Genomic DNA, 113,682 nt, shown 5'->3' with positions numbered 1-113,682 from the left:
TCTTGTTGCCGACATGGCCTGACTTGCCCATGCCGACCACGACAACCCGGCCTTTACTGGCCAGGATCATCTCGCAGGCGCGTACGAAATCTGCGTCGATATGGGCCAGCAAGCCTTCTACGGCTTCAAGCTCGAGGCGGATGGTGCGTTGTGCGGATTGAATAAGGTCGTTGGATTGGCTCATGTCTGAAATCGTATAGCCTGACGAAAAGTCGGCGATTATAGCGGGATTGAGCAATTCCCTCACGCAAGTTCGTCAGCTGTTGTTCTTCTAGAGAGTGAGATCAGTCCCAAATGCGCTTTTTACCTGTCCTGTTTCTGAACAAGCGCTGCTGCGGCCTTGGGCGCTCTACGTCAGCAGTGATATAGTTCGCCGCCAGTTCGGTCCGCGCAGCTCACATGTGTCTAACTGTCGCAAGCAGTTGTCCCAAGCATGGTGTCTGAGTGAGAAGCTGCATCCCAAGGAGTTTAGATGAGTGCCGATAACGCCTACGCGGTCGAGCTGAAGGGCCTTTCCTTCAAGCGCGGTACGCGCAGCATCTTCAATAATGTCGATATTCGCATTCCCCGCGGCAAGGTGACGGGCATCATGGGCCCTTCCGGTTGCGGCAAGACGACCCTGCTGCGCCTGATGGGCATGCAGTTGCGTCCGACTGCCGGGGAAGTCTGGGTCAATGGCCAGAACCTGCCGACCCTGTCGCGCAGCGACTTGTTCGATGCGCGCAAGCACATGGGGGTGCTGTTCCAGAGCGGCGCTCTGTTCACCGACCTCGATGTTTTCGAAAACGTCGCGTTCCCGCTGCGGGTGCACACCCAGCTGTCCGAAGAAATGATTCGTGACATTGTTTTGTTGAAGCTGCAGGCCGTCGGCCTTCGCGGTGCCATCGACCTGATGCCAGATGAACTCTCCGGTGGTATGAAGCGGCGTGTCGCCCTGGCGCGGGCGATTGCGCTCGATCCGCAGATCCTCATGTATGACGAGCCGTTCGTCGGCCAGGACCCTATCGCCATGGGCGTCCTGGTGCGCCTGATCCGCCTGCTCAACGATGCGCTGGGCATCACCAGTATCGTGGTTTCCCACGACCTGGCCGAAACCGCGAGCATTGCCGACTACCTCTATGTGGTCGGCGATGGCCAGGTATTGGGCCAGGGCACGCCTGAAGAGCTGATGAACGCTGATAACCCGCGCATTCGCCAATTCATGACCGGCGATCCTGATGGCCCGGTGCCTTTTCATTTTCCGGCAGCGGATTACCGCGCAGATCTCCTGGGGAAGCGCTGATGCGCAAGACATCTTTAATCGAGAAGGTTCGCCTTTTCGGTCGTTCCGGCATCGACATTGTCGAAGTGCTCGGGCGTTCGACGATTTTCCTGTTTCACGCCTTGCTGGGCCGCGGCAGTATCGGCGGCGGTTTTGGCTTGCTGCTCAAGCAGTTGCACTCGGTGGGCGTGATGTCCCTGGTGATCATAGTGGTCTCCGGGGTTTTCATCGGCATGGTGCTGGCGTTGCAGGGCTTCAATATCCTATCCAGCTACGGTTCCGAGCAGGCGGTGGGGCAGATGGTTGCGCTGACGCTGCTGCGTGAACTGGGACCGGTGGTCACCGCGTTGCTGTTTGCCGGGCGCGCCGGTTCTGCGTTGACTGCCGAGATCGGCAACATGAAGGCCACCGAGCAGTTGTCCAGCCTGGAAATGATCGGCGTGGACCCGCTCAAGTACATCGTTGCCCCGCGCCTGTGGGCCGGCTTCATTTCCCTGCCTCTGCTGGCGATGATTTTCAGCGTGGTCGGGATCTGGGGTGGCTCATGGGTGGCAGTGGACTGGCTGGGGGTCTACGACGGCTCCTACTGGGCCAACATGCAAAACAGCGTGACGTTCAGCGGTGACGTGCTCAATGGAATTATCAAGAGCATCGTCTTCGCCTTCGTCGTGACTTGGATCGCCGTATTCCAAGGCTATGACTGTGAGCCCACTTCAGAAGGGATCAGTCGTGCCACCACCAAGACCGTTGTGTACGCCTCGCTGGCGGTACTGGGTCTTGACTTCATTTTGACCGCCTTGATGTTTGGAGATTTCTGATGCAAAACCGCACTGTGGAAATCGGTGTCGGCCTTTTCTTGCTGGCTGGCATCCTGGCTTTACTGTTGCTTGCCCTGCGAGTCAGCGGCTTGTCGGCCAGCTCCAGCGCCGACACCTATAAACTTTACGCCTACTTCGACAATATCGCCGGTTTGACGGTCAGATCCAAAGTGACCATGGCCGGTGTGACCATCGGCAAGGTCACGGCAATCGATCTGGACCGCGACAGCTTCACCGGCCGAGTGACCCTGCAACTGGACAAGAAGGTAGATAACCTGCCGACTGACTCCACGGCGTCTATCCTCACGGCGGGTCTGCTGGGCGAGAAGTACATCGGTATCAGCGTGGGCGGGGAAGAAGCCTTGCTCAAGGATGGTTCGACCATTCATGACACACAGTCGTCGTTGGTGCTGGAGGACCTGATCGGTAAATTCCTGCTTAATACGGTTAGTAAAGACGCCAAATGAGGAGTTTGTTCATGATCTCAACCTTGCGACGTGGCCTGTTGGTGCTGTTGGCAGCCTTGCCATTGATGGCTAACGCCGTGGCAGCGCCTTCGGCGCACGACATAATTGATAGAACCACCAAAGAGCTGCTGGCTGACCTTGCCGCAAACAAAGAGCAGTACAAGCAGAGCCCAAGCGCGTTCTACGATGCCCTCAACGGTATCGTGGGCCCGGTGGTCGATGCTGATGGCATCTCCCGCAGCATCATGACCGTCAAGTACTCGCGCAAGGCCACGCCTGCGCAGATGCAGCGCTTCCAGGAAAACTTCAAGCGCAGCCTGATGCAGTTCTACGGCAACGCCCTGCTGGAATACAACAACCAGGGTATCGTCGTATCTCCGGCCAAGGATGAGTCCGGCAACCGTACCAGCGTGGATATGCAGGTCAAGGGCAACAATGGCTCGATCTACCCGGTTTCCTACACCCTCGAGAAAATCAACGGTGAATGGAAAGTGCGCAACGTGATCATCAACGGCATCAACATCGGCAAGCTGTTCCGTGACCAGTTCGCCGATGCCATGCAGCGCAATGGCAACGACCTGGACAAGACCATCGATGGTTGGGCCGGCGAAGTGGCCAAGGCCAAGGAAGTGACCGAAGAAGCCGCAGAGAAGCAGGCCCCATGACTGAGTCGGCTGTTCGTCAAGGCCAGGCCGGCGAGCTGCTCTTGAGTGGCGTGCTCGACTACAGCACCGGGCCGGCCCTGCGCAAGCAGGGCCAGGCGCTGATCAATGCCAGCACTGCGTCGGCAGTGGTTATCGACTGCTCGGCGGTGGTGAAGTCCAGCAGTGTTGGCTTGTCATTGCTCCTGTGTTTCCTACGCGACGCCGCGGCGGTCAACAAACCTGCCAGTATTCGTGCATTACCCGAGGATATGCGGGAAATTGCCCAGGTTTGCGGTCTGGCCGAGCTGTTGGCGCATCCTTAATACACATTATTGAAGAAGCCCCCCGTCAGAGTCCTGCTATGCGGGGTTCGCAGGCGCGGGGCTTTTTTGTATGATGTGCGACCCGCGCGCACTGGGCGCCGATAGAGGTTGAGCATGCAGGCCCTAGAAGTTAAAAGCTTCCTTGAAGGAAAGCTGCCGAATACTGAGGTTGCAGTTGAAGGCGAAGGCTGCAATTTCCAGCTGAACGTGATTAGCGATGAACTGGCGGCATTGAGCCCGGTCAAGCGTCAGCAGCAGATCTATGCCCATTTGAACCCGTGGATCACCGATGGCAGCATCCATGCGGTCACTATGAAATTTTTCAGCCGCGCGGCCTGGGCCGAGCGCACCTGAGCCCCCAAGGCGTCGAGATTCTTATGGATAAATTGATTATTACCGGCGGTTCCCGTCTTGATGGCGAAATCCGTATCTCCGGGGCTAAAAACTCGGCCTTGCCGATCCTGGCTGCTACCTTGCTGTGTGATGGCCCGGTTACCGTAGCCAACCTGCCGCACCTGCACGACATCACCACCATGATCGAGCTGTTCGGTCGCATGGGCATTGAGCCGGTGATCGACGAGAAGCTGTCGGTCGAAATCGACCCGCGCACCATCAAGACCCTGATCGCCCCGTACGAACTGGTGAAAACCATGCGTGCCTCGATCCTGGTACTGGGCCCGATGGTTGCCCGTTTCGGCGAAGCCGAAGTGGCACTGCCTGGCGGTTGCGCCATTGGCTCGCGGCCGGTGGACCTGCACATCCGTGGCCTTGAAGCCATGGGTGCGACCATCGACGTCGAAGGCGGCTACATCAAGGCCAAGGCGCCGGAAGGCGGCCTGCGTGGCGCGAACTTCTTCTTTGATACCGTCAGCGTGACCGGTACCGAGAACATCATGATGGCCGCTGCCCTGGCGAACGGCCGCAGCGTCCTGCAAAACGCCGCGCGCGAGCCGGAAGTGGTCGACCTGGCCAACTTCCTGATCGCCATGGGTGCCAACATCACTGGCGCCGGCACCGACACCATCACCATCGACGGTGTGAAGCGCCTGCACTCGGCTACCTATAAGGTCATGCCGGACCGTATCGAGACCGGTACCTACCTGGTTGCTGCTGCCGTCACCGGTGGTCGCGTCAAGGTCAAGGATACCGATCCGACCATCCTGGAAGCGGTCCTGGAAAAACTGCGCGAAGCGGGTGCCGAAATCACCACCGGCGAAGACTGGATCGAGCTGAACATGCACGGCAAGCGGCCAAAAGCCGTCAACGTGCGTACCGCTCCGTACCCGGCGTTCCCGACCGACATGCAGGCGCAGTTCATCTCCCTGAACGCGATTGCCGAAGGCACCGGTGCTGTGATCGAGACCATCTTCGAGAACCGTTTCATGCACGTGTACGAACTGCACCGCATGGGCGCCAAGATCCAGGTCGAAGGCAACACAGCCATCGTCACCGGTATCGAGCAGCTCAAGGGCGCGCCAGTAATGGCCACCGACCTGCGAGCTTCGGCCAGCCTGGTGATCTCGGCGCTGTGCGCTGACGGCGACACCCTGATCGATCGCATCTACCACATAGACCGTGGCTACGAGTGCATCGAAGAAAAACTGCAGATGCTCGGCGCAAAAATTCGCCGCGTACCGGGCTAGTCCCCACTGCTCGGGCGCAGGGAAGCGCCCGCCCGAGGTGTGCACAGGCACGCCTTGGCTGAATTTGTTTCAAATCGAGGCTGTAATGGCCTCGATCTGTGTCTGGCGCCGTTTGCGACCGGACAGCAATAGCCTGATGAAGGACTGACGTTTCCCATGTTGACCATCGCACTGTCCAAGGGCCGCATCCTTGACGATACTTTGCCGCTTCTGGCTGAAGCGGGCATCGTGCCGACCGAGAATCCGGACAAGAGCCGCAAGCTGATCATCCCCACGACCCAGGACGACGTTCGCCTGTTGATCGTGCGGGCTACCGACGTGCCGACCTACGTGGAACATGGCGCCGCCGACCTTGGTGTCGCCGGTAAAGACGTGTTGATGGAATACGGCGGCCAGGGCCTGTACGAGCCGCTGGACCTGCGTATCGCCCTGTGCAAGCTGATGACTGCCGGTCGTGTCGGTGACGTCGAGCCAAAAGGCCGCCTGCGGGTGGCCACCAAGTTCGTCAACGTCGCCAAGCGTTATTACGCCGAGCAAGGCCGCCAGGTCGATATCATCAAGCTCTATGGCTCGATGGAACTGGCACCGCTGATCGGCCTGGCCGACAAGATCATCGACGTGGTCGACACCGGCAACACCCTGCGCGCCAACGGCCTGGAACCCCAGGACTTTATCGCTGACATCAGCTCCCGCCTGATCGTCAACAAAGCTTCGATGAAAATGCAGCACGCCCGGATCCAGGCGTTGATCGACACCCTGCGCAAGGCAGTGGAGTCTCGACACCGCGGTTGACTCACCTGCGCGGCCCTAGGTCGCGCCCGTCTATCCGCCTCATAGCCAGAATTCTCAGGTGCCCAAGCGGAAACGACTGCTAGTTTAGGGCGCCTGAGTTTTTGCCAATACTATTGAGGCCCTCGCTATGACCACGTCCACTGCAATTGCCCGACTCAACGCTGCCGACCCGGATTTCGCCCATCATCTGGATCATCTGCTGAGCTGGGAAAGTGTGTCCGACGACTCGGTCAACCAGCGGGTGCTCGACATCATCAAGGCCGTGCGTGAGCGCGGCGATGCGGCGCTGGTGGACTTTACCCGCCAGTTCGACGGCCTGGACGTCAAGTCCATGGCCGACCTGATCCTGCCCCGCGAACGCCTGGAGTTGGCCCTGACGCGCATCACCGCGCCCCAGCGTGAAGCCCTGGAAGTCGCGGCCGCGCGGGTGCGCAGCTACCACGAAAAACAGAAGCAGGATTCCTGGAGCTACACCGAGGCTGATGGCACGGTGCTGGGGCAGAAAGTCACGCCCCTGGACCGCGCCGGCCTGTACGTGCCAGGCGGCAAGGCCTCGTACCCGTCGTCGGTGCTGATGAATGCCATTCCCGCCAAAGTGGCGGGTGTGACCGAAGTGGTCATGGTGGTCCCGACCCCGCGCGGTGAAATCAACGAACTGGTGCTGGCTGCCGCTTGCATCGCAGGCGTTGACCGCGTGTTTACCATCGGTGGCGCCCAGGCCGTCGCCGCGTTGGCCTATGGCACCGAAAGCGTGCCGAAAGTAGACAAGGTGGTCGGCCCCGGCAACATCTATGTCGCCACCGCCAAGCGCCATGTGTTTGGCCAGGTCGGGATCGACATGATCGCCGGCCCTTCGGAAATCCTCGTGGTGTGCGACGGCCAGACCGATCCGGACTGGATCGCCATGGACCTGTTCTCCCAGGCCGAGCACGACGAAGACGCCCAGGCGATCCTGGTCAGCCCCGACGCCGAGTTCCTCGACAAGGTGGCGGCGAGCATTAACAAGTTGCTGCCGACCATGGACCGCGCCGAGATTATCGAGAAGTCGATCAATGGCCGGGGTGCGCTGATCCAGGTGCGGGACATGGAACAGGCTATCGAAGTGGCCAACCGCATTGCCCCTGAGCACTTGGAGTTGTCGGTGGCCGACCCACAGGCCTGGCTGCCATCGATTCGCCACGCCGGTGCGATCTTCATGGGCCGCCACACCAGCGAAGCCCTGGGTGACTACTGCGCCGGCCCCAACCATGTGTTGCCGACCTCGGGCACTGCGCGATTTTCGTCGCCGCTGGGGGTGTATGACTTCCAGAAGCGCTCGTCGATCATCTTTTGCTCGCCACAAGGTGCTTCCGAGCTAGGCAAGACCGCCTCGGTGCTGGCCCGTGGTGAATCGTTGAGCGCGCACGCCCGCAGCGCCGAATACCGCATCGTCAAGGGGGAGTAAGACATGAGCAAATTCTGGAGCCCTTTCGTCAAGGACCTCGTGCCTTACGTGCCCGGCGAGCAGCCGAAGCTGACCAAGCTGGTCAAGCTCAACACCAACGAAAACCCCTATGGCCCGTCGCCCAAGGCCCTGGCGGCGATGCAGGCCGAGTTGAACGACAACCTGCGTTTGTACCCGGACCCCAACAGCGACCTGCTCAAGCAGGCCGTGGCCAAGTACTACGGGGTGGATGGAAGCAAGGTCTTCCTCGGTAACGGTTCCGACGAAGTCCTGGCGCATATCTTCCACGGTCTGTTCCAGCACGACCTGCCACTGTTGTTCCCGGATATCAGCTACAGCTTCTACCCGGTGTACTGCGGCCTGTATGGCATCACCTCGGCCCCGGTGCCGCTGGACGAGCAGTTCCAGATCCGCGTGGCGGACTACGCCAAGCCCAACGGCGGGATCATCTTCCCCAACCCGAACGCGCCGACCGGCTGCGTGCTGGCGCTGGACGCGGTGGAGCAGCTGCTCAAGGCCAGCCCGGATTCGGTGGTGGTGGTCGATGAAGCCTATATCGACTTCGGCGGCGAAACCGCCATCAGCCTGGTGGATCGCTACCCCAACCTGCTGGTCACCCAGACCCTCTCCAAATCGCGCTCACTGGCCGGTTTGCGGGTAGGCCTGGCGGTGGGGCATCCGGACCTGATCGAGGCGCTGGAGCGGGTCAAGAACAGCTTCAACTCCTATCCACTGGATCGCCTGGCGATTGTCGGCGCGGCGGCGGCCTTTGAAGATCGTGAATACTTCGAGAAGACCTGCCAATTGGTGATCGACAGCCGCGAGAAGGTGGTTGCGCAGTTGCAGGACAAAGGCTTTGAAGTGCTACCGTCGGCTGCCAACTTCATCTTCGCTCGCCACCCACGGCACGACGCGGCCAGCCTGGCGGCCAAGCTGCGTGAGCAAGGGGTGATCGTGCGGCACTTCAAGCAGGAGCGGATTGCCCAGTTCCTGCGGATCAGCATCGGTACGCCTGAGCAGAACCAGGCGTTGATCGACGGCTTGGGCGATCTTTAAGGCTTAGATCTATATTGGCTGGACTGGCCTCATCGCGGGCAAGCCCGGCTCCCACATTGGAATGCGTTCCCATGTGGGAGCCGGGCTTGCCCGCGATGAGGCCATCAGCAACACCGACAGTCCCTAACCTTCAGAGCAACGGCTCGTCCGGCTTCTTGTGCTTCCAGCCATCATTGCCCGGCAGCAGCAGGTTCAAGCCAATCGCTACCACCGCGCACAGGGCGATGCCCTTGAGGCCGAAATCGTCCGGGCCAGTGCCGGTGCCGATCAGCACACCACCTATCCCGAACACCAGGGTCACCGACACAATCACCAGATTGCGCGCCTCCCCCAGGTCGATCTTGTGACGGATCAAGGTGTTCATCCCCACCGCCGCAATCGAACCGAACAACAGGCAGAGAATCCCGCCCATCACCGGTACCGGAATGCTCTGCAGCAGCGCGCCGAACTTGCCGACAAAGGCCAGGGTGATGGCAAATACCGCCGCCCAGGTCATGATTTTCGGGTTGTAGTTCTTGGTCAGCATCACCGCGCCGGTCACTTCGGCGTAGGTAGTGTTGGGCGGGCCGCCGAACAGGCCAGCCGTGGTGGTGGCGATGCCGTCGCCCAATAGCGTGCGATGCAGGCCGGGCTTTTTCAGGTAATCGCGACCGGTCACGCTACCCACGGCAATCACGCCGCCGATGTGTTCAATGGCCGGTGCCAGGGCTACCGGGACGATGAACAGAATCGCCTGCCAGTTGAATTCCGGCGCGGTGAAGTGGGGCAGGGCGAACCACGGGGCGGCGGCGATCTTCGCGGTGTCGACCACGCCAAAGTAGAACGACATGCCAAAACCCACCAGCACCCCGGCAATGATCGGCACCAGGCGGAAAATGCCCTTGCCGAATACGGCCACGATCAGCGTGGTCAGCAGCGCCGGCATCGAGATCAGCATTGCTGTCTGGTAGTGGATGAGCTCGGCACCGTCGCCCGACTTGCCCATTGCCATGTTCGCGGCAATCGGCGCCATGGCCAGGCCGATGGAGATGATCACCGGCCCGATCACCACGGGCGGCAGCAGCCGGTCGATAAAACCGGTGCCTTTGATCTTCACGGCCAGGCCGAGGAAGGTGTAGACGAAACCCGCCGCCATCACCCCGCCCATGGTCGCCGCAAGGCCGAACTGGCCCTTGGCGAGAATGATCGGGGTGATAAAGGCAAAGCTCGAGGCCAGGAACACCGGCACTTGGCGCCCCGTGACGACCTGGAACAGCAATGTGCCCAGGCCTGCGGTAAACAGCGCAACGTTTGGATCAAGACCTGTGATCAGTGGCATCAACACCAGCGCGCCAAATGCTACGAAGAGCATTTGTGCGCCAGACAGGATCTGGCGCCAAAGCGGGTCGTTGAATTCATCCTGCATGCTCACGCGTCCTTCTGCTTGGTGCCGAAGATCTTGTCGCCAGCATCGCCCAGGCCCGGAATGATGTAGCCGTGCTCGTTCAGGCGCTCATCGATGGACGCGGTATAGATCACTACATCCGGGTGCGCTTTTTCGACGGCGGCAATACCTTCGGGAGCAGCGACCAGCACCATGGCGCGGATGTCCTTGCAGCCGGCTTTCTTCAGCAGATCGATGGTGGCAACCATGGAGCTACCGGTGGCCAGCATCGGGTCGATGATCATCGCCAGGCGCTCGTCGATTTCCGGGACGAGTTTTTCCAGGTAGGTGTGGGCCTGCAGGGTCTCTTCGTTGCGGGCGACGCCCACAGCGCTGACCTTGGCGCCCGGGATCAGGCTCAGCACGCCTTCAAGCATGCCGATACCGGCGCGCAGGATCGGCACCACGGTAATTTTCTTGCCAGCGATTTTCTCGACCTGGACGGGACCGCACCAACCGGGGATCTCGTAGTTTTCCAGGGGCAAATCTTTGGTGGCTTCGTAGGTGAGCAACGCTCCGACTTCCTGAGCAAGCTCACGGAAGTTCTTCGTGCTAATGTCGGCGCGGCGCATAAGGCCGAGCTTGTGTCGGATCAGCGGGTGGCGGATCTCACGGATGGGCATGGGGAAAGGCTCCGGCGGCGGGCAAAAAAACCGGCCTAGGTTAATCTATCCGAGGGTGTTGTCCTATAGACAACAAGTACGTTAGTCCATAAAGGCTTGAACGTTGCGTCCCAGAGGCGTACCTTCGCCCGCTTTTCTTGCCACAGTACCCCTGGAGAGCGCCATGTCCGCTGATCTCGAGCATATCCGTCAAATCATGCACGAGGCTGACTGCCTGTACACCGAAGCGCAAGTCGAAGAGGCTATCGCCAAGGTCGGCGCGCACATCACCCGTGAAATGGCCGATACCAACCCGGTGGTGTTCTGTGTGATGAACGGTGGTCTGATTTTCGCCGGCAAATTGCTGACTCATCTGCAATTCCCGCTGGAAGCGTCCTACTTGCACGCCACGCGCTATCGCAACGAAACCAGCGGCGGCGACCTGTTCTGGAAGGCCAAGCCGGAAGTGTCGTTCATCGACCGTGACGTGCTGATCATCGATGACATCCTCGACGAAGGTCATACCCTGGGCGCGATCATCGACTTCTGCAAACACGCCGGCGCGCGCAAAGTGCACACCGCCGTGCTGATCGACAAAGACCACGACCGCAAGGCCCGGCCAGACCTGAAGGCTGATTATGTTGGCCTGCCGTGCATCGACCGTTACATTTTCGGTTATGGCATGGACTACAAGGGCTACTGGCGCAACGCCAATGGCATCTTTGCCGTGAAGGGGATGTAAGCCATGGCGCGTTTTCTTGATCAGTCGCTGTTTGCCGAATTGGCCGAGAAAGCCGCCCTCAACCCCCGTGGCCGGCAGAACGTCAACTTCCACCAGATGGAAGAGCCTTGCCATCGCATGGCTGTTGGGTTGCAGCCACACACTTATGTGCAGCCCCATCGTCATCTCACCGCTGACAAAGCCGAGACCCTGCTGGTACTCAAGGGGCGCCTGGGCATTCTGATCTTCAGCGAGTCAGGCGAGGTCCTGGAGCGGCGCGTCTTGCAGGCGGGTGGAGATTGCCTGGGTGTCGACCTATCGCCCGGCGTTTTCCATGGCCTGGTGGTGCTTGAGCCCGACACGATGATGTTCGAGTGCAAGGCCGGCCCCTATCGCCCGGTGGGCGAGGGCGAACTCGCCACCTGGGCGCCCCGGGAAGGCGAGGCTGGCATGGCTGAGTATCATCGCTGGATGCTGGCCCAGTTCGATTGAACCTGGCAGCAAAAACAACAGGTGGGCTTGTGTGGGAGCGGGCTTGTCGGGTCGCCGCATCGCCGCGATAGCGGAGTGTCAGGTTAGATATATTCGACTGACCCACCGCCATCGCGGCGATGCGGCGACCCGACAAGCCCGCTCCCACATAGAGCCTCGTGGCTTCCGAACCTTGTGTCCCGCAGGTAGACTTCCACTCCCGTGTAAATGTCTGCAGGCTGGAGTCGGCAATGCGTAAAGATAAGAAACAAGTGATTGGTGACGAGATCGGCGACGATCAGATCAAGCTGTTCCTGGATTTTGAACCGGTCGACGCCACTTCACCGTCCCTGCACAAACTGATCAAAGCCTATCGCGGCCTGCGCATCGATGACTTCGGACGTTTCCTGACCTTTTTCAAAGAGGCCGGGCTGGACCTCGACGGCAAGGATGAGCATGGCCAGACCTTCGTCGATCTGATCAAGGACCAGCGCAACGCGGATGAGTACATCGAGCTGATCGAACAAGCCCGCGGCTGATTTCCAAGACATACAAAAACGCCCCGTTCTCATCACGAGAGCGGGGCGTTTTTTGTCTTTTTGTAGGCGTCAGGCGTAGCTTGCGGCCTCGCTACCTTGCTCAACCAGCTCCAGGCTGATGTTGTTCTGCACGCTGATCTTGCGATACAGCTCGGCATCGGTTTCCAGGACTTTTTCCCGGGCCGGGAAGATCTCCTGCAGCTTGGCTGCCCACTCGCCGGCCGCCTGGGTCGGGAAGCAGCGTTCGATCAGATCCAGCATGATCGAAACAGTCACCGAAGCACCTGGAGAGGCGCCCAGCAGTGCCGCCAGCGAACCGTCCTTGGCCGCGACCAGCTCGGTGCCGAATTGCAGCACGCCGCCTTTCTTCGGGTCTTTCTTGATGATCTGCACCCGTTGGCCGGCCACTTCCAGGCGCCAGTCCTCGGCTTTGGCTTCGGGGTAGAAGCGGCGCAGGGATTCCAGGCGCTGCTCCATGGACTGCATCACTTCGCTGACCAGGTACTTGGTCAGGTCCATGTTGTCCCGGGCCACGGCCAGCATCGGGCCGATGTTGCCCAGGCGAATCGACATCGGCAGGTCAAGGAACGAACCGAACTTGAGGAACTTGGTGGTGAAGCCAGCATATGGCCCGAACAGCAGGGATTTCTTGCCATCCACCACGCGGGTGTCCAGGTGCGGCACCGACATCGGCGGCGAACCCACGGCGGCCTGGCTGTAGACCTTGGCCTGGTGCTGCTTGACTACTTGCGGGTTGTCGCAACGCAGCCACTGGCCGCTGACCGGGAAACCGCCAAAGCCCTTGCTCTCTTCGATACCTGAGGCTTGCAGCAGCGGCAGGGCCGCGCCGCCGGCGCCGAGGAACACGAACTTGGCGTCGACATGGCGCGTGTTGCCGCTGTTGACGTCCTTGATGCTCACGGTCCAGCCAGCACCATTGCGCTTGAGGCCGGTGACGCGCTTGCTGTACTTGACCTGGGCATCGGCCGAGCTGCTCAGGTGCGCGAGCAATTGGTTGGTCAGGGCGCCGAAGTTGACGTCGGTGCCGTTCATCACGCGGGTCGCGGCGATTTTTTCGTCAGCCGGGCGGCCCGGCATCATCAGCGGCATCCACTCGGCCATTTCGGCACGGTCTTCGGTGTAGTGCATATCCGAGAACGCGTGGTGCTGGCTGAGGGTTTCAAAGCGCTTCTTGAGGAACGACACGCCTTTTTCGCCCTGCACGAAGCTCAGGTGCGGCACTGGGCTGATAAAGGACTTGGACGAGCCAAAGGTGCCTTTTTTGGTCAGGTACGCCCAGAACTGCTTCGACACCTCGAACTGGGTGTTGATGTGCACGGCTTTTTTGATGTCGATGGAGCCATCACCCGCCTGAGGGGTGTAGTTCAGCTCGCACAGGCCGGCGTGGCCGGTACCGGCGTTGTTCCACGGGTTGGAACTCTCCGCGGCACCCGAATCCATCAGCTCAACGACTTCCAGCTTGAGGCCGGGGTCGAGCTCCTTGAGCAGCACGGCAAGGGTGGCACTCATGATGCCCGCACCTACCAGTACTACGTCGACTGCTTCGTTATGCGCCATTTAACGCGTCTCCAAAATCTGCAGCACCAAATTGACGGCATGGCTGCCAGGAGTGACGGGGCGGTTCACGTGATGCCCCAGGTTACCCATGGCCAGGATCGCCATGTCCGATTCTTCGCAATTTTTTTGCAACTTCAGCGGACGCTGCCGACCAGGCCTTATCTGCATATGAACGCATTTAAGGGGCCCTGTGGCAATTCGACTTATGGTCAAGTACGTCCGATCGTGCAACCAAATCCGTAGCGGACAGGCTTCAAGCTCCGGTTTTTGAGGAGTACTCGGTCCTGTGTGGTTGGGCAGTGCCAGACGTTGATGGTGCTTGTACAAACGCAAAACTATTCATTTGCTCGCCACACTCTTGTGAAGTTGTGAAAACCCGTTTTTTTCACGCTCTTTTGAAGACGTGAACCTCAAAAAAGGGCTGCCCCAGCCTGGCACCTGGCCCGAAATCACTGCCGACACGCGGCATAACGGGCAAACAACTCAAGTGGCCGAGCGCAATGGCAGCTCTGGCAGATTCGGTAAAGGCGCAGGTTTGCAGACAAAACAGCCAGCTCGCCAGCTTCACTCGATCTGTGTGGGCGGCTCTCTGTGGGCGGTGCGGGGGAGCTAATACCAGGGCATTAGCGATGCTGCGAGGCCCGATCAGGAGACGTCCTTATAATCGGGGGGAGATTGTAGCGAAGAACTGTCGGGAAATGGACGTGTTTTATGACTTTTATTAGCGCTTCGGTCAGGCGGTCAACGGCAGGCGGTGTGATGACCGTGCGCGGCGCGGGCTGACACGGGCGCGGGCGGGCAGAGGATGGTGCATCCAGCTCAGGCGGATCTCCTGGACTTCGACCCAGCCTTCGCCCACGGGCGGCTGGCTGCATTGCTTGAAGGCCTGGCAGCGACCTTGCGAGTCGAGCAGGGCAAAGTTGCGATGGGCGGGCGTGCGCGCGAAAAAGCGCCAGAGAAGATTGAGCATGGCGGGCCTCCTGAGAATGACGCCAAGCATATCTGTCAAGAATGACATCTGGGTGACACTGAGTCGCTGCACGCAGGCCTGGACCTGAGGTTGTAACTGGCGCTAGTTCCAGGCGGTGACGCGCCGCTATACTGGCGCACTGTCGGTACCTGAATTCTGGAGAGAAAAGCATGTTGCAACGCCTGTTGTTCGGTTTGATCACTGTGACCAGCTTGACCCTGGTTGGCTGCGCCCACAGCCCGCAGCAACTCAGCCCGCAACCCAAGCTCACCACCCAGTTGGCGCCTGTGGGCCATGGCCAGCCGGTCTCGGTGCGTGTGGTTGATGGCCGTCCGTCGCCGACCCTGGGCACCCGTGGTGGCCTGTACCCGGAAACCAGCGCCATCACGGTGACCGGTGCCGACGTGCTGCCCAAGCTGCAAGCCCAGGCCGAAGCGGCTGTGCGCCTGCTGGGCTTTACCCCGACCAGCAACTCGCCAGGCGCACCGCAACTGACGGTGACCCTGGCCGAGCTGAAGTATCAGTCGCCCAAGGAAGGCCTGTACGTGACCGAAGCCACCATCGGCGCGACCTTCCGCTCTGATGTGTCGGCCGGCAACCGCCGCTACAACGGCCGTTACGCTGCATCCCTGGACCAGCGCTTTGGTATGGCGCCGAACCAGGAAACCAACACCAAGCTGGTCAGCGACGTGTTGAGTGATGCCCTGACGCGTCTGTTCAAGGACCCAAGCATCGGCCAGATCCTCAGCTCGCAGTAATCGGTTGTAAAAAAGCCGGGCCCCGCCAAGGGCCCGGCTTTTTTGTGTCTGCTGCGGTCATGCCGCCGTTTCGACATAAAAGTCCAGCACACTCACTCCCGTCAGCAGATCCAGCTCCGGCAGGTCGGCATGCTGATGCCCGCCGAGGGCGCAATACACCAGCCAGTGCCGGTCCTGGACATTGAACGCCAGGCCGCCGACCAGCGCCTCTTGCTCATCGGTAGGGGCGATCAGGTACAGCCGATCCTGGTTCTGCGCGTGCAACATGACAAGCTCCCGGGTGTGCGAAGGGCAACAGAGTGGCTTGTTAAGGTGACGTTCAGGTGACGCTGTAAATTACTCGATACATTAGTCGTCAATGGGGGAGGGAGCTGTGAGGCGCAGGAGGGCGCAATTCGTTCAGGTTTGTATCTGAATGGATACCTGGTCACTGTTACACCGAGGTTTTTGATGTCGCTGCCGGCATTATTGCTAAATACCGCTGCCTTGTTGATCGCCTGCCCAGGCGCCGGGCTGTTGTTTGTGACCCGCCTGCGCGAGCAGCGGGCGATGGCTCGACTCACCGCGCAAAGTGAAGATCGAGCGATCGATCAACCGATGTTGTTCCTGGATGTGCGTACCGAGCGCAGTCATCGCCTTGGCTACCGCCTAGGGTTTGCCTGTATCGGGCTGGCGCTTGTCGTCTCTTGGCTCAGCACTCAATTGTAAAAATACCCAAAACCAATGTGGGAGCGGGCTTGCCCGCGATAGCAGTGGGGCAGTCAAATAGTTATCAACTGACCCACCGCTATCGCGGGCAAGCCCGCTCCCACGTTGTGTTGTGTGTTATTCAAGCTGTTGGGTTACAGGGGGATCCCGGCCTTGACCCGATACTGATTACGCACCGGCGTCGCATATTGCAGCACCAGGTACGGTCGGTGCTCCGCCGGGCAGGCATTCAGTCGTCGCTCCCACTCCGCTTTCGCCTTGGCCAACTCATCCGCCGGGAACACCTCGGCAGCCGTCGGCACCTGCAATTGCGGGTCGGCGTCGCTCCACTGTGCGTATGCCAGGTAATGCACCGGGAACAACCGATACCCGCCGAGAATCTGCCGGTCCATCTCGGTGGCCAACAGCTTGGTGTCTTCAAAACGTTCGGTAATCGGTGGCGCAAAGTTGATATGGACCCGGCCCTTGTAACCGGTGATGCCCAGGGCGATGCTCACGTCATCTTCACCGGGCGCCTTGGTGTAGGTGCCGGTGGTGGCGCGGATATACAGCTCGCGAGCCTTGGCCGCGTCGCACGGGTCGTATTCGTAGCTGATGGACACAGGGGTCAGGTTCAGCGACAGGATGACGTCGGCGAACGGCTCTTCCTTGCGGCTCATATGGAACATCTTGAGGATCGCCGACTCGGTGCGATCATCCCCATCCTTGGCGCGGCCTTCGGCCTGGGCGATCCAGATCGACTGGCAGTCATTGCGGATCGAATGGTTGATGTAGGCCGACAGCAGCTGATACGCCGCCATCTTCTCGCGTCGCCCGGTGATGGAGCGATGCACGATAAAACTCTTGTTCAGGCGCATCAGGTCGCTGACAAACGGCTTCTGCAGCAGGTTGTCACCGATGGCTATCCGCGGTGTTGGCAGGCCGGCGTGGTACACCGCGTAGTTGACGAAGGCAGGGTCCATCACGATATCGCGGTGGTTGGCCAGGAAAACATAGGCCGTGCCGGACTTGAGCTGCTCGACCCCGGTATAGGTGACGCCGTCGGTCGCCCGATCGATGGTGTGGTCGACGTAAAACTCGACTTTGTCCTGCAAGGTGGCGACGGTGGTGACACCGGCGAACTCACGGCGCAGCTTCTGGGCGATCAGCGGCTTGAGCAGCCAGCCAAAGGCGCCGGCAAAGCGCGGGAAGCGAAAGTGGGTCAGGATGTCCAGAAAGGCCTTGTCACTGAACAGCCGGGCCAGCACTGCCGGGACTTCGCTGTCGTTGTAAGGTCGGATGGTATCGAATTCGCCCATCATGCTCTCTTGTTAGAAACGGCTAGGGTAAGTAAAGGTTTGGATCGATAAGTGACAGGGCGGGGTCTGAACAAATGGCATCAAACGAAAAAGCCCTGCAAATAGACCGGCGATTATACGCACAAGTCACCTTGGAGACCGCGATGCTCGAAAGTGCGCTGTACGATTGTCCTTATTGTGGTGAACGGATCGAGACAAGCGTGGATTTGTCCGGTGGCGACCAGAACTATATAGAAGACTGCCAGGTGTGCTGTCGGCCGATCATTTTCGACCTGCAGGTCCACGGCGATGAATGGATGCTCGAAGTGCGCAGCGAGAATGAATAAAGGGGGGGGGCGGCCATGCAACGAATCTACGAGCCGGAAAACCTGATGGAAGGCGAGTTGCTGCAACAAATGCTCGCCAGCGAAGGCATCGACGCCCATCTGGTGGGGCGCCATCTGCTCGGTGGCACGGGTGAACTGCCGATCTTCGGCCTGTTGGGCCTGGAGGTGGAGAACGACCAGGCCACCTACGCCCGCGAGTTGATCACCGCCTATATCGGTGCGCAACCGCTGCCCGGCGATGAACCCGACAGCTACCCCGACGTGCTGGTCTGTTAGGCTGTCGGCCGGTTTACCCAAGAGTCGTGTTGCCCCATGTGTGGACGTTATGCCCTGTTTCGCTGGAATCCCGCCTTTGCTGCCTTGCCGGGATTCCCGGCGGATCAACAGGCCCAGTGGAATATCTCCCCCAATGATTCAGTGCTGATCCAGCGCGCCACCGATGGCCAGCGCACCCTGGCGCGGGCACGTTGGGGGCTGACGCCGCCGTGGCTGACCGATCTGTCCCGCACGCCGGCCCACGCCCGCGCCGAAACCCTGGCCGAACAGCCGATGTTTCGCGAGGCCTTTCGCCTGCGCCGGTGCCTGCTGCCAGCCAATGGCTTTTATGAATGGCGCGGCACCCAGCGCAAGCGGCCGTACTGGCTCACGCCGGGGGAGGGCTCGACCCTTTTTTTCGCAGCGATCTGGGAGGCCTACCCGGTGCAGGAGCAAGTGTGGCTGAGCGCGGCGGTGGTGACCCAGGCGGCGCAGAGCCAGCGCCGGCCGTTGATTCTGGACGCGGCGGGGCAAGCGGCCTGGCTGGATCCCGAGACGCCGTTGCATGTGTTGCAGGGCTTGCTGGCCAGCGAGCCGGCGGCGTTGCGTGAGCGGGTGCTGGCTAACATGGTCAATGATCCGAAGCTCAATGGGCCGGAGTGTTTGACCCCGGGTTGAGACTGGGAGTTGTGTGGGGGATTCGCTGGCGCCATCGCAGGCAAGCCAGCCCCCACATTTTGATTTGTGAATACCTTCAAATGTGGGAGTTGGCTTGCCTGCGATACGGCCCCAAACTCCACTGAAACCTTCAGACCTTGAACTGATTGATCAGCCGCCGCTGCTGCTCCGCCAACTGGGTCAGCCCCGCACTGGCGGCGCTGGACTCATCCGCCCCGCCCGCCACCTCATTGGCCACCTGGCCGATATTGATCACATTGCGGTTGATGTCCTCGGCCACCGCGCTCTGTTCCTCCGCCGCACTGGCAATCTGCGTATTCATGTCATTGATCACCGACACGGCCTGGGTGATGGTCTCCAGGGCCTGCGCGGCCTTGGCGGCGTGTTGCACGCTTTCATCGGTGCGCTGCTGGCTGTCTTCCATGACCTGCACCACATCCCGCGTGCCTTGCTGCAATTGCTGGATCATGGCCTGGATTTCTTCGGTGGCCTTCTGGGTTTTCTGCGCCAGGTTGCGTACTTCGTCGGCCACCACCGCAAAACCTCGGCCCTGTTCGCCGGCCCGGGCGGCTTCGATGGCGGCGTTGAGAGCCAGCAGGTTGGTTTGCTCGGCAATGCCGCGAATGGCAATCAGGATCGCGTTGATGTTCTCGCTGTCCTTGGCCAGGGCCTGGACTACCGTCACCGCCTTGCCGATCTCCAGGGCCAGGGCGCCGATGGAAGTGGAGGTGTCGCGCACGATCTGCATGCCCTGGCTTGCAGCCTGGTCGGCATGGGTGGCGGCCTGGGCTGCCTGGGTGGCATTACGCGCCACGTCCTGGGCGGTGGCGGTCATTTCGTGCACGGCCGTGGCGACCTGGTCGATCTCGACCATTTGCTTGTGCACGCCCTGGTTGGTGCGGATGGCAATGTCGGCGGTGTGTTCCGACGAGTCGCTGACCTTCTGTACCGAGTTCACCACCTGGCTAATCATGCCCTGCAGCTTGATCAGGAAGGTATTGAAGCCGGCGGCAATCGCGCCCAGTTCATCGGCGCGGTCACTGGTCAGGCGACGCGTCAGGTCGCCTTCGCCCTGGGCGATGTCATTGAGCATCGCCACCATTTGCTTGAGTGGGCGGGCAATGCCGTGGCCCACCAGCCAGATCACCAGCAGGCCGATGCCGGCAATCAGCAGGCCGACCATGGTCATGCCGAAGATATCGGTCTTGCGCTGGGCGTCCAGGTCGCCTTGGAGGGTGTGCAGGTCGGCCATTACCGCGCCCAGGGGCAGTTGCAGCATCAGGGTCCAGCGCGCATCGGTCTGGCCGATATTGAAGGGCAGGAACAACTCGATATGCCCGTTTGCCTGGTCGATGTCGTAACGCACGTCGCCGACCTTCAACTGGCCGAGGTTCTCCAGTTCATTCTGGTCGAGCAGGTCGCTGGCCTTTTCCCCCAGTTTGCTCGGGTCCTTGGTGTAGGCCACCAGGCGGCCGTTGCTGGAAATCAGCGCCATTTCGCCAGCGCCGTTGTAAAGCTTCTGGTCGGCGGCGGTGAGCATTTCCTGGATGAAATTGACCGACAGGTCGGCGCCGACAATGCCCTGGAACGCGCCGTCGATCATGATCGGTTCGATAAACGAGGCCAGCATCACCGTGGTGTTGCCCACGCGATAGGGCGCCGGGTCGATGGCGCAGGGCTTCTGGGTTTCCTTGGAGCAGAGGTAGTACTCGCTGGCGCGAATGCCGGTGGCGAGGATTTTCTGGTCGGTCAGGTCGGCGAGTTTTTCCAGGCCCAGGCTGCCATCCTGATTGCGGAACCACCAGGGCATGAAGCGCCCGTTGGCAGGTTCTACGCCGACGACGGCGGTGTTCAGGTAGTTGGCATCATTGTGGTCGATGGCATTGGGTTCCCAGGCGATATAGGAACCGAGGATTTTCGGGTTGCGTACCACCGTTTCGTGCAGCAGGTTGATCAGTTGTTCACGGCTGACCTGCAGCGGGGCCGCGCCGTTTGCGTCCTTCATGCCCATCAGCGCATTGGTGGTGGCCAGGCCTTTGGCGGTCACCAGCGGCGCTTCCAGCTCGCGTTGGATCAGCGTGGCCTGGGTTTGCGCCAACGCCGTAAGGCGTTGCTCGATGATTTGCTCGAATTGCGCCTGGGTGCGGTCCTGCACCATCTCTTGGGTCCGGGCGCCGGCGAACAGCGCGTATAGCACCAGGGCCGCCACGACACTCAGGACAATGGCCCCGGCCAACGCCGCGACAGAAAACTGAATCGACTTGAATTTCATGAAGGCTCCGGGCGCTTGGTGGGCATGATCTGCCTTTATGTATCGGCCACAGGCCACGCAGACATGAGGCGCTGCCCTGCAAAAGAACCAGGCATGTCGTTTATAGAATGGTCGTGGGCGTCGGTGGCCTCTGAAATTAGCGGTTAAGCGTCAGGTGTATCTGGCGCCGATACATGAGAGGGCCTACGATACGCGCCATGTTTTCAGGGAGAATGTGCATGAAAAAATCATTGGCGGTAACGGCATTGAGCGCAGCCTTGCTGCTCGCCGGTTGCCAGTCGGTCAACACCACCAGCGGCGGTGCCGTGGGTGTGGAACGCAAGCAGTACATGTTCAGCATGCTGTCGAGCCAGGAAGTCGACCAGATGTACGCGCAGTCGTACCAGCAGACCCTGGGCGAAGCCAGTGGCAAGGGCCTGGTAGACAAGACCAGTGCCAACGCCAAGCGTGTGCAGGCCATCGCCAAGCGCCTTATCGCCCAGGCCCCCACCTTCCGTCCGGATGCGGCGCAGTGGAAGTGGGAAGTGAACCTGATCAAGAGCGACGAGATGAACGCCAACTGTGGGCCTGGCGGCAAGATCTTTGTCTACAGTGGCTTGATCGACACGCTCAAGTTGACCGATGACGAGCTGGCGGCGGTCATGGGCCATGAAATTGCCCACGCCCTGCGTGAACATGGCCGCGAAGCCATGTCCAAGGCTTACGGCATCGAAATGGCCAAGCAGGGCGCTGGCGCATTGTTGGGCCTGGGCCAGGACAGCATGGCGCTGGCCGACACCGTGGCCAACTACGGCATGACCTTGCCTAACAGCCGCAGCAATGAGAACGAAGCCGACCTGATCGGCCTGGAGCTCTCGGCCCGCGCCGGTTACGACCCGAACGCGGCGATCACGCTGTGGAACAAAATGGCCAAGGCTTCCGAAGGCGCACCGCCTGAATTCATGAGCACCCACCCGGCCTCCAGCAGCCGGATCGCCTCGTTGCAGGCGGCGATTCCCAAGGTGATGCCGCTGTACCAGCAGGCCAAGAAGTCCTGATAATCCAGGCCTTGTGAAGGTCCAGATGTGGGAGCTGGCTTGCCTGCGATGGCGGAATGTCAGGTTAGATATATTTAACTGACCCACCGCCATCGCGGGCAAGCCCGCTCCCACATTTGCAATTAGATCCAGCCGCTGCTTTGCATGGCCTTGTACACCGCCACCAACGCCAGGATGAAGAACGCCGAAGCCGCCAGGCGCCGAATCAAGGTCAACGGCAGTTTCTCCGCCGCGAAATTCCCCGCCAGAACCACCGGTACGTTGGCAATCAACATGCCCAGGGTGGTGCCGATAATCACCAGCCACAACTCGGGGTATTGCGCCGCCAGCATCACCGTGGCGATCTGCGTCTTGTCACCGATTTCAGCGATAAAGAACGCAATCAGGGTGGTCAGGAACGGCCCGAACTTGCGCGAGGTGCTGGCTTCATCATCGTCGAGCTTGTCTGGCACCAGGGTCCACAGGGCCGTGGCGCAGAAGCTCGCGGCGAGGATCCAGTGCAGCACCGCATCCGAGAAGAAACTGCCAAACCAGGCACCCACGGCACCGGCAGCGGCGTGGTTGGCCAGGGTCGCGGCGATGATGCCGGCGATGATTGGCCAGGGTTTGCGAAAGCGTGCGGCGAGGATGAGCGCGAGCAATTGCGTCTTGTCGCCGATTTCGGCCAAGGCAACGATTGCGGTAGGAACGAGAAGTGAATCCAGCATCAGGTAGGTTTCCAGGGGCGGGTCGACACGGCTATGACACGTACAGCCTTCCCGCCCCGGGTAAGGTGTGCGTGTCATAGGTCTTGTCAAACCCCGGTCCGTCTGTGCGGACTCCTGGGTCGCATACGCCATGGTCTGCTGACCAAGTATGTTGACGTATGCCGGACGAGCATGTTGCTCGTGGGAGACTACTCCCCTAGGACGGAGCGGATTCTGCCTTGGCAAAATCCATTCGGCAAGCCTTCTTTTTCAAACGCCCGTCAGCCGCGCTTGGCCCGATAGATGCGAAAACCCTGGCCCTCGGCCTTGACTGCGCACACGCCCAGGTGCTCTTCGATCAGCGGTTGATACTTCAGGAAGCTATTGGCGACTAGCCGAAGTTCGCCGCCGTTTTTCAGATGTTGGCGTGCTTTTCGCAGCAGGTTTTCTGTGGCGAAATAATCCGTGTGTACCCCGACATGGAACGGCGGGTTACTCAGAATCGCATCCAGGCCCATGGGCGCGGCGTCGATGCCATCACCGGTCAGCACTTCGCCTTCCAGGCCATTGGCCTCCAGGGTCAGGCGACTGCTAGCGGTAGCAAAGGCGTCCACATCAAGCAGGGTCACGGTGTTGTGCGGGTAGCGCCGCTTGACCGCCGCGCCCAACACGCCGGCGCCACAGCCGAAGTCCAGCAGATGACCGCTGGGCAGTTTGTCCAGGTGTTCGAGCAACAGCGCGGTACCGCGATCCAGGCGGCCATGGCTGAACACGCCCGGCAGACTGACGACCTTGAGCGGTCCGTCGGCCAGTGGCACTTCAAACACCTGGGCCAGGCTCGCCAGTTCCGGCGCCGCCGGAGCATCGGCCACGGTGGCCAGCCACAGCTGGCAGTGCCGTGCGTTGTCGAGCTTGCGTGGCTTGCCGAAGGCGTTCAGTTGCTTGGCGGCGCTTTCGATGCCGCCGCGTTTTTCACCCACCAGGTACAGCTCGGCGCCCGGCAGCCGTGCCGCGACGGCCTTGAGGATGTAGTCGGCCAGATCCTTGGACTTGGGCAGGAACACCACCGCCGTGTCGAATGCGCGTTGCGGCACATCGACCCCGAAATGGCTGCGTTCGGCAAACCGCGCATCCAGCGCTGCCTGGTCGCCCGCATGCCAGCACCAGCCATGGGCATTGGGCAGGCGGCCCAGCAGGTCATCGGCGGGCAGGCCGGCCAGCAACACGTTGCCTTGAAAAAGTTCGGCCTGACGAAGCAGTACTTCACTGCGCGGATCCATGGTCTGCTCCCTGAAAAAGGAGCGCAGTTTATCAACTGACGACGCGCTGCGGTGCTCCGCTGAAAAAGCCCCGGGCGTTTTCAGTCAATTGGCCGACGATCCGTTGCCGTGCTTCGCGGCTGCCCCAGGCACTGTGTGGCGTGATGATCAGCCGTGGGATGTCGCTGGCCAGCAGCGGGTTGCCGGTGGTCGGCGGTTCGACGCTCAGCACATCGCTGGCCGCCCCGCCCAGATGACCGCCGCGCAAGGCGTCTGCCAGGGCCTGTTCATCGATCAGGCCGCCGCGCGCAGTGTTGACCACGAACGCGCCCGGCTTGAGCAGCGCCAACTCACGGGCCCCGATAACGTGGCGCGTGTGTTCGTTGAGTGGGCAATGCAGGGTCAGCGCATCGATCTGCGGCAGCAGTTCGTCCAGCGGCACCCGGTCTGCACGGGCCGGGCGGCCGGGGATAGCGCCCAGTAGCACGCGCATGCCAAACGCTTGGGCCAGGCGCGCGACGGCGCCGCCCAACTCGCCATGGCCCAGCAAGCCCAGGGTTTTGCCTTCCAGCTCGACAATCGGGTAATCCAGCAGGCAGAACTGCTTGGCTTGCTGCCACAGGCCGGCGTCGACGTCTTTTTGATAGTCCTTCAGGCGTGTGGCGAGGTTGAGCAGCAGCATGATCGTGTGTTGCGCCACCGATGGCGTGCCGTAACCCTGGCAGTTACTAACGGTAATGCCCCGGGCGCGGGCAGCGGCCAGGTCGACGTTGTTGGTGCCGGTAGCAGCGATCAGGATCAGCTTCAGCTCGGGGCAGGCGGCCAGAGTCTGGGCGTTGAGCAGGATCTTGTTACTGATCGCTACCTGGGCACCTTGCAGGCGTTCGACCACCTGATCGGCCGAGGTCTGCTCACACAGCTGCAAGTCGCTGAACGTCTCGCGCAATTCGCTGAGGTCGAGGTCTCCCTGGTCCAGGGAAGGATGATCAAGGAAGACGGCGCGGCGATTGTTCGTCATCAACTGTACCTTTTGCGACAGAGTTCGAAGGCGTAATCTGCCGAGCCTACCAGATGAAATAATCAGTTACTTCTTGGAGTGTGCATGTACCTCACCGAGTTTTTGACCGTGGCGTTGATTCACCTGCTGGCCGTGGCCAGTCCCGGGCCGGACTTTGCCGTGGTGGTACGCGAGAGCGTGACCCATGGCCGGCGCGCCGGTACCTGGACGGCGCTGGGCGTCGGCTCGGCGATTTTTCTTCACGTTGGCTACTCGCTGCTTGGTATCGGCTTGATCGTGTCCCAGTCCATCGTGCTGTTCAACGCCTTGAAATGGGCGGCGGCGGCCTACCTGTTGTACATCGGCTTCAAAGCCCTGCGGGCGCAGCCGGCCAAGCCTGCCGGTGCAGAAGAGCTGCACCGTGAAGTGGGCGAGCGCAGCGCTCGCGGCGCCTTTACCTCGGGCTTTGTGACCAATGGCCTGAACCCCAAGGCCACGCTGTTTTTCCTGTCGCTGTTCACCGTGGTGATCAACCCCCACACGCCGCTGGCGATCCAGGCCGGTTATGGCCTGTACCTGGCGGTAGCCACCGCCCTGTGGTTCTGCATGGTGGCCATGTTGTTCAGCCAGCAGCGCGTGCGCGCAGGCTTTGCGCGCATGGGCCACTGGTTTGATCGGAGCATGGGCGTGGTGCTGATTGCCATCGGTGTGAAAGTGGCTTTCACCGACCGCTGAGTGCGTCATTCGTGAATGAATGCTGGCGCAAAGCTAGCATTCATCCGATTCTGCAAATCATTCCTTCGGCTGATTTGGCCGGCGTGCAAGGTCTCTACAGTGCAAATCCTTTAGCCAAGACCGTGCAGTCATAAAAAGGGATTCGTATGTTGCAGACTCGTGTTATCCCGCCCGCCGAAGGCGCGTACCAATACCCGCTGTTGATCAAACGCCTGTTGATGTCGGGCGCCCGCTACGAGAAAACCCGGGAAATCGTCTACCGCGACAAACTGCGCTACACCTACCCAACCCTGACCGAACGTGTCGCCCGCCTGGCCAATGTGCTGACCGCAGCGGGAGTCAAGGCCGGTGATACCGTGGCCGTGATGGACTGGGACAGCCACCGTTACCTGGAGTGCATGTTCGCCATCCCGATGATTGGTGCGGTGATTCACACCATCAACGTGCGCCTGTCGCCAGAGCAGATCCTGTACACGATGAACCACGCCGAAGACCGCTTTGTGCTGGTCAACAGCGAGTTCGTCGGCCTGTACCAGGCCATTGCCGGGCAGTTGACCACCGTCGACAAGACCCTGTTGCTGACCGATGGCGACGAAAAAACTGCTGACCTGCCCAATCTGGTAGGCGAGTACGAAACCCTGCTGGCCGCTGCCAGTACCCAGTACACCTTCGAGGACTTCGACGAGCACTCGGTGGCCACCACTTTCTATACCACTGGCACCACCGGTAACCCCAAGGGTGTGTATTTCACCCACCGCCAACTGGTGCTGCACACCATCGGCGTGGCGACCATCATGGGCAGCGTCGACAGTGTGCGCCTGCTCGGCACCAACGATGTGTACATGCCGATCACGCCGATGTTCCACGTGCATGCCTGGGGCTTGCCGTATGTGGCGACCATGCTCGGGCTGAAGCAGGTCTATCCCGGCCGCTACGATCCGGAATACCTGGTGGAGTTGTGGCGCAAGGAAAAGGTCACGTTCTCCCATTGCGTGCCGACCATCCTGCAGATGCTGCTCAACGCCAAGGCCGCCCAGGGTGTGGATTTTGGCGGCTGGAAGATCGTCATCGGCGGCAGTGCCCTCAACCGTTCGCTGTACGAAGCGGCCAAGGCCCGTGGTATCCAGCTGACGGCGGCCTACGGCATGTCCGAGACCGGACCGCTGGTGTCCTGTGCCCACCTCAATGAAGAACTGATGGCCGGCAGCGAAGACGAACGCACCACCTACCGGATCAAGGCCGGTGTGCCGGGGCCGCTGGTGGACGCCGCGATCATCGACGGCAACGGTAACTTCCTGCCGGCCGATGGCGAGTCCCAGGGCGAGCTGGTGCTGCGCGCGCCATGGCTCAGCGAAGGCTATTTCAACGAGCCGCACAAAGGCGCCGAGCTTTGGGAAGGCGGCTGGATGCACACCGGCGACGTGGCCACCCTTGATGCCTTCGGCGTGATCGATATTCGCGACCGTATCAAGGACGTGATCAAGACCGGCGGCGAGTGGATCTCGTCCCTGGCGCTGGAAGACCTGGTCAGCCGTCACCCGGCGGTACGCGAAGTAGCGGTGGTCGGGATTGCCGACCCGCAGTGGGGCGAGCGCCCGTTTGCCCTGCTGGTGGTGCGCGAAGGCCACGGGATTGGCGCGCGCGAACTCAAGGAGCACCTCAAGCCGTATGTCGAGCAGGGCCACCTGAGCAAGTGGGCGATTCCAAGTCAGATTGCCATTGTTACGGAAATTCCCAAGACCAGCGTCGGCAAGCTGGACAAGAAGCGTATCCGGATCGACATCATCGAATGGCAGGCCAATAACAGCACCTTCCTCTCCACGCTCTGACCCCTCCTGCCGTGCCCGCCCGGGCACGGCAATGCTCTATTACAGGCCTTCGCCTTGTTATTTGCGTAATTTGAGCCATTCTCTTTCGCGTCAGCCCTCGCTGACATGGCGAAAGGGCTGTCGCAGACGGGTTGGTGATGCAAATCACACTTTAGAGGGATCAAGCGCTACCCCCTGCTGGCTATAGTCCCTCCCAGAGTTTTTCAAGGATGCGGCGCTGCGGTCCTGGGTGGTCCGGCGGCAGTCTGGCATTGGAATCGTTGTATTCCGGCCGTTACAAGCGTGTTTGAAAAGGCTCACTGCCATAACAATAAAATGCACATGGAGTAGCGTCGATGACCTCAGTAAATCAGTTCTGGCGCCGGGCGAGATTGCCCCTGGCGGTCAGTCTTGCCTCGACCCTCGCCGGGCCCGCATTCGGCGTCAGTTTCAACATTGGTGAGGTCGAAGGCAGCTTCGACTCGTCCCTGTCGGTGGGGGCCAGTTGGGGCACGTCCAAGCCCAACAAGGACCTGATCGGTGCCAACAACGGCGGCAGGGGGCTGTCGCAGACCTCCGATGACGGCCACTTGAACTTCAAGCGTGGGGAGACGTTCTCGAAGATCTTCAAGGGTATCCATGACCTGGAACTGAAGTACGGCGATACCGGTGTGTTTGTGCGTGGCAAGTATTGGTATGACTTTGAACTCAAGGACGAAAGCCGCGAGTTCAAGGACATCAGCGACCACAATCGCAAAGAGGGCGCCAAGTCTTCTGGCGGGCAGATCCTCGATGCGTTCATCTACCACAACTATTCCATTGCCGATGCCCCGGGTTCGGTGCGTTTTGGCAAGCAAGTCGTGAGCTGGGGTGAAAGTACCTTCATCGGTGGCGGTATCAACTCCATCAACCCGATCGACGTGTCTGCGTTCCGTCGTCCGGGTGCCGAGATCAAGGAAGGCCTGATTCCGGTCAACATGTTCTACGTGTCGCAATCGTTGACCGATAACCTGTCGGCGGAAGCGTTCTATCAGTTGGAGTGGGACCAGACGGTTACCGACAACTGTGGGACTTTTTTCTCGCAGCCGGATGTTATTTCCGATGGTTGCAACGACAACCTGCGGGTGCTGAACAAGCGTTCGCAATTCCCGGCAACAGCGATCCCGTTCCTGACGTCCCAAGGGGTCGACATGAACGAAGAGGGTGTGAAAGTCGCCCGTGGACCTGACCGCGATGCACGTGACAGTGGGCAGTTCGGTTTTGCGTTTCACTACAACTTTGAACCGCTGGATACCGAGTTCGGTGCGTACTTCATGAACTATCACAGCCGTGCGCCGATTTTCAGTGGCCAGGGCGCCTCCCAGCGCGTGTTCAACCTTGCCAATAACCTTCCAGCCCCGTTGGCCGGCCTGGCGCCGGTTATTGTCGCGGGTAATTCCAACTATTTTGTTGAATACCCGGAAGACATTCGCCTCTACGGTTTGAGTTTCTCCACCACCTTGCCTACGGGCACGGCGTGGAGTGGTGAGTTGAGCTACCGTCCGAATGCGCCTGTACAACTCAACACCACGGATATCCTGTTTGCAGGTGTTACTGGGGTTAATGGGTATAACAACGCCTCGGTACTCAAGGGGCAGCCTGGGCAGGACTTGCATGGCTATCGCCGCAAAGAAGTCAGCCAATTCCAAACTACCTTTACGCACTTCTTCGATCAGGTCATGGGGGCAAGCCGCCTGACGACCGTGGGTGAGATTGGTGTGACGCATGTCGGGGGGCTTGAGAGTAAGTCTGACGCGCGTTATGGGCGTGACCCGGTGTTTGGGCCAGGCAGCTTGCCCGGCGGTTTCTGTAACCGTCTCAATGCTTCGACCTCCGCTGGTGCCGGGCTGGGTGGCAGTACTGCCGGCTTGAACACCAATTGCAACCAGGACGGCTACACCACCGCCACTTCCTGGGGTTACCGCGCCCGTGCGATCTGGGAATACCCGGACGTCTTCGCCGGTGTCAACCTCAAGCCAAGCGTGGCCTGGTCCCATGACGTCAAAGGTTACTCGCCAGGCCCTGGCGGCAACTTTGAAGAGGGCCGCAAGGCCGTCAGCCTGGGTGTGGATGCTGAATACCAGAACACCTACACCGTCAGCCTGAACTACACCAACTTCTTTGGTGGCGACTTCAGCACGGTGGATGACCGCGATTTTGTCGCCTTGAGCGCCGGCGTGAACTTCTAAGCACACTCTTTAAGCAGTCAGTATTTTCAGGAAGACCAGAACATGAAAATAACCAAAAGTCTGTTGCACGTGGGTGTGCTGGGACTGTCGATCATGGCCAGCAGCGTCATGGCGGCGGTCTCGGCGGATGAAGCCGCCAAGCTGGGCACCACATTGACCCCGATGGGCGCGGAAATGGCCGGCAACGCTGCCGGCACCATCCCGGCCTGGAAAGCCCTGCCGACCAACGCCGGCGCCGTGGATGCCAAAGGCTTCCTGGCCAACCCGTATGCCAGCGAGCAGCCGCAGTTCACCATCACCGCGCAGAACGTCGAGCAGTACAAAGACAAGCTGGCCCCGGGGCAGTACGCGATGTTCAAGCGCTACCCCGAAACCTTCAAGATGCCGGTGTACACCACCCATCGCGGCGCCACCGTGCCGCCGGAAGTGTTCGCCGCCATCAAGAAAAACGCCACCAGCACCAACCTGGTAGGTGGCGGCAACGGCCTGGAAAACTTCGAGACCGCGATTCCGTTCCCGATCCCGAAAAGCGGGGTCGAGGTGATCTGGAACCACATCACCCGTTATCGCGGCGGCAGCGTCACGCGCCTGGTGACCCAGGCCACGCCACAGGCCAACGGCTCGTACAGCCTGGTGTACTTCCAGGATCAGTTCGTGTTCCGCGACAAGATGAAGGACTACGACCCGAAAAACCCGGGCAACATCCTGTTCTACTTCAAGCAGCAAGTGACCGCCCCGGCGCGCCTGGCCGGTGGTGTATTGCTGGTGCACGAGACCCTGGACCAGGTGAAGGAACCGCGCGCGGCGTGGGTCTACAACGCCGGCCAGCGCCGTGTGCGCCGGGCGCCGCAAGTGTCCTATGACGGGCCGGGTACCGCTGCCGATGGCCTGCGTACCTCCGACAACCTCGACATGTACAACGGTGCGCCGGATCGCTACGACTGGAAGCTCGAAGGCAAGAAGGAAATCTACATCGCGTCCAACAGCTACAAGCTCGACGATCCGAAGCTCAAGTACTCCGACATCATCAAGGCCGGGCACATCAACCAGGACCTGGCACGCTATGAACTGCGCCGCGTCTGGCACGTGGTCGCAACCCTGAAGGAGGGCCAGCGCCATATCTACGCCAAACGTGACTTCTACATCGATGAAGACACCTGGCAAGCGGCGGTGATCGACCACTACGACGGTCGTGGCCAGCTGTGGCGCGTGGCTGAAGCCCATGGCGAGAACTACTACGACAAGCAAGTGCCGTGGTACGCCCTGGAAACCCTCTACGACCTGCAGTCCGGCCGCTACCTGGCACTGGGCATGAAGAACGAAGAGAAAAAGGCCTATGACTTCGGCTTCACCGCCACCACCAAAGACTTCACCCCGGCGGCCCTGCGCCAGGACGGTGTTCGCTAACGTGCAGTAAACACGTTGGCCTCTGTAGGAGCTGGCTTGCCAGCGATGGCATCACCTCGGTCTATCTGACATACCGAGGCGATGCCATCGCAGGCAAGCCAGCTCCTACATTTGTTTGGGGGGGCTGAACATGGCTGGTTATTTCTTGTTGTAGTCTTTTTCAGACAAATGTTGCAAAGATCTACAAAGCGACGGGTTTTAACGCTAGTCTGCGGACATCTGCAATGCCGACCACAGCCTACTACAAGAGCCCGGCGATGATTGATCTGTCCCAAATCCAAGGGCCTGCCAGTGCGGTAATCCCCACGCTGGAAGGGCGCTTCTATCGACCCCCACTGCCTGATGGCTATGTGCTGCGCCCACGCCTTTGCGAGCGCCTGAGCGCGGGCCTGGAGGGCCGTTTATTGCTGGTTAGCGCGCCAGCCGGGTTCGGCAAGAGCTCGCTGGCGGTGGAGTTCTGCCAAAGCCTGCCGGATCACTGGCAAAGCCTGTGGCTGGGCCTCAGTGCGCGGGATAGTGATCCGGGGCGTTTCCTTGAACGCCTGCTGGAGGGTCTGCAACAGTATTTCCCGCAGGTAGGCAGCCAGGCCCTGGGCCTGCTGAAAATGCGTCAGCGCCACCAGCCGTTTGCCTTTGAAGAATGGCTCGATGGCTTGCTCGACGAATTGACCGTCCATCTATCCACACGCACGCCGTTATTACTGGTGCTGGATGACTACCACCTGGCCCAGGGGCCGGTGCTGGATCGCTGCCTGCAATTTTTCCTCAATCATTTGCCTGATGGCTTGTTGGTGCTGGTCACCAGCCGCCAGCGTCCCGACTGGCATTTGGCGCGGTTGCGTTTGTCCCGGCATTTGCTGGAGTTGCATGAGCAAGACCTGCGCCTGACCAACGACGAATCCCTGGCCTTGCTTGACCGCCACAGCAGTTCGTTGCGCGGTGAGGCACTGGACAACCTGATCCGCCGCAGCGAAGGCTGGGTGGCCGGCCTGCGCTTCTGGTTGCTGGCGGCCGCCGAAGCCGGCAGCGAGGCCAACCTGCCCCAAGGCCTGCATGGTGGCGAAGGGCTGATCCGTGACTATCTGCTGGAAGAGGTGATCGATTGTCTGCCGCCGGAAGTCCAGGCGTTCTTATACGACACCGCCTCCCAGGAGCGTTTTTGCAGCGAGCTTTGCGATGCGGTGCGCGAGGCCCATGACAGCGCGGAAATCCTGCGTTACCTGCAAGCTCATCAGGTATTCCTGGTACCGCTGGACGAACAGGGTCACTGGTACCGCTATCACCACTTGTTTTCCGACTTGCTGCGTACCCGGTGCTCGCCGAATGCGATGCTGCCAGCCGCCAGCCTGCACTTGCGCGCCTGTCGCTGGTTCAATGCCCAGGGCTTGCTCGATGAAGCCGTGGAACAGGCCCTGCGCGCCGGACATCTGGATGTAGCGGCGAACCTGGTGCAGAACCTGTCTGAAGAGCAACTGCTGGCTGAACAGAATGTCGGCATGCTCCTACGCTGGAAGATGGACTTGCCTGACAGTCTGTTGATCAGCACGCCCCGCTTGATCGTGCTCTACAGCTGGGCGCTGGGGCTGGCCTGTCAGTTGGACGCCGCAGAAGAACTGTCCAGCCATCTCAGCCGCTTCCTACCGGCACCGTCGGCCACGGCGCAGAAGTCGATGCTCGCCCAGTGGCTGGCCCTCAGTGGCATCATTGCCCGTGGGCGCGGCAACCGCGAGCTGACCCAGCTGTATTGCAGCGAAGCCCTGGAAAGCCTGCCGCTCAAGCGTTACGGCCAGCGCTTGATGTGCCTTTCGACCCTGTCGAACCTGGCCATCGTCGACGCCGACCTGTGGCGCGCACGCGGCTTGAATCGCGACTCCCTGGAGCTGGCGCAACGTGTCGGCAACCCGCTGTTCGAGGCCCTGGCCCATTACGATCGGGCACGGGTGCTGCAGGCGCGCGGGGAAATCCTGCGCTCCCTGGACGAGGTGCGCGAGGGCCTGCAACGCTTGCAGGGCCTGGCGCCCCAGCGCCTGTATGCGGTGCGTGCGCGCCTGTCGCTGTACGAAGGGTTCCTGCTGCTGATGCGTTGCCAGCCCGAAGCCGGGCTGTTGCGCCTGCGTGCCGGGTTAGCCGAGGCTCGCGCCTGCCGGGATATCAGCGTGTTGATCGGCCACTGTGTCATCGCCAACCTCGAGGGGCGCCGTGGCGATTTCCCCAAGGCTTTTGCCGAGCTGGCCGAAGCCGAGCGGCTGATGCATATCTGGGATGTGCCGCCGATTTACTACCTGGCCATGATCACATTGATCAAATGCGAGTTGTGGCTGGCCCAGGGCCGTACGGACCTGGCCGATGCCTGGCTGGCGCGGCTGGGGCAAACCTACAACGGCGACCAGGCTGCCGCCGCCCCGGAGTTTCATCCACATCTGCCGCAACATATCGAATTGCAGCAGGCGGCCCTGGATGCCATTCGTGGCCAAACCGAAAACGCCCTGCGCCGGCTCGATGTACTCGCCCGGCAAGCTGAAGGCAAAGGCCAGCAGATGATCGCAGTGATGGCCCTGAACCAGTATGTGCTGTTGTTGCTGGATGACGGTCAGGCTGCATCGGCCCGCCCGGTTTTTGCCCGCGCCCTGCAAGTGGCGAGCGGCGGTGCGTTGCAACCCTTCCAACGTTTGCTGGAACGTTATCCGGACTGGATGCGTGAGCAACTGGGCCACGCGCCGAATGACCTGCTGCGGCAAAGCTTGTGGGCCTTGCTGCCGGTAGTTGCCCTGCGCGAGCCGATCGAAATCACCCACACCGGCGAAACCTTGAGCGCCCGTGAGCTGGCGGTGCTGCAGTTGATCGCCCAAGGGTGTTCCAACCAGGAAATCAGCAACCAGCTGTTTATCTCGCTGCACACCGTCAAGACCCACGCCAGCCATATCAACAGCAAACTGGGAGTGGAACGCCGTACCCAGGCCGTCGCGCGGGCGCAGGAGATGGGGTTGTTGGGGTAAGGGGGAGACTTGCGCCGCAAAAGCCGGATAATGGCGGCCAATTCGTTTGCTCCGCTATTCTGGTAATCCCGCATGGAAATCAAGGTCAATTTTCTCGACAACCTCCGGCTTGAAGCCAAGTTCGACGACTTCACCGTGGTGGCCGACCAGCCGATTCGCTACAAGGGCGATGGCTCGGCCCCCGGTCCGTTCGACTACTTCCTGGCTTCGTCGGCGTTGTGTGCGGCTTACTTTGTGAAGTTGTACTGCAGCACGCGCAATATCCCCACGGACAATATCCGCCTGTCGCAGAACAATATTGTCGACCCGGAAAACCGCTACAACCAGATCTTCAAGATTCAAGTCGAGTTGCCTGCCGATATTTCCGATAAGGATCGCCAGGGCATCCTGCGCTCCATCGACCGCTGTACGGTAAAGAAAGTGGTACAGGCCGGGCCTGAGTTTGTCATCGAAGAGGTAGAAAACCTCGACGCCGACGCCCAGGCGTTGCTGATGCCGGCTTCTGCGTCAGACGCGGGTACCTATATTGCGGGCAAGGACCTGCCGCTGGAGCAGACCATCGCCAACATGTCGGCCATTCTGGCGGGCCTGGGCATGAAGATTGAAATCGCTTCGTGGCGCAATATCGTGCCCAATGTCTGGTCGCTGCATATCCGCGATGCCCATTCGCCGATGTGCTTTACCAACGGCAAGGGCGCGACCAAGGAAGGCGCACTGGCGTCGGCGTTGGGCGAGTTTATCGAGCGCCTGAACTGCAACTTCTTCTACAACGATCAATTCTGGGGCGAAGACATCGCCAACGCGGCGTTTGTGCACTACCCGGACGAGCGCTGGTTCAAGCCGGGCCGCAAAGACGCGCTGCCGACTGAAATTCTCGATGAGTACTGCCTGAAGATCTACAACCGCGATGGCGAGTTGCGCGGTTCGCACCTGATCGACACCAACTCCGGCAATGAAGAGCGTGGCATCGTCTCACTGCCGTTTGTGCGCCAGTCTGATGGCGAGGTGGTGTATTTTCCCTCCAACCTCATCGAAAACCTGTACCTGAGCAACGGCATGAGTGCCGGTAATACCCTGGCCGAGGCGCAGGTGCAGTGCCTGTCGGAGATCTTCGAGCGCGCGGTAAAGCGCGAAATCATCGAAGGTGAATTTGCCCTGCCGGATGTACCGGCCGACGTGCTGGCCAAATACCCAAGCATCCTCGCCGGTATCCAGGCCCTCGAAGAGCAGGGCTTCCCAGTGCTGGTCAAGGATGCGTCCCTGGGCGGCGAGTTCCCGGTGATGTGCGTGACCCTGATGAACCCGCGCACCGGCGGCGTATTTGCCTCGTTTGGTGCCCACCCAAGCCTGGAAGTGGCGCTGGAGCGCAGCCTGACCGAGTTGCTCCAGGGCCGTAGTTTCGAAGGTTTGAACGACTTGCCGCAGCCGACCTTTGAGGGGCATGCGGTGACCGAGCCGAACAACTTTGTCGAACACTTCATCGACTCCAGCGGCGTGGTGTCGTGGCGTTTCTTCAGTGCCAAATCCGATTACGCGTTCGTGGAGTGGGATTTCTCCGGCCAGGGCGAAGACTCCAACGCCGAGGAGGCTGCCACCCTGTTCGGCATTCTCGAAGGCATGGGCAAGCAGGTCTACATGGCGGTGTACGAGCATATCGGCGCCAAGGCTTGCCGGATCCTGGTACCGGACTATTCGGAAATCTATCCGGTGGACGACCTGATCTGGGATAACACCAACAAGGCGCTGTTCTTCCGCGCCGATATCCTGAACCTGCACAGCCTGGATGAAGAGGGCCTGCAAGCGCTGGTCGAGCGCCTGGTGGAAAGCGAACTGGATGACTACACCGATATCACCACCCTGATCGGCATCGAGTTCGACGACAACACCGCCTGGGGCCAGTTGACGATCCTGGAGCTGAAGCTGCTGATCTATCTCGCCTTGCAGCAGTTTGAAGAGGCGAAGGAAGCGGTGGAGATGTTCCTGCAGTACAACGACAACACCGTCGAACGCGGCCTGTTCTACCAGGCGGTGAATGCAGTGCTGGAGATGCAGTTGGACGAGGATTTGGAACTGCAAGACTACGAGGCCAATTTCCGCCGGATGTTTGGCAACGAGCGCATGGACGCCGCCATTGGTTCGGTGGATGGCAGCGTGCGCTTTTATGGCCTGACCCCAACCAGTATGAAACTGGAAGGGCTGGACCGGCACCTGCGGTTGATCGACAGCTACAAAAAACTGCACGCGGCACGCGCCAACAGCTAGAAGGGACTCCTTATGCAAATCACAACTCCTGGACTGATCCGTGAAACCTTCCCCGTCGGCCCGTTGCAGTGCAACTGCACGATCATCGGTGACCCGATCAGCAAGAAGGCCATCGTGGTCGATCCGGGCGGCAACCATGAGCTGATCCTGGCACGCCTCGACGCACTGGGCTTGAAGGTGGTGAGCATCATCCACACCCATGCGCACCTGGATCATTTCCTGGCCTCCGGCCAGTTGAAAGAAAAGACCGGCGCCACGCTGCACCTGCACAAGGAGGATCAGTTCCTGTGGGATAACCTCGAAATGCAGTGCCAGATGTTCGGTGTGCCCTACACCCCGGTGCCGTCGCCGGATCGCTGGCTGGCCGATGATGAAGAGCTGGCCTGTGGCTGCGGCGTCGCCTTGCACACGCCTGGGCATACGCCGGGCTCGATGAGTTTCTGGTTTGCCGATGCCAAGCTGCTGATCGCCGGCGATACCTTGTTCCGGCGCGGGGTAGGGCGCACGGATTTGTGGGGCGGCGACCAGGCGACCATCGTGCGGTCGATCAAGCAGCGGCTTTATACCCTGGACGAAGGGGCGACCGTGGTGACCGGGCATGGCCCGGATACGCGCCTGGGGGATGAAATGCGCGAAAATCCGTTTGTCAGGGCCTGACAGCGCGAGGCTCTGCTAGGGTTTAGGTGAGCGTGCCGGCGTTTATCTTTTGTCACAGGTGCGCGGCGGAGTACGGAATTTTTACCGTTTGTCGCGTTCCAAACTCGGCACAGGTCCATTGCCAATGTCCTCTGCATCACAGAATGCAAAAGTAGGAGCTTCCTTCATGTTCACTTCGCGTCGTCTGCTTGTTGTTGCTACCGCGGTAGCCCTATTGTCGGGCTGTGCTTCCCCTAACCCTTACGATGGCAGCCAGGGACAGGCGGACAACGGTTCGCAAGGCATGAGCAAAACCGCCAAATACGGCGGCCTCGGCGCGCTGGCGGGTGCGTTGGCCGGTGCAGCCATTGACCATAACAACCGTGGCAAAGGCGCGCTGATCGGCGCAGCGGTAGCCGGTATCGGCGCTGCGGGTTATGGCTATTACGCTGACCAGCAGGAAAAGAAACTGCGTGAAAGCATGGCCAACACCGGCGTCGAGGTGCAGCGCCAGGGTGACCAGATCAAGCTGATCATGCCGGGCAACATCACGTTTGCGACCAACTCCGATGCTATCGCCAGCAGCTTCTACACCCCGCTGAACAACCTGGCTGGGTCACTCAAGCAGTTCAACCAGAACACCATCCAGATCGTCGGCTACACCGACAGCACCGGCAGCCGCCAACTGAACATGGACCTGTCCCAGCGTCGTGCGCAAAGCGTGGCCAATTACCTGACGTCCCAAGGTGTCAGCCCGACCAACCTGACCACCCGTGGTGCCGGCCCGGATAACCCGATTGCCAGCAACGCCGACGTCAACGGTCGTGCGCAGAACCGTCGCGTGGAGGTCAACCTCGGCCCGATCCCCGGCCAGCAGTATGGCCAGCCTGCGCAGCAACAGCAGCAGAACAACCAGTTCCAAGGCAATCCGTACCAGCAGTACCAGTAACCGTCAGCCAATAAAAAGGGCGCCGTGCAGTCAATGCACGGCGCCCTTTTTTGTGGCTGGCGATTACATCAGTCGATGTATTCGAACAGTTTCACAATTTTCTGTACCCCGGACACACCCTGTACCAGGTTGGTGGCGCGGGTTGCTTCCTGCTGGGTCAGCAGGCCCATGAGGTAGACGATGCCGTTGTCCGTCACAACCTTGATCCGCGAGCCGGGAATTGCGCTGTCGGTGAGCATCTGGGCCTTGATCTTGGTGGTCAGCACGGCGTCATTGCTGATTGCCAGCAGGGTGATGGGCTGCGCGACCTGCAGTTCGTTGTGGACCTTTTTCACCCGTTGCACGGTTGAGGCTGCCTGTTCGGCTTGGGTCTTGAGGTCGGCGCGCGGGGTTTGCCCGGCGAGCAGCACGATGCCGTTGAAGCTGGTCACGACGATACGCGATGCGCCGTTGCCCAGGTCGGGGGCGGCCTTGGCGACGTTGACGCCGACCTTGGTCTCGATCAGCGAGTCATCGATCTTGCTGCCAAAAGTGCGTGTGCCACGGTCGTCCTGGATAGGGGTGTCGCGGGTCGCAGTGATGGCCGAGGTGCAGCCGCTGATAGCGAGGCACAGCGTGATGGCTATAAGGCTGAGGCGGTTAACGGTCATTCTTCACTCCCGAACAGTTGGCTGTCGATCAGATCGCACAGGCAGTGGATCGTCAGCAGATGGACTTCCTGAATACGTGCAGTGACATTGGCCGGGACGCGGATCTCCACATCCTCGGGTAGCAGCAGCGAGGCCATACCGCCGCCGTCGCGCCCGGTCAATGCTACGACAATCATTTCGCGATCATGTGCGGCCTGGATCGCCTGAATAATGTTCGCCGAGTTGCCGCTGGTGGAAATGGCCAGCAACACATCGCCCGGTTGGCCGAGGGCACGAATTTGTTTGGAAAAAATTTCGTTGTAGCTGTAGTCGTTGGCGATCGAGGTGATCGTCGACGAATCGGTGGTCAAGGCGATAGCCGGCAGGCTCGGCCGCTCGCGCTCAAAGCGGTTGAGCAGTTCGGAGGAAAAGTGCTGGGCGTCGCCGGCCGAACCACCGTTGCCGCACGAAAGCATTTTGCCTTCGTTGAGCAGGGCGTTGACCATGACCTGGCTGGCTTGCTCGATGTGCGGTGCAAGTACGTCCATCGCCTGTTGCTTGGTATCGATACTGGCCTGGAAAAGCTGGCGAATTCGGGATTGCATGTCCATCTGTGTGACCTTAAGTAGCGCGGCTGTATGGCACACGAATGTGCAGCCCGCAAAGCAAAGAGCAAAAGTGTGCGGTGAAGATGTCTGATCGGTACCGGTAACACTCAGCCGTCGAAGGCGTTGCGCAGCCAGTGCAGATCAGCGGTTCCGTGGGGGGTGCTTTGTATGGCAACCACATCGAAACGGCAGGGGGAGTCAGCCCAGCGACCCTCACTGAGCAGGAAAAACTGCGCGGCGAGTATCAGCTTTTGACGTTTGCGCTCGTCGATACTGGCGAGCGCACCACCCCATTGTGCGTATTTTCTGTAGCGGACTTCGACAAATACTACTGTATCGCCGTCAAGCATGACCAGATCAAGCTCGCCGCGTTTACACAACCAGTTCTGCGCCAGCAGGCGCAGACCCTGTTGCTGCAAGTGTTCAAGAGCTTGTTGTTCGGCATCCTTGCCGCTTTGTGCGCTGGAGCGTAAGGGCATCAGCGCGGGGTATCGGGCAGGCGTTCGACCTGGCCACTGACAAACTTGGCCCACGGCATCTGGCGTTCGATCCGCTGGCTCGGGCTCATGCCCAGGTTGCCGGAAAGACCATCGATACGGGTATCAGGCAGTGCCTTGAGCTGACCCAGGCGCGGCGCCAGGCGGTAGGCATCCACGCCCATGGCGTACAGGCGGCCCAGGCTGCCATTGGCTTGTGGCCATTGGGCAGTGACCTGGTTGCGCAGTGGATCGGTGGTGTTGAGCAGCCACGGCGTTTCACAGAACATGATGCCGTTCATGTCGTTGTACTGGTTCTTGTCGCCGCTGGCACTGAACACGTGGGAAGTGGCATACACCGGCACATCGCCTGCGTATTGGAAGTTCAGCGTTGGCTTGATCTGCTGGGCCTGTTGCGGCGTCACGGCGAGGAAGATGAACTCGATGTCCTGGCGACGCGATGGCTGTGCCGCGACATCCGCGCCAACCGTGCTTTGCAGGCTCTTGGCGCGACCTTCGCTCTGGCGCAGCTTGAACAGGTCGGCGATTTGCTGGGCCAAGGCCACAGGCTGGTCGACATGTTCGACCCCAATCAGGGTGCCGCCATTGGCTTCCCAGTCCTGGCGGAAGGCTTTGAGCACGCGGTCGCCCCATTCGCCTTTCGGCACCATGGCCGCCGCGCGGTGCAGGCCGTCGGCGCGGGCGCGACGCGACACTTCGCGGGCTTCGTCCTCGGCAGCCAGGCCGAACTGGAACAGTTGCGCGGGGGCTTGGTCGCCTTCGCTGTAGTTTAGCGCCAGGGTGGTGATGGGCAGTTGCGGGCGGGCGCTGAGTTGTTTGACCAGCGGCTTCTCCAGCGGGCCGATGACCAATTGCACGCCGTCAGCCTGGGCTTTTTTGTAGAACTCATCGATGGAGCTGACGCGCGAGCTGTCATAGAACTCGATGACCGGCGGCTTCTGCCCGGCTTGTTGCGCCTGGTAGTGCGCGGCCATGAAGCCTTCACGCAGGGCCTTGGCCACGCTGGCCAGCGGGCCTTGTTGCGGCAACAGCAGGGCGATCTTGTTCAATGGCTGGCTGGCCAGTTCCTTGAGCCGGGTCAGCGGCATCGGCAGTTGCACTGCCGCCGGGTGCGCAGGGTTCTGCGCACGCCAGGTGTCGATGGCGGCTTGCTGCTGCTCCAGGGTGCCGGCGTTCTTCACGGCCTGGGCCAGGCTGATCCAGCCGTCGAGGACCGGGTTGCCGCTGGCCTGCAACTGCTCGCCAGGCACGGCGGCAATCAGGCTCCAGATGGCTTCATGGTTGCTGGTGGCGGCATCGCCCGTGAGCAACGGGGCCATGGCCACGCGTTCGCGGGCGGCAGCCAGGGTCTGGCCGTCGGCTTCATAGGCGCGGGCATGCACGGTGCCGGTGCGGACCTGCTGCTCCGGCGGCAACTCCTTGAGGCTTTGCAGGCTCGGATGGCTCAACGCCGTCAACGCAGCCTTGGGCTGGTTGCGGGTCATGGCCAGTTCTGCCGACAGGGTGCTGGCAAAAACCTGGGCGGCAGGCTTGAGGCTGTCCAGTGGCACTTGCGCGAGGATCTGCGCGGAGCGTCCTGGATTGTTCTGGTGGAAGGCCATGTCTGCCGCGCTCAGGCGCAACAGTGCAGCTTTTTCCGGGGTCTTGGCCGAGGTCGCCTGTTCGAGCAGTTGCTCGATGGTGGCATCCGGGGTCCGTGGGAGTTCGCCAAGGCTTGACGAGGGCGAGCTTGCGCAAGCCGCCAACAGGGCAGCCAGGCAAAGGGCAGAGAACAGCCGCAGGCAAGCGATCATGTAAGTGTTCCTGATACCGATCAAATTAGCGTGGAATTGTACCCAAGCACTGGCCGGGGCGCGATGTTACTGGCGTGAAACCGTCTATTTAGATCGTTTAAATGTTGCAGGGCGTCAGTAACCGCCGCAAACAGACCGTCTGGACGCGACCCCGTCGGCGCATTTTCTTGACGTCTACGCGCTACAATATGGCTTTTGCCAATCATCGAGGTGTGCGCTTTGACTGCTCCAGGTCCTTTGAATTCCACTGCTGGCTCGCTTTTTGTGGTGGCGACGCCCATTGGCAACCTGGACGACATCAGTGCGCGGGCGCTGAAAGTGTTGCGTGAAGCCAAGTTGATTGCGGCCGAAGACACCCGGCACTCGCTGCGCCTGATGCAGCACTTCGGTATCGCCACGCCCCTGGCGGCCTGCCATGAGCACAACGAACGTGACGAAGGCAGCCGCTTTATTACCCGCCTGCTCGCGGGCGATGACGTGGCGTTGATCTCCGATGCCGGTACCCCGCTGATCTCCGATCCTGGTTATCACCTGGTCCGCCAGGCGCGGGCCGCAGGTATCAATGTAGTCCCGGTTCCCGGGGCGTGCGCGTTGATTGCAGCCCTTTCGGCGGCGGGCTTACCGTCGGATCGTTTTATCTTCGAAGGTTTCCTGCCGGCCAAGGCCGTAGGGCGCCGGGCGCGCCTGGAGTTGTTAAAGGAAGAGCCGCGCACCCTGATCTTCTATGAGGCGCCGCACCGTATCCTTGAGTGCCTGCAAGACATGGAGCTGGTCTTCGGTGGCGAACGCCTGGCCTTGCTGGCGCGGGAGCTGACCAAGACCTTTGAAACCCTCAAGGGCCTGCCGCTGGAAGAGCTGCGTGGGTTTGTCGAGGGCGACAGCAATCAGCAGCGTGGCGAGTGCGTGGTGCTGGTTGCGGGCTGGACGGCGCCGGAAAGTGAAGATGCCGTGGGTAGCGAGGCCATGCGCGTGCTGGACCTGTTGCTCAAGGAAATGCCGCTCAAGCGTGCCGCAGCCCTGGCCGCAGAAATCACCGGTGTGCGCAAGAACGTGTTGTATCAGGCCGCACTTGATAAACAAAAGAGCGAATAGTTCCTGGGTTTGACGTGCACGACGTCGGAACATGATGGCAATGCTGTCTTTTAATACTTGTTCTAAGACGTCCGTGCCGTTAACCTTCGCGGCGGAGAGTCGATTGGACAGTCGCTGCCTTCTATGAAAATTAGAGGGGGGAGGAAAGTCCGGGCTCCATAGGGCGAAGTGCCAGGTAATGCCTGGGGGGCGTGAGCCTACGGAAAGTGCCACAGAAAATAACCGCCTAAGCACTTCGGTGCCGGTAAGGGTGAAAAGGTGCGGTAAGAGCGCACCGCGCGACTGGCAACAGTTCGTGGCTAGGTAAACCCCACTTGGAGCAAGACCAAATAGGGTTCCAAGGCGTGGCCCGCGCTGGAACCGGGTAGGTTGCTAAAGATGTCCAGTGATGGCCATCGTAGACGAATGACTGTTCAAGACAGAACCCGGCTTATAGATCGACTCTCCACCTTTTTTCCTTCTGCACGAGTCTCGGGCAGAAACCAGGTAGTAACGCAAGAATCCCTCCCTGCCAAATCATTGGCAGATGCGTCTTCGTAATACCGAAAAAATCTTACTCTTAATAAATTACTTTAAGTTCAAGCTCTAGCTCTTTGAGCTATTTGGGGTTGTTGAGTCAAAAACATCGCCGAACTCTCGTTTCTCCTCCTTTTGCGCTCCTAAATCTCCGTTCTGTAAGGCTTTTCCTTTAATCCGCGCCTTGACGGTGTGGTGGGCGCATTCCTATAGTGTGCGCAAGTGGCGGAAAGTGGCACAAAGTGGGTTTTTTGAACGTAAAACGCTAAAATTTGGAGAAACGCATCTGTGTTTCGCGGAGCTAACGCTATAAGTCTCGATGCAAAAGGCCGTCTCGCCATGCCGAGCCGGTATCGTGACGAGCTCATTTCGCGAAGTTCCGGGCAATTAATCATCACGATTGATGCCGTTGATCCCTGTTTGTGTGTTTACCCCCTCGATGAGTGGGAGTTGATTGAAACCAAGTTGCGCGCTCTGCCTTCGTTGCGTGAAGAAAACCGTCGCCTGCAACGTTTGCTGATTGGTAATGCCGTCGATCTCGAACTCGATGGCAGTGGTCGTTTCCTGGTTCCACCGCGTCTGCGCGAATACGCCAAGCTCGATAAGCGCGCGATGCTGGTAGGCCAACTGAACAAGTTCCAATTGTGGGACGAAGATGCCTGGGATGCTGTGTCTGCAGCTGACCTGGCTGCTATTCAACAACCGGGCGCCATGCCTGATGAACTGCGTGATTTGATCCTGTGACTATTGATAGCGGCTTTAACCACATCACCGTGCTGCTTGACGAAGCCGTCGAGGCTCTCGCCGTGCGCCCTGATGGCTGCTATCTGGATGGCACGTTCGGGCGCGGCGGGCACAGTCGGTTGATCCTCAGCCAGCTCGGCCCGCAGGGCAAGCTCCTCGGGTTCGACAAGGATCCCCAGGCGATTGCCACCGGGCAAGCGCTAGCGGCCGAAGACGGCCGCTTTGTCGTTGTGCAGCGCAGCTTTGCCGAACTGGGCGCTGAAGTCGCCGAGCGGGGCATGGCGGGCAAGGTGGCCGGGGTCTTGCTGGACCTGGGCGTGTCGTCGCCGCAGTTGGACGACCCTGAGCGCGGCTTCAGTTTCATGAATGATGGCCCGCTGGACATGCGCATGGACCCGAGCCGTGGCATCAGCGCCGCGCAGTTCATCGCCACCGCACCTCACGAAGAAATCACCCGTGTGTTCAAGGAATACGGCGAAGAGCGATTCGCCGGCCGCATGGCGCGTGCCGTGGTCGAGCGCCGGGAAATCCAGCCGTTCGAACGCACTGCCGACCTGGCCGAAGTGCTGAAAGTCGCCAACCCGGCGTGGGAAAAGGGCAAGAACCCGGCAACCCGTGCGTTCCAGGGCCTGCGCATTCACGTCAACAACGAATTGGGTGACCTGGAGGCCGGCCTCGAGGCTGCCCTGGAGTCCCTGGAAGTGGGCGGTCGCCTGGTGGTGATCAGCTTCCACTCCCTGGAAGACCGCATCGTCAAATTGTTCATGCGTCGTCTGGTCAAGGGCGAGAGCGATAACCTGCCGCGCAACCTGCCGGTACGTTTCGAAGCCTTTGTGCCGAAAATCAAAATCCATGGCAAAGCGCAGTTCGCCTCCGAAGCCGAACTCAAGGCCAACCCACGTGCTCGCAGCGCCGTCATGCGCGTTGCGGAGAAGCTGCGGTGAGCAAGCTTTTCGCCAAGCCCCTGCCGGGCGGCAGCTTCTTTATGTTGCTGCTGTTTGTCGGCGTGCTGGTGTCCGCGATTGCGGTGTCCTACAGCGCCCACTGGAATCGCCAGTTGCTCAATAGCCTGTACGGCGAGTTGAGCGTGCGCGACAAGGCGCAGGCGGAGTGGGGCCGGTTGATCCTGGAACAAAGCACCTGGACGGCCCACAGCCGCATCGAAGTGCTGGCCGCCGAACAGCTGAAGATGCACATTCCTGGCGCGGCTGAAGTCCGCATGGTGGCGCCATGATGAAACTCGAAGGCGCACTCTACCCATGGCGCTTCCGTGTCGTGCTGGGCTTGCTCGCACTGATGGTGGGCGCGATTGCCTGGCGCATCGTCGACCTGCAGGTGGTGGACCGCGACTTCCTGATCGGCCAGGGCGATGCCCGTAGCCTGCGTCATATCCCCATTCCTGCGCACCGCGGCCTGATCACCGACCGTAATGGCGAGCCCCTGGCTGTCAGTACCCCGGTGACCACCCTGTGGGCCAACGCCAAGGAGCTGCAAGTGGCCAAGGACAAGTGGACCGAACTGGCCCACGCCCTTGGCCAGGATCCCAAGGCCCTTAAAGAGCGCCTTGAAGCCCAGGCCAATAAAGAATTCATCTATCTGGTTCGCGGCCTCACCCCTGAACAGGGGCAAGGCGTGCTCGACCTGAAAATCCCCGGTGTCTACGGCATCGAGGAATTCCGGCGTTTCTACCCGGCCGGCGAGACCACTGCCCATATGGTCGGCTTCACCGACATTGATGACCATGGCCGCGAAGGGGTGGAACTTGCCTACGACGAATGGCTGGCCGGGGTTCCCGGCAAACGGCAGGTCATCAAGGATCGACGCGGCAGACTGATCAAGGATGTCCAGGTCACCAAAAACGCCAAGGCCGGTAAGCCCTTGGCGTTGTCGATTGACCTGCGCCTGCAATACCTGGCCAACCGTGAGCTGCGTAACGCCATCATTGAGAACGGCGCCAAGGCCGGCAGCCTGGTGATCATGGACGTGAAGACCGGTGAGATCCTCGCCATGGTCAACCAGCCGACCTACAACCCGAATAACCGTCGCAACCTGCAACCGGCGATGATGCGCAACCGCGCGATGATCGACGTGTTCGAGCCGGGTTCGACCATGAAAGCCATCTCCATGAGTGCGGCCCTGGAGTCCGGGCGCTGGAAGCCGACCGACAAGGTCGAGGTCTATCCCGGCACCCTGCAACTGGGCAAATACACCATTCGCGACGTATCCCGTAGCGAAGGCCCGGTGCTGGACCTGACCGGCATCCTGATCAACTCCAGTAACGTGGGCATGAGTAAAGTCGCCTTTGATATCGGCGGCGAGACCATCTACCACCTGGCGCAGAAGATCGGCCTCGGCCAGCCCACGGGCCTGGACTTCCCGGGCGAGCGCGTCGGCAACCTGCCCAACTACCGTGAGTGGCGCAAGGCCGAGACCGCGACCCTGTCCTACGGCTATGGCCTGTCGGTGACCGCGATCCAGCTGGCCCATGCCTTTTCCGTGCTGGCCAACAATGGCCGCATGACGCCATTGAGCCTGATCCACGTTGACGAAGCGCCGAAATCCGAACAGGTCATCCCGGAAAACGTCGCCAAGACCATGCAGACCATGCTGCAGCAAGTGATCGAGGCGCCGCGCGGCGTGTTCCGTGCCCAGGTGCCGGCCTATCACGTGGCCGGCAAGTCCGGTACGGCGCGTAAGACTTCGGTGGGCACCAAGGGCTATGCCGAAAACTCCTACCGTTCGCTGTTCGCCGGCTTCGGCCCGATGAGCGATCCGCGCTACGCCATCGTCGTGGTCATCGACGAACCGAGCAAGGCCGGTTACTTCGGTGGCCTGGTCTCGGCTCCCGTATTCAGCAAAGTCATGTCCGGCACCCTGCGCTTGATGAACATCACGCCGGACAACCTGCCGCCGACCCAACAAGCCAACGCCGGACCACCGGCCGCTGCTGTAAAAGCCAATGGAGGGCGCGGCTGATGTCTCTTAGCCTGAACAAGATTTTCGCCCACGCTGGTCGCGACCTATTGATTCGTGAACTGAGCCTGGACAGCCGTAACGTACGCGCCGGCGATCTGTTCCTGGCTGTGCCGGGCGGCAAGTTCGATGGCCGTGCGCATATCGCCGACGCCTTGCAGCGCGGCGCGGCGGCCGTGGCCTATGAAGTAGAAGGCGCCACCGTATTGCCGATTACCGATGTGCCGTTGATTCCGGTCAAGGGCCTGGCGGCGCAGTTGTCGGATATCGCCGGGCGTTTTTATGGCGACCCGAGCCGTCAACTCAACCTGATCGGCGTCACCGGCACCAACGGCAAGACCAGCGTCACCCAACTGGTGGCCCAGGCGCTGGACCTGCTAGGCCAGCACTGCGGCATCGTCGGCACCCTGGGCACCGGTTTCTACGGCGCGCTGCAAAGCGGCCTGCATACCACGCCGAACCCGATCGCCGTGCAGGCGACCCTGGCCGACCTGAAAAAGGCCGGGGCCAAGGCCGTCGCCATGGAAGTGTCGTCCCACGGCCTGGACCAGGGCCGGGTGACTGCGCTGGCGTTCGACGTGGCGGTGATGACCAACCTGTCCCGCGACCACTTGGACTACCACGGCAGCATGGAGGCGTACGCCGCCGCCAAGGCCAAGCTGTTCGGCTGGACTGACCTGAAGTGCCGCGTCGTGAACCTCGATGATGCATTCGGTCGCCAACTGGCCGCCGAAAAAAGCGAAGCGCGCCTGATCAGCTACAGCCTGGAAGATTCCAGCGCCTACCTGTATTGCCGCGAAGCCCAGTTCAACGACGAAGGCGTACTCGCAACGCTGGTTACGCCCCAGGGCGAACACCATCTGCGCAGTACCTTGCTCGGTCGCTTCAACCTGAGCAACGTGCTCGCAGCCATCGGCGCCTTGCTGGGTCTGGATTATGCCCTGGATGAAATCCTGCGCGTATTGCCCAAGCTCGAAGGCCCGGCCGGGCGCATGCAGCGCCTGGGTGGCGGGACGCAACCGCTGGTGGTGGTCGATTACGCCCACACCCCGGATGCCCTGGAAAAAGTCCTCGAAGCCCTGCGTCCTCATGCCAAGGGCAAGTTGCTGTGCCTGTTCGGCTGCGGCGGCGACCGCGATCGCGGCAAACGCCCGCTGATGGCCGAGATCGTCGAGCGCCTGGCCGACGGCGTGCTGGTCACCGATGACAACCCGCGCAGCGAAGCGCCGAGCCAGATTTTCGACGATATCCGCGCAGGCTTCAAAGACGCCTCCCAAGTAACTTTTGTTGCCGGCCGCGCCGCCGCCATTACCCAGTTGATCGCCAGCGCCAGCGCTGACGACGTGGTAGTCCTGGCCGGTAAAGGCCATGAGGACTACCAGGAAGTCAACGGCGAGCGCCATGCTTTCTCCGATCTGGTCGAGGCCGATCGCGCCTTGACCGCATGGGAGGTGGCCCATGCTTAAGGCCATGCAGTTCAGCGAACTGACCCAGGCTTTGTCGGCCCGTGTGTTGTCGAGTGATTGCAGCTTCGACGGCGTCAGTATCGACAGTCGCAACATCAAGCCGGGGCAACTGTTCGTCGCCCTGGCCGGCCCGCGCTTCGACGGGCATGACTATTTGAATGAGGTGGCCGCCAAAGGCGCGGTCGGCGCCCTGGTGCAGCGTGAAGTCACTGACTCGACACTGCCGCAGTTGCTGGTGGCCGACACCCGCCTGGCCCTTGGCCAGCTGGGTGCACTGAATCGCGCAGCGTTCACCAACCCGGTGGCGGCGATCACCGGTTCCAGCGGCAAGACCACGGTCAAGGAACTGCTCGCCGGTATCCTGCGCACGCGCGGGCCGGTGCTGGCGACCCGTGGCAACCTCAACAATGATTTTGGCGCACCGCTGACCCTGCTGGAACTGGCCCCGGAACACACCGCCGCCGTGATCGAGCTGGGCGCGTCGCGCATTGGCGAAATTGCCTACACGGTGGCCATGACCCGGCCACACGTTGCGATTATCAACAACGCCGGTACCGCCCACGTTGGCGAGTTTGGCGGCCCCGAGAAGATCGTCCAGGCCAAGGGTGAAATCCTTGAGGGGCTGGACGCTTCCGGCATCGCCGTATTGAACCTCGATGACAAGGCCTTCGAAACCTGGCGTGTACGTGCCGCCGGGCGCAAGGTCCTGAGCTTCGCCGTGCACAACGCCGCAGCCGATTTCCATGCATCGAACATCACGCTCGACGCCCGTGGCTGCCCGGCCTTCACCCTGCACAGCCCGCAAGGTGACGAACACGTGCAACTGAACCTGCTGGGCAACCATAACGTTGCCAACGCCCTGGCCGCCGCCGCCGCTGCTTACGCCCTGGGCGTGTCGCTGTTCGGCATTGCCACCGGCCTTGGCGCAGTGCAACCGGTCAAGGGCCGTACCGTGGCGCAACTGGCGAGCAACGGCATGCGCGTGATTGACGACACTTACAACGCCAACCAGTCCTCGATCTGCGCTGCCATTGACCTGCTCAAAGGCTTCGACGGTCGCAAGGTGCTGGTGCTGGGGGATATCGCCGAGCTGGGCGAATGGGCCGAACAGTCCCACCGTGAAGTCGGTGCCTACGCCAGTGGCAAAGTCGACGCCCTCTACGCCGTCGGTCCGAACATGGCCCATGCCGTCGCCGCTTTCGGTTTGGGCGCGCGGCATTTCGCGAGCCAGGCCGAGTTGATCCAGGCGCTGGGCGCGGCCGAACAAGACAAACACACAACTATTTTGATCAAGGGATCGCGCAGCGCGGTGATGGAAAACGTCGTCGCGGCCTTGTGTGGCTCAAGTACGGAGAAACATTAATGCTGCTGCTGCTGGCTGAGTATCTGCAACAGTTCCACAAAGGCTTCGCGGTCTTTCAGTACCTGACCCTGCGCGGGATCCTGGGTGTGCTGACCGCGCTGTGTTTGTCGCTGTTTCTCGGGCCATGGATGATCCGTACCCTGCAAAACCTGCAGATCGGCCAGTCCGTGCGTAATGACGGCCCGCAGTCGCACCTGTCCAAGTCCGGCACACCGACCATGGGCGGTGCGTTGATCCTGTCGTCCATCGGTATCAGCACCTTGCTCTGGGCCGACCTGGCCAACCGCTACGTCTGGGTGGTGTTGCTGGTGACCCTGCTGTTCGGTGCCATCGGCTGGGTCGATGACTACCGCAAGGTGATCGAGAAGAACTCCAAGGGCCTGCCAAGCCGCTGGAAATATTTCTGGCAATCGGTGTTCGGCCTGGGCGCGGCGATCTTCCTTTATATGACTGCGCCAAGCGCGGTGGAAACCACCCTGATTTTCCCGATGCTCAAGGACGCCAGTATCCCGCTGGGCATTGGCTTCGTGGTGCTGACCTACTTTGTGATCGTCGGCTCCAGCAACGCGGTCAACCTGACCGATGGCCTTGATGGCCTGGCGATCATGCCGACCGTCATGGTGGGCGGCGCCCTGGGCATCTTCTGCTACCTGTCGGGTAACGTGAAATTCGCTGAATACCTGCTGATCCCGTATGTACCGGGCGCGGGTGAATTGATTGTGTTCTGCGGCGCGCTGATCGGTGCCGGGCTGGGCTTCCTGTGGTTCAACACCTACCCGGCCCAGGTGTTCATGGGCGACGTCGGCGCCCTGGCGCTGGGTGCGGCCCTGGGCACCATCGCCGTGATCGTGCGTCAGGAAATCGTCCTGTTCATCATGGGCGGCGTGTTCGTGATGGAGACCCTGTCGGTGGTGATCCAGGTTGCGTCCTTCAAGTTGACCGGCCGCCGCGTGTTTCGCATGGCGCCGATTCATCACCACTTTGAACTCAAGGGCTGGCCGGAGCCACGGGTGATCGTCCGTTTCTGGATCATCACCGTGATTCTTGTGCTGGTTGGCCTTGCCACCCTGAAACTGAGGTAGAAACGAGTGTCCCTGATCGCTTCAGACCACTTCCGCATCGTTGTCGGCCTCGGCAAGAGCGGCATGTCCCTGGTTCGCTTCCTGGCGAACCGGGGCACGTCGTTTGCCGTGGCCGATACGCGGGAAAATCCACCGGAGCTGGTCACGCTGCGCCGTGACTACCCGCACGTGGAAGTGCGTTGTGGCGAGTTGGATGTCGAGTTTCTGTGCCGTGCCGACGAGCTCTACGTGAGCCCCGGCCTGGCCCTGGCGACCCCGGCCCTGCAAGCGGCAGCGGCGCGTGGCGTGAAGTTGTCCGGCGATATCGAACTGTTTGCGCGTAACGCCAAGGCGCCCATCGTGGCGATCAGCGGTTCCAACGCCAAGAGCACCGTCACCACCCTGGTTGGCGAAATGGCGGCTGCGGCCGGCAAGCGCGTGGCCGTGGGCGGTAACCTCGGCACGCCGGCGCTGGATTTGCTCAGCGACGATATCGAGCTGTACGTCATGGAGTTGTCGAGCTTCCAACTGGAGACCACCGATCAACTCGGCGCCGAAGTGGCCACCGTGTTGAACGTCAGCGAAGACCATATGGACCGCTACAGCGGCCTGCCGGCTTATCACCTGGCCAAGCACCGGATCTTCCGTGGTGCGCGGCAGGTAGTGGTCAACCGCCAGGATGCCCTGAGCCGTCCGTTGATGGGCGAGGGCCTGCCATGCTGGACCTTCGGCCTGAGCAAACCCGACTTCAAGGCCTTTGGTATCCGTGAAGAGAATGGCGAGAAATACTTGGCCTTCGAATTCCAGAACCTGATGCCGGTGCGTGAACTGAAAATCCGTGGCGCCCACAACCAGTCCAATGCCCTAGCGGCGTTGGCGTTGGGGCATGCGGTCGGCTTGCCGTTCGACGCGATGCTGTCGAGCCTGCGCACCTTCGCCGGCCTCGAACACCGCTGCCAGTGGGTGCGCGACCTGGATGGCGTGAGCTACTACAACGATTCCAAGGCCACCAATGTCGGCGCCGCGCTGGCCGCCATCGAAGGCCTGGGTGCCGATATCGACGGCAAACTGCTGCTGATCGCCGGTGGCGATGGCAAGGGTGCCGACTTCAAGGACCTCAAGGGCCCGGTGGCTGCTCATTGCCGCGCCGTGGTGCTGATGGGTCGTGACAGCGACTTGATCGCCGCCGCCCTGGGCGACGCGGTGCCGCAAGTGCGCGCCACTTCCCTGGACGATGCCATCGCTCAGTGCCGCGCCCTGGCCCAGCCCGGCGATGCCGTGCTGCTGTCGCCGGCCTGCGCCAGTTTCGACATGTTCAAGAACTACGAAGAGCGCGGCCAGTTGTTCGCCCGCGCCGTGGAGGGCTTGGCATGAGTCTGGACCTGAAGAACATTATCAAGCCGTACCCATCGCCGATCATCACTGGGCGTGGGATCGACCTCGACTTCCCAATGCTCGCCGGTTGCCTGGCGCTGCTGGGCCTGGGCCTGGTGATGATCACCTCGGCGTCCTCGGAAGTGGCCGCCGTACAGTCGGGCAACACCCTGTACCACATGATCCGCCACCTGATTTACCTGGTGATCGGCCTCGGTGCGTGCATCGTCACCATGATGATTCCCATCGCCACCTGGCAGCGCCTGGGTTGGCTGATGCTGATTGGCGCCTTCGGCCTGCTGGTGATGGTGATCGTCCCCGGCATCGGTCGCGAGGTGAATGGGTCGATGCGCTGGATCGGCTTCGGCGCGTTCAACGTGCAGCCGTCGGAAATCGCCAAGGTCTTCGTGGTGATTTACCTGGCGGGCTACCTGGTGCGCCGCCAGAAAGAAGTGCGGGAAAGCTGGATGGGCTTCTTCAAGCCCTTCATCGTGCTGCTGCCCATGGCTGGCCTGTTGCTGATGGAACCGGACTTCGGCGCCACCGTGGTGATGATGGGCGCCGCCGCCGCGATGCTGTTCCTCGGTGGGGTGGGCTTGTTCCGCTTTGCCCTGATGGTTGGGCTCGCCGTGGCGGCCGTAACGATCCTGGTGCAGGCGCAACCCTATCGGATGGCGCGTCTGATCACCTTTACCGACCCCTGGTCCGACCAGTTCGGTTCCGGCTACCAGTTGACCCAAGCGCTGATTGCCTTCGGTCGCGGCGAGTGGCTGGGCGTGGGCCTGGGCAACAGTGTGCAGAAGCAGTTCTACCTGCCGGAAGCCCATACCGACTTCGTGTTCTCGGTACTGGCCGAAGAGCTGGGCGTGGTTGGCTCCCTGGTCACCGTCGGGCTGTTCGTGTTCGTCTGTGTGCGGGCCATGTACATCGGCCTGTGGGCCGAGAAAGCCAAACAATTCTTTGCCGCCTATGTGGCGTACGGCCTGGCCTTCCTGTGGATCGGCCAGTTCTTGATCAACATTGGCGTGAACGTTGGCTTGCTGCCGACCAAGGGCCTGACCTTGCCGTTCCTCAGCTACGGTGGCAGCTCGTTGGTGATCTGCTGTGCCTGTCTCGGCTTGTTACTGCGTATCGAGTGGGAGAGTCGAACCCATTTGGGCAGCGAAGAGATGGAATTCAGCGAGAGCGATTTTGCCGAGGAGCCGACCCATGGGCGCTAACGTGCTGATCATGGCCGGCGGCACCGGCGGCCACGTGTTCCCGGCGCTGGCCTGTGCCCGTGAGTTCCAGGCCCGTGGCTACACCGTGCATTGGCTGGGGACGCCCCGTGGCATTGAAAATGAACTGGTCCCGGCGGCCGGTTTGCGCCTGCATCTGATCAACGTCAGCGGCCTGCGCGGCAAGAGCAAATTGTCCCTGCTCAAGGCACCGTTCGTGTTGCTCAAGGCTGTGTGGCAGGCGCGCAAGGTCATTCGCGAATTGAAGCCGGTCTGCGTGCTGGGCTTTGGTGGCTATGTCACCGGTCCCGGCGGTGTGGCCGCGCGCTTGGCCGGTGTGCCGGTGATCGTCCACGAGCAAAACGCTGTGGCCGGTACCGCCAACAGGCTGTTGGCGCCGTTGGCGGCACGGGTCTGCGAGGCGTTCCCGAATACGTTTGCGGCCATGGACAAGCGCCGCACCACCGGCAACCCGGTGCGTACCGAACTGTTCATGGACATTGCCCGCCAGGCCCTGGCCGGGCGCAAGGCGCATCTGCTGATCCTCGGTGGAAGCCTGGGCGCCGAGCCGCTGAACAAACTGCTGCCGCAGGCATTGGCGCAGTTGCCTGTGGACCTGCGTCCCGAGATCTTCCATCAGGCGGGCAAGAATCACGATGAAGTGACTGCCGCCCGCTATCGCGAGGCCGGTGTCGAGGCGACCGTAGAGCCCTTCATCAAAGACATGGCCCATGCCTATGGCTGGGCCGACCTGGTGGTCTGTCGCGCAGGTGCGTTGACCGTCAGTGAACTGGCCGCCGCCGGTCTGCCGTCCTTGCTGGTGCCCTTGCCCCATGCGATCGACGATCACCAGACCCGCAACGCCGAATATTTGGCCGGGGAGGGCGCTGCCTTCCTGCTGCCGCAAAGAACGACTGGCGCCGCCGATCTGGCCGCACGCCTGACTGAGGTTTTGATGCAACCCGAACAACTGAACAGCATGGCGAGCACCGCAAGCCGCCTGGCCAAACCCGACGCCACCCGCAGCGTGGTCGATATCTGCCTGGAGGTGGCCCATGGTTGAGAATCAAAAAGCCATGCCGCAACCGGAAATGCGCCGCATCCGTCGCATCCACTTCGTCGGTATCGGCGGCGTGGGCATGTGCGGGATTGCCGAGGTGTTGCTGAACCTGGGTTACCAGGTCTCCGGCTCCGACCTCAAGACTTCGCCGGTCACCGAGCGCCTGGAATCCTTCGGCGCGCAGATCTTTATCGGCCACCGTGCCGAGAACGCCGCGCAGGCTGATGTATTGGTGGTCTCCAGCGCCGTGAACACTTCCAACCCGGAAGTGGCCACCGCCCTTGAGCGGCGTATTCCCGTGGTGCCCCGCGCCGAGATGCTGGCCGAGCTGATGCGCTATCGCCACGGCATCGCCGTCGCCGGTACCCACGGCAAGACCACCACCACCAGCCTGATCGCCTCGGTGTTCGCCGCCGGCGGCCTGGATCCGACCTTCGTGATCGGTGGCCGGCTGAATGCAGCAGGTACCAATGCACAACTGGGTACCAGCCGTTACCTGATTGCCGAAGCCGATGAAAGCGATGCCAGCTTCCTGCACCTGCAGCCGCTGGTGGCCGTGGTCACCAACATCGACGCCGACCATATGGCGACCTACGACGGCGACTTCAACAAGTTGAAGAAAACCTTCGTCGAGTTCCTGCACAACCTGCCGTTCTACGGTCTGGCCGTGGTGTGCCTGGACGATCCGGTAGTGCGCGAAATCCTGCCGCTGGTCAAGCGCCCGACCGTGACCTACGGCTTCAGCGAAGACGCTGACGTGCGCGCGATCAATGTTCGCCAGCAAGGCATGCAGACGTTCTTCACCGTGCTGCGTCCGGATCGCGAGCCCTTGGATGTGTCGGTGAACATGCCGGGCAACCACAATGTGCTCAATTCCCTGGCGACCATCTGCATCGCCACCGACGAAGGCGTCAGCGATGAAGCCATTGTCGAAGGCCTGTCGGGCTTTGCCGGCGTGGGCCGACGCTTCCAGGTCTACGGCCAGTTGCCGGTAGACGGCGGCGACGTGATGCTGGTGGACGACTACGGTCACCACCCGACCGAAGTCGCGGCCGTGATCAAGGCTGTGCGTGGTGGCTGGCCAGAGCGTCGCCTGGTGATGGTCTACCAGCCGCACCGCTACAGCCGTACCCGCGACCTGTACGACGACTTCGTAAATGTATTGGCCGATGCCAACGTATTGCTGCTGATGGAAGTCTACCCGGCCGGTGAAGAACCGATCCCCGGTGCCGATAGTCGCAAGCTGTGCAACAGCATCCGCCAGCGCGGGCAACTGGACCCGATCTATATCGAGCGAGGCGTGGACCTGGCGCCGATCGTCAAGCCGCTGCTGCGCGCCGGCGACATCCTGCTGTGCCAGGGTGCCGGTGATATCGGCGGCCTTGCCCCTAAATTGCTGGCGAGCCCGCTGTTTGCTGCCGCCGCTGTACAGGGGAAGTCGAAATGACTGCGAATTACGCCTCCCTGTTCTCCACCATCGCACCTGCCGACTTCGGTCGCGTGGCCGTGTTGTTCGGCGGCAAGAGTGCTGAGCGTGAAGTCTCGCTCAAGTCCGGCAATGCCGTGCTCCAGGCGCTGCAAAGTGGCGGTGTGAATGCCTTTGGTATCGACGTGGGCGATGACTTCCTCGCCCGCCTGCAAGCCGAGAAGATCGACCGCGCCTTCATCATCCTGCACGGCCGTGGCGGTGAAGACGGCAGCATGCAGGGCCTGCTGGAGTGCGCCGGCATTCCCTACACAGGCAGTGGCATCCTCGCTTCGGCCTTGGCCATGGACAAGTTGCGCACCAAGCAGGTGTGGCACAGCCTGGGCATTCCGACGCCGCGTCACAGCGTTCTGTGCAGTGAAGACGATTGTATTTCTGCAGCCAAGGAACTGGGCCTGCCTTTGATCGTCAAACCAGCCCATGAAGGCTCCAGTATCGGCATGGCTAAAGTGAACTCGGCCGCCGAATTGATCGACGCATGGAAAGCGGCAAGTACCTACGATTCGCAAGTGTTGGTGGAACAGTGGATCCAGGGTCCCGAGTACACCATCGCCACCCTGCGTGGCCAGGTATTGCCGCCCATCGCATTGGGCACGCCCCACACCTTTTACGACTACGACGCCAAGTACCTGGCCTCCGATACCCAGTACCGGATCCCGTGCGGGCTCGATGCAACCAAAGAGCAGGAATTGATGGACCTCACGGCGAAAGCCTGTGAGGCGTTGGGTATCGCCGGTTGGGCGCGGGCAGACGTGATGCAGGATGACCAGGGGAACTTCTGGTTCCTGGAAGTCAACACCGCGCCGGGTATGACCGACCACAGCCTGGTGCCCATGGCTGCACGTGCGGCCGGCTTGGACTTCCAGCAATTGGTGCTGGCGATCCTGGCGGCCAGTTATGTGGCCGGTAATGAAGAGGCACGAGGTTAAGACCATGCAAGGCGCATCGCTTCGTCATCAGCAACCCGCTCCCGGCCGCAAGCCGGTGCCGCGTGGTGCCAGTCGAATGGTGGCTAAAGAGCCGATGTCGGCGCGCCTGCCGAAAGCCAACTTTGGTTTTCTCAAGGCCCTGTTCTGGCCGGTGCTGTTGGTGGCGTTGGGCTTTGGCACCTATGAAGGTGCACAGCGCCTGTTGCCGTATGCCGACCGCCCGATCACCAAGATCAGCGTGCAGGGCGACTTGAGCTACATCAGCCAGCAAGCGGTGCAGCAGCGGATCGCGCCTTTTGTTGCGGCGAGCTTCTTCACCATCGACCTGGCCGGCATGCGTGCCGAACTGGAACAGATGCCGTGGATTGCCCACGCCGAAGTACGGCGCGTGTGGCCGGATCAAGTGACGATCCGCCTGGAAGAACAACTGCCCGTGGCCCGTTGGGGCGACGAAGCGCTGTTGAACAACCAGGGCCAGGCGTTCAACCCGCGTGAGCTGGCCAACTACGAGCATTTGCCGCAGTTGTTCGGACCACAACGGGCACAGCAGCAAGTGATGCAGCAGTACCAGGCGTTGAGCCAGATGCTGCGGCCACTGGGCTTCTCCATTGCGCGCCTGGAATTGCGCGAACGGGGCAGCTGGTTTTTGACCACCGGGGCAGGCAGTTCCGGCCCGGGCATCGAGTTGTTGCTGGGACGCGACCACTTAGTGGAGAAGATGCGCCGCTTTATCGCCATCTACGACAAAACCTTGAAAGAACAGATTACGAACATTGCGAGCATCGACCTGCGTTACGCCAACGGCCTTGCCGTTAGCTGGCGCGAACCGGCTGCGCCCACGACAGCGCAGCCCGCTGTCGCGAAGAATTAAGAAGAGGCAGGACCCATGGCAAACGTGCAAAGCGGCAAAATGATCGTCGGTCTCGATATCGGCACCTCCAAGGTGGTGGCGCTGGTAGGCGAGGTCGCGGACGACGGCACGCTGGAAATCGTCGGAATCGGCACGCATCCGTCCCGGGGCCTGAAGAAGGGCGTGGTGGTCAACATTGAATCCACCGTGCAATCGATCCAGCGTGCCATCGAAGAAGCGCAACTGATGGCCGGCTGCCGGATTCACTCGGCGTTCGTCGGTGTGGCGGGCAATCACATCCGCAGCCTGAACTCCCACGGCATCGTGGCGATTCGCGACCGTGAAGTCAGCTCGGCCGACCTTGAGCGCGTCCTCGACGCCGCCCAGGCCGTGGCGATCCCGGCTGACCAGCGCGTACTGCACACCCTGCCGCAGGACTACGTGATCGATAACCAGGAAGGCGTGCGTGAGCCCCTGGGCATGTCGGGCGTACGCCTGGAAGCCAAGGTCCACGTCGTGACTTGCGCGGTGAATGCGGCACAGAACATTGAAAAATGCGTGCGCCGCTGCGGCCTGGAAATCGACGACATCATTCTCGAGCAACTAGCTTCGGCCTACTCGGTCCTGACCGACGACGAAAAAGAGCTGGGCGTGTGCCTGGTGGACATCGGCGGCGGCACCACCGATATCGCGATCTTCACCGAAGGTGCGATCCGTCACACCGCCGTGATCCCGATTGCCGGCGACCAGGTGACCAACGACATCGCCATGGCGCTGCGTACACCGACCCAGTACGCCGAAGAAATCAAGATCCGCTACGCCTGCGCCCTGGCCAAGCTGGCCGGTGCCGGTGAAACCATCAAGGTGCCGAGCGTGGGCGACCGGCCACCGCGCGAACTGTCGCGCCAGGCGTTGGCCGAAGTGGTCGAACCGCGCTACGACGAACTGTTCACCCTGATCCAGGCTGAACTGCGCCGCAGTGGCTACGAAGATTTGATCCCGGCCGGCATCGTGCTGACCGGTGGCACCTCGAAGATGGAAGGCGCGGTCGAACTGGCCGAGGAAATCTTCCACATGCCGGTCCGCCTGGGCGTGCCCCATGGCGTCAAGGGCCTGGGCGACGTGGTGCGCAACCCGATTTATTCCACCGGTGTGGGCTTGCTGTTGTATGGCCTGCAAAAGCAGACCGACGGCATTTCCCTGTCGGGCATTGGCAGCCGCGAAAGCTATAGCAGTGACGAGCCCAAAGCGCCGTTGCTGGAGCGCCTGCAGGCTTGGGTGAAGGGCAATTTCTAAAGATTTACCGCAACACCGATTCAAAGTAGTAGGCGAAAAAACTAGAGAAATGAAGGAGAGGGAAAATGTTCGAACTCGTAGACAACATCCCCGCAAGCCCGGTTATTAAAGTAATCGGTGTCGGCGGTGGCGGCGGCAACGCTGTCAACCATATGGTCAAGAGCAACATTGAAGGCGTTGAATTCATCTGCGCCAACACTGATGCCCAGGCGCTCAAAAGCATCGGCGCGCGGACCATCCTGCAATTGGGCACAGCCGTGACCAAGGGCCTGGGCGCTGGCGCCAATCCGGAAGTCGGCCGTCAAGCCGCCCTGGAAGACCGCGAGCGTATTGCCGAAGTGCTGCAAGGCACCAACATGGTGTTCATCACCACCGGCATGGGCGGCGGTACCGGTACCGGTGCGGCGCCAATCATTGCCGAAGTGGCCAAGGAAATGGGGATCCTGACCGTCGCAGTCGTGACCCGTCCGTTCCCGTTCGAAGGCCGCAAGCGCATGCAGATCGCCGACGAAGGTATCCGTCTGCTGTCTGAAAGCGTTGACTCGTTGATCACCATCCCCAACGAGAAACTGCTGACCATCCTCGGTAAAGACGCAAGCCTGCTGTCGGCTTTCGCCAAGGCTGACGACGTCCTGGCCGGTGCCGTTCGCGGTATCTCCGACATCATCAAGCGTCCGGGCATGATCAACGTCGACTTTGCCGACGTACGTACGGTCATGAGCGAAATGGGCATGGCGATGATGGGCACTGGCTGCGCCAGCGGTCCTAACCGTGCACGTGAAGCGACCGAAGCGGCCATCCGCAATCCGCTGCTGGAAGACGTGAACCTGCAAGGTGCACGCGGCATCCTGGTGAACATCACCGCCGGTCCCGACCTGTCCCTGGGTGAGTACTCCGACGTGGGTAGCATCATCGAAGCCTTCGCTTCCGAGCACGCGATGGTCAAGGTCGGTACCGTTATCGATCCGGACATGCGCGACGAACTGCATGTGACCGTGGTTGCCACAGGTCTGGGCGCAAAAATCGAGAAACCTGTGAAGGTTATCGACAATACCGTGCACACCAGCCAGGCCTCGGCCGCCGCTCCAGCACCTGCTCGCCAGGAACTGCCGTCGGTGAACTACCGTGATCTGGATCGTCCGACCGTGATGCGCAACCAGGCCCAGGCCGGTGCTGCGGCGTCCCGTAGCCCGAATCCGCAAGATGATCTGGACTACCTGGACATCCCGGCTTTCCTGCGTCGTCAGGCCGATTAATGGAATGTATCAGGGCTATGAAGGTGATTGGTGTTCAGCAAAGGTCTGGTCTGCTATTATCGCCAGCCTTTGTTGATACCAGTTCGCAATTTGCGCTGAAGCGGTCCAAGCCATGATTAAACAACGCACCCTGAAGAATATTATCCGTGCCACAGGTGTAGGTCTGCACTCCGGGGAGAAGGTATATCTGACTCTCAAGCCCGCACCTGTCGACACCGGCATCGTGTTTGTTCGTGCCGACCTGGACCCTGTGGTGCAGATTCCTGCTCGCGCGGAAAACGTTGGCGAAACCACCATGTCGACCACATTGGTCAACGGTGACGTCAAAGTGGACACGGTGGAGCACTTGCTCTCGGCCATGGCTGGCCTGGGCATCGATAACGCCTACGTCGAGCTCTCCGCGTCTGAAGTCCCGATCATGGATGGTAGCGCTGGACCTTTCGTATTCCTGATTCAATCTGCCGGCCTGGAAGAACAGGACGCAGCCAAGAAGTTCATTCGCATTCTGCGGGAAGTGACAGTAGAAGACGGCGACAAGCGCGCCACCTTCGTCCCGTTCGAAGGCTTTAAAGTGAGCTTTGAGATCGATTTCGATCACCCGGTATTCCGTGACCGCACCCAAAGTGCAAGCGTGGATTTTTCCAGCACTTCGTTTGTAAAAGAAGTCAGCCGCGCCCGTACCTTTGGTTTCATGAGTGACATCGAGTACCTGCGCAAGCACAACCTCGCACTCGGCGGCAGCGTGGAAAACGCCATCGTGGTCGACGCGGATGGTGTACTGAACGAAGATGGCCTTCGCTATGAAGACGAATTCGTGAAGCACAAGATCCTCGATGCAATTGGTGACCTCTACCTGCTGGGCAATAGCCTGATAGGCGAGTTCAAAGGCTTCAAGTCGGGCCATGCACTGAACAACCAGCTCCTGCGCAAGTTGATTGAGCAGAAAGACGCTTGGGAAGTCGTGACCTTCGAAGATGCCAGCACCGCACCGATCTCTTACATGCGTCCCGTTGCGGCGGTGTAAGTAACAACTCTCTTTCTTTAGTTTTTAAAGGCTGCCTTCGGGTGGCCTTTTTTTATTGGCAAACATCCCCCTGTAGGAGCCGGCTTGCCGGCGATGAGGCCCCTGAACCTTGCACCGACCATCCGGCCGCCATCGCCGGCCAGCCGGCTCCTACATTCAAGGCGCCAGCAGTGTGGCCGCATCGACCACGCGGTTGCGCCCACTATTTTTCGCCTCATACAACGCCCGGTCAGCACTGAGCAGCAACTGCTCCAATGACGCGCTGCTGCGTTTGTCCCAGGTGCTCAAGCCGATACTCACCGTAACTGGCTCACTATCACCCGCAACCGGCGGCAAGTGCTGGATCCCCTGGCGGATACGCTCAGCAATCGCCCGGGCACCGCTGGCGTCGGTATGCGGCAGGATCACCGCAAACTCTTCACCGCCATAGCGCGCCGCGAGGTCGGCCGGGCGGCGGATGTGGCTGCCGATCACCTGTGCCACGCTGCGCAACGCTTCGTCGCCGCCCTGGTGGCCGTGGCGGTCGTTGAAGGCCTTGAAGTGGTCGACGTCGATCATCAACAGGGCCAAGGGCTCGGTCGAGCGGCGCGCGCGCTCCCATTCCAGGGCCAGGCGCTGGTCGAGGATGCGGCGGTTGGCCAGGCCGGTCAGGCCGTCGGTGGCTGCCAGTTCTGACAGTACTTTCTCGGCACGGTAGCGACGCCGCAGTTCCAGGCGCAACATCCAGCTCAGCCACAGCAGGCCCACACACAACACCCCGGTGGCCCCCGCCGTCAGCCACGCGGCGCGTTGCCAGGCGGCGAATACATCGTCGCTGGCCAAGGCCACTACCACGATCAATGGCAACCGGCCCACATTGGTAAAGGTGTAGAGCCGTGGGGTGCCACTGATCGCAGAGATGGCCCGGAAGCTGCCGCTGCCTTCTTGCAGCATGCGCTTGAAGTTGGGGCGTGAGCTCAGATCCTTGTCGATCATGTCCCTCTCGAGCAGGGGTTGCTGGGCCAGCAGGATGCCCTGGTTGTTCAGCAGATTGATGGTGTTACCGCTGCCGATGGTCAGGCTGCTGAACAATTGGTCGAAATATGCCAGGCGCATGGTCGCCACGGCCACCCCGGCAAACTCGCCGTCGGGCCCGGTCACGCGGCGGCTGAAGGCGATGCGCCAGATCTGTTCGCAATCACAGCGGATCTTGAACGGGCGGCTGATAAACAGCCCGGCGTCGGGGTTCTGTTGATGGACCTGGAAATAGTCGCGGTTGGCGAAGTTGCGCCGCGTGGGTGCCAGTGTGGATGAGTCGGCAAGCACCGCGCCCTGGGCGTCCAGCAGCAAGACTTCGCCTTTGTACGGCGCCGCAGTGGACTGGTCGAATTGCAGTTGGTGCCGCACATCGCCCGGCAGCCCTGACATGTCCTTGCCGGCTGCCGCAATCAGGCCTTGCAACGCCAGGTCATAGAGCTCGACGTTGCGCAGCACATCGGCATTGATCAACTGGGTGATATTGCTGGTGGAGCGCTGGGCGGTCTGCAGTGTGCTGGCATGTTCGCGGATCAGCAGCACGGCAACGATGATCAGGATCAGGGTAACTGTGAGACCACTGCCCAGAATCAGCAAAAGCTCCGGGCGTGCAGGCAGGTTAAGGGCGCGGCGTTGACTCATCGGACTGACTTCGGCGGTGACGATGATGGCAGTTTAGTTCCGCGCACCTTAAATTAAGTCATTGGCGAAAAAGATAATTGGCCGTCAGAACACATTGATCGGGTAGTCGATGATCACCCGATACTCATCCACATCGCGGTCCACCGCCGAGTAGCCATTGCTGCCTCGGTTGGTAGCCCATTGCAGGCGCACCGCCAGGTCCTTGGCCTTGCCGCCCTGCACCACGTACTTGAGGTCGATATCGCGCTCCCAGTGCTTGGCGTTCTTGCCATCGGCGCTGTACCAGGCCGAGTAGCCGCGGCTGTTGGGGTCGACTTTGGTGAGGTCGGTCTTGCCGCTGATGTAGGACACCGCCGAGGTCAGGCCGGGTACGCCAAGACCAGCGAAGTCATAGGCGTACTTGAGTTTCCACGAGCGCTCGTTGGGGCCGTTGAAGTCCGAGTATTGCTGCGAGTTGTCCAGGTACACGCTGTCGCCCTGGGCGATGTAGTCGAACGGCGTGTTGCCATTGACCCGCTGGTACGCGGCCGTGACGCTGTGATTGCCCACGCCCACGGTGAAATGCAGGCTGTAGGTGTTGTTGTCGATATCCCCCAGCAGGGCATTGCCGGTGTCTTGGGTGTGGTAGAAGTGCAGGCCCGGGTTGAGGCTGACCAGGTCATTGAGCGCGTAGGTGTAGTCCAGGTCGTAGTAGTACTGGTTCCACACGTCCTTGAGTTCGGAGGCGTACAGGTTGCTGGTCAGCCCTGGCAGACCGCTCCACGCCACGCCGGCCCAGTTCATGTGCTGGCTGTCCTGGCCCTTGGGCAGTGCGCCATAGCTGGTGCCGATGCGCCCATGGCCACTCTGGTTGTAGAGCTTTGCAAAACTGGCCTGGCCGCCTTCGAACATCCAGCCGTCAAGGCTGTGGTTGGTCAGGCTGACGCCACGAAAGGTCTCGGGCAGCATGCGCGTCATGCCGCCAGCAATCACCGGGTTGTTGAGGAACAGGTCGCCGGCCTTCAGCTCGGTATCCAAGGCGCGGATTTTCAGGGTGCCGCCACCGGTAGAAAACGAGCCCGGCGCTTTGCCGCTGCCGCTGCCGTACGGCAGGATGCTGGAGCCGTCGGTACCGCCACCGCCGTCCAGCTTCAGGCCGAGCATGCCATGCACATCCAGGCCCAAACCCACGGTGCCCTGGGTGTAGCCGGACTCGAAGATGCCGAGGAAGCCTTGGCCCCACTCTTTGCTGTCGTTGATGTGAATGTCGCGGCGGTCGCGATTCATGTAGTAGTTGCGGGTGTTGATGGTGAGGCTTGAGCCTTCGACGAATCCGTCGGCGGGAGGGGCATCTGCTGCAAGGGCGAGCGGGGAGATAGTTGCTGCAATCGCGAGGAATAACGGGGTGAATGTCAGCGCGGGTTTCACCGGGGGAGCTCCTTTGGGTAAGTCTGAACGGCCAATGTCGTGGGGTGTTCCTGGCCTTTTTTACGGCAAAAAAAAGCCGCTGAAGTCAGCGGCTTTAAGACAGATTCCCAGTGTAGAGCCCTGGAAATAAGTCGAGGGAAATGGCAGGGCGGGTCGGCTGTCTTTGCCGTCTCGCTCGTCGATGCGACATATTGGCGCAGGCGAGCGGTACGGTACAGAGTGTAACAAGATAATGACTGTTGCCCAAATCGCAACAGTCAAGACAGCGAAGATCAACTGTAGGAGCCGGCTTGCCGGCGATAGCAGTGGATCAGTGATGAACAAGTCGACTGACTGGCCGCCATCGCCGGCAAACCGGCTCCTACAGTAGGCCGAGGTGTTTATACGGGCAGGCTGATGCCAAACGTATTGCCCCCGTGCTCACTGCGCACAAACACATCCCCGCCATGCATCAACGCAATTGCCTTGACGATCGCCAGCCCCAACCCATGATTGGCCCCGCTGTTGCTGCGCGAGGCGTCGACGCGGTAGAAGCGCTCGAACAAGCGGGGCAGGTGCTCGTTGGCAATCAGCTCACCTGGATTGGTCACGCCAATCAGCACCTGTTGCTCCTGCGCTTCAATCCGCACCTCGATCACCTGCCCCGGCGAGGTGTGCTGCACGGCATTGTTCAGCAGGTTGATCAGGGCCCGGCGCAAATGGGCTTTTTCGATCCGGACCAAGGCATCGCCGTCCACCGTGACCTGCACCTGGGCGTCTTCGAGGATGAAATCCAGGTAGTCGAGGGTGGTCGCCACCTCATCGGCCAGGGAGCTTTCGATCAGCTTGGTGGCCTTGCTGCCCTGGTCGGCGCTGGCCAGGAACAGCATGTCATTGATGATCGAGCGCAGGCGCTCCAACTCTTCCAGGTTCGATTGCAGCACTTCGAAGTAATGTTCGGCCGAGCGGCCACGGGTCAGCGCAACCTGGGTCTGGCCGATCAGGTTGGTCAGCGGCGAGCGCAGTTCGTGGGCTACGTCGGCATTGAAGGATTCCAGGCGCGAGTACGCGGTTTCCACGCGCTCCAGGGTCGAGTTGAAGGAGTTGACGAACTGCTTGAGCTCCGGCGGCAACGGTGACAACTGCAAGCGCCCGGACAGTTTTGGCGGTGCCAGTTTTTGCGCTTCGTCCGAGAGTTTGATCAAAGGCTTAAGACCGATGCGCGCGACCCAAAAGCCCAGCAGCGAAGCCAGCACTACGCCGACAAACGCCAGGCTGATCAACGCCATCAGCAGATGGTGCTGGGTGGCGCGGAAGTTGGCGGTGTCGATGGCGATCATAAAGCGCAGCGGCGGGCGCTGGTCTTTGGCCGGGAACTGGCTGACCAGCACCTTGAACGGATACGCATGCCCCGGCAGGTACAAATCACGCTTGCCCGTGGGGCCGGCGGCGAATTCGCGGATGCGTGCGTCCGGGTTGCCGTATTCGTAGGTCGGGTCACTGCTCACCACCCAGAAACGAATCCGTGTGTCCTCTTCCCCCAGCAGCTTGAGTTTGCTGGTCATTTTCACCCAGTGATCCGGCGTGCCGAAACGCGTGATCGACGACTCCAGCACACTGTAGCGCGCATCCAGCTCGGCCCCCGGCAACAAGCCCAGGCCACGGTCCACCTGCTGGTACAGCGCGCCGCCGATCAGCAGGAAAATCACCAGCGCGACCAGGGTGAACATGCCGCTCAGGCGCAGGGCAATCGAGTTACTCGACACTGCGGTTCTCCAGCACATAGCCCATGCCACGAATAGTGTGCAGTAGCTTGTGTTCGAAGGGCCCATCGAGCTTGGCCCGCAGGCGCTTGATCGCCACTTCGACCACATTGGCATCGCTGTCGAAATTGATGTCCCAGACCATTTCTGCAATCGCCGTCTTGGACAGGATCTCGCCCTGGCGCCGGGCCAGGACGCTGAGCAGCGAGAACTCCTTGGCGGTCAGGTCCAGGCGCAGGCCGGCGCGGCTGGCCTTGCGGCTGATCAGGTCGATCCACAGGTCGGCGATGGTCACCTGCACCGGTTCATGCCCGCCGCTGCGGCGGGTCAGGGCTTGCAGGCGTGCCACCAGTTCGAGGAAGGAAAACGGCTTGCCCAGGTAATCGTCGGCCCCTTCGCGCAGGCCACGAATGCGGTCTTCCACACGCTCGCGGGCGGTGAGCATGATCACCGGGGTCTGCTTGCGTGCCCGCAGTGCGCGCAGCACGCCAAAGCCGTCGAGGCCGGGCAGCATCACATCGAGCACGATCACCGCGTAGTCGCTCTCCAGGGCCAGGTGCAGGCCCTCGATGCCGTCGCGGGCCACGTCCACGGTGTAGCCTTGTTCCGTCAGCCCGCGATGCAGGTAGTCGGCGGTTTTTTCTTCGTCTTCAATAATCAGGACGCGCATGACCCCGCCTCAATGTGTGGTCGCCAGCCCAGGGGCCGGTGTGGGTCTATGGAAAAGTTTCTCAAGGTACAAGTATATGACCGGCGTGGTGAACAGGGTCAGCGCCTGGCTCACCAGCAACCCGCCGACCACCGCGATGCCCAACGGCTGGCGCAATTCCGCGCCGGGACCTGCGCCGAGCATCAGCGGCACCGCGCCCAGCAGGGCGGCGAGGGTGGTCATGATGATCGGTCGAAAGCGCGTGATACAGGCCTCGTAAATCGCATCGCCAGGCGCCAGCCCGCGAACGCGCTGGGCCTCCAGGGCAAAGTCGATCATCAGGATGCCGTTTTTCTTGACGATGCCGATCAACAGCACCAGCCCGATCAAGGCCATGATGGAAAAGTCCTGGCCCAGCAGCCACAGCATGATCAACGCACCCAGGCCGGCAGAGGGCAGGGTCGAGATGATGGTCAGCGGGTGCACGAAACTCTCATACAGCACGCCGAGGATGATATAGACCGCCACCAGCGCCGCGAGGATCAGCCACGGCTGGCTGGCCAATGAACTCTGGAACGCCTGGGCCGCGCCCTGGAAATTGCCGATGATGGTGCTCGGCATGCCGATCTCGTTCTTCGCCTGGTCGAGCATGATCACCGCGTCACCCAGGGCCACGCCCGGCGCCAGGTTGAACGACAGGTTGGCCGCCGGGAACATGCCGTCATGGCTGATGGACAACGGCCCGACCGTCGGCGGATCGACCTTGGCCAGCGCCGACAGCGGCACCATTTCGCCGCTCAGGGGCGAGCGCAGGTAGAAGTAGTTCAGGCTCTCGGCCTTGCCCCGTTGCTGGCTGTCCAGTTCCAGCACCACCTGGTACTGGTTGGTCTCGGTCTGGAACTCATTGACCTGGCGTTGGCCGAACGCATCGTACAGCGCCTGGTCGACATCGGTGGCGGTCAGGCCGAAACGCGCGGCGGCTTGGCGGTCGATGCTGATGTGGGTGATGCTGCCACCCAGTTGCAGGTCGTTGGACAGGTCGCGAAAGGCCGGGTTGGCGCGCAGTTTTTCGGTGAGGCGCTGGGTCCAGGTGTTCAGGGTCGCACCATCGTTGCTCTTGAGCACGTACTGGTACTGGCTGCGGCTGGGTCCGGAGCTGAGGTTGATGTCCTGGCCGGCGCGCAGGTACAGCACGATCCCCGGGACCTGGGCCAGCTTGGCGCGGATCCGGTCGATAAACTGGCTGGCGGACACGTCGCGATCACCGCGATCTTTCAAGGCAATCCAGAAGCGGCCGTTGGCGATGGTCTGGTTGCTGCCGGTCACGCCCACCGAGTGAGAGAAGTTTTCCACCGCCGGGTCAGCCTTGATGATCTCGGCCAGGGCCTGGTGCTTGGCCACCATATCCGGGTAGGACACATCGGCCGCCGCCTCGCTGGTGCCAAGAATGAAACCGGTGTCTTGTACCGGGAAAAACCCCTTGGGGATAAACACGTAGCCGGCCACGGCCAGGCCCAGGGTCACGACGAAGATACCGAGCATCGTGCGTGGATGGGCCAGCGCCCGGCGCAGGTTCCTCGCGTACCCGGCCAGCAGGCGTTCGCCAAACCCTGGCTTGTCATGGGGGTGGTGGGTCGGGGCGCGCATAAACTGCCCGGCCAGCATCGGCGCCAGGGTCAGGGACACCACCACCGAAATCAGGATGGTCGAGGTCGCGGTCAAGGCAAACTCCTTGAACAGGCGCCCGACCACGCCGCCCATGAACAGCAACGGGATAAACGCCGCTACCAGCGAGAAGCTGATGGACACCACGGTAAAACCGATCTCGCCGGCGCCCTTGATCGCTGCTTCACGCTTGTCCAGGCCGGCCTCAAGGTGACGGTGGATGTTCTCCACCACCACAATCGCGTCGTCCACCACAAACCCCACGGCAATCACGATGGCCACCAGGGTCAGGTTGTTCAAGCTGAAACCCATCACGTACATCAAGGCAAAACTGGCGACCAGCGAAACCCCGAGCACGCTGGAGACAATCAGGGTCGCCGACCACTGGCGCAGGAACAGCGCCATCACCGCCACCACCAGCAACACCGCGATCAACAAGGTGATTTCCACTTCATGCAGCGAGGCACGAATGGTCTTGGTGCGATCCGACAACGAGCTGACGTCCACCGACGCCGGCAGCATCGCCTGCAAGCGCGGCAGCTCGGCCTGGATGCGGTCCACGGTGTCGACGATATTGGCCCCCGGCTGACGGAAAATCACCAGGTTGACCCCCGGCGTATCACCGGACCAGGCTTGCACGTAGGCGTTTTCCGAACCGTTGATCACCCGTGCCACGTCGCGCAACTGCACCGGCGCGCCGTCCTTGTAGGAAACAATCAGGTCGCCGTATTCCTCGGGGTGGAACAGTTGGTCGTTGGTCGACAGCGTCGACACGCTGTCGCGCCCATACAGCGCGCCCTTGGCCAGGTTCAGGCTCGATTGCTGGAGGACCAGGCGGATGTCGGCCAGGGTCAGGCCGATGGCGGCGAGTTTGTCCGGCGAGGCCTGCACGCGAATCGCCGGGCGTTGCTGGCCGGTGATGCTGATCTGGCCGACCCCGTCGATCTGGCTGATCTGCCGGGCCAGCAGGGTTTCCACGTAGTCGCTCAGTTCGGTGCCGGGCATATTGTTGGAGCTGATACTGAGGATCAGCACCGGGCTGTCCGCCGGGTTGACCTTGCGCCACGTCGGCAGGTTGGGCATATCGCTGGGCAACTTGCCGGCTGCGGTGTTGATCGCCGCCTGTACTTCCTGGGCGGCGGTATCGATGCTCTTGTCGAGAGTAAATTGCAGGGTCAGGAGGCTGGAGCCCAAGGCGCTGCTTGAGGTCATCTGGGTCATGCCGGGGATGGCGCTGAATTGCACTTCCAGGGGCGTTGCCACCGAGGACGCCATGGTATCGGGGCTGGCGCCGGGCAGTTGGGCGGTGACCTGGATTGTCGGGAACTCCGCCTCCGGCAAGGGCGCGACGGGCAGGCGCGGAAAGGCGATCAAGCCCAGCAGCACCAGGGCAAAGGTCAGCAGCAGGGTCGCGACCGGATGGTCGACGCACCACGCCGATACCGAGCCACGGCCCTTCATGGCTGGGCCTGCGCTTGGGCGGTCTGGATCACTTGCGGCGGCTCCTTGAGCACCTCCACCTGGGCGCCGGCCTTGAGGCGTGACTGGCCGTCGCTGACCAGCACATCACCGGCCTGCACGCCGGTGACAATCGTCAATGCGCTGTTCTGATAGGCCACGTGCACCGGCACCACGTCCACCTTGTCGCCATTGAGGCGGTACACGAAGTGCGAGTCCATGCCGCGCTGGACCACGGTCGGCGGCACCACCAGGGCGGCCTTGTCGAGGGCGGTCTGAATCTTCACCGTGACCAGTTGCCCCGGCCACAGCGTTTGCGTGGCATTGCTGAACTCGGCCTTGGCGCGGATGGTGCCGGTGGTGGCGCTGATCTGGTTATCGATCAGGCTCAGGCGGCCTTCACCGAGCAGCACCGCCGCCGGGCTATCGGTGTCGGCGCCGAGGAAGGCATCGACACTGGCCGGGTGCTGCGCGGCGATCAGGCCTTGCAGGGTCGGCAGCATCTGTTGCGGCAGGGAAAACTCCACGGCGATCGGGTCGATCTGCGTCACCGAGAACAGGCCTTGGGCATCGCTGGTACGCAGGAAGTTGCCTTCATCCACATTGCGAATCCCCACCCGACCGCTGACGGGGGAGCGAATCTGCGTGTAGGAAAGCTGGACCTGAGCTGCATCAATCGCCGCCTGGTTGCCCAGGGCGGTGGCCTTGAGCTGGTTGACCAGGGCTTGCTGCTGGTCGTAAGTCTGCTTCGACACGCCGTCGTCGATGCTCAACTCCTTGTAGCGCTTGAGATTGACCTGCGCCACCTGCAGCTGCGCCTGGCTTTCGCCCAGTTGGGCCTTGGCCTGGTCGAGGCTGGCGCGGATCGCCCGGTCATCGATGCTTGCCAGCAGGTCACCGGTTTTTACCAATTGCCCTTCCTTGACCAGCAGTTTGGTGAGGATGCCGTCGACCTGCGGGCGAATTACCACACTGTGCAGCGACAGCACCGAGCCGATGCCGCTGACAAATCGCGGGATGTCCTGCTGCGTGACGCTGACCACCCGCACCGGGATCGCAGTCGAGGCAGACAGCTTGGTCTTGGCCGGCCGGGTCGAGACCCAGGCCACGACCGCCAGGGCCACGACGGCGAGCACAATCAAGGTGGTTTTGCGTTGAATGTGCATGGGCTCGCGGCGTCCGGACAGAGAATGGGAAGAGTGGAGGTTCTTTATAGCCTGCAAACCCGGTCAGCAAAGTGACCGTTAACTGACAGCGCTGTCAGCAAAGGTCGACCATTCGTACAGGCGGTGGTTAAAGATCCAGGGCGCGCAGGTATACTGCGCGCCAGTGTGGCCCGCAAGTCGGGCCCGCGTCATTTTTTGCACGCCCCGGAGCTTCCATGAATTCCCCGACACAACCGCCTGTTGAAAGCGCCGAACTCGCTGATCCAGACAGCCTCGACAGTGAAGCCAAACCGGTGATCCCGGCCTTCAAGTTCCCTTTCAAACCGGGTGAACTGGCCGGGGCGAAAGACAGCAATCAGCCGTGGTACAAAAACGGCGCGAAGAACGGCCACACCAAGACCCCCGGCATGGCGCCGCCGGGCACCCGTCGTTCGATGGGCAAACGCTGACTGCCTACAGCTCTTGCTGACTTTTCGCCTTGTCGGCCCATGACCTTTTCTTGAAAGCTTTCTCGATTCCCCTTCGCCGCGTCTGGTTGGCAGAAGTACCGGTTGAGGGAGCGGGTCTTTCAAGAAAGGGACTTCTTCATGGCTTTGGCAAAGATCTTCGTTTTATCCGTTGGGTCGCTGCTGTCGGGTGGTTTGTTTATAGGCGCAGCGACAGCTGCTGCAGCGCGCAGCGAAATCCGCTTCGCAATCTCCCCACTGTTTCCCCCCTATGAAAGCCGCGATGCCCAAGGCCAGTTGGTAGGCCTGAACATCGAGTTGGGCAATGCCCTGTGCGCCCAGCTCGACGCCCGTTGCACCTGGGTCGACCAGATTTTCACCCTTAGCATCGACGCCCTGGAAAGCCGGCGTTTCGATGCAATCATGGGCATGGCTTCAACCCCTCAGCGCCGGCAGTTGATCGACTTTACCGACGACCTGTACCCCCTCACCACACACCTGGTAGCCCGCAAGTATTCCGGCCTGCTGCCCACGGTGCGTGCCCTCAAGGGCAAGCGCGTGGGAGTACTTACCGGCAGCAATCGCGAAGCCTTTGCCCTGGCGCAATGGGCGCCGGCGGGCGTGATCATCAAGAGCTACTGGCTCAACGACCAGTTAATCCGCAGCCTGGTGGCCGGTGATATCGACGCGACGCTGCAAGGCACCGCCGAAATCCGCCAGGAGCTGCTCGACACCGAGCAGGGGCAGCCATTTGATTTTGTCGGCCGGCCGGTCACTGGCCAACAGATGGGCACCGCCGTGGCCATCGGTGTGCGCAAGTCCGACCCGCAATTGCGCGGTGACCTCAACCGGGCGCTGGAGCAGCTCAAGCAGAGCGGCGAGCACCAGCGCATTCTCCAGCGCTATCTGCAGGAGGAGCCCGAGACGGCAGCGGCGCCGGAGGGCGACGGACCACACTTTTACCCCACTGAAATTGCGCTGCCTTTTTCCGAGGCAGTACGGGTTGGCAACACGCTGTACATTTCCAATATTGCGGGGCTGGATGTTCGCGGCAACCCGGTGAAGGGTGGCACTGGCGCGCAGATGAAGCAGGTGATGAAGACCCTGCACGACCTGTTGGAGCGTCATCATTCCTCGTTGGACCGGGTGGTCAAGTGCACCTTGATGCTGGCCGACCTGGATGACCTGGCCCTGGTCAACGAGGTGTACCTGGGCTACTTCGACCGTAGCCGGTTGCCCGCCCGCAGCGTACTGGCGGTGCGCCGCTTACCGCGCAGCGCGCGGGTGGCGCTGGAGTGCGTGGCCCTGACCGAGGAGTACCGCGAGCCGGAGGCAGCGGTACCCAACTAAATGCGTGGAACATGAGCTGGATCAGTATTTGCTCAACCGGTGCGCTTAGAGTCGGTGCCCCTGCCGACTCCCTCAATAACCCCCGAGCGCGCTTTCCATGAAGATCAATCTCCCGGTCACGGGTCGAAGTGTGGACATTGCCCCAGACGCCAACATCCTCTCGACCACTGACTTAGGCAGTTCGATTACCTACGCCAACCAGGACTTTATCGACGTCAGCGGCTACAACCGCGAGGAATTGCTGGGCGCGCCACATAACCTGCTGCGTCACCCGGACATGCCGTCGGCGGCCTTTGCCCATATGTGGCAGACCCTCAAAAGCGGCCGCTCGTGGATGGGCATGGTGAAAAATCGCTGCAAGAACGGCGATCACTATTGGGTCAGCGCCTATGCCTCGCCGGTCACGCGCGACGGTGTCGCGGTGGAATACCAGTCGGTACGCACCAAGCCCGATGCGCGGCGGGTGATGGCGGCGGAGCGCGCTTACGCCCGCCTGCGCGCGGGTAGTCGGCGCTTGCGGCCAGTGCTGGAGATGCCCATGAAGTTGTCGCTGGTCACCGGTGCAACCTGCGCCCTGACCTGGGGAGTGGGGGCCGGGTTGGCGAGCTACTCGTGGGCCTTGCAGGTGCTGGGCCTGGCTGCGGTGGGCGCAGCGGGGGTCTTGGGTATCAACCTGTTGTTGCGCCCCTTGAGGCAATTGAGCGAGCGGGCCCGGCAGATTGCCGATAACCCCGTCAGCCAGGCGATCTACACCGGGCGTGCCGATGAGCTGGGGCAAATCGAATTTGCCATGCAGATGCTCGAAGCCCAGGTGGGCGCGGTGGTCGGCCGGATTGGCGATGCGTCGCAGCGTTTATCCGGGCACGCCGCCGCTCTGGTCCAGCAACTGGACAGCAGTCACGCCAGTACCCTGGGCCAGCAGACCCAGACCGACCAGGTGGCCACCGCGATCCAGGAGATGGCGGCCAGCGTGGCGCAAGTCGCCAACCATGCCCAGCAAGCCTCGAAAGCGGCCGACCAGGCCGGCAGCGAGACCCGCGAAGGCCATCAGCGGGTGGACGAAAGCCGTGATGCGGTGCTGCGTCTGTCCCAGGAGCTGGCCAGGGCCACCAGTGTGATCCATCAATTGGAAAGCCACAGCGGGGATATCTCCAGCGTACTGGAGGTGATCCGGGCGATTGCCGAGCAGACCAACCTGCTGGCCCTCAACGCGGCCATCGAGGCGGCGCGGGCGGGCGAGCAGGGCCGTGGCTTTGCGGTGGTGGCAGATGAAGTCCGCGGCCTGGCCCAGCGCACCCAGCAATCGACCAATGAAATCCAGCGCATGATCAGTACCCTGCAGGGCGGCGCCCGCGATGCGGTGATGGCGATGGAGCAAAGCAGCCAGCACGTCGAAGTCAGCGTCGAGCATGCCCAGCGCGCGGCGTCGGCCCTGGATGGCATCAGCCAGCGGGTCAACCAGATCACCGCTATGAGCGTGCAGATTGCCACGGCGGTGGAGGAACAGAGCGCGGTGAGCGAGGACATCAATCGCAATATTGTCGGCATTCGCGATGCCGGCGAGGCCACCGTCAGCGCCGGCCAACAGAGCCAGCTCAGCTCGGGCGACGTAGCGGCCCTGGCGGAGGACCTGCGGCGGCTGGCTGAAGAGTTCTGGGGCAAACGCCGCTAATCTTCGCAACCGACTTGCCGGCAATGGCGATTTCGCGCACGCCATCGCCGGCAAGCCGGCTCCCAAAAGGTTCAGGCAGCGCGCAGCGAGATAAACGCATAGTTGGCCGGCACTTCGGTGGCGATCTGCGCCCCGGCATCCAGCAACTGTTCGGCAATGTCCATCCCGGACACATGAAACACCCATTCATTGGCCATGGCCGGTTGCTCCACCGCCAGCGCTATGGCCTGGGCAAAGGCGCCCATGTCCGGCAGGTACGCGGTAAAACCATCGCCCTTGAGCGCCGTGGTGCGAATCCCCAGCAGGGCGCACACCGCCTCCTTGGTCTGTACATCGTCACGGTCGGCCTGGCGTGAGCGGTGGATCAGCTCGGCCAGTTCCCGGTCCATCAGCTCGCCGCCGACGATCAGTGCCGGGCCCTGTTCCCAGGATTGCGGCGGGCAATCCTTGGCGGCCGGGTTCAGCGGGATATGCGGATTGATCTCCATCGGGTAGATACGACAGACCAGCGGCCGCCGTTCATAGATGCCGCAGCGGTTGTCTTCGTCAAGATTCCGGCAGCGCCCGGCGTTGTAGGCGGCAAAGGTGATCGCCACGAACGCCTGGGTATTGCCGCTGGGCACCACCACCGAACGCCGTTCGGCATGCTCGCGTTGTTGCACAGGCAGGCCCAGGCCATTGCCCAGGAAACCTTCCACCAGCACGATGACATTGCCGCCGTCCGCCGCCCACTGGCGGGCTTCATCGAGGGTCAGGGGCACATGATGGTCGGTGCAGCATTTACCGCAACCAACGCAGGAAAAATGGGTATTCATGGAGGATCTGCTACCAGGCCAGGTCAGAGGGCTCTCTTGAACGGTGACGGGTTTTTACCTCTATCCGCCGTTCAGAGACTCTGGAAGCAAGTTATGCGCCAGTGCCGATCAGTCGTCGCTGACCACGTCGCGCAGCACAAACACCATGCCGGCACTTTCATACAACTGGCGTGCGCGCAGATTGCTCTCCAGCACCTTGAGGTCCACATAGGGTTCGCCGCGCTGCTTGAACACCTGGAAGCTGTGCAGCAACAAGGCGCGACCCAGCCCCTGGCCCTGGGCGCAGGGGTGGACGCTGAGGTGATGGATAAAGGCACTGGTCCAGCATTGGGCCACGCCAAGAATGCCCTCGGCGTTACTTGCTACCAGGCACAGCGTGGGGTCGAACTCTGCGTCGCTGAGAAATTGCTGCTGCCAGGCCTCCAGGTTGGCCACGCGGCCGCCGCCCTGTTCCTGGGTCATGCGCAATACCGCATGGATCGCCGGGGCCAGTGCAGGGCGGTAATGATCCAGGTGGGTATCGGCTGGCCACTGCGGTGCAGGCAGGCTGCCGGTGAGGTCGCGGCGTAGCAGTTGGTAATACGCTGTCACTATTTACAGGCCTTTTTGCGCCACGGTCTGGGCGGCGACCACCAGGCATTTGGTCAGCTCGGGTGACGAAAACTTCGTCAGTACCGAGTCGGCACCCGCCAGGCGGGCTTTTTCGCTGTTCATCGCGCTGTCCAGGGAGGTGTGCAACAGCACGTAGAGATCCTGGAAGTCCGGGGTTTCGCGCAGGGTGCGGGTGAGGGCGTAGCCGTCCATTTCCGACATTTCGATGTCAGACACCACCACATTGATCTGCCCGGCGCTGCCTTGCAGTTCCAGCAGCACGTCGATGGCCTCTTTGGCGCTACGTGCGGTGTGGCAGGTCAGGCCGAGGTTGCGCAGGGTGTGCACCGATTGCTGCAGGGCCACCTGGCTGTCGTCCACCACCAGGATGCGTGCATGGCCGAGCACTTCGGCTTCTTCCATGGTCAGGTCAGTCGGCGCCACTTCGATCTGCGCGGGGGCGATGGCGTGGATGACTTTTTCGATGTCCAGCACCTGCACCAGCACCCCGTCGACCTGGGTCACGCCGGTGATAAACGAGCGCGTGCCGCCAGAGCCAAAGGGCGGCGGGCGGATATCGGTGGTCAGGCAATGCACGATCCGGCTCACCGCCTGCACATGCAGGCCCTGCTTGGAACGGCTGACATCGGTGACAATCAGGCAACCGCCGTCGGGGTCTTGCAGGGGCATCTCGCCCAGCGCGCGGCTGAGGTCGATCACCGACAAGGCCGCGCCACGCAGGGTGGCGATACCTTTGACGTGCGGGTGGGACTCCGGGAGCTTGGTCAGCGGCGGGCAGGGAATGATTTCGCTGACTTTCAGCAGGTTGATGGCCATCAGCTTGCCGCTGCGCAAGGTAAAGAGCAGAAGCGAGAGTGAATCTGCGCGGGCTTTGGTGGTGGACATAAAAACCTTCTGTGGATCAGCGATAACAATCTATAGCGGGTTATCGACGTTCGCGCCAAAAACTGTAGGGGCTGGCTGGCCGGCTCCTACAATGCCGATCAGCCTTTCCACACCTGCGGGTTCACCAGGTCCTGCGGGCGCTGGCCCAGCAGTGCGCTGCGCAGGTTGTCCAGGGCACGGTTGGCCATGGCTTCACGGGTTTCATGGGTGGCCGAACCGATATGCGGCAAGGTCACCGCATTGCTCAGTTGGAACAGCGGCGACTCGGCCAGGGGCTCGCGCTCATACACATCCAGCCCGGCGCCGCGAATGCGCTGGGTTTGCAGGGCTTCGATCAGTGCGGGTTCGTCTACCACCGGGCCTCGGGAAATATTCACCAGGATCGCGCTGGATTTCATCAGGCCCAACTCGCGATGGCTGATCAGGTGCTTGGTCTTTTCACTCAACGGCACCACCAGGCACACGAAATCTGCCTCGGCCAGCAACTGGTCCAGGCTGCGCAACTGCGCGCCCAGCTCTTGTTCCAGCGCGGTCTTGCGGCTGTTGCCGCTGTAGATAATCGGCATATTGAAGCCCAGGCGCCCACGGCGGGCGATGGCTGCGCCGATATTGCCCATGCCGACGATACCCAGGGTCTTGCCGTGTACATCACAGCCAAACAACGGCGCGCCGACGCTGGCTTTCCACTGCCCGGCCTTGGTCCAGGCGTCCAGCTCGGCCACACGGCGGGCGCTGCTCATCAGCAGGGCAAAGGCCAGGTCGGCGGTGCTTTCGGTCAACACATCGGGGGTGTTGGTGAGCATGATCCCGCGTTCGTTGAAGTAGTCCACGTCGTAGTTGTCGTAACCCACAGAGACGCTGGACACCACTTGCAGCTTGTTCGCCCCTTCGAGCTGCGCCCGGCCCAGCTTGCGGCCGACGCCGATCAGGCCGTGGGCGTGGGGCAGGGCTTCATTGAACTGCGCGTTGATATCGCCCTGCTTGGGGTTGGGGACGATGACCTCGAAGTCCTGTTGCAGGCGTTCGATCATCTGGGGGGTGACACGGCTGAAGGCGAGGACAATCTTTTTCATCGCAAGTGAGGCTCATCGACGGGGAAGAATGCCAAGCACGCTAACATTCCTGCCCACACTTGTCAGGACACCGCATCACCAATGTGGGAGCGGGCTTGTCGGGTCGCCGCATCGCCGCGATAGCGGTGTGTCAGGCACTACATCTGGCACTGATATACCGCTATCGCGGCGATGCGGCGACCCGACAAGCCCGCTCCCACAGGGGATCTCCAATAGTTGGGAGTCCGTTTTCTAAATCAGCTACCCAGCCGCACCCCACCCAAACTGCCGCTCAACTCATACGCCGCGAGTTCCGCCTGGTGCGCCGCCAGGATCTCCGGCAGCGAGCCGCGCAGGTACTCCACCCAGGTCTTGATCTTCGCATCCAGGTACTGGCGCGACGGGTAGATGGCGTACAGGTTCAGCTCCTGGGAGCGATACGTCGGCATCATCCGCACCAGGGTGCCGTTGCGCAGGCCTTCGATGGCCGCGTACACCGGCAGCAGGCCGACGCCCATGCCGCTGATGATCGCGGTCTTCATCGCATCGGCGGAGTTCACCAGGAACGGCGAGCTGTTGATGCTCACGCTTTCCTGGCCGTCCGGCCCGTTGAAGGCCCATTTGTCCAACTGGATCACCGGGCTGACCAGGCGCAGGCAGGCATGGTTGAGCAGGTCACTGGGCCGCTGCGCGCAACCATTGGCTTTAACGTAGGCCGGCGAGGCACAGACGATGCTGTAGGTGATCCCCAGGCGCTGGGAGACAAACCCCGAGTCCGGCAGCTCGCTGGCGAGCACGATGGACACGTCATAACCCTCGTCCAGCAGGTCTGGCACGCGGTTGGCCAGGGTCAGGTCGAAGGTCACGTCGGGGTGGGTGCGGCGATAGCGGGCAATCGCATCGATCACGAAATGCTGGCCGATGCCGGTCATGGTATGCACTTTGAGCTGCCCGGCGGGGCGCGCGTGGGCGTCGCTGGCCTCGGCCTCGGCTTCCTCGACATAGGCGAGGATTTGCTCGCAGCGTAATAAATAGCGCTTGCCAGCCTCGGTCAAGGCGATGCGGCGGGTGGTGCGGTTGAGCAAGCGGGTTTGCAGATGGGCCTCCAGATTGGAGACCGCGCGCGAGACGTTGGCCGTGGTGGTGTCCAGTTGTACGGCGGCGGCGGTGAAGCTGCCGGCCTCGGCGACACAACTGAAGGCGCGCATGTTTTGCAAAGTGTCCATGGGGTGCTCTCAAGGGAGATGACAAATTGTGACAGAAAGTTACGACTACCAGTGATCCCTACCAATGGATTATCGCCTGAACGGTAACAAAGATTCACAGGAATCCCACCTTATCGCCATTCCCCGCGCCCCCTAGAATTGCCGCACCGTCCCCGCACCACCACCTCAGGAATTCGCAGCAGTGCCGCGTCGCATCAGCAGAGAGCTGAAGACTCTCAGTGTTTGGGCTTTATCGTTAGCAATCAGCGGCTGCATCGGAACCGGAGGGATTGCCCCCCAAGGCAAGCACCTCGCCGCCAATACCCTGGCCACCGACGACGCGATCCAGAGCGCCGCCCGGGATGCCCACTGGCCGACCAGCCAGTGGTGGCAGGCCTATGGCGACCCGCAACTCGACCGTTGGATCGACCTCGCCGTACAAGGCAGCCCAAGCATCGCCGAAGCCGCCGCCCGGGTGCGTGAAGCGCGGGCCATGGCGGGGTTGGCCGAGTCGGCCGAGGCCGTGCAGATCAACGGCGACGCCACCCTCAAGCGCCACAACTGGCCCAGCGATCAGTTCTACGGCCCCGGTAAACTGGACAATTCCACCACTTGGGACAACAACGCTGCCCTGGGCCTGAGCTACGCCCTCGACCTGTGGGGCCGCGAGCGCAATGCCAGCGAGCGCGCCCTCGACCTGGCGCATCGGAGTGTCGCCCAGGCGCGCCAGGCCCAGTTGGAGCTGCAGAACAACGTGGTGCGCGCCTATATCCAGCTGTCGCTGCATTACGCCCAGCGCGATATCGTCGCCGCCACCCTGGCCCAGCAACAGCAGATCCTCGACCTGGCGCAAAAGCGCCTGGAGGGTGGGATCGGCACGCACTTTGAAGTCAGCCAGGCCCAGACGCCGTTGCCCGAAACCCATCGGCAACTGGACGCCCTCGACGAAGAAATCGCCCTGACCCGCAACCAACTGGCCGCCCTGGCCGGCAAGGGCCCGGGGGAGGGTGCGAGATTGCAGCGGCCAACCCTGGCTCTCGGCGCACCATTGAAATTGCCCTCGGCACTGCCCGCGCAATTGCTCGGCCAGCGCCCGGACGTGGTTGCCAGCCGCTGGCAAGTCGCGGCCCAGGCCCGGGGCATCGACGTGGCCCACGCCGGCTTCTATCCCAATGTCGACCTGGTGGGCAGCCTCGGCTACGTCGCCACCGGCGGCGGCATGCTGGAGTTTCTCGCCGGCAAGAAGCTCAACTACAGCGTCGGCCCGGCGATCACCCTGCCGATCTTCGACGGTGGCCGACTGCGCGCGCAATTGGGCGCGGCCAGCGCCGGCTACGATATTGCCGTGGCCCGCTACAACCAGACCCTGGTCAATGCGCTCAAGGGCATCAGCGACCAACTGATCCGCCGTGAATCCATGGCCAAGCAGCAAACCTTCGCCGCCGAGTCGGTGGCCTCGGCGCAGAAAACCTATGACATCGCCATGATCGCCTACCAGCGCGGGCTGACCGATTACCTCAATGTGCTCAATGCCCAGACCCTGCTGTTTCGCCAGCAACAGGTCGAGCAACAGGTCCAGGCCGCGCGCTTGAGCGCCCATGCCGAACTGGTGACCGCCCTGGGCGGCGGCCTTGGCGCGGGCAGCGATGGGCCGGCACCCGATAAGACACTCCCGAGCAAGACCCCGGCGGCCTTGGCCGTGTTCGATCACTGATCAGGTTGCCCATGACTCCCTTGCCTGCACCGCTGCGTTGGCTGCATTCCCTGGAATGGCGCCGTGGCTTTTTCGACTGGGCGCGCAGTGACGGCGTGACCTGGGTGTATATCTTCAAAGTACTGATCGCCGCGTTCCTCACCCTGTGGCTGGCCATGCGCCTGGAACTGCCGCAACCGCGTACCGCGATGATCACCGTGTTTATCGTGATGCAACCGCAAAGCGGCCAGGTGTTTGCCAAGAGTTTCTACCGCTTCCTCGGCACCCTGGCGGGGTCGGCGGTGATGGTGTTGCTGATCGCCCTGTTTGCGCAAAACACCGAGCTGTTCCTTGGCGCGCTGGCGATCTGGGTTGGCGTGTGTACGGCCGGTGCCACCCGTAACCGTAACTTTCGCGCCTATGGTTTTGTGCTGGCCGGGTATACGGCGGCGATGGTCGGCCTGCCGGCGCTCGCCCACCCCGACGGCGCCTTTATGGCGGCGGTCTGGCGGGTGCTGGAAATCTCCCTGGGGATTTTGTGTGCGACCCTGGTCAGTGCCGCGATCCTGCCGCAAACCAGCAGCGCGGCGATGCGCAACGCCTTGTACCAGCGCTTCGGCACCTTTGCGTTGTTTGTCACCGATGGCCTGCGCGGGCGCAGCCAGCGTGAAGGTTTTGAAAGCAGCAACGTGCGCTTTATCGCCGAAGCCGTGGGCCTGGAAGGGCTGCGTAGCGTCACCGTATTCGAAGACCCGCATATGCGTCGGCGCAATGGCCGGCTCAGTCGCTTGAACAGCGAATTCATGGGCATCACCACCCGGTTCAACGCCCTGCACCAGTTGCTTGAACGCCTGCGCAGCGATGCCGCCGACCATGTGGTGGCCGCGATCAAGCCCGGCCTGCAGGACCTGGCCGAGTTGCTCGATGGCTTCAGCGGGCGCGCCTTGACCAGCCCCGATGCTGCGCGCCTGGTGAGCCAACTGACGGCCTACAAGGAGAGCCTGCCGGCCAAGGTCCGCAGCCTGCGGGCGATGTTCCAGGAGAGCAGCCCCAGCGATGCCGAGCAGTTGGATTTCCACACCGCTTATGAGCTGCTGTACCGCTTTGTCGATGACCTGCACAACTACGCGCAGACCCACGCCTCCCTGGCCGAGCACAGCCACGAACGCGAGCATTGGGACGAGCCCTACACCCCGAAAACCAACTGGCTGGCCTGCGCTGCCTCGGGGATTCGCGCGTCATTCATTCTGCTGGTACTGGGCAGTTACTGGGTGGCCACGGCCTGGCCCAGCGGCGCGACCATGACCTTGATTGCCGCGGCCACCGTGGGCCTGTCGGCCGCCACACCAAACCCCAAGCGCATGGCCTTCCAGATGGCCTGTGGGACCTTGATCGGCGCGCTGGTGGGGTTTGTCGAAATGTTCTTCGTGTTTCCCTGGATCGACGGCTTTCCCTTGCTCTGCGTGATGCTCGCCCCGGTAATTGTGCTCGGCGCGTTCCTCTCGTCGCGCCCGCAATACGCCGGGGTTGGCCTTGGCTTGTTGATTTTCTTCAGCACCGGTTCGGTGCCGGATAACCTGACGATCTACAACCCCTACACCTTTATCAACGACTACATCGCCATGATCATCGGCATGCTGGTGTGTGCAGCGGCCGGGGCGATCATCCTGCCGCCCAACAGCCCGTGGCTGTGGCGCCGCCTGGAGCGCGACCTGCGCGAGCAAGTGGTATATGCCATCAGCGGCAAGCTCAAGGGCCTGGCCTCGGGTTTTGAAAGCCGCACCCGCGACCTGCTGCACCAGGCCTACGGCCTGGCCGCCGGCCAGCCCCTGGTGCAACGCAACCTGTTGCGCTGGATGTTCGTGGTGCTGGAGGTCGGCCACGCGATCATCGAATTGCGCAAGGAACAGGAGATCCTGCCGGTGCACCCGGCCTATGCCCAATCCCAGCCCTGGCGCCAGGCAATCCGGGTGATGGGGCGCTCGCTGGTGCGGCTGTTTTTGCAACCGAGCCAGAGCAACCTGGAGCGCGCGCTGGTGGCGGTCGATCACGCCATCAGCCGCGTGCAGGCCACCGACGAACCCTTCGCCCCCCACTTCGATACCTCGGCCCTGCGCCGGGTGAAAAGCTACCTGCACTTTATCCGCACCTCCCTGCTGGACCCGCAATCGCCCCTGGCTGCCTTCAAGCCTTCCGGAGTCGCCCATGCCTCGTGAAATCGCGTTCCACGGCATCTACATGCCGACCATGACCCTGATGTTCTTCATCGCCGCGGGACTGGCCTGGGCCCTGGATCGGTTCCTGGCGGGCTTTGACCTGTACCGTTTTTTCTGGCACCCGGCGCTGCTGCGCCTGAGCCTGTTCACCTGTCTTTTCGGCGCCATGGCGCTGACCGTCTACCGTTGAGAATGCCCCGATGAAAAAGTTTTTCAGCTTGCTCGCAACCCTGCTGGTGTTGGCCCTGGCGATCTGGATTGGCCGTACCCTATGGGTCCATTACATGCAGACCCCATGGACCCGCGATGGCCGGGTGCGCGCCGATATCATCAACGTGGCCGCGGATGTCACCGGCGAAGTGGTGGACGTGCCGGTGCGTGACAACCAGTTGGTGAAAAAGGGCGACCTACTGATGCAGATCGACCCCGAGCACTACCGCATCGCGGTCAAGCAGGCGCAATCTTTGGTTGCCTCACGCAAAGCCACCTGGGAGATGCGCAAGGTCAACGCCCACCGCCGCGCCGACCTCGACGCCCTGGTGATCTCCAAAGAGAACCGCGACGACGCCAGCAACATCGCCGACTCGGCCCTGGCCGACTACCAACATGCCCTGGCGCAACTGGAAGCGGCAGAGCTGAATTTGAAACGCACGCAAGTGCTGGCGGCCGTAGACGGCTATGTCACCAACCTCAACGTGCATCGCGGCGACTACGCGCGCATTGGCGAAGCCAAGATGGCCGTAGTCGATATGAACTCGTTCTGGGTCTACGGCTTCTTCGAAGAAACCAAGCTGCCCCATGTGAAGGTCGGTGATAAAGCCGACATGCAACTGATGAGCGGCGAGACCCTCAAGGGCCACGTAGAAAGCATCTCCCGTGGCATCTACGACCGCGACAACCCCGAGAGCCGCGAGCTGATCGCCGACGTGAACCCGACCTTCAACTGGGTACGCCTGGCCCAGCGGGTGCCGGTGCGCATTCATATTGATGAAGTGCCGCAGGGTGTGTTGTTGGCGGCGGGGATCACCTGCACGGTGATCGTCAACCAGGCACAACACTAAACTTGTAGGCGTTGGCTTGCCGGCGATAGCGGCCTGTCAGCCATCCACCAGTTGACTGACACACCGTTATCGCCGGCAAGCCGGCTCCTACAGGGGAGGGTTATTGGCCCTGGATATACGTCTCGTGCAGGTGCCGCCACAGCAGCGCGCCGCTGGCCTGCTTCTCGAACACCACGGTGGCGCGGCGGTCCGTTTGCGTGCCGCTGGCATCGATCTGGTGTTCGCGGTAGGTCACCGTGGCCCCGCGTGCATGGCGGTCGATGCCCGCCAGTTCACTGAGGGTGATCTTCAAGCCGGGCCGCATACCACCCAGGCGCGTGAACAGGGCCTTGACCCCGGCGGTATTGACCCGTGCGCCGGTGGCGGGGGCGATCATGCTGAACTCGGGGGAGAAGCGCGCCAGCAGGTTCTGCAGGGTGCCTTCGGGGGCTGTGCCGGCAAACCATTGCTCGATCTCGATGTGGGTCTGGATCACTTCTTCAAAAAAGTCGCTGTAATCAATCATCATTGAGGCTCGCAGGCAGGGTGAAGCAGTGCGCGAACCCTGGAGGTATCCAGGCTTGGCACTGCCAAGAGCGGCAGCAGTGTCAGGGCTGCCGCAATCAAGAAGGTCATGGTGAAGGAATCCGAGGCCGATAGCACGGCGCTGAGTGCCGCTGCACCGAGGCAAAAGCTCACTTGCCGATTGATATTCCACAGCGCGCTGGCGTGGCCCATGTGTTCGGCAGGAATATCCAGAAAGGCCAGGGTCTGCGCGGTGCTGCTGCACAGGCTGCCACCCAGGCCCATCAGGGCATAGGCGCCCACCAGCAGGGCGGGTTGGGCCGCATTGAGCAGCAGGATGCCGGCGCATTGCAAGGCCATGCCGGCCAGCAGCAATGGCTTGGGCCCGCACCGGCTGAACCACCGCTTGCTCAGGTAGATGGCCAGGGCCGAAGCCAGGGCCCACGGCAGCATCAAGGCCCCGGTGCGTGTCGCGTCGTATCCAAGGTCTCGCAGGTAGAGGATGGCGACCAGGCTGGTGCCGATAAATACGCCGGGGATGAACAGATACACCAGCATCGCCACTCGCAGCATCGGGTGGCGGATCTGGTTGAACAGACTCCCCAAAGCCAGGGCCGGTCGCATGGTGGCGGGCACATCGGGTTTTATCCACAGCAGTGCCAGCAGCAGGGTCAGGAGGGCCAATGGCAGGTTGGCGTAGAAAATCCAGCGCCACGACACCGTGTCCACCAGCAAGCCGCCCAGCGCCGGGGAGAGCGCCGGCACCAGCAGCGCCACCGACATCACTCGGGCCGTCAGTTGGTGACGCTGCCCAGGGGCAAAGTGTCGGTACGCCAAGGCCTGGCCCACCGGTATCAGCAATCCGCCCCCCAAGCCTTGCAACAGCCGCCAGCCGATCAAGGCCTGGATCGATTCGGCCTGGCCCACCAGCACCGATGCCATGCCAAACAGCCCCAGGCTCGCGGCGATCAACCGCCGCTCGCCCAGCACTGCGGCGAGCCAGACGCTCAGCGGGATAATCAGGGTCAGGCCGAGCAGGTACGCGTTGCTGATCCACGCCAATTGCGTGACCGAGGCCTGCAGTTCGTGGGCGATATCCGGGTAGGCGACGGTGGCGACAAACATGTTCACCAGGTCCAGGGCGAACCCCAGTAAAAAGATCCAGGCGACTTTCGAGCGGTAGGTCATAGGGGTGATCCAGCGTTTGAGGCTGGCAGGGTAGGCCGGTCGCAGAGCTTGGGATACACGGGTTTGCCTGTTAGTTTGTCAAAAATATTTTGACAACGGGGGCGGTGGCCATGGTTAGCCTGGACCGATTCGACACTTTCAAGGCTGTGGTCGAGGCCGGCTCGCTGACGGCCGCCGCCGATCTGCTGGGCCAGACCCGCGCGGTGGTCAGCTTCAATCTCAAACGTTTGGAAGCCGAACTGGGCGTCACCCTGCTCACCCGCAGTACCCGCCAACTGGCGCTCACCGATGCCGGTGAACGTTTCTACCTGCGTTGTACACGCATGCTCGAAGAAGCACGGCTGGCGGTGGAAGAGGCACGCTCTGAACACGCCCAGCTCAAGGGCACGTTGCGCATCACCACGACTGTTGAATATGCGCTGGCGGTGGTCGCGCCCGCAGTGGAAGGTTTTCGCCGCCTGCACCCGGACCTCAACATTCACTTATCCACATCCTCGACCCATGCCGACCTGATCTCCGAAAGGTTTGACGTGGCGATCCGGCTGGGGCGCCTGGTGGACTCCAATCATCGTGCGGTGCAGTTATCCACTTACCAGGTATTTGCCGTCGCGGCGCCTGGTTTGGGTACCGCCCAAACGCTGGATGAACTAGAACAACTGCCCAAGCTGGGGCATGGCCGCTTGACCGAGTTGAGCGTGACCGACCCGGCAGGTGGCGAGCATCAATATCGCTCGGGCCCCAGTGCGCTGGTGGTTGACAGTGCTGCCGTGCTGCAGGCATTTGCCGTGCGCGGCCATGGCGTGGCGGTCCTGCCGCAGTGGCTGGTGCAGGCGGATCTGGACGCGGGGCGGCTGGTACGCCTGTTGCCGGATCATCGCTTCGCGCCCCAGGGGGTGTATGCGCTGTATCCGGACACGCGGCATTTACCGCTGAAGGTGCGGGCGTTTATTGATTTCATGAAATAGCGAAGCCCCTGTGCAGAGGGCAAGCCCGCTCGCCACAATGATCAAAGCGCTCCACTGAGCCCGAAGCGCTTCTTCAACACCTTCTCCAACAACCCTTTGGGCAGCAGCGCCGCCATCAAGGGCAACGCCCGGCTGCCATTGCCCGAGCGCAGCAGGCGGGGTGGTTGACCCTGTTGCACGGCCTTGAGCACATCCGCTGCAAGCACGCTGGCCGGGGTCGGTTTGTCCTGGGAGGCCTGGGAGCGGGCGCGGATGTTTTCGCGCAGTGGCCACCATGGCGATTGTTCATTGATCAGCAGTTCGGCCTGGGTGCCGGCGTTCTTGGCAAAGTGGGTGTTGATCGCCCCCGGCTGCACTTCCATGACCCGCACGCCAAACGGTGCGAGCTCCATGCGCAACGCGTCGCTCAAGGCATGGACGGCGGCCTTGGAAGCGCAGTAGGCGCCGGCAAATGGCGTGACCAGCACCCCGGACACACTGCCGATATTCACCACCAGCCCTTTGCGTGCGCGCAGGGCGGGGAACAGCGCCTGGGTCACGCCGACGATGGCGAACACGTTGGTCTCGAACTGGCGCTGCATGGCCTCGGTGCCACCGTCGAGCAGCGGGCCCATGGCGCCGTAGCCGGCGTTGTTGATCAACACATCCAGCTCGCCTACCTGTCCAGCAAGTTGCGCCAGGGCCGCGCCATCGTTGACGTCCAGTTGCACGGCCTGCAAGCCGGCAGTTGTGAGTGCGGCGACGTCTTCGGGGCGGCGGGCGCTGGCCCATACGTTGTAGCCGGCGGTTTTGAAGGCATCGGCCAGGGCCCGGCCGATGCCGCTGGAGCAACCGGTGATAAGCACGTTGGGCATGGATCAATCCTGTGCGGTTGTTAGTCGGAGAAGCTGCCTTGCAGGTGTTCGGCGCGAAACTCCAGGGTTTGCGGGCGGTAGCCGGGGCGCAGTGGCGGCACCGGCAGGCAATCTTCCCAGGTGGCGCCGGCCTGCAGCTCGCCGGGGCCGCGATAGCGCGGGGCAGCATAGACGTTATCGGCCAGGTTCACCGTATCACCCGGCGCATAGGCGCCGACGCGCCAGCGCAGTTCGGTCAGGGGGACGTCGTTGCCGTTGTTCAGCTTGAGCTGCAAGGGGCGGTCGGCGGGGCACTGCTCGGGGGCGTAGCTGATGCGCAGCTCCAGGCGCGCCAGTTGCGCGGCTTCGCGATTGTCCAGCCAGACCACCCACATCGCCACGCAGCCCAGGCCCACAGCGGCGGCGAGGGATACCGGCAACGCCCTGGCCGGGTAGCGCAGCAGCAGGATCAGCCAGGTGATGATCAGTAGAACACCGAAGAACATGGGGGCAGCCTCGCGGATAGGTGAACCATCGTACCGTTGACAGCAGGCGGTTGCCTATCGGGTTGCGGTTGCCCGCACACGGACACGCCCCGATACCTTGGCGCTGGAATCATGGGCGGCGTTCGCCTCACTTAAATATATACAGCCACAGAGCGACAACCGTTGATCTGCGGTCTTCTATAGACGTGCGGAGCACACACCCCATGAGCTTTCCCATACGAAACTTCTCTCCTCCCGCTTACCACCTCGTCGATGCCACCCAAGAGAGCAGTCCAACAAAACCTGCATCCAATACCCAATCACCCTCCGGCAGCAGTGACCTGGACCATCGTAATTCGCTGATCCTGACACTGGCCGGCCTGGAGCAAGGCATTACCACGGGCCGTATATCCAATGAGCGGATTTTTCCAGCCTTGCAGACGGCCAAGATCCACCTGGCGCCGGATGCGCCACACTCAGGCCCGACCCTACACATCAGCCTTGCGCAATACATCACCGCCAATGGCTGGAGCGTTCCGCAAGACCGCGAAGAGCTCAGCCAACTCAGGCAGACCGTATCGTCCCTAGAGCCCACAGCCACCTCCAATGCCTACGCAGTCATTACCGAGCAGGTGGCCAGGGCCAATCTGGAGAAAGCCAAGTTCAAGTCCATTGCGCTGGATACCGCGGTGGCATTTCCCGATGTGCGCCAAGAAGCCAAAAAGCTGGCGCAAGCTATTGTGTTCCAGTTGACCGGAACCCATGTGGACGCCGACAAGACCTATTTGAATCGGTTTGACGCATCACAATCTGCGGCCACCGTTACCGGTTGGGAACACTTGAAGGAAGAGCCCACTTCATCCATCACGTTGACCGACGCGGTATTGAAGAACTTTTCCGAGCACGACGGGATTCCCGGCACTCTGGACTCGGAAGCAGGTTTGTATAAAGACGGCCCCGGGCAAAGCCAAAAAGCCGGCTACGGTGCTCATAACCAAATCCCCCTGAAGCCTTCGGACTTCATGAAGGCCCTGTGGAAGTCCGATTTCCAGACAAGCATGTCCGAAAAAATCCACAGCTTCTGGAAAGACCACGCCGACGACTACCGCACCGTTCAGAAAGGCATATTCATCTATAAGGCCGGCGAGCAACTCAAGGCCCAGGAGGCCAGGCTACCGGCTGAGCGAGCGCTGCAGCCGGCCGAGCATGAGTTCACCCACAGCGACTATCAACGGCTGATGAAGGCTGTTACCGGTGAGGCATTGGCTGAAGACCAGCCCCTGACCGTCGACAAACTGCGGGCGAAATCCCCGGTAAGTGGCGACGTCCAGGTCTATACCTTCGATATCAATGGTTTTCAATCCAGTGACATTGTGCGTTTTACCCTACCCGGGGAGGGCTCCCCAAAATATGTCAACGGTCGGCTGGATGGCGTGCAGATTCTCTATATCCCTGATGCCCAGCCGGCTTTTCTCAAGTTCGCCTCGCTGGAAAAAATGGATCAGTGGGTCAGCGAGCAGGCCAGGACGCCCCAGTCGCGCACCGCCCTGGAGTCGCACTTTTCCCTGGCTGATCGGCAGAACAGCGATACCGGGGGATTTGGCAGCACCTTGCTCAACGCAATAGTACCGCTGAGCTCCCTGGTGCCTGATATCCGTCCCAAAGATGGCCTGGATACCACGTTGGAGTACCTCGGTACGGCAAGTGTCAGCGATCAGGAGGGCAGCGTCATTGACCGCGGCAACTTCGCGATCAAGGGCGATGTGTTCAGCCACATGGCGGACCTGAGCCAGCAGCGCATGAACAACGATGCAGACACCGCGATCAAATCCAACAGCCAAGTCACGCGTGACACCTGGCTCAACGACATTTCGGTCGGAGCACAATTGCTGCTCAAACTGGCGCCGTTGGGCGCACCGGTCGCCGCTGCCGCCGTGGTCACAGGCCTCACGGAAATTGTACTGGGCAGCGAAAAGGAGGCGTCGGGGGACACCCAGGCCGAGCGCCGTGATGGGGCGTCGAAGACGTTCGACGGAATGCTCAACACCTTGTTCTCTTCCGTGGGTACCGGCTCGGCAGCCGAAGACCCCTTTGCACTGCCCACTGAAGAGCCGGCAGTCCTTGAACTCGCCAACGCGGGTGTCGATGTGCCCAATCTGTTGCGACCGTCACAAGCGGGCAATCTGAGCGCCTATGTCGTCGCGGATGGCGAGGCATTGCTCGCCAGGAGCACCCTCAATAGCAAAGGGATTTATCAATTCAAGGACGAGGCGGGAGCCGATCGGTGGTTTATCCGTTACACCGATCAGTCAGGTATTGCCAATACGTATGAGATCAAAAGTGATTTCAAACTCAGTGACGGTTACGTCCAGATTGTTGACCCTCTGACGGGTAAACCCGTACTGACCGTCGAAGCGGGGGCGAATGGCGAATGGCGTTCGAGCAGGATGCTTGGGGGGAACAAACAAGCCAAGGGTGTCAACGCTTCCCGAGAACGCCCGGCCGGGTCCGGCCCGCTGGCATCAAGCTCAGCGGCGAATCAAGCATTGGTCAATCATCAGGATTGGCAATCGATCGTCGACTCGGGCACCTACAACGGCAAGCCCGTTTACATTCACTACACCAGCAAGGCAGGTTCAGAAGCCATCGCCCGCGAGCACAGTATCAACGATTTGGCGCGTGGTGAACGGCGCGCGGGTTCCAAGGGCGGGGTGTACGTTAACCCTCCAGGCCAGCAATTCAACAGTGAAAACGTTGAGAACCTGCTGTTCCTAGGCAATGAACGCTACGTGGGCAGTGGCGACTACATGGTGATATTTAGCTCTGAGCAGGCGCCCACGGATCTAGGCCCGGTCACCGCAGGCAGTCCGTTTGTTGAGCTTAAAATGCCCAAGGAAATCAAGCTGACGCCGTCGAACTTCCTGTATCTGGGGACGAACACGTTCAAGGACTATTTCCAATGAAGGCTGCCACGCTGGGAGGGTGATCAATGCAGCACTCAGAAAAAGCCCCCACTCAACCCACTGCGGATAGGGGACGCAATGGGCCGGGCGAGGGCTTTTTGTTCTGCGGTATTACTGCGCGATGGTTTTTACCGAAACGCCACGCTCGATCGGGGTCGAGCGCCCGTAGATATCTTCAAACCGCTCGATATCGTCCTCGCCCAAGTAACTGCCCGATTGCACTTCGATGATCTCCAACGGGATCTTGCCCGGGTTGCGCAAGCGATGCACCGAGGCAATCGGGATGTAGGTGGACTGGTTCTCGCAGAGCAGGAACACGTTTTCGTCGCAGGTCACTTCGGCGGTGCCGCTGACCACGATCCAGTGTTCGGCGCGGTGGTGGTGCATCTGTAGCGACAGGCACGCGCCGGGCTTGACCGAGATGTGCTTGACCTGAAAACGCCCGCCCATGTCCACCGAGTCGTAGGAGCCCCACGGGCGGTACACCTCGCAGTGGTTCTGGGTCTCGCTGCGCCCCTGTTCGTTGAGGGTATTGACCATCTGCTTGACGCCCTGGACCTTGTCCTTGTGGGCAATCATCATCGCGTCCTTGGTTTCCACCACCACGATGTTTTCCAGGCCGATCACCGACACCAGCTTGCCGTTGCCGTGGATCATGCAGTTCTTGCTGTCCTGGATCACCACGTCGCCCTTGGTCACGTTGCCGTTGGCGTCCTTGTCGTTGACCGCCCACAGCGAAGCCCAGCAACCCACGTCGCTCCAGCCGGCGCTCAGCGGCACCACGCAGGCGCGCTGGGTTTTTTCCATCACCGCGTAGTCGATGGAATTGTCCGGGCAGCAGGCGAAGGTGGCTTCGTCGAAGGTCACGGTGTCGGCGGTGTGTTCGCTGCGCTCCAGGGTCAGCACGCAGGTGTCGTAGATGTCCGGGTCGTGCTTTTTCAGCTCTTCGAGGAAGCGGCTGGCGCGAAACAGGAACATGCCGCTGTTCCAGAAGTAACCGCCGCTCTTGACGAACTCGACGGCGCGTTTTTCATCGGGTTTTTCGACGAACTGCTGCACGCGGCTGACGCCTTCGGGCAGCAGTGAATCGTTGGTGGACTTGATGTAGCCGTAGCCGGTTTCCGGGCGGGTGGCCGGCACGCCGAACAGCACCATCTCGCCACGCTCGGCGGCCACGGTGGCCAGGGCCAGGGCGCGTTGCAGGGCTTTTTGATCGTCCAGTACGTGGTCGGCAGGCAGGACCAGCATCAGCTCGTCACGGCCTTCGTTGACCAGCATCATCGCGGTCAGGGCCACGGCCGGCGCGGTGTTGCGCCCGAACGGTTCCATCAGGATGCGCTGGCTGTCGAGCTTGCGAGTGCTCAGTTGCTCATTGACGATAAAGCGGTGGTCCTTGTTGCAGACGATGATCGGTGCGTCCATGCCTTCGAACACCAGGCGCTCCAGGGTTTGCTGGAACAGCGTGTGCTCGCCGGTCAGGGCGAGGAACTGTTTAGGGAACTGTTTACGGGAAAGCGGCCAAAGACGTGAGCCGCTACCACCGGAAAGGATTACTGGGATCATGTGTTTCTCCTTGAATCGATTTGGGTCAGAGCTACGAAGGTTTGTCGTTTCACTCTTGTTTTTGTCTCGGTCCTGAGTCGACACGCGGACAGTGTGGGAGCTGGCTTGCCTGCGATAGCGCCTTCAAGACCGCCATCGCTGGCAAGCCAGCTCCCACAAGGGGGCGTCTCAACTCAGGGAAATCATCAACGGGTCGACACGGGGCGCTTGACCCACACTGGCGACAGGTTGCTGCCGGAGCCGGTGACATACAGCACCGCCGCCTCACCACGTTCCAGGGCCACCGGCTTCACGTCGCCAACCTTCTTGTCGCCGTCGTACAGCGCCAGGCTGACCTTCACCGGGTTGATCTCGCGCTCGCCACGGCTCTTGGCGGCCACGGCCTTGACCACGTCGGTCTTGCCGTCGGCGGTCTTGAGGGTCAGGGCCTTGTCGCTGAGGTTTTGCACGCGCACCAGGGATTTCTGCTTGTTCTTGAACGGCGGTTCTTCGATCAGTTGCGGCTGGCCAGTGCTGCTGTTGACCAGGGTGTAGTAGTGATCGGCGGCCAGCTTGACCGTGACGTTCTGGCTACCGACCTTGGCGCTGTAGTCGCCGCCCGGCAGGAAGCTGAAGTCGCTGCTGGCCAGCGGTGCCACATCGCTCAGCGCGGTGTTGCCGACGCTGGCGCTGACTTCCTGGTTGCTGGCGTTGAACAGGCGCACGAAGCTGGAGCCCTTTGGCGCAACGGGGCCGTAGAGGGCGGCGTCACCGGCGAAGACGGACATGGATACGAAGCTCATGCCGGCAGCCAGGGCCAGGGTCTTGGCGAGACGACGCGGATTAGTAGTGAAAGTCATGTGAGTTACCTCTCTTTCAGTTTTGCGCCCGGTCGGGCGTCTCGGATTTTTCGGTTTTAACAGGGGTGTTGCTTGCCATGTTCTGTTGGCGCGTACCGGCGTGTTTGAGCTGCGCGACCCACTTGGGGTCGGCCTCGCCGATTTCGTTGTTCACCGGTAGATAGCGTTCAGGAAACTCCCAGATCAGCACTTGCGGCGGGCTGTTCTTGAAGTCAGCGCTTTTCAGGTAGCTGAGCATCGGCAGGATCGGGCCGTGGCCGTCTTCGGAGTAGTTCACCACTTCGCTGCCCAGGGCTTGCTTCAGGGCACCGACGAAGTTCCAGTTGGGGTTGGCGCTGTAGCTGGTGCCCACCAGGGCCACCGGCATCTCGCTGTCGGCAAACAGCGCGTCGTCGCCTGCGGCCTGGGCCTGCACCGCGTGGGTCACGCGTTTTTGCAGGGGCTCCTTGGGCGGCATCAGGTTTTCGAACAACGGGTCCAGGGGCAGGAACAGGCGCAGGTCACCGCTGTGGGGGGCGATGCCCTCTGCGTCGGTGACAAAACGCTGGGGTTCGCCGCTGAGCAGGGTCTTGGCGTTGATTACACGGGCCAATTGCTTGGCGGCAACTTCGGCGCCATCCGGAGTCCAGTGGGTGTCGGTGCGCAGGAACACTTGCTGGCCATGGAGCTTGGCCTGTTGCAGCGGGCCCAGCAGGTCGGGAGCGAGGATCTTGTCGGCGGCCACCCGGGCATGGAAGTCCTGGTAGAGCCCGGCATGAATGCTCGCCGGCTGCACTTCACCCAGGTGCTCGGGGTACAGGCGCACCTTGGCCGGGACAATCGCCATTACCAACTGCACGCCCTTGGCCTTGAGGGTTTGGCGCACGCCTTCGACCAGGGCGTAGTTGTCTTGCAGGTTCTGCTCTTCGTTGACGGCGGGGTTGAACTCTTCGTCGCTGTACAGCCAGTGATCGCGACCCAGCACCACGCCGGGGCGGCCTTCGTTGAACAGCTTGTAGTCCAGCGCCGCCCAGAGGTTGGTGCCCAGGCGCTTGATCGGGAACTCATCGTCGTAATGGGTTTCGACCGCCTTGGCCCAGCGCCCGTTGAGCACGGTGGCGTCGGCGTTGGTATTGAAACCGAAGAAACTGCGCACCGACCACGCGCCCAGGGCCATGAGCAGGGCCATGAACAGCGCGGCGTAGAGGATGCGGAATGAACGGGTCATGGTCGGCTCCCTCAGAATTGGAAGTAAAGGAACGGCGAGAAGCTTTGCGCCGAGAGTTTGAGAATCGACGCCACGAACAGCAGCAGGATCAGGGCGCGCATGGCGTAGCGGGGCCAGTCAGCGGTCCAGTAGGCCGGTTGCACGGCGGCGTTGCTGCCGACGCTGAAACCGGGCTCCTGGATGCTGCCGGGGTTATCCCCAGGCACTGCCTTGATCAGGCTCGGATCAGCCGGCCTGGCCTTGTCGGCCGGGCGATTGCTGTAGAAGTCGCGCAGGCCGAAGAACGCCAGCGTGGCGTAGGCCACCACCATGGTCGCCACTTGCAGGCCCGTCAGGTTGGCGCGGTTGAGTTCCGACAGCGACCACTCGCCAAAGCTGAACATCGCGCCGTACATGCGCCCGGCGACGTGCAGGTTTTCGGCACGGAAGATCACCCAGCCCATCACCACCAGCAGGAAGGTGAAGGCCCAGCGCACCGGGTTGAAGCTGCGTGGCGAGGTGTTGAGGCCGATGGCTTTTTCAATCGCCAGCCACATGCCGTGCCAGGCGCCCCAGACGATGTAGGTGATGTTCGCGCCGTGCCACAGGCCACCCAGCAGCATGGTCAGGAACAGGTTGCGATAGGTGGTCAGCGTGCCTTTGCGGTTGCCGCCCAGGGTGATGTACAGGTAATCACGCAGCCAGGTGGACAGGCTGATATGCCAGCGCCGCCAGAACTCGGTGATCGACTGGCTGATATACGGCTGCTTGAAGTTCTCCATAAAGCGGAAGCCCATCATCAAGCCCAGGCCGATGGCCATGTCGCTGTAGCCGGAGAAGTCGAAATACAGCTGTGCGGTGTACGCCAGCGCGCCGAGCCAGGCGTCACCGGTGGTGGGGTTTTGCAGGGCAAAGCAATGATCGGCCACCACCGCCAGGGTGTCGGCGATAAACACCTTCTTGATAAAACCCTGCATGAACCGCGTGCAGCCCTCGGAGAATTTATCCAGGGTGTGGGTACGGTTGTTGAACTGGTCGGCCAGGTCGCGAAAACGCAGCACGGGGCCGGCAATCAGGTGCGGGAAGATCGCCACGAACGCCGCAAAGTCGATGAGATTGCGGGTGGCCGGGGTATCGCCGCGGTACACGTCGATGATGTAGCTGATGGACTCGAAGATGTAGAACGAAATCCCGATCGGCAACAGCACATGGGTCAGGATAAACGGCTCCAGGCCCGCCGATTTCATCATCAGGTTGATGCTGTCGACACCAAAGTTGGCGTACTTGAAGTAGCCGAGGATGCACAGGTCGACCGCCACGCCGAGCAGCAGCCAGCGCTGGGCCGGTTTGGTGCGCACGCCCGCGGCACCGACCTTGAGGCCGATCCAGTAGTTCCACAGGGTCACGGCGGCGAACAGCGCCAGGAAGTCCACTCGCCACCAGGCGTAGAACACGTAGCTGGCAATCAGCAGCAGCAGATTGCGATAGCGTTGCCCGCTCAAATAGTACAAGCCGAGAAAGATCGGCAAGAACAGAAACAGGAACACATTGGACGAGAAAACCATCCCGATCTCTCCATGTTTAACCAACAGTCAAGGGCCAACGGCCCCCCCAAACCCCCCACGAAAAACCGGGGAGGGTGGTACTACATTTGCACTGACGAAACGGGGTCTCTGTGGGAGCTGGCTTGCCTGCGATAACGGTGTGTCAGTTGAAATCAATGCTGAATGTCAGACCGCTATCGCGGGCAAGCCCGCTCCCACATGTGTAACCCGTTCCATCAACTGCCTTTTTCATGCGCCGGGTCGTAGACCTTGGTCAGGTCGCCACCCAGGCGGAAGGTCTTGAACGGCTGCATCTCGTGCTTGCGCTCCAGTACCTCCGGGGCGCAGGTGTAGAGGGTGCAGAAGGGCTCGAGCCAGGCGAATTTCGAGTCCTGCTCCAGATCCTGCATGTCCTGTTCCTTGCCGTTCTTCTGCTCGAACAGCTGCGGATCCTTGACCCCGGCCAGCACCTTGTCGCCCAGGCGCTTGAGCGCGCCGTTGTTTTCCGGGCGTACATCCACGCCGTTGACCAGGGCGAAACTGGCGATCATCGCCAGTGGCGGCAGCGCATAGTTGTGGTAGGCCAAGGCCCGTTGCTGGCGCTTGAGTTCATTGGGCAGGTAGCCCTGGGCGTCAACCTGGTTGGCGCCGACCTTGTATTCCTTCACTGCCCAATCGAACAGGTCGCGACGGTTGGTGGCGACGGACGTGGCCATCACCGACCAGGCGGCCCAGTACGAGTGGTTGTTGGTTTTTTCCAGGGGCAGGTTGTCCCAGTCGCTGACCACTTGCTCGGCCAGTTTGTTGAACCAGGCTTCGATCAGTTGCGATTGCTGCGGGTACTTGGCCAGCGGTTGCGACTCGGAAAACTTCAGGCGCACATAGGCCGACGCCATGCTGCCCAGCGCCCATTTGCGCATCGACTTGCCGGTGTGGTTGAAGTCCTTGGACATCAACGCATCGGCCTTGGCCCAGCTCACCAGCCAGTTCAACGTGCATTGCAATTGCTCCGGGCGACCGTCGCGCATGAACTGCATCACCCGCTTGCTGGTGTCTTTTTCCAGCTTGGTGATATCGGCGGTACTGTCGCGAAAGGCTTTTTCCGACTGCACATTCAGGGTCGAACGGGCTTTGTCGGAGCCTTCGTATTTGCTGCGAAACTGCAGCGAGCCGGTGTAGGGCGTGGGCATGGCGTCGCAGTCGTTCTTGAAGTCGCCGGTCTTGAACGCTTCAATCGGCGCGAAGTAGCCCTGGGGCGGACGCAGCGGTGCGGCGGCGTTTACGTGGCCGGCAAACATCGCCAGGCCGAGCAAGGTTGGAATCAATAACTTCTGCATAGGTAACCTCATTGCCCGGCAGAGGCAGTCTGTTGACCACCCGCTGGGAATACGTTGCGTGTGCAAATTTTCGCTTCGACTTTCTGCGCCGCAGCACCCGCTTCGGGGCCCTGCACTTCCACGGCCAGCAGGTTCTGCGAGGCCCAGTCTTCATCGGTGCGCAGTTCAAAGGCGAAACGCCCGTCTGTCTCGGATGTCTCGGGTTTGTCGATCTTGATGTCCTCGTGGCGCCCGTTCATGTACCAGAGGGTGGCTTGCAGGGTTTTCACCGAGGGATCGGCGAAGCGAATGTCGACCTGGTGACGGCTGTTGCGCAGGTCCATGTTCTTGCTGTTGACCATCAATTCGTTCTTGCCCGGCTTGAGGGTGGTGCTGGCGCTCATCTGCGCCGGCTTGCCTTCGCAGCCGTTGTCGAGCAGGGCCATCATCTGGCGGTAGATGGTTTCCTGGTCCAGGCGATACAGCGGCGAGAATTCCCAGATCAGAATCTTCGGTGGGCTTTTCTGGAACTCTTCGCTGCCCAGGTACTGGATCATCGAGCCTTCCAGGCCGCCGCCGGGGAAGGCGACGTTAAGGATGTCGGCACCGATTTCCTGTTCCAGGAAACCGGCGAAGTTGTAGTTCTTGCCACTGTGGCTGGTGCCCACCAGGGTGATCTGCGGGTTGCCGGAGTCGCCGAACAGGTCGCCGTCCGCCGCTTCGCCCTTGGGCTCGGTGCTGAACTGGTCCATGTACTGGATCGCGTAGCTGGTGCCGCACAGTTGCCCTGCCATGTTGTGCAGGGTGCCGGTCTTGCCCATGCGCCCGGATTTCTTGGTCTCGAATTCGCGCTGGGGGATCCCGGCGAATTCGGGCATGGCGCGCACTTTGGCGCCGACGATTTTCGCAGTGCGCTGGGCGCCATAGGGGGTCCAGTGCTGGTCGCCACGGAAGTAGAAATCGTGGGCCGGCAGTTCGTCCGGCAATTGCTCGTTGGTCAGCGGCGACAGGTCCGGCACCACATAGCCCATCTTGGCAAAACGCCCGAGCATGCTCTTGTAGTTGCCCAGGGCTTTGTCGAAGTCAAAGCGCGCTTTCTCTGCCGGGTTGAGCTTGTTGCGGTTCACCAGGCCACGGGTCGGCTGGTAGACCACCACCAGTTCCACGCCCTTGCTCTTGAACGCGTCGTGCAGTTGCTGCATGCGTTTGTAGCCGGCCGGGGTGGTGTCGAATTCGGTGCGCAGGTCTTCCTGGGTACGGAACAGCCAGTCGCCCTGGGCCTGTACCAGGGTGGTGAAATTCTGCTGGTAGCGGGTGGTGTAGTTCTTTGCGTCGTGAGCCTCGGGGCACAGGTTGCAGCACGGCTCGGCGGTAAAGCTCGGCGCCTTGGCTTCATCGGCGCGCACGCCGCTGCTGGCGGCCAGGATGCCGAGGGTCAAACCCGAGAGGCTGAGCAGCTTGATCATGTGTGGGTGCATAAAGGTCATCCTCAGTCCTGCAATGGGGTCTGGCGTTCGACAGGGTCGATCAGCACGGCTTTTTTCTGGCGTACCAGCAAGTCGAGAATCTCTTCCTGGCGCTCGCCCAGAACGCCGGAGAAGCTGATGCCACTGGATTTGGTCGGCGCGAGCATCGACACGCGGTACAGCTCGATGCTCAGCGGCGAGTCGATGGACAGCGGCCCGCTGCCATTGGCCGCCAGCTCGCCGCCGACCACGATCAGCGAGACCTTGGTGTCGAACGGGTCGAGCTCGATGTCGCGGTCGGTGTCGGTCAGGTCCTTGATATGGCCGTAGACGCCGGTCAGGCCGTTGGCCATGGCGAGGTTCTCGTACAGGCGGATGTTCACGCTGTTACGGATACGAATACCGTGGCGGCGGTTGCTGATCACCTTGTTGCCCCACAGCAGGTTGTCGCCGCTCTCATAGAGGGTGATGCCGTCGGTGTGGTTGCGGTAGATCTCGTTGTCGGCGATCAGGTTGTTCACGCTGTTACGGTCGATCACCAGGCCCGAAAGCTTGTTGTCGTAGCTGCGGTTGTTGAAGATGAAGCTGTCGTTGACCTCACGGGAAATAATGATGCCGTGCTTCTTCTTGGTGCCGTACACAGTGTTGTCGGCAATGATCAGGCCGTGGGAACGGTCGTGGGGGTCGATGCCGTAGACGATGTTGTCTTTGTAGGTGCTGCCCTTGATCACAAAGCCTGTGGTTTCGTAGCAGTAGAAGCCGTACCACATGTCCGAGAACTCGGAATCGACGATCCAGCCGGTGGGCTCCGGGCGCTTGAGGACTTTGGCCATGTTCGGCGTGTACTGGGAAATACTCACGCCATAGGACTTGCTGTTGGCATAGCCGAAGCTGGCCATCTTGCTGTTGACGATGTAGGTCTGGGTGCCGCCCCAGGCCAGCAGGAACGGGCGGAATTCCTTGGGCGAGCGGAAGGTCGCCGGGCCGTTGGTTTTCTCGCGCCAGCCGGTGATCTTGGTGTCGCGCACAAACAGCTGGCCGTCGTTGACCAGGAACGCGCCGGCCTCCTGGGACAGGCGCAGTTCCTGGGTCTGTTGATCGATTTCGAGGATGCCTTTTTCGCCGACCACAATCGGTAGCCTGGCCAGGAACACGCCGGGCGAGGTTTCGCTCAGGTATTGCTTGGGCACTTTCTGGAGCAGGTCCTTGAGGTTCATGTAGCCGTCGTCGATAAAGATCGCCTGGGGAATGCCGTGCTGGCGCACCACCCATTCGGCCATCTTGTTGTCGCCGCCGATAAAGTCCTTGAGGGCGTTTTCCTGCATCATCCGGCGCACGCTGACCTTGCCGGCCTTGCTGCGCACGATTTTCTTCGCCACGGCTTGTGCGGTGTAGCCCGAGAGGTCCGGCAGCGTCGGCTTGGCCAGCTCCAGCGGCGCGGTGGGCGGGCTGGTGATGGTGTAGGTCTTGGCCTGTTGCAGTTCCTTGGCGATGGTGGGCGCCTTGACCTGCGGCTCGACATTGGCAAAGGCCGGGGCGCACGCCAGCAGCATTGCCGCAGCGAGGAGGGCCGAGCCTTTGAGGGCATGAGGATTCATTGCGCAGGCTCCCATCAGAAACGCCAGATCACATCGACAAAGGCGCGGTGCATGTACGAGTCGACTTGCTTGCCATAGGCGTCGCCCGGTTTGAACACGCCGCCACGAAAGCGCACCAGGGCCGACGGTTCGTCGATCGACTGGCTGAGGGCGGCGGGCAGCAGGCCCTTCTTGAAGTACTTGGTGACCACCAGGTCCATCTCCTGGCCGAGGTCTTTCTTGCCGTCTTCCAAAGGCAGGGAGGCGCTGGACAGCACGGCGCCGGTGACGTCGTCGTAGTTGTTCTGCACCGCGTCGATGCCATTGCTGCCCACCGGCTTGTTACCGTCGACACGCCAGAACTTGTGGTAGACCAGGCTGGCGTCGTAGTCGTCGTGCAACTGCCAGGAACCGAACAGGCTCATGGACTGCATGTTGTTCATCTCGCCGCGAAACGCCTCGCCAAAACGATGCACCCGCGATTGCGTGCCGGTGAAGTTCGAGCGGTTGCTTTGCAGGCCGTTCTGTTCGTAGTCGGCGCTGGCGCGGGCATAGGCCGCACCCACTTGCCACTGCGGGTCGAGGCGCAGGCGCACACCGAGGTCGGTGGCCCAGCCATCCACATCAGTATTGCGCTTGGCGTTGGCCGGGCGGCTGCCGTCGGCGTTCAGGGCGTTGACGTTGCTGCGCTCGCCCTGCATGCCGGTGACGCTGGCCCAGTAGTTGACGCTGTTGGTGTTGCGCCAGTTATAGGCGTCGCTGTTGGCCTCCAGGCCGAGCCAGGTCAGGTCGCCGTTCTGGCGCTTGTCCAATGAGTCGGCGGCCACGCCCGGTTGCGGGTAGTCGAGCTTGCCGTCGTCATGGCTGTGATGGCCGCGCACGCCAACCCAGTGGCCCGGGGTCCACTGGTAGGCCGCGTCGGCGTAGAAGTGCTGGCGGTCCTTGTCTTCGGGGGACAGTTCCTTGAGGTCGGTGCGGTACTCGCTGAAGCGCTCGGCGGCGCCGACATTGGCCTTGAGCAGGGTGGTGTCGAAGGTCCAGTTCAGCGCTTCGATATTGGTGTCGCGCCATTGCCCGTCGTCATTGCGCAGGCGTTGGCGGCCCAGCTTGAGGATCTCGCCAGGGTAGGGGGTGAAGCCGCTGTAGCCGACCCAGAACTCGCGCAGGGCCAGGTAGTTCTTCTTGGTCTTGCGGTCGTTGTTGCTCGATTGCTCGGTGGTGTCGTCATCGGACTGTTGCAGGGTGTCGGTCTCGATGATGTCGCTGGACGCCACCGCCTGGCCCATGGCGTAGGCGCTCCACGCGCCGCGCTCACCATAGATCCACGGGCGCACATCCAGACCGATGCCGTTGACGTCGCCGCCGCGCTGGGTGCCGAGGTCGCGGTCATCTTCGGACTGGCCGGTGACTTTCACTTCCAGGCCGAAGTTCTTGTCTTCGGTCAGCGCGGCCAGGGTCGGGCACGACCACAGCAGGGCGAAGGTCAGGCCAATACCGGCCTTGACGAATGGATTGAGTTTCATAGGGTTTCCTCGCCGTCATCTTCTTGCAGGGCGTGCAGTTGCAGCGCGCTTTGGCTCAAGGCGCCACGGGCGGCCAGCTCTTGTTGCAGCAGGCGCTGGCCCTCGGCGCGCTGGGCAGGCGGCAGTTGTTGTTCGAGTTGCGCGGCCAGTTCATTGGCTTGCGGCGTGTTTTGGGCTTTGGCCAGTTGGCTGAACACATAGGCGTTGAGCGGGTCGGGCTGGGTGCCCTTGCCTTGGGAAAACAGCTGGGCGATAGCAAAGTCGGCGCTGTTCTGGCCGTTGCGCGCGGCGGTCAGCAAGTGATCCAGGGCTTTTTGCGGGTAGACCTGGCCCAGGTAGCCACGGCGGTAGATCTGGCCGAGGTAGTAATCGGCGGCCACTTCCCGGCCCTGGGCTTTCTGAAAGTGCGCTTGCGCGGCCTTGGCATCGGCCGGCACCCACTTGCCTTCGTAGTAGAGCTTGCCCAGCAGCAGTTCGGCGCGGGGCTGGTCGGCGGCGCGGCCGTTGTCGAGGTACTTCATCATTTGCTCGACGTCGCCCAGTTCCGGGAAGTCGTAGAGCAGCTGCGCGAGGCTGACCCAGGACGCCGGGTAGCCGGGGGCGATTTTTTCCAGCAGGGCCTGGGCGGTCTTTTCGTCCGTCTTGCCGAGTGACGCATCACCCAGCACACGGGCCACACTGTCGACCCGCTGGGCGCTGACGGTGCCACGGCTGTAGCCGGCTTGCATCTGCTTGAGCAGTTCGGCCTGTGGCTGCGGCTGCTCGCGCTTCTGGTAGACGGTGGCCAGTTCGACGTAGCAGATATCGGTGCTGCTGAGCGCGGCCTTGCAGATTTTTTCGATGTCATCCAGGTGCTGGTCGTAGGTGCCCTGGGTGCGGTACAGCAGCACCTGCGCCAGGCCTGCTTCCGGATAGCCGGCGGTGCGCCAGGTATCGATCTGCTGCTGCGCGTTGATGCTGGGGAAATCGTGGGGGTATTGCAGGTACAGCATGGCCAGCGGGATCAGGGTGTTGCCTTCGCCATTGGCAAAGGCTTTTTTCAACAGGCCTTCGGCTTCACGGTGCTCGGCTTCGGTGGCGCCGGGCTTGGCCACCAGCAGGCGGCCGAGACGGGCCTGGGCGCGGGGCGAGATATCGGCGGCCGCGCGGTAGGTGGCTTCGGCTTGCTTGATCTGCGCCGGGTCGCGGCTGCCGACCTGGATATCGGCCAGGCCGACCTGGGCTTCGCTGTAGCCCAGTTCTGCCAGTTGCTGGTAATTCTGTGCGGCGGTGGCGGTGTCGCCACGCTTGAGGGCTTCATTGGCCAGGCGCTGGTCGGGCAGGCCGGCGCAACCGGCCAGTGTGACGGCCAATGCCAGCAGCGCCACAGGTCGCATGGGGGAGCGAGCTTTTGTAGGAGCTGGCTTGCCTACGATGCGCGCGACTCGGTGTGCCTGCTGCACCGAGTCGATGCTATCGCGGGCAAGCCCGGCTCCCACAGAAGTGGGCTCCCACAAGGGTTGTGTTGTTCTTGAAATAGGGTTCACAGGCAAATCCTCGCTTACAAACCAGCAGCCATGGCTTTATCAATCAGCCAGTTCAGGGACGGGCCACGGTCGCTCGTCACTTCTACCGGGCGGCCGGCATAGGCGCTGTCCAGCGGGGCATCGGGCTTGATCTGCACGCGGATATCCGAGGACAGGTCGGCGCTGTTGAGGCTGGTGCTGCTGACGATGGTGCCGGTGCGGGTCTGTTCTTCATCGGCGACCTGGAAGCTCACCGGGGTGCCTGGGCGCACATCACCGAACTGGCGATAGGAGAAACGCGCCTCGACATTCGCCTGGCTGCCGCGCGGCACCAGTTGGAAGATCACATCACCCTTGCTCGCGTATTGACCGTCGGCCACCAGTTGCTGGGCGACGATGCAATCGCAGGGCGAGGTCAGGGTGCCGGTCATTTGCTTGCCGAACAGCTCTTCGACCTTGGCCGGTTGCAGCTGGTCTTCGTCCAGGTGGCCCTTGAGCACATCCAGCATGCTGGTGCTGAAGGTCGCCAGTGGCGCGCCTTTGGCGGCAACCCCGTTGTCTTTGATCAGGCTTTGCACGGTGCCGTCGCGGGGCATCGTGACGTTCATGCCCGGCACGCTGACCAGGCCGGCCTGGGCATGGCTGACGAAGTACATGCCATACACCGACTTGAACACAAAACCGAACGCCGCCAGGCCCACCAGGAAGATCGCCAGGCTGAAGGTCACGGCGCGCAGGCGGCCAAAGGCGGTCATGCCGCTGCCGCTGTCCTTGACCTTGCGTGCCTTGGTGAAGTTGTCGCGCTGCAAGGTCGCCAGTACATCGCCCATGGTCACGATATCGCCGGACAGGTGCGAAGTGATCAGGTGGCGCAGGGTGGAAATATCCTGGGCATCCAGGTTCTGGAACTGGCAGCCGGTGCGGCCGGTCTGGCGGTCGTGGGAGCGGATCAACAGCTCCACGTCCATCGCCAGGCCGAGGTTGTCGATGACAAATTGCAGGCGCGCCTTATGCACATCGCCAACCTTCAGCGGTTGCTGGGCGGCATTGAAGGCCAGGCCGCCGGCGGACAGGTCGATGACCCGTACTTCCATGGGGGTGCGGTCGGCGCCGAAGAAGCGCAGCTTGGCCGGGATTTTGACCCGGGCGTGTTGGCGCTGGGCTTCGGATTCGTGGACAACATTGGCGTTTACTTGACTGTTCATCAGGGCATTTCCTTAAGTTAATTCAGGCTTGGCAGGGTCAGACCATCATCAGCAACACGGCGACGAAAATGCTGCCGGCGGAGAAGGTCATGGTCCGAGACGACCAGGTGTTGAACCAACGCTGTGCGCTTTCCAAATCACGGGTCAGTTTGGTGTCCTGGCGGGTCCAGGATTGTTGATCGAGGCGGAAGAACACGTAGATCTTCACCAGCGCGCCCATGATCTGGTTGTAATAGAGAATCACCGGGTAGGCGGGGCCGATCTTGTGGCCCGAGCACGACAGCAACAGGGTCAGGATCAGGCGCGTGATACCAATCCACAAAAGGTAAGCGAGGATGAACGCGCCGCCGTACTTGAAGGTGGCGATGATCGCCACGGTCAGGCCGAGCAGGGAGGTCCACATCGACACGCGCTGGTCGAACAGCACCACGCTGGTGAACAGGCCCAGTCGGCCCATACCCAGGCCCAGGGCCCGGGAGTTCTGGCGCAGGTTGTTGCCGTACCAGCGGAACATCAGCTTGCGGCTGGCCTTGATAAAGCTCTTTTCCGGTGGATGCTCGACGGTGTTGATCGCCGCGTCGGGCACGTAGAAGGTGTCGTAGCCCAGGCGCATCAGGCTGAACCAGCTGGACTTGTCATCGCCGGTGAGGAACTTGAAGCGGCCCAGGCGCCAGTGTTGCAGCGAGTCGCTTTCCACGTCGGCGATAAAGCCGGGGTCGGTGACCACGCTGGCACGGAACACCGACATGCGTCCGGTCATGGTCAGCACGCGCTTGGACAGGGCCATGGAGCACATGTTGATGTGGCGCTGGGCGAAGCGCAGTTTGTGCCACTCGCTCATGATGTAGCCGCCGCGCACTTCGCAGAACTCGTTGGTGGTCAGGCCGCCGACATTGCCGAACAGCTGGAACCACGGCACGGTCTTGCGTACCACGCCTTCGGCGAGCACGGTGTCGCCATCGATCACCGCCACCACGGCGCGGTCGTCCGGCAGGTGGCGGGAGATGGCGCGGAAACCAAAGGCCAGGCCATCGCGCTTGCCGGTGCCGGCGATGCGCACGAAGTCGAGCTTGACGTGAGCCGGTGGGTTCATCTTTTCCCAGAGGCTCTTGACCAGCAGTTCATCGGACATTTCCACCAGCGAGCAGACCACGGTGGTGGGGAAGCCGCACTCGATGGCCTCGCGAATCACCGAGCTGTAGACCTGGGCGGTGGTCAGCGCGTCGATGCGAAAGCTGGTGACCATCAGGAATACGTGGGAGGGGTCCGCCGCTTTGCCCAGCTTGCGCACTTTGCGCCGCAGGTGCGGGTAGACCACGTACAGGAACAGCATGCCGCGCACAAAGTGCGTAGCGCCCATGGAGTAGCGCCAGATGCCAACGGCGCCAATCAGGAAAATGAAATTCTTCGACTGCGAGTCGAATGTGCTCGCCGGCAACGCCAGGGCCAGGCACATCAACACGCTTAAAAACAACAGCCAACCGGCGGCCTGAAGGAGGCCGTGCTTTAGCCTGTGCATAATCTGCATCCGTCTGGAGTCTCGGGCGAGCCTGTGGGGTGGCCCGATGGGGTTGTGGCAGGCTTACAGTGGGGCGCCATCGCCGGCGAGCCGGCTCCTACATGACATGCGCGACCTGTAGGAGCCGGCTTGCCGGCGATCAGCGCGCTTACCAGCAAATGCCTTCGGTACGCCCATTGACGCTGGTGGCCTGGGACATGAAGCCCACCAGGTCGATCACTTGCTTACCGTGCGGGGCTTGTTGGGCCAGGGCGCGGAATTTCTCGTCGCGGTTGCCGAGGATGATCACGTCGCTGCTGTTGATCACATCGTCGAAGTCCGAGTTGAGCAGGGACGACACGTGGGGGATCTTGCCTTCGATGTAGTCCTTGTTGGCCCCATGCACACGGGCGTATTCGACGTTGCTGTCGTAGATGCTCAGGTCAAAGCCCTTGCCGATCAGCATTTCCGCCAGTTCCACCAGTGGGCTTTCGCGCAGGTCATCGGTGCCGGCCTTGAAGCTCAGGCCCAGCAGGGCGACCTTGCGCTTGTCGTGGCTGGAGACGATGTCGAAGGCGTTCTGCACCTGGGATTCGTTGCTGCGCATCAGCGAGTTGAGCAGCGGCGCCTCCACGTCCAGGGTGCTGGCGCGGTAGGTCAGGGCGCGCACGTCTTTTGGCAGGCACGAGCCGCCGAACGCAAAGCCTGGGCGCATGTAGTACTGGGACAGGTTGAGGGTCTTGTCCTGGCAGACCACTTCCATCACTTCGCGACCATCCACGCCGACCGCCTTGGCGATGTTGCCGATCTCGTTGGCGAAGGTGACCTTGGTGGCGTGCCACACGTTGCAGGTGTACTTGATCATCTCGGCAACGGCGATGTCCTTGCGGATGATCGGTGCGTCGAGTTCTTCGTACAGCGACTGCAGGACGTCGCCCGAGGCTTTGTCCAGTTCGCCGATCACGGTCATCGGTGGCTGGTCGTAGTCGGCGATGGCGGTGGATTCGCGCAGGAACTCCGGGTTGACCGCGACACCGAAGTCGACCCCGGCTTTTTTGCCCGAGCAGTCTTCGAGGATCGGGATCACTACGTTGGCCACGGTGCCGGGCAACACGGTGCTGCGCACCACGATGGTGTGGCGGGTGGTCTTGTCACGCAGGACAAAACCAATCTCGCGGCATACCGCTTCGATGTAGTTGAGTTCCAGGTCGCCGTTTTTCTTGCTCGGCGTGCCCACACAGATCATCGACAGGTCGGTATCGCGGATGGCGTCGGCGAAGTTGGTGGTACCGCGCAACCGGCCGGTGGCAATGCCCTGGCTCAACAGTTCGCCCAGGCCGGGTTCAACGATGGGGGATTTGCCCGCGTTGATCAGGTCGATCTTATCCTTGGAAATATCCACGCCGACCACTTCGTGGCCCCGTGCAGACAGGCAACCGGCACATACTGCACCCACGTAACCCAAACCAAATATGCTGATGCGCATCGCATTTACCTCTATCTTAATCACGCCATTAGATGGCCGGAGTTCATGTTTTCAAGCGTCACTCATGCACTAGGTAATGCCGTGAATAGACACAGCATTGCCATGTACAGGCATGTTAAAAGTCGAGTGACTAACTAATGCACTCAAGTTGTGCGCAACTTGGCCTTGTTGTTGGGGCTTGCCCTGAAATGCAGCCAGCCTTCGGTGAGAAGGGTCTGGCGCCAGTGCCGCAATGCCTTGATAGGACGTGAAGTCCTTATCTATCAATGCCTTGGGTTGTCTCACTGACCCATTCGGGTAGGCTTAGCCTTGGCCTTGTAGGGGATGGTCATGCAACCTTATCGCCCGCCCTCAACTAAACAGTTGGTAATTAGACCGAAGAGTCATAGTTGTATGTGACAACTTCACTACTTCTTTTGGTCGCTGTGTAAGTCATATCGCACAAGAACAGAGATAATCGTTACCGGTGGTATGAGCGGCCCTGGAAGACATAGTTCCGGGCCGCTCATCCTGTTTCTCGAAATTTCTTGAAATATTAGGAAAGATGGCACTGGTACTATATTGATAGCACTTGCGGATTGGGCTAGTGGTTATAGGGAGTTGGCGCGGGGATATAGTTTTATGCCACTACTGTTTTAAAAAAGTGGTGCCACTACGAAAAAAACTGACGAATGTCGAGTGAAAGAAACGTTAGGAAATCTGAAGAAAAATTATTGACGCCAAAATAATGACGATTTCATTGGGGAAATGCAGATAAAAATGTGGGAGCTGGCAAGCCAGCTCCCACATTGGATTTGCGCTGTATTGGTGACCTATTGCGGTGCGTGGTCGCGCAAAAACACCAGGTTGTCCGGCTTGGACTGTTCGCCACTGAAGCGATAGCCCTGTACATCGAACTGCTTGAGCTGCGCCGGGTCGTTGATGCGTTCTTCGATGACGAAGCGGCTCATCATGCCCCGGGCTTTCTTGGCGTAGAAGCTGATGATCTTGTACTGGCCGTTCTTCAGGTCCTTGAACTCGGTGTTGATGATCCGCGCGTTGAGGGCCGGGCGCTTGACCGCCGAGAAGTATTCGTTGGAGGCCAGGTTCAACAGCACGTCATCGCCTTGCTCGGCCAGGGCTTCGTTGAGCCATTCGCTGATGCGTGTGCCCCAGAAGGCGTACAGGTCCTTGCCACGGGCATTGGCCAGCTTGGTGCCCATCTCCAGGCGGTACGGCATCATCAGGTCCAGCGGGCGCAGCAGGCCGTACAGGCCCGAGAGCATGCGCAGGTGATCCTGGGCGTAGGCGAAGTCGGCGTCGTTGAAAGTCTGGGCGTTGAGGCCGGTATAGACGTCGCCCTTGAAGGCCAGCAGCGCCTGCTTGGCATTGGCCGGGGTGAAGGCGGGGGTCCAACTGCCGAAACGCGCGGCGTTGAGGCCGCCGATCTTGTCGGAAACATGCATCAGTTCACTGATCTGCGCCGGGCTCAGCTCGCGCAGCTGCTCGATCAACGCTTGGGAGTGGTCCAGGTATTGCGGCTGGGTAAAGCGCTGGGTCGCAGGCGGGCTCTCGAAATCGAGGGTTTTGGCTGGGGAAATCACCATCAGCATGAAGTCGTCTCCTGTAATCGTCGGGGGATTCTAGGGGGTTGGGGCCTTCGACTCCACCTATCACGGCAATAGCTGCCATACGGTTATCCCTGTGGGAGGATTGCGATCGGCTATAGTGGCCGACGACTCTGGAGGGGGAGACCCGTTGTGCGAATTGCGCTTTTGTTGTGCGCCTGGCTGACCTGCCTGGGTGCCCAGGCGGCCAGTGTGGATGTCGCGAGCCTGGACCGCGGCACCTGGCCGGAAAAACTCAGCAGCCCGGCGCTGTTCGATGTGGCGTCACGCGCCGAAATCCTCATGTTCGCCAACGCGCTGTTGGCCAGCGAGGCCCTGGATGAGCCGGCCCTCAAGCAGCGCCTGGGGCTGAAGATCATCAACCAGGGGGCCATCGACGACCTGCGTCGCCACCTCTGGCAACGGTTGCTGGAAAACTACGGATTTGCCCAGCAAAGCTGCGAGCAGGACGCCTCGTTCTGCTACCTGGTGGACAACATGGACGACCTGCGCGAGCAGGCCGGCAAGTTCGCGGTGGGCGAGCAGTCCTTCTATATAGGCTGGGCCGGCCCCAGCCGCGCGTTTCACCAGCGCTACCTGGACGAGCTGTTGCGCAAGGCCGCCCTGTTTCCACAGATCAGCAGCGAAGTCGCACGTTTTGGCGATTTCGAGCGCAACGGTGATGAACTCAATGACCGCCTGTTTTTACTGACCTTCGATGGCGGCCCGTCACCGATCAGCGGTAATACCGACTGGCTGGCCGACTACCTGCGCAAGCAAAAAATGACCGCGACCTTTTTTGCCCTCGGCAATAGCCTGCAAACCCGCCTGGAAAAGACCTCGCCCGCCGATATGCAGGCGTTGTACCAGGGCCAGTGCGTGGGCATCCAGGGCTGGCAGTACCGCTCCCATAGCCATTGGGTCGACTGGCAGAGCTCGATCACCCGCACGGCATCACTGACCCAGCACCTGTTGCCGGAAAACTACGTGCCGCTGTTTCGCCCGCCCTACGGCCAGCGGCGGGCTGACAGCCAGGGCTTCTTCCAGGGCCAGGGCCTGCAAGTGGCGCTATGGGATATCGACTCCCAGGACGAGCCCGGCCAGCTCAAGGCCGACGAGTCGGCCCAGCGGGTGCTGACGCTGATGCTGTTGTGGCGCAAAGGGGTGATTGTGTTCCACGACACCCAGGACAAGGCGCGGGTCGCATTGCCGCTGTTGCTCCAGGCAACGGCGCAAAGTGGGCTGGGCTGGCAGGACTGTCGGGAGGCGTTTCGCTGAAAAGCGCAAAGGCCCGGCCCTGTTGGGGATGATGGCGTTTCGGGGTGATTTGCTGCGACATTTCGATGCAGGCGGACTTCCGACTTTAGCGGTGTGTGTGGCGGCCCGCCAGTGCTATTCGTCATCCTGAAAAATAAACTTCAAAAAAGCGTCAAAGTGCTTTTTCCTGTCATGGGTTTTGCGGTATTACGAAGGCAGATCGCCGAAACCTGCACCACAGGTGGCGTCTTCCCAGACTCCCTTTGCGGTGTGTTCGGCGGTCGAATCGAGGCGCAGCACTGTTGTGGTATTGCGTCGACTGGCTCCCACAAAGGTGACCGAGTATGGATGATCATGGACGTAACCCTTCTTCCGACCAGCCAATCCTTTATGTGCTTGATACCAATGTATTGATCCACGATCCAAACGCGTTGCTCAATTTCGAAGAACACCACGTCGCCATCCCAATGATCGTGCTCGAGGAACTCGACAAACTCAAAAGCGGGCACCACAGCGTTGCCGCCGAATGTCGCCAGGCGATCCGCCTGATCGACAAGACCCTGGGCGAAGCCTCGCCCGAGGATGTGGAAGTCGGCGTACCGATCCAGCGTGGCAAGAGCGGGCCCAAGGGCTTGCTGTCGATCCTGATGAGCAAGCGCAGCGAACCCAACAGCCTGCTGCCGGAAAACCTCAACGACAACAAGATCATCAACCAACTGATCGACCTGCACGCACGTGACAAGGACCTGCGCCTGGTGCTGGTGACCAAAGACATCAATATGCGCCTCAAGGCACGAGCGTGTGGGATCGCCGCCGAGGACTACAGTACCGACCAACTGGTCGACGACGTATCGATGCTGTCCCGTGGTTATCACACCATGACCGGCTCGTTCTGGGACCGCGTCAGCAAGGTCGAGACCCGCCAGGACCATGGCCGCACCTGGCACCAGGTACAGCTGACCGACAACTTGCCGGCGGTGCATATCAATGAATTCATCATCGACGAACAGGGTTTTGTAGGCTGGATCAAAGAGATCCAGGTCGACAAGCTGCTGATCCTCGACCTGCATCAGGAACCCCTGTTGCACCAGGAAGCCTGGGGCCTGAAACCGCGTGATATCTACCAGAGCCTGGCGCTGTACGCGTTGCTCGACCCGGACATCCACCTGGTCAACCTGACCGGCGCGGCGGGTTCGGGCAAGACCATCCTCGCCCTGGCGGCGGCCATCGAGCAGACCATGGTCACCAAGCGTTATCGCCGCATCATCGCCACTCGCAGTGTGCAGGGCCTGGACCAGGAGATCGGCTTTTTGCCCGGCACCGAAGCGGAAAAAATGGAACCGTGGCTGGGGGCGATCACCGACAACCTCGAAGCCTTGCACATGGATGACGAAAACACCCATGGCAGTGTCGACTACATCCTCAGCAAAGTGCCGTTGCAGTTCAAATCCCTCAACTACATTCGAGGTCGCAGCTTCCAGCAGAGCCTGATTTTGATCGATGAATGCCAGAACCTCACCCCGCACCAGATGAAAACCATCATCACCCGTGCCGGCGCCGGTTCCAAAGTGGTGTGCCTGGGCAACCTGGCGCAGATCGACACCCCTTACCTGTCCGCGACCAGCTCCGGGCTGACCTACCTGACGGAACGCTTCAAGGATTTCCCGAACGGCGTGCACATCGCCTTGCAGGGCGTCCCTCGCTCGATTCTGGCCGAATACGCCGAATCCCACCTGTAACCGCCCAGTGTGGGAGCGGGGTTGCCCGCGATAGCGGTGGGTCAGTCGATGATAAGTTGACTGACGCGCTCCTATCGCAGGTAAGCCAGCTCCCACCTTTTGATCTGCGTTGGGTTTACAATCGGGGGCTTCTGATCAGGAGTATCCCCGTGCTGACTCATCTCGATTCCCAGGGCCGTGCCCATATGGTCGACGTCACCGACAAAACCGTGACGTTCCGTGAAGCCGTGGCCGAAGCGCGGGTGCGCATGCTGCCCCAGACCCTGCAAATGATCGTCGACGGCGCCCACCCCAAGGGCGATGTGTTCGCCGTGGCCCGCATCGCCGGGATCCAGGCGGCGAAGAAAACCAGCGACCTGATCCCCCTGTGCCATCCGCTGATGTTGACGGGCGTCAAGGTTGAGCTGGCCGCCGAAGGGGAAAATACCGTACACATCATCGCCCGCTGCAAACTGTCCGGGCAGACCGGCGTGGAAATGGAAGCGCTGACGGCCGCCAGTGTCGCCGCACTGACCATCTACGACATGTGCAAGGCGGTGGACCGTGGCATGACCATCGAGAACATCCGCCTGCTGGAAAAGCTTGGCGGCAAGAGCGGGCATTTCAAGGCGGACCAGGCATGAGCATCCACGTACTGTTTTTTGCACGCTACAGCGAGGCGGTAGGCCTGGACTCCCTGGAGGTCGAAGGCGACTTCGCCACCGTCGATGCCGTGCGCCAGGCACTGGCCGCAGATCCTGGCTTCGAGGTGCTCAATGAGGCCAGCCTGATGTGCGCGCGCAACCAGGAACTGTGCGCCCTCGACGAGCCTTTGCAGGCCGGCGATGAAGTGGCCTTCTTCCCGCCCGTGACCGGAGGCTGACCATGGCCATTCGTGTGCAAGCCCAACCCTTTGACCCCGGCGCCGAAGTCAACGCCATGCACGCCGCCAATGTAGGCGTGGGCGCAGTGGTGAGCTTTGTCGGCTATGTACGCGATTTCAACGACGGCCTCGATGTGGCGGGGATGTTCCTCGAACACTACCCCGGCATGACCGAAAAGGCCCTGGCCAAGATCGCTGTCGAGGCTGAGCAGCGCTGGCCGCTGCTCAAGCTGGAAGTGCTGCACCGCATCGGCGCCCTGGAGCCTGGCGAGCCCATCGTGTTCGTGGCGGCTGCCAGTGCCCATCGCCAGGCGGCGTTTGATGCCTGTGCGTTTGTGATGGACTACCTCAAGACCCGCGCGCCGTTCTGGAAGAAGGAAAACACCAGTGAGGGGCCGCGCTGGGTGGAGGGGCGCGACAGTGATCATGCGGCGGCGGATCGCTGGTAGTGGCGAGCAGCACCCACTACTAGCTCTATTTGACCTATAAAACCTTTGGTTTAGGCCAAAAGGTTCTGCACAACTGTCAATTCTGACAGTTGTTCGTCATTCTCCTTTAATA

At 61.4% G+C, this 113,682-nt stretch carries 100 protein-coding genes, 1 other RNA gene, 3 pseudogenes and 1 riboswitch (1 of these 105 only partly in view); of the genes and pseudogenes, 60 read left to right on the top strand and 44 right to left on the bottom strand.

The features are described from left to right. Positions 1 to 184: the beginning of a KpsF/GutQ family sugar-phosphate isomerase gene (locus ACSSVH_RS21665; RefSeq protein ID WP_169950873.1), read on the bottom strand. The gene continues 791 nt to the left of window position 1, outside the view; only the first 184 of its 975 coding nucleotides appear in the window; it begins with the start codon at positions 182 to 184; its stop codon lies off the left edge, out of view. Between the two features lie 288 nt (positions 185 to 472). Between ACSSVH_RS21665 and ACSSVH_RS21660 the strand changes: the two genes are divergently transcribed. The 10 genes from ACSSVH_RS21660 (at position 473) to hisC (ending at position 8,448) form a co-directional block, all read left to right on the top strand. Continuing rightward, on the top strand, positions 473 to 1,282 hold the full coding sequence (locus tag ACSSVH_RS21660) for an ATP-binding cassette domain-containing protein (protein ID WP_038443322.1): 810 nt from the start codon (positions 473 to 475) through the stop codon (positions 1,280 to 1,282). Beyond that, positions 1,282 to 2,079, top strand: a complete 798-nt coding sequence (gene mlaE, locus ACSSVH_RS21655; RefSeq protein ID WP_170056740.1) for a lipid asymmetry maintenance ABC transporter permease subunit MlaE — start codon at positions 1,282 to 1,284, stop codon at positions 2,077 to 2,079. Before ACSSVH_RS21660 ends, mlaE begins: the two co-directional genes overlap by 1 nt. After that, positions 2,079 to 2,546, top strand: coding sequence for an outer membrane lipid asymmetry maintenance protein MlaD (gene mlaD / locus ACSSVH_RS21650; RefSeq protein WP_076963541.1), 468 nt, complete (start codon positions 2,079 to 2,081; stop codon positions 2,544 to 2,546). The genes mlaE and mlaD overlap by 1 nt, the downstream gene beginning before the upstream one ends. Positions 2,547 to 2,557: 11 nt before the next feature. Continuing rightward, positions 2,558 to 3,211 carry an MlaC/ttg2D family ABC transporter substrate-binding protein gene (locus tag ACSSVH_RS21645; RefSeq protein ID WP_169950869.1) on the top strand — a complete coding sequence of 218 codons (654 nt, stop codon included), beginning with the start codon at positions 2,558 to 2,560 and terminating at the stop codon, positions 3,209 to 3,211. Continuing rightward, positions 3,208 to 3,513 (top strand): STAS domain-containing protein, encoded by a 306-nt coding sequence (locus ACSSVH_RS21640; RefSeq protein ID WP_169950867.1) that lies wholly within the window; start codon positions 3,208 to 3,210, stop codon positions 3,511 to 3,513. The genes ACSSVH_RS21645 and ACSSVH_RS21640 overlap by 4 nt, the downstream gene beginning before the upstream one ends. Before the next feature lie 114 nt (positions 3,514 to 3,627). Beyond that, positions 3,628 to 3,867 carry a BolA family protein gene (locus ACSSVH_RS21635; protein ID WP_010567702.1) on the top strand — a complete coding sequence of 80 codons (240 nt, stop codon included), beginning with the start codon at positions 3,628 to 3,630 and terminating at the stop codon, positions 3,865 to 3,867. A gap of 23 nt (positions 3,868 to 3,890) precedes the next feature. Beyond that, positions 3,891 to 5,156 carry a UDP-N-acetylglucosamine 1-carboxyvinyltransferase gene (murA, locus tag ACSSVH_RS21630; RefSeq protein WP_492633705.1) on the top strand — a complete coding sequence of 422 codons (1,266 nt, stop codon included), beginning with the start codon at positions 3,891 to 3,893 and terminating at the stop codon, positions 5,154 to 5,156. A 156-nt stretch (positions 5,157 to 5,312) separates the two neighbouring features. Then, a complete protein-coding gene (gene hisG / locus ACSSVH_RS21625) occupies positions 5,313 to 5,948 on the top strand; it encodes an ATP phosphoribosyltransferase (RefSeq protein WP_003188599.1) in 636 nt (211 codons plus the stop codon). Positions 5,949 to 6,075: 127 nt separating this feature from the next. After that, on the top strand, positions 6,076 to 7,392 hold the full coding sequence (gene hisD, locus ACSSVH_RS21620; protein ID WP_169950862.1) for a histidinol dehydrogenase: 1,317 nt from the start codon (positions 6,076 to 6,078) through the stop codon (positions 7,390 to 7,392). A gap of 3 nt (positions 7,393 to 7,395) precedes the next feature. Then, positions 7,396 to 8,448 (top strand): histidinol-phosphate transaminase, encoded by a 1,053-nt coding sequence (gene hisC, locus ACSSVH_RS21615; protein WP_172312119.1) that lies wholly within the window; start codon positions 7,396 to 7,398, stop codon positions 8,446 to 8,448. A 130-nt stretch (positions 8,449 to 8,578) separates the two neighbouring features. On the opposite strand, the gene ACSSVH_RS21610 is transcribed toward hisC, so the two are convergent. Continuing rightward, positions 8,579 to 9,853, bottom strand: coding sequence for a uracil-xanthine permease family protein (locus ACSSVH_RS21610; RefSeq protein WP_169950858.1), 1,275 nt, complete (start codon positions 9,851 to 9,853; stop codon positions 8,579 to 8,581). Between the two features lie 2 nt (positions 9,854 to 9,855). Continuing rightward, entirely contained in the window at positions 9,856 to 10,494 is a 639-nt protein-coding gene (gene upp, locus ACSSVH_RS21605) for a uracil phosphoribosyltransferase (RefSeq protein ID WP_029291751.1), read from the bottom strand. A 163-nt stretch (positions 10,495 to 10,657) separates the two neighbouring features. Here upp and ACSSVH_RS21600 point away from each other — a divergent pair, with 163 nt between their 5' ends. The 3 genes from ACSSVH_RS21600 (at position 10,658) to ACSSVH_RS21590 (ending at position 12,204) form a co-directional block, all read left to right on the top strand. Beyond that, positions 10,658 to 11,215, top strand: a complete 558-nt coding sequence (locus tag ACSSVH_RS21600; RefSeq protein ID WP_078046900.1) for a hypoxanthine-guanine phosphoribosyltransferase — start codon at positions 10,658 to 10,660, stop codon at positions 11,213 to 11,215. Positions 11,216 to 11,218: 3 nt separating this feature from the next. Further along, positions 11,219 to 11,686, top strand: coding sequence for a WbuC family cupin fold metalloprotein (locus ACSSVH_RS21595; RefSeq protein WP_169950856.1), 468 nt, complete (start codon positions 11,219 to 11,221; stop codon positions 11,684 to 11,686). Positions 11,687 to 11,916: 230 nt separating this feature from the next. Then, complete coding sequence (locus tag ACSSVH_RS21590; RefSeq protein WP_170056742.1) at positions 11,917 to 12,204, top strand: PA4642 family protein; 288 nt, start codon at positions 11,917 to 11,919, stop codon at positions 12,202 to 12,204. Positions 12,205 to 12,273: 69 nt separating this feature from the next. Here ACSSVH_RS21590 and mqo read toward each other — a convergent pair whose 3' ends face one another. Both mqo and ACSSVH_RS21580 read right to left on the bottom strand, forming a co-directional pair. Next, positions 12,274 to 13,782, bottom strand: a complete 1,509-nt coding sequence (gene mqo / locus ACSSVH_RS21585; protein ID WP_169956399.1) for a malate dehydrogenase (quinone) — start codon at positions 13,780 to 13,782, stop codon at positions 12,274 to 12,276. 733 nt (positions 13,783 to 14,515) lie between these two features. Further along, on the bottom strand, positions 14,516 to 14,752 hold the full coding sequence (locus ACSSVH_RS21580) for a hypothetical protein (protein ID WP_169956397.1): 237 nt from the start codon (positions 14,750 to 14,752) through the stop codon (positions 14,516 to 14,518). Between the two features lie 170 nt (positions 14,753 to 14,922). Between ACSSVH_RS21580 and ACSSVH_RS21575 the strand changes: the two genes are divergently transcribed. Then, positions 14,923 to 15,510: a YajG family lipoprotein gene (locus ACSSVH_RS21575; protein ID WP_032860068.1), complete on the top strand. Its 588-nt coding sequence runs from the start codon at positions 14,923 to 14,925 to the stop codon at positions 15,508 to 15,510. 57 nt (positions 15,511 to 15,567) lie between these two features. Here the strand turns inward: ACSSVH_RS21575 and ACSSVH_RS21570 are convergent, their stop codons facing one another. Further along, complete coding sequence (locus tag ACSSVH_RS21570; protein ID WP_032860067.1) at positions 15,568 to 15,777, bottom strand: hypothetical protein; 210 nt, start codon at positions 15,775 to 15,777, stop codon at positions 15,568 to 15,570. Between the two features lie 183 nt (positions 15,778 to 15,960). Between ACSSVH_RS21570 and ACSSVH_RS21565 the strand changes: the two genes are divergently transcribed. Further along, a complete protein-coding gene (locus tag ACSSVH_RS21565; RefSeq protein ID WP_169956395.1) occupies positions 15,961 to 16,218 on the top strand; it encodes a hypothetical protein in 258 nt (85 codons plus the stop codon). Positions 16,219 to 16,352: 134 nt separating this feature from the next. Here the strand turns inward: ACSSVH_RS21565 and ACSSVH_RS21560 are convergent, their stop codons facing one another. Next, positions 16,353 to 17,516, bottom strand: coding sequence for a 1-acyl-sn-glycerol-3-phosphate acyltransferase (locus ACSSVH_RS21560; protein ID WP_169956393.1), 1,164 nt, complete (start codon positions 17,514 to 17,516; stop codon positions 16,353 to 16,355). Between the two features lie 143 nt (positions 17,517 to 17,659). Between ACSSVH_RS21560 and ACSSVH_RS21555 the strand changes: the two genes are divergently transcribed. From ACSSVH_RS21555 to ACSSVH_RS21545, 3 genes are read left to right on the top strand one after another with little or no spacing between them, the layout of a single operon-like run. Then, positions 17,660 to 17,842, top strand: a complete 183-nt coding sequence (locus ACSSVH_RS21555) for a CPXCG motif-containing cysteine-rich protein (RefSeq protein WP_029297780.1) — start codon at positions 17,660 to 17,662, stop codon at positions 17,840 to 17,842. A 15-nt stretch (positions 17,843 to 17,857) separates the two neighbouring features. Beyond that, positions 17,858 to 18,118 carry a putative signal transducing protein gene (locus ACSSVH_RS21550; protein ID WP_029297781.1) on the top strand — a complete coding sequence of 87 codons (261 nt, stop codon included), beginning with the start codon at positions 17,858 to 17,860 and terminating at the stop codon, positions 18,116 to 18,118. A 36-nt stretch (positions 18,119 to 18,154) separates the two neighbouring features. Continuing rightward, a complete protein-coding gene (locus tag ACSSVH_RS21545) occupies positions 18,155 to 18,775 on the top strand; it encodes an SOS response-associated peptidase (protein ID WP_169956388.1) in 621 nt (206 codons plus the stop codon). 130 nt (positions 18,776 to 18,905) lie between these two features. On the opposite strand, the gene ACSSVH_RS21540 is transcribed toward ACSSVH_RS21545, so the two are convergent. Together ACSSVH_RS21540 and ACSSVH_RS21535 are read right to left on the bottom strand one after the other, a co-directional pair. Continuing rightward, on the bottom strand, positions 18,906 to 19,649 hold the full coding sequence (locus ACSSVH_RS21540; RefSeq protein WP_407073439.1) for a methyl-accepting chemotaxis protein: 744 nt from the start codon (positions 19,647 to 19,649) through the stop codon (positions 18,906 to 18,908). A 114-nt stretch (positions 19,650 to 19,763) separates the two neighbouring features. Then, positions 19,764 to 19,958 (bottom strand): annotated as a pseudogene (locus tag ACSSVH_RS21535) (HAMP domain-containing protein); the annotation flags it as partial. Between the two features lie 1,307 nt (positions 19,959 to 21,265). On the opposite strand from ACSSVH_RS21535, the gene ACSSVH_RS21530 reads away from it, so the two are divergent. Next, on the top strand, positions 21,266 to 22,084 hold the full coding sequence (locus ACSSVH_RS21530) for a M48 family metallopeptidase (RefSeq protein WP_169956384.1): 819 nt from the start codon (positions 21,266 to 21,268) through the stop codon (positions 22,082 to 22,084). A 122-nt stretch (positions 22,085 to 22,206) separates the two neighbouring features. Here the strand turns inward: ACSSVH_RS21530 and ACSSVH_RS21525 are convergent, their stop codons facing one another. The 3 genes from ACSSVH_RS21525 to ACSSVH_RS21515 form a co-directional block, all read right to left on the bottom strand. Then, a complete protein-coding gene (locus tag ACSSVH_RS21525; RefSeq protein ID WP_029297789.1) occupies positions 22,207 to 22,791 on the bottom strand; it encodes a TMEM165/GDT1 family protein in 585 nt (194 codons plus the stop codon). 88 nt (positions 22,792 to 22,879) lie between these two features. Beyond that, a riboswitch (yybP-ykoY riboswitch) is annotated at positions 22,880 to 23,001 on the bottom strand. A 50-nt stretch (positions 23,002 to 23,051) separates the two neighbouring features. Further along, a complete protein-coding gene (locus ACSSVH_RS21520) occupies positions 23,052 to 24,050 on the bottom strand; it encodes a methyltransferase (RefSeq protein WP_169956382.1) in 999 nt (332 codons plus the stop codon). 31 nt (positions 24,051 to 24,081) lie between these two features. Beyond that, entirely contained in the window at positions 24,082 to 25,047 is a 966-nt protein-coding gene (locus ACSSVH_RS21515; protein WP_492633704.1) for a 2-hydroxyacid dehydrogenase, read from the bottom strand. 84 nt (positions 25,048 to 25,131) lie between these two features. Here ACSSVH_RS21515 and ACSSVH_RS21510 point away from each other — a divergent pair, with 84 nt between their 5' ends. From ACSSVH_RS21510 to ACSSVH_RS21475, 8 genes are all read left to right on the top strand, one after another. Continuing rightward, complete coding sequence (locus ACSSVH_RS21510) at positions 25,132 to 25,761, top strand: LysE family translocator (protein WP_169956378.1); 630 nt, start codon at positions 25,132 to 25,134, stop codon at positions 25,759 to 25,761. 146 nt (positions 25,762 to 25,907) lie between these two features. After that, on the top strand, positions 25,908 to 27,590 hold the full coding sequence (locus tag ACSSVH_RS21505; protein WP_492633703.1) for a fatty acid--CoA ligase: 1,683 nt from the start codon (positions 25,908 to 25,910) through the stop codon (positions 27,588 to 27,590). Positions 27,591 to 27,925: 335 nt separating this feature from the next. Further along, positions 27,926 to 29,797 (top strand): DUF1302 domain-containing protein, encoded by a 1,872-nt coding sequence (locus tag ACSSVH_RS21500; protein WP_170041750.1) that lies wholly within the window; start codon positions 27,926 to 27,928, stop codon positions 29,795 to 29,797. 42 nt (positions 29,798 to 29,839) lie between these two features. Then, positions 29,840 to 31,204: a DUF1329 domain-containing protein gene (locus ACSSVH_RS21495; RefSeq protein ID WP_169956372.1), complete on the top strand. Its 1,365-nt coding sequence runs from the start codon at positions 29,840 to 29,842 to the stop codon at positions 31,202 to 31,204. Between the two features lie 257 nt (positions 31,205 to 31,461). Beyond that, positions 31,462 to 34,200: a winged helix-turn-helix domain-containing protein gene (locus ACSSVH_RS21490; RefSeq protein WP_492634728.1), complete on the top strand. Its 2,739-nt coding sequence runs from the start codon at positions 31,462 to 31,464 to the stop codon at positions 34,198 to 34,200. A 72-nt stretch (positions 34,201 to 34,272) separates the two neighbouring features. Next, positions 34,273 to 36,462, top strand: a complete 2,190-nt coding sequence (locus tag ACSSVH_RS21485) for an OsmC domain/YcaO domain-containing protein (RefSeq protein ID WP_492633702.1) — start codon at positions 34,273 to 34,275, stop codon at positions 36,460 to 36,462. A gap of 12 nt (positions 36,463 to 36,474) precedes the next feature. Further along, the gene (locus ACSSVH_RS21480) at positions 36,475 to 37,119 is read left to right on the top strand and encodes an MBL fold metallo-hydrolase (RefSeq protein WP_170056747.1); all 645 of its coding nucleotides are present in this window, start codon (positions 36,475 to 36,477) and stop codon (positions 37,117 to 37,119) included. Positions 37,120 to 37,285: 166 nt separating this feature from the next. Then, positions 37,286 to 38,047 (top strand): YiaD family glycine zipper/OmpA-like lipoprotein, encoded by a 762-nt coding sequence (locus ACSSVH_RS21475; RefSeq protein WP_029297808.1) that lies wholly within the window; start codon positions 37,286 to 37,288, stop codon positions 38,045 to 38,047. 68 nt (positions 38,048 to 38,115) lie between these two features. Here the strand turns inward: ACSSVH_RS21475 and ACSSVH_RS21470 are convergent, their stop codons facing one another. The 4 genes from ACSSVH_RS21470 to ACSSVH_RS21455 all read right to left on the bottom strand — a co-directional run bounded on the left by ACSSVH_RS21470 (position 38,116) and on the right by ACSSVH_RS21455 (position 41,574). After that, entirely contained in the window at positions 38,116 to 38,697 is a 582-nt protein-coding gene (locus tag ACSSVH_RS21470; protein ID WP_169956365.1) for a BON domain-containing protein, read from the bottom strand. Then, the gene (locus ACSSVH_RS21465; RefSeq protein WP_003171862.1) at positions 38,694 to 39,287 is read right to left on the bottom strand and encodes a phosphoheptose isomerase; all 594 of its coding nucleotides are present in this window, start codon (positions 39,285 to 39,287) and stop codon (positions 38,694 to 38,696) included. The genes ACSSVH_RS21470 and ACSSVH_RS21465 overlap by 4 nt, the downstream gene beginning before the upstream one ends. Positions 39,288 to 39,391: 104 nt before the next feature. Beyond that, complete coding sequence (locus tag ACSSVH_RS21460) at positions 39,392 to 39,763, bottom strand: YraN family protein (protein ID WP_170056749.1); 372 nt, start codon at positions 39,761 to 39,763, stop codon at positions 39,392 to 39,394. Next, on the bottom strand, positions 39,763 to 41,574 hold the full coding sequence (locus ACSSVH_RS21455) for a penicillin-binding protein activator (RefSeq protein WP_169956361.1): 1,812 nt from the start codon (positions 41,572 to 41,574) through the stop codon (positions 39,763 to 39,765). Before ACSSVH_RS21455 ends, ACSSVH_RS21460 begins: the two co-directional genes overlap by 1 nt. Before the next feature lie 219 nt (positions 41,575 to 41,793). On the opposite strand from ACSSVH_RS21455, the gene rsmI reads away from it, so the two are divergent. From rsmI to lpxC, 18 genes are all read left to right on the top strand, one after another. Beyond that, positions 41,794 to 42,666 (top strand): 16S rRNA (cytidine(1402)-2'-O)-methyltransferase, encoded by an 873-nt coding sequence (gene rsmI / locus ACSSVH_RS21450; protein WP_169956359.1) that lies wholly within the window; start codon positions 41,794 to 41,796, stop codon positions 42,664 to 42,666. Between the two features lie 95 nt (positions 42,667 to 42,761). Then, an RNA gene (rnpB, locus tag ACSSVH_RS21445) (RNase P RNA component class A) lies at positions 42,762 to 43,115 on the top strand. A gap of 355 nt (positions 43,116 to 43,470) precedes the next feature. After that, positions 43,471 to 43,926 carry a division/cell wall cluster transcriptional repressor MraZ gene (gene mraZ / locus ACSSVH_RS21440; protein ID WP_003171868.1) on the top strand — a complete coding sequence of 152 codons (456 nt, stop codon included), beginning with the start codon at positions 43,471 to 43,473 and terminating at the stop codon, positions 43,924 to 43,926. Beyond that, positions 43,923 to 44,870, top strand: coding sequence for a 16S rRNA (cytosine(1402)-N(4))-methyltransferase RsmH (rsmH, locus tag ACSSVH_RS21435; protein ID WP_407073438.1), 948 nt, complete (start codon positions 43,923 to 43,925; stop codon positions 44,868 to 44,870). Before mraZ ends, rsmH begins: the two co-directional genes overlap by 4 nt. Beyond that, a complete protein-coding gene (ftsL, locus tag ACSSVH_RS21430) occupies positions 44,867 to 45,160 on the top strand; it encodes a cell division protein FtsL (RefSeq protein ID WP_169956357.1) in 294 nt (97 codons plus the stop codon). Before rsmH ends, ftsL begins: the two co-directional genes overlap by 4 nt. Continuing rightward, on the top strand, positions 45,160 to 46,902 hold the full coding sequence (locus ACSSVH_RS21425) for a peptidoglycan D,D-transpeptidase FtsI family protein (protein ID WP_169956405.1): 1,743 nt from the start codon (positions 45,160 to 45,162) through the stop codon (positions 46,900 to 46,902). Before ftsL ends, ACSSVH_RS21425 begins: the two co-directional genes overlap by 1 nt. Further along, a complete protein-coding gene (locus tag ACSSVH_RS21420) occupies positions 46,902 to 48,365 on the top strand; it encodes a UDP-N-acetylmuramoyl-L-alanyl-D-glutamate--2,6-diaminopimelate ligase (RefSeq protein ID WP_492633701.1) in 1,464 nt (487 codons plus the stop codon). The genes ACSSVH_RS21425 and ACSSVH_RS21420 overlap by 1 nt, the downstream gene beginning before the upstream one ends. Further along, a complete protein-coding gene (locus ACSSVH_RS21415) occupies positions 48,358 to 49,728 on the top strand; it encodes a UDP-N-acetylmuramoyl-tripeptide--D-alanyl-D-alanine ligase (RefSeq protein ID WP_170056752.1) in 1,371 nt (456 codons plus the stop codon). Before ACSSVH_RS21420 ends, ACSSVH_RS21415 begins: the two co-directional genes overlap by 8 nt. Continuing rightward, positions 49,728 to 50,810 (top strand): phospho-N-acetylmuramoyl-pentapeptide-transferase, encoded by a 1,083-nt coding sequence (mraY, locus tag ACSSVH_RS21410; RefSeq protein ID WP_029297824.1) that lies wholly within the window; start codon positions 49,728 to 49,730, stop codon positions 50,808 to 50,810. The genes ACSSVH_RS21415 and mraY overlap by 1 nt, the downstream gene beginning before the upstream one ends. A 6-nt stretch (positions 50,811 to 50,816) precedes the next feature. Beyond that, a complete protein-coding gene (gene murD / locus ACSSVH_RS21405; protein ID WP_076963501.1) occupies positions 50,817 to 52,163 on the top strand; it encodes a UDP-N-acetylmuramoyl-L-alanine--D-glutamate ligase in 1,347 nt (448 codons plus the stop codon). Next, entirely contained in the window at positions 52,160 to 53,383 is a 1,224-nt protein-coding gene (gene ftsW, locus ACSSVH_RS21400) for a putative lipid II flippase FtsW (RefSeq protein ID WP_154842205.1), read from the top strand. Before murD ends, ftsW begins: the two co-directional genes overlap by 4 nt. Continuing rightward, positions 53,373 to 54,443, top strand: a complete 1,071-nt coding sequence (murG, locus tag ACSSVH_RS21395) for an undecaprenyldiphospho-muramoylpentapeptide beta-N-acetylglucosaminyltransferase (RefSeq protein ID WP_492633700.1) — start codon at positions 53,373 to 53,375, stop codon at positions 54,441 to 54,443. Before ftsW ends, murG begins: the two co-directional genes overlap by 11 nt. Then, entirely contained in the window at positions 54,436 to 55,887 is a 1,452-nt protein-coding gene (gene murC / locus ACSSVH_RS21390) for a UDP-N-acetylmuramate--L-alanine ligase (RefSeq protein WP_029297832.1), read from the top strand. Before murG ends, murC begins: the two co-directional genes overlap by 8 nt. Further along, positions 55,884 to 56,855: a D-alanine--D-alanine ligase gene (locus ACSSVH_RS21385; protein WP_492633699.1), complete on the top strand. Its 972-nt coding sequence runs from the start codon at positions 55,884 to 55,886 to the stop codon at positions 56,853 to 56,855. The genes murC and ACSSVH_RS21385 overlap by 4 nt, the downstream gene beginning before the upstream one ends. Before the next feature lie 4 nt (positions 56,856 to 56,859). Further along, positions 56,860 to 57,726 (top strand): cell division protein FtsQ/DivIB, encoded by an 867-nt coding sequence (locus ACSSVH_RS21380; protein ID WP_169956346.1) that lies wholly within the window; start codon positions 56,860 to 56,862, stop codon positions 57,724 to 57,726. Positions 57,727 to 57,741: 15 nt separating this feature from the next. After that, positions 57,742 to 59,001: a cell division protein FtsA gene (gene ftsA, locus ACSSVH_RS21375; RefSeq protein ID WP_029297837.1), complete on the top strand. Its 1,260-nt coding sequence runs from the start codon at positions 57,742 to 57,744 to the stop codon at positions 58,999 to 59,001. A gap of 65 nt (positions 59,002 to 59,066) precedes the next feature. After that, entirely contained in the window at positions 59,067 to 60,257 is a 1,191-nt protein-coding gene (gene ftsZ / locus ACSSVH_RS21370) for a cell division protein FtsZ (RefSeq protein ID WP_057444456.1), read from the top strand. A 112-nt stretch (positions 60,258 to 60,369) separates the two neighbouring features. Then, positions 60,370 to 61,281 (top strand): UDP-3-O-acyl-N-acetylglucosamine deacetylase, encoded by a 912-nt coding sequence (lpxC, locus tag ACSSVH_RS21365; protein ID WP_029297841.1) that lies wholly within the window; start codon positions 60,370 to 60,372, stop codon positions 61,279 to 61,281. A 156-nt stretch (positions 61,282 to 61,437) separates the two neighbouring features. On the opposite strand, the gene ACSSVH_RS21360 is transcribed toward lpxC, so the two are convergent. From ACSSVH_RS21360 to ACSSVH_RS21335, 6 genes are all read right to left on the bottom strand, one after another. Continuing rightward, a complete protein-coding gene (locus ACSSVH_RS21360; RefSeq protein WP_169956344.1) occupies positions 61,438 to 62,937 on the bottom strand; it encodes a sensor domain-containing diguanylate cyclase in 1,500 nt (499 codons plus the stop codon). Between the two features lie 84 nt (positions 62,938 to 63,021). After that, positions 63,022 to 64,344 carry an OprD family outer membrane porin gene (locus ACSSVH_RS21355; RefSeq protein ID WP_169956342.1) on the bottom strand — a complete coding sequence of 441 codons (1,323 nt, stop codon included), beginning with the start codon at positions 64,342 to 64,344 and terminating at the stop codon, positions 63,022 to 63,024. A gap of 380 nt (positions 64,345 to 64,724) precedes the next feature. Then, a complete protein-coding gene (locus tag ACSSVH_RS21350; RefSeq protein WP_432754609.1) occupies positions 64,725 to 66,089 on the bottom strand; it encodes a heavy metal sensor histidine kinase in 1,365 nt (454 codons plus the stop codon). Then, a complete protein-coding gene (locus tag ACSSVH_RS21345) occupies positions 66,079 to 66,756 on the bottom strand; it encodes a heavy metal response regulator transcription factor (RefSeq protein ID WP_169956339.1) in 678 nt (225 codons plus the stop codon). The genes ACSSVH_RS21350 and ACSSVH_RS21345 overlap by 11 nt, the downstream gene beginning before the upstream one ends. A 9-nt stretch (positions 66,757 to 66,765) precedes the next feature. Further along, positions 66,766 to 69,861: a multidrug efflux RND transporter permease subunit gene (locus ACSSVH_RS21340; RefSeq protein ID WP_169956337.1), complete on the bottom strand. Its 3,096-nt coding sequence runs from the start codon at positions 69,859 to 69,861 to the stop codon at positions 66,766 to 66,768. Next, entirely contained in the window at positions 69,858 to 71,024 is a 1,167-nt protein-coding gene (locus ACSSVH_RS21335; RefSeq protein WP_170041761.1) for an efflux RND transporter periplasmic adaptor subunit, read from the bottom strand. The genes ACSSVH_RS21340 and ACSSVH_RS21335 overlap by 4 nt, the downstream gene beginning before the upstream one ends. A 215-nt stretch (positions 71,025 to 71,239) precedes the next feature. Between ACSSVH_RS21335 and ACSSVH_RS21330 the strand changes: the two genes are divergently transcribed. From ACSSVH_RS21330 to ACSSVH_RS21315, 4 genes and pseudogenes are all read left to right on the top strand, one after another. Next, a complete protein-coding gene (locus ACSSVH_RS21330) occupies positions 71,240 to 71,473 on the top strand; it encodes a hypothetical protein (protein WP_057438192.1) in 234 nt (77 codons plus the stop codon). Positions 71,474 to 71,611: 138 nt separating this feature from the next. Then, a complete protein-coding gene (locus tag ACSSVH_RS21325) occupies positions 71,612 to 72,820 on the top strand; it encodes a transporter substrate-binding domain-containing protein (protein WP_492633698.1) in 1,209 nt (402 codons plus the stop codon). 97 nt (positions 72,821 to 72,917) lie between these two features. Next, positions 72,918 to 73,199: pseudogene (locus ACSSVH_RS21320) on the top strand (PAS domain-containing protein); the annotation flags it as partial. A 300-nt stretch (positions 73,200 to 73,499) separates the two neighbouring features. Further along, positions 73,500 to 74,492: pseudogene (locus ACSSVH_RS21315) on the top strand (methyl-accepting chemotaxis protein); the annotation flags it as partial. A 71-nt stretch (positions 74,493 to 74,563) separates the two neighbouring features. Here ACSSVH_RS21315 and ACSSVH_RS21310 read toward each other — a convergent pair. From ACSSVH_RS21310 to ACSSVH_RS21290, 5 genes are all read right to left on the bottom strand, one after another. Continuing rightward, complete coding sequence (locus ACSSVH_RS21310; RefSeq protein ID WP_170041764.1) at positions 74,564 to 75,307, bottom strand: YkgJ family cysteine cluster protein; 744 nt, start codon at positions 75,305 to 75,307, stop codon at positions 74,564 to 74,566. Between the two features lie 108 nt (positions 75,308 to 75,415). Further along, positions 75,416 to 75,898: a GNAT family N-acetyltransferase gene (locus ACSSVH_RS21305; protein ID WP_492633697.1), complete on the bottom strand. Its 483-nt coding sequence runs from the start codon at positions 75,896 to 75,898 to the stop codon at positions 75,416 to 75,418. 3 nt (positions 75,899 to 75,901) lie between these two features. Next, positions 75,902 to 76,804, bottom strand: a complete 903-nt coding sequence (locus ACSSVH_RS21300; protein ID WP_057438202.1) for a chemotaxis protein CheV — start codon at positions 76,802 to 76,804, stop codon at positions 75,902 to 75,904. 98 nt (positions 76,805 to 76,902) lie between these two features. After that, a complete protein-coding gene (locus ACSSVH_RS21295) occupies positions 76,903 to 77,877 on the bottom strand; it encodes a 2-hydroxyacid dehydrogenase (RefSeq protein WP_492633696.1) in 975 nt (324 codons plus the stop codon). 236 nt (positions 77,878 to 78,113) lie between these two features. Continuing rightward, entirely contained in the window at positions 78,114 to 79,082 is a 969-nt protein-coding gene (locus ACSSVH_RS21290; protein WP_169954563.1) for a LysR family transcriptional regulator, read from the bottom strand. A 181-nt stretch (positions 79,083 to 79,263) separates the two neighbouring features. Here ACSSVH_RS21290 and ACSSVH_RS21285 point away from each other — a divergent pair, with 181 nt between their 5' ends. From ACSSVH_RS21285 to ACSSVH_RS21270, 4 genes are read left to right on the top strand one after another with little or no spacing between them, the layout of a single operon-like run. Next, positions 79,264 to 80,775 carry an efflux transporter outer membrane subunit gene (locus ACSSVH_RS21285; RefSeq protein WP_170056762.1) on the top strand — a complete coding sequence of 504 codons (1,512 nt, stop codon included), beginning with the start codon at positions 79,264 to 79,266 and terminating at the stop codon, positions 80,773 to 80,775. An 11-nt stretch (positions 80,776 to 80,786) separates the two neighbouring features. Then, positions 80,787 to 82,970, top strand: a complete 2,184-nt coding sequence (locus ACSSVH_RS21280) for an FUSC family protein (protein ID WP_492633695.1) — start codon at positions 80,787 to 80,789, stop codon at positions 82,968 to 82,970. Continuing rightward, a complete protein-coding gene (locus ACSSVH_RS21275) occupies positions 82,960 to 83,160 on the top strand; it encodes a DUF1656 domain-containing protein (protein ID WP_029297878.1) in 201 nt (66 codons plus the stop codon). Before ACSSVH_RS21280 ends, ACSSVH_RS21275 begins: the two co-directional genes overlap by 11 nt. Before the next feature lie 10 nt (positions 83,161 to 83,170). Continuing rightward, positions 83,171 to 84,031 carry an efflux RND transporter periplasmic adaptor subunit gene (locus ACSSVH_RS21270; RefSeq protein WP_170041768.1) on the top strand — a complete coding sequence of 287 codons (861 nt, stop codon included), beginning with the start codon at positions 83,171 to 83,173 and terminating at the stop codon, positions 84,029 to 84,031. A 100-nt stretch (positions 84,032 to 84,131) separates the two neighbouring features. On the opposite strand, the gene ACSSVH_RS21265 is transcribed toward ACSSVH_RS21270, so the two are convergent. Further along, positions 84,132 to 84,536, bottom strand: a complete 405-nt coding sequence (locus tag ACSSVH_RS21265; protein ID WP_169954570.1) for a DUF4440 domain-containing protein — start codon at positions 84,534 to 84,536, stop codon at positions 84,132 to 84,134. Further along, positions 84,536 to 85,723 (bottom strand): MFS transporter, encoded by a 1,188-nt coding sequence (locus ACSSVH_RS21260; protein WP_492633694.1) that lies wholly within the window; start codon positions 85,721 to 85,723, stop codon positions 84,536 to 84,538. The genes ACSSVH_RS21265 and ACSSVH_RS21260 overlap by 1 nt, the downstream gene beginning before the upstream one ends. A gap of 110 nt (positions 85,724 to 85,833) precedes the next feature. Here ACSSVH_RS21260 and ACSSVH_RS21255 point away from each other — a divergent pair, with 110 nt between their 5' ends. Beyond that, entirely contained in the window at positions 85,834 to 86,688 is an 855-nt protein-coding gene (locus ACSSVH_RS21255) for a LysR family transcriptional regulator (protein WP_170056765.1), read from the top strand. Between the two features lie 41 nt (positions 86,689 to 86,729). Here the strand turns inward: ACSSVH_RS21255 and ACSSVH_RS21250 are convergent, their stop codons facing one another. Beyond that, positions 86,730 to 87,542 carry an SDR family oxidoreductase gene (locus ACSSVH_RS21250; protein WP_169954557.1) on the bottom strand — a complete coding sequence of 271 codons (813 nt, stop codon included), beginning with the start codon at positions 87,540 to 87,542 and terminating at the stop codon, positions 86,730 to 86,732. Positions 87,543 to 87,562: 20 nt separating this feature from the next. After that, positions 87,563 to 88,027, bottom strand: coding sequence for a multidrug transporter (locus tag ACSSVH_RS21245; protein ID WP_169954556.1), 465 nt, complete (start codon positions 88,025 to 88,027; stop codon positions 87,563 to 87,565). 203 nt (positions 88,028 to 88,230) lie between these two features. On the opposite strand from ACSSVH_RS21245, the gene ACSSVH_RS21240 reads away from it, so the two are divergent. Next, positions 88,231 to 90,969, top strand: coding sequence for a dermonecrotic toxin domain-containing protein (locus tag ACSSVH_RS21240; protein WP_492633693.1), 2,739 nt, complete (start codon positions 88,231 to 88,233; stop codon positions 90,967 to 90,969). 111 nt (positions 90,970 to 91,080) lie between these two features. Here the strand turns inward: ACSSVH_RS21240 and ACSSVH_RS21235 are convergent, their stop codons facing one another. The 13 genes from ACSSVH_RS21235 to yaaA form a co-directional block, all read right to left on the bottom strand. Then, a complete protein-coding gene (locus tag ACSSVH_RS21235; RefSeq protein WP_169954554.1) occupies positions 91,081 to 92,532 on the bottom strand; it encodes a mannose-1-phosphate guanylyltransferase/mannose-6-phosphate isomerase in 1,452 nt (483 codons plus the stop codon). Positions 92,533 to 92,717: 185 nt separating this feature from the next. Then, complete coding sequence (locus tag ACSSVH_RS21230; RefSeq protein WP_172312081.1) at positions 92,718 to 93,371, bottom strand: alginate O-acetyltransferase AlgF; 654 nt, start codon at positions 93,369 to 93,371, stop codon at positions 92,718 to 92,720. Between the two features lie 16 nt (positions 93,372 to 93,387). Further along, the gene (locus ACSSVH_RS21225) at positions 93,388 to 94,578 is read right to left on the bottom strand and encodes an alginate O-acetyltransferase (RefSeq protein WP_172312079.1); all 1,191 of its coding nucleotides are present in this window, start codon (positions 94,576 to 94,578) and stop codon (positions 93,388 to 93,390) included. Positions 94,579 to 94,589: 11 nt separating this feature from the next. Then, a complete protein-coding gene (locus tag ACSSVH_RS21220) occupies positions 94,590 to 96,122 on the bottom strand; it encodes an MBOAT family O-acyltransferase (protein WP_170056767.1) in 1,533 nt (510 codons plus the stop codon). Positions 96,123 to 96,337: 215 nt separating this feature from the next. Continuing rightward, complete coding sequence (locus ACSSVH_RS21215) at positions 96,338 to 97,438, bottom strand: mannuronate-specific alginate lyase (protein WP_492633692.1); 1,101 nt, start codon at positions 97,436 to 97,438, stop codon at positions 96,338 to 96,340. Positions 97,439 to 97,446: 8 nt separating this feature from the next. Next, positions 97,447 to 98,895: an alginate O-acetyltransferase gene (locus tag ACSSVH_RS21210; protein WP_169954549.1), complete on the bottom strand. Its 1,449-nt coding sequence runs from the start codon at positions 98,893 to 98,895 to the stop codon at positions 97,447 to 97,449. Between the two features lie 11 nt (positions 98,896 to 98,906). Continuing rightward, entirely contained in the window at positions 98,907 to 100,496 is a 1,590-nt protein-coding gene (algG, locus tag ACSSVH_RS21205) for a mannuronan 5-epimerase AlgG (protein WP_172312077.1), read from the bottom strand. Beyond that, the gene (locus tag ACSSVH_RS21200) at positions 100,496 to 101,983 is read right to left on the bottom strand and encodes an alginate export family protein (RefSeq protein WP_492633691.1); all 1,488 of its coding nucleotides are present in this window, start codon (positions 101,981 to 101,983) and stop codon (positions 100,496 to 100,498) included. The genes algG and ACSSVH_RS21200 overlap by 1 nt, the downstream gene beginning before the upstream one ends. Beyond that, entirely contained in the window at positions 101,980 to 103,359 is a 1,380-nt protein-coding gene (algK, locus tag ACSSVH_RS21195) for an alginate biosynthesis TPR repeat lipoprotein AlgK (protein ID WP_170056769.1), read from the bottom strand. Before algK ends, ACSSVH_RS21200 begins: the two co-directional genes overlap by 4 nt. A 164-nt stretch (positions 103,360 to 103,523) precedes the next feature. Further along, the gene (locus tag ACSSVH_RS21190; protein ID WP_169954545.1) at positions 103,524 to 104,693 is read right to left on the bottom strand and encodes an alginate biosynthesis protein Alg44; all 1,170 of its coding nucleotides are present in this window, start codon (positions 104,691 to 104,693) and stop codon (positions 103,524 to 103,526) included. 37 nt (positions 104,694 to 104,730) lie between these two features. Next, positions 104,731 to 106,212 carry a mannuronan synthase gene (gene alg8 / locus ACSSVH_RS21185; protein ID WP_407073421.1) on the bottom strand — a complete coding sequence of 494 codons (1,482 nt, stop codon included), beginning with the start codon at positions 106,210 to 106,212 and terminating at the stop codon, positions 104,731 to 104,733. A gap of 148 nt (positions 106,213 to 106,360) precedes the next feature. After that, positions 106,361 to 107,677 carry a nucleotide sugar dehydrogenase gene (locus ACSSVH_RS21180; protein ID WP_172312071.1) on the bottom strand — a complete coding sequence of 439 codons (1,317 nt, stop codon included), beginning with the start codon at positions 107,675 to 107,677 and terminating at the stop codon, positions 106,361 to 106,363. An 812-nt stretch (positions 107,678 to 108,489) separates the two neighbouring features. Next, a complete protein-coding gene (gene yaaA, locus ACSSVH_RS21175) occupies positions 108,490 to 109,269 on the bottom strand; it encodes a peroxide stress protein YaaA (protein WP_492633690.1) in 780 nt (259 codons plus the stop codon). A 147-nt stretch (positions 109,270 to 109,416) separates the two neighbouring features. Between yaaA and ACSSVH_RS21170 the strand changes: the two genes are divergently transcribed. The 5 genes from ACSSVH_RS21170 (at position 109,417) to moaE (ending at position 113,570) form a co-directional block, all read left to right on the top strand. Next, positions 109,417 to 110,541: a polysaccharide deacetylase family protein gene (locus tag ACSSVH_RS21170; RefSeq protein WP_492633689.1), complete on the top strand. Its 1,125-nt coding sequence runs from the start codon at positions 109,417 to 109,419 to the stop codon at positions 110,539 to 110,541. A gap of 323 nt (positions 110,542 to 110,864) precedes the next feature. Then, entirely contained in the window at positions 110,865 to 112,259 is a 1,395-nt protein-coding gene (locus ACSSVH_RS21165) for a PhoH family protein (RefSeq protein WP_169954541.1), read from the top strand. A 149-nt stretch (positions 112,260 to 112,408) separates the two neighbouring features. Then, the gene (gene moaC, locus ACSSVH_RS21160; RefSeq protein ID WP_057438233.1) at positions 112,409 to 112,882 is read left to right on the top strand and encodes a cyclic pyranopterin monophosphate synthase MoaC; all 474 of its coding nucleotides are present in this window, start codon (positions 112,409 to 112,411) and stop codon (positions 112,880 to 112,882) included. Further along, positions 112,879 to 113,121, top strand: coding sequence for a molybdopterin converting factor subunit 1 (gene moaD, locus ACSSVH_RS21155; protein ID WP_169954540.1), 243 nt, complete (start codon positions 112,879 to 112,881; stop codon positions 113,119 to 113,121). The genes moaC and moaD overlap by 4 nt, the downstream gene beginning before the upstream one ends. Before the next feature lie 2 nt (positions 113,122 to 113,123). Continuing rightward, the gene (moaE, locus tag ACSSVH_RS21150; protein ID WP_169954539.1) at positions 113,124 to 113,570 is read left to right on the top strand and encodes a molybdopterin synthase catalytic subunit MoaE; all 447 of its coding nucleotides are present in this window, start codon (positions 113,124 to 113,126) and stop codon (positions 113,568 to 113,570) included. Positions 113,571 to 113,682: the final 112 nt, after the last annotated feature.

The sequence above is a fragment of the Pseudomonas sp. HC1(2025) genome (assembly GCF_058742075.1).
Note: the sequence above shows the minus strand (reverse complement) of the source record. Positions and strands in the feature narration are given on the sequence as shown.

Excerpts from the sequence above, each read along its gene's own strand:
- ACSSVH_RS21260 (WP_492633694.1), bottom strand. The coding sequence starts at position 85,723 with ATGACCTACCGCTCGAAAGTCGCCTGGATCTTTTTACTGGGGTTCGCC.
- ACSSVH_RS21635 (WP_010567702.1), top strand. The coding sequence starts at position 3,628 with ATGCAGGCCCTAGAAGTTAAAAGCTTCCTTGAAGGAAAGCTGCCGAAT.
- ACSSVH_RS21465 (WP_003171862.1), bottom strand. The coding sequence starts at position 39,287 with ATGGACATGCAATCCCGAATTCGCCAGCTTTTCCAGGCCAGTATCGAT.
- moaE (WP_169954539.1), top strand. The coding sequence starts at position 113,124 with ATGGCCATTCGTGTGCAAGCCCAACCCTTTGACCCCGGCGCCGAAGTC.
- ACSSVH_RS21380 (WP_169956346.1), top strand. The coding sequence starts at position 56,860 with ATGCAAGGCGCATCGCTTCGTCATCAGCAACCCGCTCCCGGCCGCAAG.
- ACSSVH_RS21660 (WP_038443322.1), top strand. The coding sequence starts at position 473 with ATGAGTGCCGATAACGCCTACGCGGTCGAGCTGAAGGGCCTTTCCTTC.
- ACSSVH_RS21220 (WP_170056767.1), bottom strand. The coding sequence starts at position 96,122 with ATGGTTTTCTCGTCCAATGTGTTCCTGTTTCTGTTCTTGCCGATCTTT.
- ACSSVH_RS21470 (WP_169956365.1), bottom strand. The coding sequence starts at position 38,697 with ATGACCGTTAACCGCCTCAGCCTTATAGCCATCACGCTGTGCCTCGCT.
- ACSSVH_RS21240 (WP_492633693.1), top strand. The coding sequence starts at position 88,231 with ATGAGCTTTCCCATACGAAACTTCTCTCCTCCCGCTTACCACCTCGTC.
- ACSSVH_RS21425 (WP_169956405.1), top strand. The coding sequence starts at position 45,160 with ATGAAACTCGAAGGCGCACTCTACCCATGGCGCTTCCGTGTCGTGCTG.
- ACSSVH_RS21540 (WP_407073439.1), bottom strand. The coding sequence starts at position 19,649 with ATGGTCGAGATCGACCAGGTCGCCACGGCCGTGCACGAAATGACCGCC.
- ACSSVH_RS21200 (WP_492633691.1), bottom strand. The coding sequence starts at position 101,983 with ATGAAACTCAATCCATTCGTCAAGGCCGGTATTGGCCTGACCTTCGCC.
- ACSSVH_RS21235 (WP_169954554.1), bottom strand. The coding sequence starts at position 92,532 with ATGATCCCAGTAATCCTTTCCGGTGGTAGCGGCTCACGTCTTTGGCCG.
- ACSSVH_RS21295 (WP_492633696.1), bottom strand. The coding sequence starts at position 77,877 with ATGAAAAAGATTGTCCTCGCCTTCAGCCGTGTCACCCCCCAGATGATC.
- mqo (WP_169956399.1), bottom strand. The coding sequence starts at position 13,782 with ATGGCGCATAACGAAGCAGTCGACGTAGTACTGGTAGGTGCGGGCATC.
- ACSSVH_RS21230 (WP_172312081.1), bottom strand. The coding sequence starts at position 93,371 with ATGACTTTCACTACTAATCCGCGTCGTCTCGCCAAGACCCTGGCCCTG.
- ACSSVH_RS21490 (WP_492634728.1), top strand. The coding sequence starts at position 31,462 with ATGATTGATCTGTCCCAAATCCAAGGGCCTGCCAGTGCGGTAATCCCC.
- ACSSVH_RS21565 (WP_169956395.1), top strand. The coding sequence starts at position 15,961 with ATGTCGCTGCCGGCATTATTGCTAAATACCGCTGCCTTGTTGATCGCC.
- ACSSVH_RS21580 (WP_169956397.1), bottom strand. The coding sequence starts at position 14,752 with ATGCTCAATCTTCTCTGGCGCTTTTTCGCGCGCACGCCCGCCCATCGC.
- ACSSVH_RS21545 (WP_169956388.1), top strand. The coding sequence starts at position 18,155 with ATGTGTGGACGTTATGCCCTGTTTCGCTGGAATCCCGCCTTTGCTGCC.
- ACSSVH_RS21515 (WP_492633704.1), bottom strand. The coding sequence starts at position 25,047 with ATGACGAACAATCGCCGCGCCGTCTTCCTTGATCATCCTTCCCTGGAC.
- ACSSVH_RS21480 (WP_170056747.1), top strand. The coding sequence starts at position 36,475 with ATGCAAATCACAACTCCTGGACTGATCCGTGAAACCTTCCCCGTCGGC.
- ACSSVH_RS21485 (WP_492633702.1), top strand. The coding sequence starts at position 34,273 with ATGGAAATCAAGGTCAATTTTCTCGACAACCTCCGGCTTGAAGCCAAG.
- ACSSVH_RS21360 (WP_169956344.1), bottom strand. The coding sequence starts at position 62,937 with ATGAGTCAACGCCGCGCCCTTAACCTGCCTGCACGCCCGGAGCTTTTG.
- ftsW (WP_154842205.1), top strand. The coding sequence starts at position 52,160 with ATGAGTCTGGACCTGAAGAACATTATCAAGCCGTACCCATCGCCGATC.
- lpxC (WP_029297841.1), top strand. The coding sequence starts at position 60,370 with ATGATTAAACAACGCACCCTGAAGAATATTATCCGTGCCACAGGTGTA.
- ACSSVH_RS21280 (WP_492633695.1), top strand. The coding sequence starts at position 80,787 with ATGACTCCCTTGCCTGCACCGCTGCGTTGGCTGCATTCCCTGGAATGG.
- upp (WP_029291751.1), bottom strand. The coding sequence starts at position 10,494 with ATGCCCATCCGTGAGATCCGCCACCCGCTGATCCGACACAAGCTCGGC.
- ACSSVH_RS21530 (WP_169956384.1), top strand. The coding sequence starts at position 21,266 with ATGAAAAAATCATTGGCGGTAACGGCATTGAGCGCAGCCTTGCTGCTC.
- ACSSVH_RS21225 (WP_172312079.1), bottom strand. The coding sequence starts at position 94,578 with ATGACCCGTTCATTCCGCATCCTCTACGCCGCGCTGTTCATGGCCCTG.
- algK (WP_170056769.1), bottom strand. The coding sequence starts at position 103,359 with ATGCGACCTGTGGCGCTGCTGGCATTGGCCGTCACACTGGCCGGTTGC.
- ACSSVH_RS21570 (WP_032860067.1), bottom strand. The coding sequence starts at position 15,777 with ATGTTGCACGCGCAGAACCAGGATCGGCTGTACCTGATCGCCCCTACC.
- murG (WP_492633700.1), top strand. The coding sequence starts at position 53,373 with ATGGGCGCTAACGTGCTGATCATGGCCGGCGGCACCGGCGGCCACGTG.
- ACSSVH_RS21385 (WP_492633699.1), top strand. The coding sequence starts at position 55,884 with ATGACTGCGAATTACGCCTCCCTGTTCTCCACCATCGCACCTGCCGAC.
- ACSSVH_RS21245 (WP_169954556.1), bottom strand. The coding sequence starts at position 88,027 with ATGTTCTTCGGTGTTCTACTGATCATCACCTGGCTGATCCTGCTGCTG.
- ACSSVH_RS21275 (WP_029297878.1), top strand. The coding sequence starts at position 82,960 with ATGCCTCGTGAAATCGCGTTCCACGGCATCTACATGCCGACCATGACC.
- mlaD (WP_076963541.1), top strand. The coding sequence starts at position 2,079 with ATGCAAAACCGCACTGTGGAAATCGGTGTCGGCCTTTTCTTGCTGGCT.
- hisD (WP_169950862.1), top strand. The coding sequence starts at position 6,076 with ATGACCACGTCCACTGCAATTGCCCGACTCAACGCTGCCGACCCGGAT.
- ACSSVH_RS21330 (WP_057438192.1), top strand. The coding sequence starts at position 71,240 with ATGAATTCCCCGACACAACCGCCTGTTGAAAGCGCCGAACTCGCTGAT.
- ACSSVH_RS21645 (WP_169950869.1), top strand. The coding sequence starts at position 2,558 with ATGATCTCAACCTTGCGACGTGGCCTGTTGGTGCTGTTGGCAGCCTTG.
- ACSSVH_RS21455 (WP_169956361.1), bottom strand. The coding sequence starts at position 41,574 with ATGATCGCTTGCCTGCGGCTGTTCTCTGCCCTTTGCCTGGCTGCCCTG.
- ACSSVH_RS21640 (WP_169950867.1), top strand. The coding sequence starts at position 3,208 with ATGACTGAGTCGGCTGTTCGTCAAGGCCAGGCCGGCGAGCTGCTCTTG.
- ACSSVH_RS21550 (WP_029297781.1), top strand. The coding sequence starts at position 17,858 with ATGCAACGAATCTACGAGCCGGAAAACCTGATGGAAGGCGAGTTGCTG.
- ACSSVH_RS21190 (WP_169954545.1), bottom strand. The coding sequence starts at position 104,693 with ATGAACAGTCAAGTAAACGCCAATGTTGTCCACGAATCCGAAGCCCAG.
- ACSSVH_RS21510 (WP_169956378.1), top strand. The coding sequence starts at position 25,132 with ATGTACCTCACCGAGTTTTTGACCGTGGCGTTGATTCACCTGCTGGCC.
- ACSSVH_RS21165 (WP_169954541.1), top strand. The coding sequence starts at position 110,865 with ATGGATGATCATGGACGTAACCCTTCTTCCGACCAGCCAATCCTTTAT.
- ACSSVH_RS21460 (WP_170056749.1), bottom strand. The coding sequence starts at position 39,763 with ATGCCCTTACGCTCCAGCGCACAAAGCGGCAAGGATGCCGAACAACAA.
- ACSSVH_RS21310 (WP_170041764.1), bottom strand. The coding sequence starts at position 75,307 with ATGAATACCCATTTTTCCTGCGTTGGTTGCGGTAAATGCTGCACCGAC.
- ACSSVH_RS21525 (WP_029297789.1), bottom strand. The coding sequence starts at position 22,791 with ATGCTGGATTCACTTCTCGTTCCTACCGCAATCGTTGCCTTGGCCGAA.
- ACSSVH_RS21575 (WP_032860068.1), top strand. The coding sequence starts at position 14,923 with ATGTTGCAACGCCTGTTGTTCGGTTTGATCACTGTGACCAGCTTGACC.
- ACSSVH_RS21300 (WP_057438202.1), bottom strand. The coding sequence starts at position 76,804 with ATGTCCACCACCAAAGCCCGCGCAGATTCACTCTCGCTTCTGCTCTTT.
- ACSSVH_RS21270 (WP_170041768.1), top strand. The coding sequence starts at position 83,171 with ATGAAAAAGTTTTTCAGCTTGCTCGCAACCCTGCTGGTGTTGGCCCTG.
- ACSSVH_RS21180 (WP_172312071.1), bottom strand. The coding sequence starts at position 107,677 with ATGCGCATCAGCATATTTGGTTTGGGTTACGTGGGTGCAGTATGTGCC.
- ACSSVH_RS21290 (WP_169954563.1), bottom strand. The coding sequence starts at position 79,082 with ATGGACACTTTGCAAAACATGCGCGCCTTCAGTTGTGTCGCCGAGGCC.
- ACSSVH_RS21250 (WP_169954557.1), bottom strand. The coding sequence starts at position 87,542 with ATGCCCAACGTGCTTATCACCGGTTGCTCCAGCGGCATCGGCCGGGCC.
- ACSSVH_RS21505 (WP_492633703.1), top strand. The coding sequence starts at position 25,908 with ATGTTGCAGACTCGTGTTATCCCGCCCGCCGAAGGCGCGTACCAATAC.
- murC (WP_029297832.1), top strand. The coding sequence starts at position 54,436 with ATGGTTGAGAATCAAAAAGCCATGCCGCAACCGGAAATGCGCCGCATC.
- ACSSVH_RS21595 (WP_169950856.1), top strand. The coding sequence starts at position 11,219 with ATGGCGCGTTTTCTTGATCAGTCGCTGTTTGCCGAATTGGCCGAGAAA.
- alg8 (WP_407073421.1), bottom strand. The coding sequence starts at position 106,212 with ATGCACAGGCTAAAGCACGGCCTCCTTCAGGCCGCCGGTTGGCTGTTG.
- mlaE (WP_170056740.1), top strand. The coding sequence starts at position 1,282 with ATGCGCAAGACATCTTTAATCGAGAAGGTTCGCCTTTTCGGTCGTTCC.
- ACSSVH_RS21255 (WP_170056765.1), top strand. The coding sequence starts at position 85,834 with ATGGTTAGCCTGGACCGATTCGACACTTTCAAGGCTGTGGTCGAGGCC.
- ACSSVH_RS21210 (WP_169954549.1), bottom strand. The coding sequence starts at position 98,895 with ATGCACCCACACATGATCAAGCTGCTCAGCCTCTCGGGTTTGACCCTC.
- ACSSVH_RS21500 (WP_170041750.1), top strand. The coding sequence starts at position 27,926 with ATGACCTCAGTAAATCAGTTCTGGCGCCGGGCGAGATTGCCCCTGGCG.
- ACSSVH_RS21345 (WP_169956339.1), bottom strand. The coding sequence starts at position 66,756 with ATGCGCGTCCTGATTATTGAAGACGAAGAAAAAACCGCCGACTACCTG.
- ACSSVH_RS21495 (WP_169956372.1), top strand. The coding sequence starts at position 29,840 with ATGAAAATAACCAAAAGTCTGTTGCACGTGGGTGTGCTGGGACTGTCG.
- algG (WP_172312077.1), bottom strand. The coding sequence starts at position 100,496 with ATGGGAGCCTGCGCAATGAATCCTCATGCCCTCAAAGGCTCGGCCCTC.
- hisG (WP_003188599.1), top strand. The coding sequence starts at position 5,313 with ATGTTGACCATCGCACTGTCCAAGGGCCGCATCCTTGACGATACTTTG.
- ACSSVH_RS21420 (WP_492633701.1), top strand. The coding sequence starts at position 46,902 with ATGTCTCTTAGCCTGAACAAGATTTTCGCCCACGCTGGTCGCGACCTA.
- ACSSVH_RS21215 (WP_492633692.1), bottom strand. The coding sequence starts at position 97,438 with ATGCAGAAGTTATTGATTCCAACCTTGCTCGGCCTGGCGATGTTTGCC.
- ACSSVH_RS21600 (WP_078046900.1), top strand. The coding sequence starts at position 10,658 with ATGTCCGCTGATCTCGAGCATATCCGTCAAATCATGCACGAGGCTGAC.
- ACSSVH_RS21555 (WP_029297780.1), top strand. The coding sequence starts at position 17,660 with ATGCTCGAAAGTGCGCTGTACGATTGTCCTTATTGTGGTGAACGGATC.
- ACSSVH_RS21415 (WP_170056752.1), top strand. The coding sequence starts at position 48,358 with ATGCTTAAGGCCATGCAGTTCAGCGAACTGACCCAGGCTTTGTCGGCC.
- ACSSVH_RS21340 (WP_169956337.1), bottom strand. The coding sequence starts at position 69,861 with ATGAAGGGCCGTGGCTCGGTATCGGCGTGGTGCGTCGACCATCCGGTC.
- mraY (WP_029297824.1), top strand. The coding sequence starts at position 49,728 with ATGCTGCTGCTGCTGGCTGAGTATCTGCAACAGTTCCACAAAGGCTTC.
- ACSSVH_RS21560 (WP_169956393.1), bottom strand. The coding sequence starts at position 17,516 with ATGGGCGAATTCGATACCATCCGACCTTACAACGACAGCGAAGTCCCG.
- ftsA (WP_029297837.1), top strand. The coding sequence starts at position 57,742 with ATGGCAAACGTGCAAAGCGGCAAAATGATCGTCGGTCTCGATATCGGC.
- ACSSVH_RS21335 (WP_170041761.1), bottom strand. The coding sequence starts at position 71,024 with ATGCACATTCAACGCAAAACCACCTTGATTGTGCTCGCCGTCGTGGCC.
- hisC (WP_172312119.1), top strand. The coding sequence starts at position 7,396 with ATGAGCAAATTCTGGAGCCCTTTCGTCAAGGACCTCGTGCCTTACGTG.
- ACSSVH_RS21325 (WP_492633698.1), top strand. The coding sequence starts at position 71,612 with ATGGCTTTGGCAAAGATCTTCGTTTTATCCGTTGGGTCGCTGCTGTCG.
- ACSSVH_RS21265 (WP_169954570.1), bottom strand. The coding sequence starts at position 84,536 with ATGATTGATTACAGCGACTTTTTTGAAGAAGTGATCCAGACCCACATC.
- moaD (WP_169954540.1), top strand. The coding sequence starts at position 112,879 with ATGAGCATCCACGTACTGTTTTTTGCACGCTACAGCGAGGCGGTAGGC.
- ACSSVH_RS21610 (WP_169950858.1), bottom strand. The coding sequence starts at position 9,853 with ATGCAGGATGAATTCAACGACCCGCTTTGGCGCCAGATCCTGTCTGGC.
- murA (WP_492633705.1), top strand. The coding sequence starts at position 3,891 with ATGGATAAATTGATTATTACCGGCGGTTCCCGTCTTGATGGCGAAATC.
- ACSSVH_RS21520 (WP_169956382.1), bottom strand. The coding sequence starts at position 24,050 with ATGGATCCGCGCAGTGAAGTACTGCTTCGTCAGGCCGAACTTTTTCAA.
- yaaA (WP_492633690.1), bottom strand. The coding sequence starts at position 109,269 with ATGCTGATGGTGATTTCCCCAGCCAAAACCCTCGATTTCGAGAGCCCG.
- ACSSVH_RS21590 (WP_170056742.1), top strand. The coding sequence starts at position 11,917 with ATGCGTAAAGATAAGAAACAAGTGATTGGTGACGAGATCGGCGACGAT.
- ACSSVH_RS21475 (WP_029297808.1), top strand. The coding sequence starts at position 37,286 with ATGTTCACTTCGCGTCGTCTGCTTGTTGTTGCTACCGCGGTAGCCCTA.
- ftsZ (WP_057444456.1), top strand. The coding sequence starts at position 59,067 with ATGTTCGAACTCGTAGACAACATCCCCGCAAGCCCGGTTATTAAAGTA.